Annotated in this window: 119 protein-coding genes and 1 riboswitch (2 of these 120 only partly in view); of the genes, 85 read left to right on the forward strand and 34 right to left on the reverse strand. The window is 65.9% G+C overall.

Annotation, left to right across the window (positions count from 1 at the left end):
- Positions 1 to 139, reverse strand: the 5' portion of a protein-coding gene (locus RMR04_RS21985; RefSeq protein WP_305693457.1) for a cold-shock protein. Its footprint begins 71 nt before the window's first position; the window shows 139 of its 210 coding nt (coding positions 1-139); its start codon is at positions 137 to 139; its stop codon lies off the left edge, out of view.
- A gap of 632 nt (positions 140 to 771) precedes the next feature.
- Here RMR04_RS21985 and RMR04_RS21990 point away from each other — a divergent pair.
- Complete coding sequence (locus tag RMR04_RS21990) at positions 772 to 1,779, forward strand: sensor histidine kinase (protein WP_311910534.1); 1,008 nt, start codon at positions 772 to 774, stop codon at positions 1,777 to 1,779.
- Between the two features lie 9 nt (positions 1,780 to 1,788).
- Here the strand turns inward: RMR04_RS21990 and RMR04_RS21995 are convergent, their stop codons facing one another.
- The 3 genes from RMR04_RS21995 to RMR04_RS22005 form a co-directional block, all read right to left on the reverse strand.
- The gene (locus tag RMR04_RS21995; protein ID WP_311910535.1) at positions 1,789 to 2,160 is read right to left on the reverse strand and encodes a response regulator; all 372 of its coding nucleotides are present in this window, start codon (positions 2,158 to 2,160) and stop codon (positions 1,789 to 1,791) included.
- Between the two features lie 152 nt (positions 2,161 to 2,312).
- Entirely contained in the window at positions 2,313 to 2,789 is a 477-nt protein-coding gene (locus RMR04_RS22000; protein ID WP_311910536.1) for a PaaI family thioesterase, read from the reverse strand.
- 125 nt (positions 2,790 to 2,914) lie between these two features.
- Positions 2,915 to 3,370, reverse strand: coding sequence for a MarR family winged helix-turn-helix transcriptional regulator (locus RMR04_RS22005; protein ID WP_311910537.1), 456 nt, complete (start codon positions 3,368 to 3,370; stop codon positions 2,915 to 2,917).
- Between the two features lie 218 nt (positions 3,371 to 3,588).
- Here RMR04_RS22005 and groES point away from each other — a divergent pair, with 218 nt between their 5' ends.
- The 3 genes from groES to RMR04_RS22020 all read left to right on the forward strand — a co-directional run bounded on the left by groES (position 3,589) and on the right by RMR04_RS22020 (position 7,904).
- The gene (groES, locus tag RMR04_RS22010) at positions 3,589 to 3,876 is read left to right on the forward strand and encodes a co-chaperone GroES (protein ID WP_069690314.1); all 288 of its coding nucleotides are present in this window, start codon (positions 3,589 to 3,591) and stop codon (positions 3,874 to 3,876) included.
- Between the two features lie 46 nt (positions 3,877 to 3,922).
- The gene (groL, locus tag RMR04_RS22015; protein ID WP_311910538.1) at positions 3,923 to 5,560 is read left to right on the forward strand and encodes a chaperonin GroEL; all 1,638 of its coding nucleotides are present in this window, start codon (positions 3,923 to 3,925) and stop codon (positions 5,558 to 5,560) included.
- A gap of 256 nt (positions 5,561 to 5,816) precedes the next feature.
- Positions 5,817 to 7,904: an ABC transporter ATP-binding protein/permease gene (locus tag RMR04_RS22020; protein ID WP_311910539.1), complete on the forward strand. Its 2,088-nt coding sequence runs from the start codon at positions 5,817 to 5,819 to the stop codon at positions 7,902 to 7,904.
- 262 nt (positions 7,905 to 8,166) lie between these two features.
- On the opposite strand, the gene RMR04_RS22025 is transcribed toward RMR04_RS22020, so the two are convergent.
- From RMR04_RS22025 to hisS, 4 genes are all read right to left on the reverse strand, one after another.
- Positions 8,167 to 8,646, reverse strand: a complete 480-nt coding sequence (locus RMR04_RS22025; RefSeq protein WP_311910541.1) for an META domain-containing protein — start codon at positions 8,644 to 8,646, stop codon at positions 8,167 to 8,169.
- Positions 8,647 to 8,994: 348 nt separating this feature from the next.
- Complete coding sequence (gene hisG / locus RMR04_RS22030; protein ID WP_311910543.1) at positions 8,995 to 9,969, reverse strand: ATP phosphoribosyltransferase; 975 nt, start codon at positions 9,967 to 9,969, stop codon at positions 8,995 to 8,997.
- Positions 9,966 to 11,078: an ATP phosphoribosyltransferase regulatory subunit gene (locus RMR04_RS22035; protein WP_311910545.1), complete on the reverse strand. Its 1,113-nt coding sequence runs from the start codon at positions 11,076 to 11,078 to the stop codon at positions 9,966 to 9,968. The genes hisG and RMR04_RS22035 overlap by 4 nt, the downstream gene beginning before the upstream one ends.
- Before the next feature lie 327 nt (positions 11,079 to 11,405).
- The gene (gene hisS / locus RMR04_RS22040; RefSeq protein ID WP_311910546.1) at positions 11,406 to 12,953 is read right to left on the reverse strand and encodes a histidine--tRNA ligase; all 1,548 of its coding nucleotides are present in this window, start codon (positions 12,951 to 12,953) and stop codon (positions 11,406 to 11,408) included.
- A 161-nt stretch (positions 12,954 to 13,114) separates the two neighbouring features.
- Between hisS and RMR04_RS22045 the strand changes: the two genes are divergently transcribed.
- Positions 13,115 to 13,819, forward strand: coding sequence for a DUF3053 family protein (locus tag RMR04_RS22045; RefSeq protein ID WP_311910547.1), 705 nt, complete (start codon positions 13,115 to 13,117; stop codon positions 13,817 to 13,819).
- Between the two features lie 233 nt (positions 13,820 to 14,052).
- Here the strand turns inward: RMR04_RS22045 and glcF are convergent, their stop codons facing one another.
- The 4 genes from glcF to RMR04_RS22065 form a co-directional block, all read right to left on the reverse strand.
- A complete protein-coding gene (gene glcF, locus RMR04_RS22050; protein ID WP_311910548.1) occupies positions 14,053 to 15,429 on the reverse strand; it encodes a glycolate oxidase subunit GlcF in 1,377 nt (458 codons plus the stop codon).
- 124 nt (positions 15,430 to 15,553) lie between these two features.
- On the reverse strand, positions 15,554 to 16,741 hold the full coding sequence (locus RMR04_RS22055) for an FAD-binding protein (protein ID WP_311910549.1): 1,188 nt from the start codon (positions 16,739 to 16,741) through the stop codon (positions 15,554 to 15,556).
- A gap of 69 nt (positions 16,742 to 16,810) precedes the next feature.
- A complete protein-coding gene (locus RMR04_RS22060) occupies positions 16,811 to 17,095 on the reverse strand; it encodes a GIY-YIG nuclease family protein (protein ID WP_311910550.1) in 285 nt (94 codons plus the stop codon).
- A gap of 58 nt (positions 17,096 to 17,153) precedes the next feature.
- Positions 17,154 to 18,590 (reverse strand): FAD-linked oxidase C-terminal domain-containing protein, encoded by a 1,437-nt coding sequence (locus RMR04_RS22065; RefSeq protein ID WP_311910551.1) that lies wholly within the window; start codon positions 18,588 to 18,590, stop codon positions 17,154 to 17,156.
- Between the two features lie 231 nt (positions 18,591 to 18,821).
- On the opposite strand from RMR04_RS22065, the gene RMR04_RS22070 reads away from it, so the two are divergent.
- From RMR04_RS22070 to RMR04_RS22080, 3 genes are all read left to right on the forward strand, one after another.
- Positions 18,822 to 19,727, forward strand: coding sequence for a LysR family transcriptional regulator (locus RMR04_RS22070; RefSeq protein WP_311910552.1), 906 nt, complete (start codon positions 18,822 to 18,824; stop codon positions 19,725 to 19,727).
- Positions 19,728 to 19,801: 74 nt separating this feature from the next.
- Positions 19,802 to 20,728 (forward strand): SMP-30/gluconolactonase/LRE family protein, encoded by a 927-nt coding sequence (locus RMR04_RS22075; protein ID WP_311910553.1) that lies wholly within the window; start codon positions 19,802 to 19,804, stop codon positions 20,726 to 20,728.
- An 86-nt stretch (positions 20,729 to 20,814) separates the two neighbouring features.
- A complete protein-coding gene (locus RMR04_RS22080) occupies positions 20,815 to 22,404 on the forward strand; it encodes an ABC transporter substrate-binding protein (RefSeq protein WP_311910554.1) in 1,590 nt (529 codons plus the stop codon).
- Positions 22,405 to 22,574: 170 nt separating this feature from the next.
- On the opposite strand, the gene RMR04_RS22085 is transcribed toward RMR04_RS22080, so the two are convergent.
- From RMR04_RS22085 to mscL, 3 genes are all read right to left on the reverse strand, one after another.
- On the reverse strand, positions 22,575 to 23,684 hold the full coding sequence (locus RMR04_RS22085) for an AbrB family transcriptional regulator (protein WP_311910555.1): 1,110 nt from the start codon (positions 23,682 to 23,684) through the stop codon (positions 22,575 to 22,577).
- 200 nt (positions 23,685 to 23,884) lie between these two features.
- Positions 23,885 to 25,078 (reverse strand): pyridoxal phosphate-dependent aminotransferase, encoded by a 1,194-nt coding sequence (locus tag RMR04_RS22090; RefSeq protein WP_311910557.1) that lies wholly within the window; start codon positions 25,076 to 25,078, stop codon positions 23,885 to 23,887.
- A 122-nt stretch (positions 25,079 to 25,200) separates the two neighbouring features.
- Positions 25,201 to 25,620 carry a large conductance mechanosensitive channel protein MscL gene (gene mscL, locus RMR04_RS22095; RefSeq protein ID WP_311910558.1) on the reverse strand — a complete coding sequence of 140 codons (420 nt, stop codon included), beginning with the start codon at positions 25,618 to 25,620 and terminating at the stop codon, positions 25,201 to 25,203.
- A gap of 775 nt (positions 25,621 to 26,395) precedes the next feature.
- Between mscL and RMR04_RS22100 the strand changes: the two genes are divergently transcribed.
- Entirely contained in the window at positions 26,396 to 26,737 is a 342-nt protein-coding gene (locus RMR04_RS22100; RefSeq protein WP_311910559.1) for a hypothetical protein, read from the forward strand.
- 164 nt (positions 26,738 to 26,901) lie between these two features.
- Here the strand turns inward: RMR04_RS22100 and RMR04_RS32145 are convergent, their stop codons facing one another.
- Positions 26,902 to 27,222: a hypothetical protein gene (locus tag RMR04_RS32145; RefSeq protein ID WP_410492282.1), complete on the reverse strand. Its 321-nt coding sequence runs from the start codon at positions 27,220 to 27,222 to the stop codon at positions 26,902 to 26,904.
- Positions 27,223 to 28,644: 1,422 nt separating this feature from the next.
- Between RMR04_RS32145 and RMR04_RS22105 the strand changes: the two genes are divergently transcribed.
- Positions 28,645 to 32,229 (forward strand): hybrid sensor histidine kinase/response regulator, encoded by a 3,585-nt coding sequence (locus RMR04_RS22105; RefSeq protein ID WP_311910560.1) that lies wholly within the window; start codon positions 28,645 to 28,647, stop codon positions 32,227 to 32,229.
- A gap of 270 nt (positions 32,230 to 32,499) precedes the next feature.
- On the opposite strand, the gene RMR04_RS22110 is transcribed toward RMR04_RS22105, so the two are convergent.
- A complete protein-coding gene (locus RMR04_RS22110; protein WP_311910561.1) occupies positions 32,500 to 33,060 on the reverse strand; it encodes a thioesterase family protein in 561 nt (186 codons plus the stop codon).
- Between the two features lie 290 nt (positions 33,061 to 33,350).
- Between RMR04_RS22110 and RMR04_RS22115 the strand changes: the two genes are divergently transcribed.
- The 6 genes from RMR04_RS22115 (at position 33,351) to RMR04_RS22140 (ending at position 37,042) form a co-directional block, all read left to right on the forward strand.
- Positions 33,351 to 33,863, forward strand: a complete 513-nt coding sequence (locus RMR04_RS22115) for a tyrosine phosphatase family protein (protein ID WP_311910562.1) — start codon at positions 33,351 to 33,353, stop codon at positions 33,861 to 33,863.
- Positions 33,864 to 34,023: 160 nt separating this feature from the next.
- The gene (locus RMR04_RS22120) at positions 34,024 to 34,488 is read left to right on the forward strand and encodes an Lrp/AsnC family transcriptional regulator (protein ID WP_069690296.1); all 465 of its coding nucleotides are present in this window, start codon (positions 34,024 to 34,026) and stop codon (positions 34,486 to 34,488) included.
- A 446-nt stretch (positions 34,489 to 34,934) separates the two neighbouring features.
- Positions 34,935 to 35,192, forward strand: a complete 258-nt coding sequence (locus RMR04_RS22125; RefSeq protein WP_311910563.1) for an exodeoxyribonuclease VII small subunit — start codon at positions 34,935 to 34,937, stop codon at positions 35,190 to 35,192.
- 19 nt (positions 35,193 to 35,211) lie between these two features.
- A complete protein-coding gene (locus tag RMR04_RS22130; RefSeq protein ID WP_311910564.1) occupies positions 35,212 to 35,640 on the forward strand; it encodes a hypothetical protein in 429 nt (142 codons plus the stop codon).
- Entirely contained in the window at positions 35,532 to 36,437 is a 906-nt protein-coding gene (locus RMR04_RS22135) for a YcxB family protein (RefSeq protein WP_311910565.1), read from the forward strand. Before RMR04_RS22130 ends, RMR04_RS22135 begins: the two co-directional genes overlap by 109 nt.
- Before the next feature lie 20 nt (positions 36,438 to 36,457).
- Positions 36,458 to 37,042, forward strand: coding sequence for a hypothetical protein (locus tag RMR04_RS22140; RefSeq protein ID WP_311910566.1), 585 nt, complete (start codon positions 36,458 to 36,460; stop codon positions 37,040 to 37,042).
- Positions 37,043 to 37,062: 20 nt separating this feature from the next.
- Here RMR04_RS22140 and RMR04_RS22145 read toward each other — a convergent pair whose 3' ends face one another.
- Positions 37,063 to 37,983 carry a LysR family transcriptional regulator gene (locus tag RMR04_RS22145; RefSeq protein ID WP_311910567.1) on the reverse strand — a complete coding sequence of 307 codons (921 nt, stop codon included), beginning with the start codon at positions 37,981 to 37,983 and terminating at the stop codon, positions 37,063 to 37,065.
- Positions 37,984 to 38,068: 85 nt separating this feature from the next.
- Between RMR04_RS22145 and RMR04_RS22150 the strand changes: the two genes are divergently transcribed.
- From RMR04_RS22150 to RMR04_RS22160, 3 genes are all read left to right on the forward strand, one after another.
- A complete protein-coding gene (locus tag RMR04_RS22150; protein ID WP_311910568.1) occupies positions 38,069 to 38,629 on the forward strand; it encodes an NAD(P)H-dependent oxidoreductase in 561 nt (186 codons plus the stop codon).
- Positions 38,630 to 38,712: 83 nt separating this feature from the next.
- On the forward strand, positions 38,713 to 39,633 hold the full coding sequence (locus RMR04_RS22155) for a pirin family protein (protein WP_311910569.1): 921 nt from the start codon (positions 38,713 to 38,715) through the stop codon (positions 39,631 to 39,633).
- 43 nt (positions 39,634 to 39,676) lie between these two features.
- The gene (locus RMR04_RS22160) at positions 39,677 to 40,579 is read left to right on the forward strand and encodes a DMT family transporter (protein WP_311910570.1); all 903 of its coding nucleotides are present in this window, start codon (positions 39,677 to 39,679) and stop codon (positions 40,577 to 40,579) included.
- On the opposite strand, the gene RMR04_RS22165 is transcribed toward RMR04_RS22160, so the two are convergent.
- The 3 genes from RMR04_RS22165 to RMR04_RS22175 form a co-directional block, all read right to left on the reverse strand.
- Positions 40,574 to 41,818 (reverse strand): MFS transporter, encoded by a 1,245-nt coding sequence (locus RMR04_RS22165; protein ID WP_311910571.1) that lies wholly within the window; start codon positions 41,816 to 41,818, stop codon positions 40,574 to 40,576. The genes RMR04_RS22160 and RMR04_RS22165 overlap by 6 nt on opposite strands.
- A gap of 333 nt (positions 41,819 to 42,151) precedes the next feature.
- Positions 42,152 to 43,564, reverse strand: coding sequence for an amidase (locus RMR04_RS22170; protein ID WP_311910573.1), 1,413 nt, complete (start codon positions 43,562 to 43,564; stop codon positions 42,152 to 42,154).
- A gap of 4 nt (positions 43,565 to 43,568) precedes the next feature.
- Positions 43,569 to 45,218 (reverse strand): ABC transporter substrate-binding protein, encoded by a 1,650-nt coding sequence (locus RMR04_RS22175; protein WP_311910574.1) that lies wholly within the window; start codon positions 45,216 to 45,218, stop codon positions 43,569 to 43,571.
- Between the two features lie 181 nt (positions 45,219 to 45,399).
- On the opposite strand from RMR04_RS22175, the gene dxs reads away from it, so the two are divergent.
- Positions 45,400 to 47,313, forward strand: coding sequence for a 1-deoxy-D-xylulose-5-phosphate synthase (gene dxs, locus RMR04_RS22180; protein WP_311910575.1), 1,914 nt, complete (start codon positions 45,400 to 45,402; stop codon positions 47,311 to 47,313).
- Positions 47,314 to 47,332: 19 nt separating this feature from the next.
- Positions 47,333 to 48,058, forward strand: a complete 726-nt coding sequence (locus tag RMR04_RS22185; RefSeq protein WP_311915907.1) for a TlyA family RNA methyltransferase — start codon at positions 47,333 to 47,335, stop codon at positions 48,056 to 48,058.
- 292 nt (positions 48,059 to 48,350) lie between these two features.
- Here RMR04_RS22185 and RMR04_RS22190 read toward each other — a convergent pair whose 3' ends face one another.
- Positions 48,351 to 48,851, reverse strand: coding sequence for a hypothetical protein (locus RMR04_RS22190; RefSeq protein WP_311910576.1), 501 nt, complete (start codon positions 48,849 to 48,851; stop codon positions 48,351 to 48,353).
- A gap of 89 nt (positions 48,852 to 48,940) precedes the next feature.
- Between RMR04_RS22190 and RMR04_RS22195 the strand changes: the two genes are divergently transcribed.
- The 6 genes from RMR04_RS22195 (at position 48,941) to RMR04_RS22220 (ending at position 55,176) form a co-directional block, all read left to right on the forward strand.
- Positions 48,941 to 49,705 carry an SOS response-associated peptidase gene (locus tag RMR04_RS22195; protein WP_311910577.1) on the forward strand — a complete coding sequence of 255 codons (765 nt, stop codon included), beginning with the start codon at positions 48,941 to 48,943 and terminating at the stop codon, positions 49,703 to 49,705.
- Between the two features lie 215 nt (positions 49,706 to 49,920).
- Positions 49,921 to 51,528: a gamma-glutamyltransferase family protein gene (locus tag RMR04_RS22200; RefSeq protein WP_311910578.1), complete on the forward strand. Its 1,608-nt coding sequence runs from the start codon at positions 49,921 to 49,923 to the stop codon at positions 51,526 to 51,528.
- A 62-nt stretch (positions 51,529 to 51,590) separates the two neighbouring features.
- Positions 51,591 to 51,878, forward strand: coding sequence for a type II toxin-antitoxin system RelE/ParE family toxin (locus RMR04_RS22205; protein ID WP_311910579.1), 288 nt, complete (start codon positions 51,591 to 51,593; stop codon positions 51,876 to 51,878).
- Complete coding sequence (locus RMR04_RS22210) at positions 51,878 to 52,180, forward strand: HigA family addiction module antitoxin (protein WP_311910581.1); 303 nt, start codon at positions 51,878 to 51,880, stop codon at positions 52,178 to 52,180. The genes RMR04_RS22205 and RMR04_RS22210 overlap by 1 nt, the downstream gene beginning before the upstream one ends.
- 245 nt (positions 52,181 to 52,425) lie before the next feature.
- Complete coding sequence (locus RMR04_RS22215; RefSeq protein ID WP_311910582.1) at positions 52,426 to 53,226, forward strand: hypothetical protein; 801 nt, start codon at positions 52,426 to 52,428, stop codon at positions 53,224 to 53,226.
- 768 nt (positions 53,227 to 53,994) lie between these two features.
- Positions 53,995 to 55,176, forward strand: coding sequence for a MalY/PatB family protein (locus RMR04_RS22220; protein WP_311910583.1), 1,182 nt, complete (start codon positions 53,995 to 53,997; stop codon positions 55,174 to 55,176).
- 235 nt (positions 55,177 to 55,411) lie between these two features.
- Here RMR04_RS22220 and RMR04_RS22225 read toward each other — a convergent pair whose 3' ends face one another.
- On the reverse strand, positions 55,412 to 56,818 hold the full coding sequence (locus tag RMR04_RS22225) for an FAD-binding oxidoreductase (RefSeq protein WP_311910584.1): 1,407 nt from the start codon (positions 56,816 to 56,818) through the stop codon (positions 55,412 to 55,414).
- A 14-nt stretch (positions 56,819 to 56,832) separates the two neighbouring features.
- Entirely contained in the window at positions 56,833 to 58,071 is a 1,239-nt protein-coding gene (locus RMR04_RS22230) for a class I SAM-dependent RNA methyltransferase (protein WP_311910586.1), read from the reverse strand.
- A 143-nt stretch (positions 58,072 to 58,214) separates the two neighbouring features.
- On the opposite strand from RMR04_RS22230, the gene RMR04_RS22235 reads away from it, so the two are divergent.
- The gene (locus tag RMR04_RS22235) at positions 58,215 to 59,261 is read left to right on the forward strand and encodes a cysteine synthase A (RefSeq protein ID WP_311910587.1); all 1,047 of its coding nucleotides are present in this window, start codon (positions 58,215 to 58,217) and stop codon (positions 59,259 to 59,261) included.
- 352 nt (positions 59,262 to 59,613) lie between these two features.
- On the opposite strand, the gene RMR04_RS22240 is transcribed toward RMR04_RS22235, so the two are convergent.
- From RMR04_RS22240 to RMR04_RS22255, 4 genes are all read right to left on the reverse strand, one after another.
- Positions 59,614 to 60,099, reverse strand: a complete 486-nt coding sequence (locus RMR04_RS22240; RefSeq protein ID WP_311910590.1) for a hypothetical protein — start codon at positions 60,097 to 60,099, stop codon at positions 59,614 to 59,616.
- Between the two features lie 323 nt (positions 60,100 to 60,422).
- Positions 60,423 to 61,412 carry a magnesium transporter CorA family protein gene (locus RMR04_RS22245; RefSeq protein ID WP_311910591.1) on the reverse strand — a complete coding sequence of 330 codons (990 nt, stop codon included), beginning with the start codon at positions 61,410 to 61,412 and terminating at the stop codon, positions 60,423 to 60,425.
- A 111-nt stretch (positions 61,413 to 61,523) separates the two neighbouring features.
- Positions 61,524 to 62,384, reverse strand: coding sequence for an SDR family oxidoreductase (locus RMR04_RS22250; RefSeq protein ID WP_311910592.1), 861 nt, complete (start codon positions 62,382 to 62,384; stop codon positions 61,524 to 61,526).
- Between the two features lie 12 nt (positions 62,385 to 62,396).
- Positions 62,397 to 63,254 (reverse strand): SDR family NAD(P)-dependent oxidoreductase, encoded by an 858-nt coding sequence (locus RMR04_RS22255; protein WP_311910593.1) that lies wholly within the window; start codon positions 63,252 to 63,254, stop codon positions 62,397 to 62,399.
- A gap of 83 nt (positions 63,255 to 63,337) precedes the next feature.
- On the opposite strand from RMR04_RS22255, the gene RMR04_RS22260 reads away from it, so the two are divergent.
- Positions 63,338 to 64,135, forward strand: coding sequence for a class I SAM-dependent methyltransferase (locus RMR04_RS22260; protein ID WP_311910594.1), 798 nt, complete (start codon positions 63,338 to 63,340; stop codon positions 64,133 to 64,135).
- 197 nt (positions 64,136 to 64,332) lie between these two features.
- Here RMR04_RS22260 and RMR04_RS22265 read toward each other — a convergent pair whose 3' ends face one another.
- Entirely contained in the window at positions 64,333 to 66,108 is a 1,776-nt protein-coding gene (locus tag RMR04_RS22265; RefSeq protein WP_311910595.1) for an acyl-CoA dehydrogenase family protein, read from the reverse strand.
- Positions 66,109 to 66,284: 176 nt separating this feature from the next.
- Between RMR04_RS22265 and RMR04_RS22270 the strand changes: the two genes are divergently transcribed.
- From RMR04_RS22270 to RMR04_RS22290, 5 genes are all read left to right on the forward strand, one after another.
- A complete protein-coding gene (locus RMR04_RS22270; RefSeq protein WP_311910596.1) occupies positions 66,285 to 67,262 on the forward strand; it encodes an L-threonylcarbamoyladenylate synthase in 978 nt (325 codons plus the stop codon).
- Positions 67,263 to 67,346: 84 nt separating this feature from the next.
- Positions 67,347 to 68,252, forward strand: a complete 906-nt coding sequence (locus RMR04_RS22275; RefSeq protein WP_311910597.1) for a LysR family transcriptional regulator — start codon at positions 67,347 to 67,349, stop codon at positions 68,250 to 68,252.
- An 80-nt stretch (positions 68,253 to 68,332) separates the two neighbouring features.
- Positions 68,333 to 68,557: a type II toxin-antitoxin system RelE/ParE family toxin gene (locus RMR04_RS22280; RefSeq protein WP_311910598.1), complete on the forward strand. Its 225-nt coding sequence runs from the start codon at positions 68,333 to 68,335 to the stop codon at positions 68,555 to 68,557.
- 39 nt (positions 68,558 to 68,596) lie between these two features.
- Positions 68,597 to 68,881 carry a helix-turn-helix domain-containing protein gene (locus tag RMR04_RS22285; protein ID WP_311910599.1) on the forward strand — a complete coding sequence of 95 codons (285 nt, stop codon included), beginning with the start codon at positions 68,597 to 68,599 and terminating at the stop codon, positions 68,879 to 68,881.
- 58 nt (positions 68,882 to 68,939) lie between these two features.
- A riboswitch (ZMP/ZTP riboswitch) is annotated at positions 68,940 to 69,020 on the forward strand.
- 21 nt (positions 69,021 to 69,041) lie between these two features.
- Positions 69,042 to 69,716 (forward strand): DJ-1/PfpI family protein, encoded by a 675-nt coding sequence (locus tag RMR04_RS22290; protein ID WP_311910601.1) that lies wholly within the window; start codon positions 69,042 to 69,044, stop codon positions 69,714 to 69,716.
- 305 nt (positions 69,717 to 70,021) lie between these two features.
- Here the strand turns inward: RMR04_RS22290 and RMR04_RS22295 are convergent, their stop codons facing one another.
- Both RMR04_RS22295 and RMR04_RS22300 read right to left on the reverse strand, forming a co-directional pair.
- Positions 70,022 to 71,008 (reverse strand): acrylyl-CoA reductase (NADPH), encoded by a 987-nt coding sequence (locus tag RMR04_RS22295; RefSeq protein ID WP_311910603.1) that lies wholly within the window; start codon positions 71,006 to 71,008, stop codon positions 70,022 to 70,024.
- Between the two features lie 298 nt (positions 71,009 to 71,306).
- Positions 71,307 to 72,557 (reverse strand): MFS transporter, encoded by a 1,251-nt coding sequence (locus RMR04_RS22300; RefSeq protein ID WP_311910604.1) that lies wholly within the window; start codon positions 72,555 to 72,557, stop codon positions 71,307 to 71,309.
- A gap of 246 nt (positions 72,558 to 72,803) precedes the next feature.
- Here RMR04_RS22300 and RMR04_RS22305 point away from each other — a divergent pair, with 246 nt between their 5' ends.
- The 3 genes from RMR04_RS22305 to RMR04_RS22315 all read left to right on the forward strand — a co-directional run bounded on the left by RMR04_RS22305 (position 72,804) and on the right by RMR04_RS22315 (position 75,611).
- Positions 72,804 to 74,096 (forward strand): cell wall hydrolase, encoded by a 1,293-nt coding sequence (locus tag RMR04_RS22305; protein ID WP_311910605.1) that lies wholly within the window; start codon positions 72,804 to 72,806, stop codon positions 74,094 to 74,096.
- Positions 74,097 to 74,406: 310 nt separating this feature from the next.
- Positions 74,407 to 74,802: a hypothetical protein gene (locus tag RMR04_RS22310; RefSeq protein WP_311910607.1), complete on the forward strand. Its 396-nt coding sequence runs from the start codon at positions 74,407 to 74,409 to the stop codon at positions 74,800 to 74,802.
- 500 nt (positions 74,803 to 75,302) lie between these two features.
- Positions 75,303 to 75,611 carry a hypothetical protein gene (locus RMR04_RS22315; RefSeq protein WP_311910609.1) on the forward strand — a complete coding sequence of 103 codons (309 nt, stop codon included), beginning with the start codon at positions 75,303 to 75,305 and terminating at the stop codon, positions 75,609 to 75,611.
- Between the two features lie 32 nt (positions 75,612 to 75,643).
- Here RMR04_RS22315 and RMR04_RS22320 read toward each other — a convergent pair whose 3' ends face one another.
- Positions 75,644 to 75,994 carry a hypothetical protein gene (locus RMR04_RS22320; RefSeq protein ID WP_311910611.1) on the reverse strand — a complete coding sequence of 117 codons (351 nt, stop codon included), beginning with the start codon at positions 75,992 to 75,994 and terminating at the stop codon, positions 75,644 to 75,646.
- Entirely contained in the window at positions 75,991 to 76,677 is a 687-nt protein-coding gene (locus RMR04_RS22325) for a S24 family peptidase (RefSeq protein WP_311910613.1), read from the reverse strand. Before RMR04_RS22325 ends, RMR04_RS22320 begins: the two co-directional genes overlap by 4 nt.
- Positions 76,678 to 76,795: 118 nt before the next feature.
- Between RMR04_RS22325 and RMR04_RS22330 the strand changes: the two genes are divergently transcribed.
- From RMR04_RS22330 to RMR04_RS22400, 15 genes are all read left to right on the forward strand, one after another.
- On the forward strand, positions 76,796 to 77,044 hold the full coding sequence (locus RMR04_RS22330; RefSeq protein WP_311910615.1) for a helix-turn-helix domain-containing protein: 249 nt from the start codon (positions 76,796 to 76,798) through the stop codon (positions 77,042 to 77,044).
- Positions 77,044 to 77,925 (forward strand): ParB/RepB/Spo0J family partition protein, encoded by an 882-nt coding sequence (locus RMR04_RS22335; protein ID WP_311910617.1) that lies wholly within the window; start codon positions 77,044 to 77,046, stop codon positions 77,923 to 77,925. The genes RMR04_RS22330 and RMR04_RS22335 overlap by 1 nt, the downstream gene beginning before the upstream one ends.
- Complete coding sequence (locus tag RMR04_RS22340) at positions 77,922 to 80,093, forward strand: Mu transposase C-terminal domain-containing protein (RefSeq protein WP_311910619.1); 2,172 nt, start codon at positions 77,922 to 77,924, stop codon at positions 80,091 to 80,093. The genes RMR04_RS22335 and RMR04_RS22340 overlap by 4 nt, the downstream gene beginning before the upstream one ends.
- Before the next feature lie 61 nt (positions 80,094 to 80,154).
- Entirely contained in the window at positions 80,155 to 80,925 is a 771-nt protein-coding gene (locus RMR04_RS22345; RefSeq protein ID WP_311910621.1) for an ATP-binding protein, read from the forward strand.
- Complete coding sequence (locus RMR04_RS22350) at positions 80,922 to 81,542, forward strand: hypothetical protein (protein WP_311910623.1); 621 nt, start codon at positions 80,922 to 80,924, stop codon at positions 81,540 to 81,542. Before RMR04_RS22345 ends, RMR04_RS22350 begins: the two co-directional genes overlap by 4 nt.
- On the forward strand, positions 81,539 to 81,937 hold the full coding sequence (locus RMR04_RS22355; RefSeq protein ID WP_311910625.1) for a transcriptional regulator: 399 nt from the start codon (positions 81,539 to 81,541) through the stop codon (positions 81,935 to 81,937). The genes RMR04_RS22350 and RMR04_RS22355 overlap by 4 nt, the downstream gene beginning before the upstream one ends.
- Positions 81,937 to 82,179, forward strand: a complete 243-nt coding sequence (locus RMR04_RS22360) for a hypothetical protein (protein WP_311910627.1) — start codon at positions 81,937 to 81,939, stop codon at positions 82,177 to 82,179. Before RMR04_RS22355 ends, RMR04_RS22360 begins: the two co-directional genes overlap by 1 nt.
- A gap of 4 nt (positions 82,180 to 82,183) precedes the next feature.
- Positions 82,184 to 82,600: a hypothetical protein gene (locus RMR04_RS22365; protein ID WP_311910629.1), complete on the forward strand. Its 417-nt coding sequence runs from the start codon at positions 82,184 to 82,186 to the stop codon at positions 82,598 to 82,600.
- Positions 82,597 to 83,082 carry a helix-turn-helix domain-containing protein gene (locus tag RMR04_RS22370; RefSeq protein ID WP_311910631.1) on the forward strand — a complete coding sequence of 162 codons (486 nt, stop codon included), beginning with the start codon at positions 82,597 to 82,599 and terminating at the stop codon, positions 83,080 to 83,082. Before RMR04_RS22365 ends, RMR04_RS22370 begins: the two co-directional genes overlap by 4 nt.
- Before the next feature lie 157 nt (positions 83,083 to 83,239).
- Positions 83,240 to 83,827 (forward strand): DUF3164 family protein, encoded by a 588-nt coding sequence (locus tag RMR04_RS22375; RefSeq protein WP_311915908.1) that lies wholly within the window; start codon positions 83,240 to 83,242, stop codon positions 83,825 to 83,827.
- 7 nt (positions 83,828 to 83,834) lie between these two features.
- Positions 83,835 to 84,146, forward strand: a complete 312-nt coding sequence (locus RMR04_RS22380; RefSeq protein ID WP_311910633.1) for a hypothetical protein — start codon at positions 83,835 to 83,837, stop codon at positions 84,144 to 84,146.
- Positions 84,147 to 84,156: 10 nt separating this feature from the next.
- On the forward strand, positions 84,157 to 84,393 hold the full coding sequence (locus RMR04_RS22385) for a hypothetical protein (protein ID WP_311910635.1): 237 nt from the start codon (positions 84,157 to 84,159) through the stop codon (positions 84,391 to 84,393).
- A complete protein-coding gene (locus RMR04_RS22390; protein WP_311910637.1) occupies positions 84,393 to 84,626 on the forward strand; it encodes a hypothetical protein in 234 nt (77 codons plus the stop codon). Before RMR04_RS22385 ends, RMR04_RS22390 begins: the two co-directional genes overlap by 1 nt.
- Positions 84,623 to 85,315 carry a DUF7168 domain-containing protein gene (locus RMR04_RS22395; protein ID WP_311910639.1) on the forward strand — a complete coding sequence of 231 codons (693 nt, stop codon included), beginning with the start codon at positions 84,623 to 84,625 and terminating at the stop codon, positions 85,313 to 85,315. The genes RMR04_RS22390 and RMR04_RS22395 overlap by 4 nt, the downstream gene beginning before the upstream one ends.
- Entirely contained in the window at positions 85,312 to 85,632 is a 321-nt protein-coding gene (locus RMR04_RS22400; RefSeq protein ID WP_311910641.1) for a hypothetical protein, read from the forward strand. The genes RMR04_RS22395 and RMR04_RS22400 overlap by 4 nt, the downstream gene beginning before the upstream one ends.
- A gap of 2 nt (positions 85,633 to 85,634) precedes the next feature.
- Here RMR04_RS22400 and RMR04_RS22405 read toward each other — a convergent pair whose 3' ends face one another.
- Positions 85,635 to 86,234 (reverse strand): hypothetical protein, encoded by a 600-nt coding sequence (locus RMR04_RS22405; RefSeq protein ID WP_311910643.1) that lies wholly within the window; start codon positions 86,232 to 86,234, stop codon positions 85,635 to 85,637.
- Positions 86,235 to 86,302: 68 nt separating this feature from the next.
- Between RMR04_RS22405 and RMR04_RS22410 the strand changes: the two genes are divergently transcribed.
- The 33 genes from RMR04_RS22410 to RMR04_RS22570 form a co-directional block, all read left to right on the forward strand.
- Positions 86,303 to 86,527 (forward strand): hypothetical protein, encoded by a 225-nt coding sequence (locus RMR04_RS22410; protein ID WP_311910645.1) that lies wholly within the window; start codon positions 86,303 to 86,305, stop codon positions 86,525 to 86,527.
- Complete coding sequence (locus RMR04_RS22415; protein ID WP_311910647.1) at positions 86,524 to 86,913, forward strand: regulatory protein GemA; 390 nt, start codon at positions 86,524 to 86,526, stop codon at positions 86,911 to 86,913. Before RMR04_RS22410 ends, RMR04_RS22415 begins: the two co-directional genes overlap by 4 nt.
- Positions 86,910 to 87,146 (forward strand): hypothetical protein, encoded by a 237-nt coding sequence (locus RMR04_RS22420; RefSeq protein ID WP_311910648.1) that lies wholly within the window; start codon positions 86,910 to 86,912, stop codon positions 87,144 to 87,146. Before RMR04_RS22415 ends, RMR04_RS22420 begins: the two co-directional genes overlap by 4 nt.
- Positions 87,143 to 87,514 (forward strand): hypothetical protein, encoded by a 372-nt coding sequence (locus RMR04_RS22425; protein WP_311910650.1) that lies wholly within the window; start codon positions 87,143 to 87,145, stop codon positions 87,512 to 87,514. Before RMR04_RS22420 ends, RMR04_RS22425 begins: the two co-directional genes overlap by 4 nt.
- Before the next feature lie 102 nt (positions 87,515 to 87,616).
- The gene (locus tag RMR04_RS22430) at positions 87,617 to 88,165 is read left to right on the forward strand and encodes a TIGR02594 family protein (RefSeq protein WP_311910652.1); all 549 of its coding nucleotides are present in this window, start codon (positions 87,617 to 87,619) and stop codon (positions 88,163 to 88,165) included.
- 5 nt (positions 88,166 to 88,170) lie between these two features.
- Positions 88,171 to 88,551 carry a hypothetical protein gene (locus RMR04_RS22435; RefSeq protein ID WP_311910654.1) on the forward strand — a complete coding sequence of 127 codons (381 nt, stop codon included), beginning with the start codon at positions 88,171 to 88,173 and terminating at the stop codon, positions 88,549 to 88,551.
- The gene (locus tag RMR04_RS22440; protein WP_311910656.1) at positions 88,548 to 88,808 is read left to right on the forward strand and encodes a hypothetical protein; all 261 of its coding nucleotides are present in this window, start codon (positions 88,548 to 88,550) and stop codon (positions 88,806 to 88,808) included. Before RMR04_RS22435 ends, RMR04_RS22440 begins: the two co-directional genes overlap by 4 nt.
- On the forward strand, positions 88,808 to 89,194 hold the full coding sequence (locus RMR04_RS22445; RefSeq protein ID WP_311910658.1) for a hypothetical protein: 387 nt from the start codon (positions 88,808 to 88,810) through the stop codon (positions 89,192 to 89,194). Before RMR04_RS22440 ends, RMR04_RS22445 begins: the two co-directional genes overlap by 1 nt.
- A gap of 7 nt (positions 89,195 to 89,201) precedes the next feature.
- Positions 89,202 to 89,396 carry a hypothetical protein gene (locus RMR04_RS22450; RefSeq protein ID WP_311910660.1) on the forward strand — a complete coding sequence of 65 codons (195 nt, stop codon included), beginning with the start codon at positions 89,202 to 89,204 and terminating at the stop codon, positions 89,394 to 89,396.
- 5 nt (positions 89,397 to 89,401) lie between these two features.
- Entirely contained in the window at positions 89,402 to 89,752 is a 351-nt protein-coding gene (locus RMR04_RS22455) for a DUF2730 family protein (RefSeq protein WP_311915909.1), read from the forward strand.
- Positions 89,749 to 90,045 carry a VpaChn25_0724 family phage protein gene (locus RMR04_RS22460; protein ID WP_311910662.1) on the forward strand — a complete coding sequence of 99 codons (297 nt, stop codon included), beginning with the start codon at positions 89,749 to 89,751 and terminating at the stop codon, positions 90,043 to 90,045. The genes RMR04_RS22455 and RMR04_RS22460 overlap by 4 nt, the downstream gene beginning before the upstream one ends.
- A 2-nt stretch (positions 90,046 to 90,047) precedes the next feature.
- Entirely contained in the window at positions 90,048 to 90,611 is a 564-nt protein-coding gene (locus tag RMR04_RS22465; protein WP_311910664.1) for a phage protein Gp27 family protein, read from the forward strand.
- Positions 90,608 to 92,293 (forward strand): terminase large subunit domain-containing protein, encoded by a 1,686-nt coding sequence (locus RMR04_RS22470; RefSeq protein WP_311910666.1) that lies wholly within the window; start codon positions 90,608 to 90,610, stop codon positions 92,291 to 92,293. Before RMR04_RS22465 ends, RMR04_RS22470 begins: the two co-directional genes overlap by 4 nt.
- A complete protein-coding gene (locus tag RMR04_RS22475; RefSeq protein WP_311910667.1) occupies positions 92,293 to 93,909 on the forward strand; it encodes a DUF935 domain-containing protein in 1,617 nt (538 codons plus the stop codon). The genes RMR04_RS22470 and RMR04_RS22475 overlap by 1 nt, the downstream gene beginning before the upstream one ends.
- A 144-nt stretch (positions 93,910 to 94,053) precedes the next feature.
- Positions 94,054 to 94,782 (forward strand): phage head morphogenesis protein, encoded by a 729-nt coding sequence (locus tag RMR04_RS22480; protein ID WP_311910668.1) that lies wholly within the window; start codon positions 94,054 to 94,056, stop codon positions 94,780 to 94,782.
- A 7-nt stretch (positions 94,783 to 94,789) separates the two neighbouring features.
- Complete coding sequence (locus tag RMR04_RS22485; RefSeq protein ID WP_311910670.1) at positions 94,790 to 95,329, forward strand: phage virion morphogenesis protein; 540 nt, start codon at positions 94,790 to 94,792, stop codon at positions 95,327 to 95,329.
- A 92-nt stretch (positions 95,330 to 95,421) separates the two neighbouring features.
- Positions 95,422 to 96,543 carry a phage protease gene (locus tag RMR04_RS22490; RefSeq protein WP_311910672.1) on the forward strand — a complete coding sequence of 374 codons (1,122 nt, stop codon included), beginning with the start codon at positions 95,422 to 95,424 and terminating at the stop codon, positions 96,541 to 96,543.
- The gene (locus RMR04_RS22495; protein ID WP_311910674.1) at positions 96,543 to 96,920 is read left to right on the forward strand and encodes a hypothetical protein; all 378 of its coding nucleotides are present in this window, start codon (positions 96,543 to 96,545) and stop codon (positions 96,918 to 96,920) included. The genes RMR04_RS22490 and RMR04_RS22495 overlap by 1 nt, the downstream gene beginning before the upstream one ends.
- Before the next feature lie 35 nt (positions 96,921 to 96,955).
- A complete protein-coding gene (locus tag RMR04_RS22500) occupies positions 96,956 to 97,918 on the forward strand; it encodes a capsid protein (protein WP_311910676.1) in 963 nt (320 codons plus the stop codon).
- 93 nt (positions 97,919 to 98,011) lie between these two features.
- On the forward strand, positions 98,012 to 98,188 hold the full coding sequence (locus RMR04_RS22505; RefSeq protein ID WP_311910678.1) for a hypothetical protein: 177 nt from the start codon (positions 98,012 to 98,014) through the stop codon (positions 98,186 to 98,188).
- A gap of 110 nt (positions 98,189 to 98,298) precedes the next feature.
- On the forward strand, positions 98,299 to 98,724 hold the full coding sequence (locus RMR04_RS22510) for a gp436 family protein (protein WP_311910679.1): 426 nt from the start codon (positions 98,299 to 98,301) through the stop codon (positions 98,722 to 98,724).
- Positions 98,724 to 99,305, forward strand: coding sequence for a hypothetical protein (locus RMR04_RS22515; protein ID WP_311910680.1), 582 nt, complete (start codon positions 98,724 to 98,726; stop codon positions 99,303 to 99,305). The genes RMR04_RS22510 and RMR04_RS22515 overlap by 1 nt, the downstream gene beginning before the upstream one ends.
- A complete protein-coding gene (locus RMR04_RS22520; protein WP_311910681.1) occupies positions 99,302 to 99,601 on the forward strand; it encodes a DUF2635 domain-containing protein in 300 nt (99 codons plus the stop codon). Before RMR04_RS22515 ends, RMR04_RS22520 begins: the two co-directional genes overlap by 4 nt.
- 12 nt (positions 99,602 to 99,613) lie before the next feature.
- Positions 99,614 to 101,074 carry a phage tail sheath subtilisin-like domain-containing protein gene (locus RMR04_RS22525; protein ID WP_311910683.1) on the forward strand — a complete coding sequence of 487 codons (1,461 nt, stop codon included), beginning with the start codon at positions 99,614 to 99,616 and terminating at the stop codon, positions 101,072 to 101,074.
- A gap of 67 nt (positions 101,075 to 101,141) precedes the next feature.
- Positions 101,142 to 101,504 (forward strand): phage tail tube protein, encoded by a 363-nt coding sequence (locus RMR04_RS22530; RefSeq protein WP_311910684.1) that lies wholly within the window; start codon positions 101,142 to 101,144, stop codon positions 101,502 to 101,504.
- Positions 101,501 to 101,947: a hypothetical protein gene (locus RMR04_RS22535; RefSeq protein ID WP_311910686.1), complete on the forward strand. Its 447-nt coding sequence runs from the start codon at positions 101,501 to 101,503 to the stop codon at positions 101,945 to 101,947. The genes RMR04_RS22530 and RMR04_RS22535 overlap by 4 nt, the downstream gene beginning before the upstream one ends.
- 166 nt (positions 101,948 to 102,113) lie before the next feature.
- A complete protein-coding gene (locus RMR04_RS22540) occupies positions 102,114 to 104,312 on the forward strand; it encodes a phage tail tape measure protein (protein ID WP_311910688.1) in 2,199 nt (732 codons plus the stop codon).
- Entirely contained in the window at positions 104,312 to 105,652 is a 1,341-nt protein-coding gene (locus tag RMR04_RS22545; protein ID WP_311910690.1) for a DNA circularization N-terminal domain-containing protein, read from the forward strand. Before RMR04_RS22540 ends, RMR04_RS22545 begins: the two co-directional genes overlap by 1 nt.
- Positions 105,652 to 106,908: a phage baseplate assembly protein gene (locus RMR04_RS22550; RefSeq protein WP_311910691.1), complete on the forward strand. Its 1,257-nt coding sequence runs from the start codon at positions 105,652 to 105,654 to the stop codon at positions 106,906 to 106,908. Before RMR04_RS22545 ends, RMR04_RS22550 begins: the two co-directional genes overlap by 1 nt.
- A complete protein-coding gene (locus tag RMR04_RS22555) occupies positions 106,908 to 107,474 on the forward strand; it encodes a phage baseplate assembly protein (protein ID WP_311910692.1) in 567 nt (188 codons plus the stop codon). The genes RMR04_RS22550 and RMR04_RS22555 overlap by 1 nt, the downstream gene beginning before the upstream one ends.
- A 12-nt stretch (positions 107,475 to 107,486) precedes the next feature.
- Positions 107,487 to 108,335 carry a hypothetical protein gene (locus tag RMR04_RS22560; protein WP_311910693.1) on the forward strand — a complete coding sequence of 283 codons (849 nt, stop codon included), beginning with the start codon at positions 107,487 to 107,489 and terminating at the stop codon, positions 108,333 to 108,335.
- Between the two features lie 59 nt (positions 108,336 to 108,394).
- Complete coding sequence (locus RMR04_RS22565) at positions 108,395 to 108,859, forward strand: phage GP46 family protein (protein WP_311910694.1); 465 nt, start codon at positions 108,395 to 108,397, stop codon at positions 108,857 to 108,859.
- A protein-coding gene (locus tag RMR04_RS22570; RefSeq protein WP_311910695.1) for a baseplate J/gp47 family protein crosses the window boundary here: on the forward strand, positions 108,859 to 109,615 show its 5' portion. It continues 365 nt past the right edge of the window; only the first 757 of its 1,122 coding nucleotides appear in the window; its start codon is at positions 108,859 to 108,861; its stop codon lies off the right edge, out of view. Before RMR04_RS22565 ends, RMR04_RS22570 begins: the two co-directional genes overlap by 1 nt.

Genomic DNA, 109,615 nt, shown 5'->3' on the forward strand with positions numbered 1-109,615 from the left:
TCTGGCCCTCCTGCAAGTCGCGCATTCCAGCGCGCTCGACGGCGGAGATATGGACAAACACATCCTGACTGCCGTCGTCAGGCTGAATGAAGCCGAAACCCTTGGTGGAATTGAACCATTTCACTGTGCCGGTGGTCATGAGAAACCCTCCTTTTGGCAAGACCTGTCGTTCGCCGAACGAGTGCTCGGCGAGTTCAGAACGATTTCGAAAGGGGGATTTCATCAGAGCCGCGCCAAAGCGCGAAAATAACAAGGACCGTCCAAGCAAATATCGACAAAATTCAAATTAACCGCCGTCGCAAATAATGTCAATGACCGATTGTCACACCCCGCAATAATACGTTCGAATGAGCTGTAATCACTGGAAACGATACATTTATTCTGGTCTTCGACGCTTTTTCGACCGTCAATGTGCTTGAGTGAGCACGAAATGAACCGGCTCACGTCATTCCAGCAGGAGGCCCAGCAGAGGGCATGCTGGCAGCCGGATCGAGGCATTGGCCGAGCGACCGGCGAGCATAGGTCTGGGCGGACTTATCCTGCTCTCACTTTTAGATCAGAGGCGGATTCAGATTTCAGCTGGGATCACCAAGCGATTCCAGCTGAAATCATCCGGCTCTCGCAGGATGCGAAAAAAGTGGGAACCGGCTTTTCGCATTGATCCTACTCAAATTTTTTGATGAGAGACGGATTCAGATGTCAGATGGGATCACTTTGTGATCCCATCTGACATCATCCGGCTCCAAAGATCAGCGTAGCCGTCATCTTTCAATGAGTTCGCCCGTGCCAAAAGACACCTCTCTCGAATGGGACGCCGGCAGCCTGCGCCGGGCGGTTCGCGCCGCCGGTGTTGCTCTGTGGTCGTGGAACGTCGACGATGACGGGTTCGCGATGGACGAGCAGGCCTTTACGATGTGGGGCGTGCCGCAGAGCGACGAGGTCAAATTCGAGGATCTGTCGGCTCACATCCATCCTGCCGACAGGGATAGGGTCCGGGCGGCCTTTACCGCGACCCGAGGCATTGTCGGGCCTTATGAGATCGATTTTCGCATATTGGTCGGCGACGAAATCCGCTGGATATCGGCCCGCGGTCTCGGCGATGATTCCGGGCTTCACAACGGAGTGATGTACGGCGTCTTCCTTGATGTTACGGGCCGCAAGCAAGCTGAAGAGGGTCATGAACTGCTCGCAGGCGAGATGAGCCACCGGGTCAAGAACCTCTTGGCGATCGCCATGGGACTGACTCATATCACGTCGAGATCGACGACGACGGCGGCGGAGATGGCGTCCGACCTGACAGGACGTCTGGCGGCGCTCGGCCGGGCTCATGACCTGGTTCGCCCCCTGCCTGGGCATCAGGGAGCGGCAGCGCTTCTGGGCGACCTGCTCTCGATCCTGCTTTCGCCTTACGAGGACATGGGGGCCTTCAGCGGGCGCATTCGTGTCGCCGTTCCTCGCATGGGGGTCAGCGAGGGAGCCGCCACGACCTTGTCCCTGATCATCCATGAGCTGGCGACAAACTCGCTTAAATACGGCGCGCTTTCAGCCGATACGGGTACGCTCGACGTTTCAGGCACTTCCGACGACGACGAAACCACGATCATCTGGACGGAACGGGGCGGGCCTTCCGTCGAGCCTCCCAATGGAGCCGGCGGGTACGGCAGCAAGCTCGTCATTCGAAGCATATCGAGCCAGCTCGGCGGTTCCATAAGCTATGACTGGTCGACTGAGGGGGTCATCGTGACGCTCAAGATGGGAACGACCAAACTCGCAAAATAAGCCGTGTTTCTACTTGATGCCCGCCAGAACCTCCAATATCTGCGCCGCCCGATAGGGTTTTTGCAGGAACACGGTGTCTTGAGGCATATCGGCAGGCGCAGGCTGCGGGCGTCCTGATGCGACGATCAGGACGATAGGTGGCCAGCGTTGCCGAATTGCGTGGACCAGCTTCAGGCCGTCCATGGATCCGGGCATCTCGATATCGGTGAAGACAACCCGGATGTCCGAGCGGGTTTCCAATAGGATGACGGCCTCATCGGCGCCAATCGCCTCGATGACCTCGTAGCCCCCGTCTTCGATCATCGCGACAGCATCCATGCGGATCAGGGTGTCATCTTCGACGACAAGGACGACGGGGGTGGAGACGACGGGGGTGGACATGGCAGCTCCAGGTTGCCTTCCCCCAACCGCCCTGGAGCCGGATAGTTGCGTCGGTTCGCGATGAAACTGATCGCCGATGCTCACCCCGCCGCTTCGACGCAGAAGGCATGCCTTTTCCGGCCCAGCCACGATGCGGCAGCTAGGCGAGCTTGCTAGAGCGTTTTCGCCGGAAAGATCAGGCAGGTCTCGGTGCCGTGCGCGAGCAGCTTGCCGCGCTCGTCGACGAGGCGGCCTTCGGTCGTCGCGACTGTGCCGCCGCGATGGATCAGCTTGCCCTCGCAGCGCACCGTGCCGCTATCGGGCATGACCGGTCGGACATAGTTGAGCTTCATCTCCAGCGTCGTATAGCCCTCGCCCGCCTTCAGCGTGGTGTGCGCGGCGCAGGCCATGGCGGAATCGAGGATCGTCGCCGTCCAGCCGCCATGGATCGTGCCGAGCGGATTGAAGAAGCGCATTGAGGGCTTGCCGACGAAGACGACGCGCCCCTCCTCGACCTCGACGAGATCGAGATCCATCGCATCCGCGAAGGGCGGGCCGGGATGGCGACCCTCGACCATGCCGCGCAGGAAGCTGAGGCCATCCTCGGCCAGCAGGACCTCACGGGAAACGACACCGACCTCGCGCGCCATCACTGTCTCTCACTTAGAGGTTGAGAGCATTGCTTCTGCAAAAAACCGGTACCCATTTTTCGCGCAAGGCTCTTATCGTGCAGGTACACGTTAAGTGCCGAGAAGGCTGCCGGTCAAGCCTCGCCTCAGTCCGCCAGGCGTGCCACGCGGCGCAACGCCTTCAGCCCCTCGCGGGTTTCGCTCCAGCGCTCCTTGCCGAGACCGCCCTCGATCCGCTCCTGAGCCTGATGCCAATAGGGAATGGCGGCCTCGATCGCCGCCCTGCCCTTTTCGGTGACGGCATAGACCGAGGCGCGGCCCTTGCACGCGACGGGAACGATCAGCGCCTCGGCCGCCAGCAATTGCAGATTGCGGGTCAGCGAGGTGCGCTCCAGGGCGAAGCGCTCGGCCAATTCGGTGACGGAGCGCCAGGCCCCGGTGCTGAGCGCCGAGAGCAGCACGAACTGCGTGATCTTCAACCCGCTCGGGCGCATCGCCTCGTCATAGGCTCGCGTCACCGCCCGCGCCGTCATGCGCACATGCAGCGCCACGCAGGAGCGGGCGATATCGTCGAGCCGGGGATCGGGCACAGCTGTCGTCATTTCGCCATGCTAGCGTGTTCATTCGGCTTTGGCAGCAAGCCCCCGGCGCCATCTCCGGATTCACTTTATCGCCGGATGATTTCTTGACTCTCCGGGGGGACGCGCCTATCTCCCCGCCATCGGTTAGCACTCGACGATTGAGACTGCTAACAGATGCCCATCGCGGGTTCGCCATCGAGCGCCCGCATCGAAATTAGATCCAAGAGGAAGACAGAACCATGAAGTTCCGTCCGCTGCATGACCGCGTTGTGGTCCGTCGCCTTGATGGCGAAGAGAAGACCAAGGGTGGCATCATCATCCCCGATACCGCCAAGGAAAAGCCCCAAGAGGGCGAAGTCATCGCCGTCGGCCCCGGTGGCCGCGACGAAGCCGGCAAGCTGACCCCGCTGGACGTCAAGAAGGGCGATCGCGTCCTGTTCGGCAAGTGGTCGGGCACCGAGGTCAAGATCGATGGCCAGGATCTCCTGATCATGAAGGAATCCGACGTCATGGGCGTGATCGGCTGATCGCCTCGAGACCGCCTTTCCCGACATTTCAAAAGGAGTAGCTCTCATGGCTGCTAAAGACGTCAAGTTCTCTACCGATGCCCGCGACCGGATGCTGCGCGGCGTCGAAATCCTCAACAACGCCGTCAAGGTCACGCTCGGTCCCAAGGGCCGTAACGTCGTGATCGACAAGTCGTTCGGCGCCCCGCGCATCACCAAGGACGGTGTCACCGTCGCCAAGGAGATCGAGCTCGCCGACAAGTTCGAGAACATGGGCGCCCAGATGGTGCGCGAAGTGGCCTCGAAGCAGAACGACGCCGCCGGCGACGGCACCACGACCGCCACCGTTCTGGCCGCCGCCATCATGCGCGAAGGCCTGAAGTCGGTTGCCGCCGGCATGAACCCGATGGATCTGAAGCGCGGCATCGACCTGGCCGTCGAGGCCATCGTCGCCGACCTCAAGAAGAACTCCAAGAAGGTCACGACCAACGCGGAAGTCGCGCAGGTCGGCACCATCTCGGCGAACGGCGACGAGTCGGTCGGCAAGATGATCGCCACCGCCATGCAGAAGGTCGGCAACGAGGGTGTCATCACCGTCGAGGAAGCCAAGACCGCCGAGACCGAGCTCGACGTCGTCGAGGGCATGCAGTTCGACCGTGGCTATCTCTCGCCCTACTTCATCACCAATGCCGAGAAGATGGTCGCTGAGCTCGAGGATCCCTACATCCTCATCTTCGAGAAGAAGCTGTCCTCGCTCCAGGCGATGCTGCCGATCCTCGAGGCCGTCGTTCAGACCGGCAAGCCGCTGCTGATCATCGCCGAGGACGTCGAGGGCGAGGCTCTGGCCACGCTCGTCGTCAACAAGCTCCGTGGCGGCCTGAAGGTCGCGGCCGTCAAGGCTCCGGGCTTCGGCGATCGCCGCAAGGCGATGCTTGAGGACCTCTCGATCCTGACCGCCGGTCAGATGATCTCGGAAGACCTCGGCATCAAGCTCGAGACCGTGACGCTCGCCATGCTCGGACGCGCCAAGAAGGTGCGCATCGAGAAGGAGAACACCACGATCATCGACGGCGCCGGCAAGAAGAAGGACATCGAGGGCCGCGTCGCGCAGATCAAGGCGCAGATCGAGGAGACCACCTCGGACTACGACCGTGAGAAGCTCCAGGAGCGTCTGGCCAAGCTCGCTGGCGGCGTCGCGGTGATCCGCGTCGGCGGCGCGACCGAAGTCGAAGTCAAGGAGAAGAAGGACCGCGTCGACGACGCCCTGAACGCGACCCGCGCGGCCGTGGAAGAAGGCGTTCTTCCGGGTGGTGGCGTCGCTCTCCTGCGCGCTCTGTCGACCGTCAAGGCGATCAAGACCCAGAACGACGACCAGAAGACCGGCGTCGAGATCGTCCGCAAGGCGATCATGGCCCCGGCCAAGCAGATCGTCGACAACGCTGGCGATGACGGCGCGGTCGTGGTCGGCAAGCTGCTCGAGTCCAAGGAATACGCCTTCGGCTACAACGCCCAGACCGGCGTCTACGGCGATCTGGTCAAGGCCGGCATCATCGACCCGACCAAGGTCGTGCGCACGGCGATCCAGGACGCGGCTTCGATCGCAGGCCTGCTGATCACCACCGAGGCGATGATCGCCGAGCTGCCGAAGAAGGACTCCCCGATGCCCCCGATGGGCGGCGGCGGCATGGGCGGCATGGATTTCTGAGGAAATCCAAACGCCCATCTTCCAAGGGTTCTGGAACCGGGCATGCCCGGTTCCAGTGGCGGCATGGATTTCTGATCCAAGCCTCCATCCAACTGTTAATGGGAAAGGCCCGGCGCAAGCCGGGCCTTTTTCATGTCCGGTCGATGACAATTTGCTCATCTCGACGCGCCGCCATTGAACGGCCGCATCCTCTGCGACATGGTCAGAATCGCGATGGCATCTCGTCATCCCCGCCATTTCCGCAGGATCCTTGCCCATGCGCCCTTTGAGCATCGCCGTCGCCGTGCTTGCCGTGATCGCCCTCGTCGTGGGCCAGCAGAGCGGCAGCGCCGGAGCCATCGGGATGGGCGTCATCGGCCTGCTGCTTGCCGCGGCGACATGGCGGGCCGTCGCGATCGCGACCTTCCTCAGGATCTTCTCGATCATCTTCGGCGTCGAGTATGTGCTCACCGGCGCCGCCTTCCTGGTCGCCCAATCCGGCGCCTGGCCCGAGGCCTGGCAGGCGCTCGTGCCGCCCGCCAGCCTGACGATCACGATCGCGGTCTTCGGCCTGGTGGTCTATGCGATCTCCTTCGTCCCCGGCATCGCGCGCATCGCCAGGCTGGCCTCGCCCTATTTCGAGGCTCCGGAGCGAACCACGGGACATCTATGGCCCTTGAAGCCCTTTCAGATCGGCAGCGGGCGCCTCGGCACGTTCCTGCTGGTTTTCCTGGTCGTCCTCAATCAGTTGCAGGTCGCGATCTCGCTCAGGCTGTCCTTCTTCAACCGCGATTTCTACAACGCGATCCAGGAGAAGGACGCGGCGAGCTTCTGGTACCAGCTCATCTTCGTCTTCAGTGTCTGGGCGGCGATATCGGTCGTCTCCAACCTGATCGAAATGGTCGCCAACTATACGCTGCTGATCCGCTGGCGGCGCTGGATGGCGGAAAAATTCAGCAGCGCCTGGCTCGGCAATTCCAATCACTACAGGGTCTCGCTCGCCGGGAGCGCCGACAACCCCGACCAGCGCATCGCCGAAGACACGCGCGCCTTCGTCAACAACACCTATAATTTCGCGCTGCCCCTGCTCACGCAGGTCTCCACGCTCGTCTCCTTCTCGATCATCCTGTGGTCGATCCCGGTCGCGAGCGTCCTGCCCGGCACGGACATCACCATCCCCGGCTTCATCTTCTGGATGGCGCTGATCTATTCCATCGCCGCGACCTGGATCGCCCATCGGATCGGAAAGCCGCTGATCGGGCTCGAATTCGAACAGGAGAAGCGCGAGGCGACCTTCCGCTTCTCGCTGGCGCGGCTGCGCGAATATTCCGAGCAGATCGCGCTCATGCGCGGTGAGGATGCCGAGCAGAAGCATCTGAGCGAACGCTTCGGCGATATCGTCACCAATTTCTACAGGCTCGTCTGGGCGCGCGTTCGGCTGACCACCTTCACGCTCTCCTTCGGCCAGGCCAACGTCGTCGTGCCCTATATCCTGCTCGCACCGCATTATTTCTCGGGCAAGATCACGCTCGGCATCATGACGCAGGTCGCCTCAGCCTTCGACCGGGTCCAGACCGCGATGTCCTTCTTCATCGACCGGTATCAGTCGATCGCCTCCTATGTCGCCTCGATCAACCGCCTCACCACCTTCGAGGCCGCGATCGCGCAGGCGGCCAGCGCCAGCGATAAGGGCATCCATAACGTATCCGCCAAGGGCGAGGCGGTGCATCTCGACGAGGCCACGCTCAGCCTGCCCAACGGCCAGCCGATCGTGCGCGTGCACGACCTCGACCTCGGCGCAGGCCGGCGGACACTGGTCATCGGCCCGTCGGGCTCGGGCAAATCGACGCTGTTTCGCGCCATTGCCGGGATCTGGCCCTTCGGCCAGGGCAAGGTCGGCATCCCGACCGGGGCCGAGATCATGCTGCTGCCGCAGCGGCCCTATCTGCCCCAGGGCAGCCTGCGCGCGGCGCTGGCCTATCCCGCGCCGGTGAATACCTATGGCGAGGCCGAGATCAAGGCGGCAATGCATCTGACCAAGCTCGACCATCTCTCCGAGCGGCTCGACGAGGTCGATCTCTGGGGCCAACGTCTTTCCGGCGGCGAGCAGCAGCGCCTCGCCGTGGCGCGCGCCCTGCTGGCGAAGCCCGACTGGCTCTTCCTGGATGAGGCGACGGCCTCGCTCGACGAGAAGCTGGAGGGCGAGATCTATGCCGCGCTCGAGCAGGCGCTGCCGCAGACCAGGATCGTCTCGATCGGCCACCGCTCGACGCTGCGGGCGATGCACGATGCGATCGTGATCATGCAGCCGAACGAGGACGGCACCTTCAGCCCCAAGGCGGAAAACCGGGAGCTGGTCGGTTAGGGCAGGCTGTTTGTGCCCGGAAACACGCCGTCATTCCGGGACATGGCGCAGCCATGGACCCGGCCCCATGACCACGAGGCGTCTCCAGTTCGTCATGCTCGCCCTTGTGGCGAGCATCCACGTCTTGAACATAGGCCTCGACCAGCGAAGACGTGGATGGCCGGGACAAGCCCGACCATGACGGATAGCGGGGCGTCCATGAGTTCCGGGCTCAGGCCTGCGCCTGCCCCGGAACAACGCTGCAGATCGTAGCAGCCCGCGCTCAGAGACCGCGGTCGAAGCGCACTTCGCCGGCCGCACCCTGGACGACCAGCTTGCCGTCGACGAGGTCCCACTTGCGGGCCGCGCGCAGCGCGGTGAGATAGGCGCGCTCGAAATCGAGCAGGCCCTTGTCGCAGGTCCGCTTGGTCAAGGCGATCGGCCCGACCGCGAGGCCCTGCTGGCGCAGCGGATAAGCGGTGGCCGAGAAGGTGTTGCAGCCGCCAAAGCCCGTGCCGCGCAGATTGGCGTCGATCAGGAAGGTGGCGCGGCGGTCGGAGATCGGCTTGCCGTTCAGCGAGCTCGCGGCCCAGGAGGCGCCGACCGGATAGGTCTTCTCCTGCTCGGCCGGCGGAATCTGCTGCTGTTGCTCCTGGGGCGCGCCCCGGCTGCGACGCTGGGCCTCGGCAGGCCCCGCCATAAGCGAAGCCATCGGCACGAGCGCGGCGAGAAGGGCGGCATAGCCAAGGCGTCGGTTCGTCATTCTATCACCCGCAGTCATGCCCGCGACGATAGCGCGCGAGCTCTCCCTGTTGAAAGCGCGTAACGGCGTATTGTTCCGGGATCAATCAGGAAGGTGAGCCATGGACCCGAATTGCGGGATTTATGGGGCCTGAGAGACTGTTTGATAATTCGAGGCCTCATCCTGAGGAGCCGCGAAGCGGCGTCTCGAAGGATGCTCCAGATGGTTCGGGAGCCTCCTGGAACATCCTTCGAGACGCCATTCCTGCCGGAATGCCTCCTCAGGATGAGGGCTCAGGGTGTTTCCGAACAGTCTCTGAGCCCACCGACATCAGCAATCTCCGCCGCCGCCCGGTTTCTGGCGCGGCGCTCAGATACGCGCCAGCAGCCGCTCGATCAGCGGATTGGCCTTGCGGAAAACGTAATCGGGCGCACTCACCGTGATTTCGTCCGCGCCCGACCGCGCGAGATGCTCGACCAGCGCGAAGACCGATTTCTCCGGGCAATGCAGCACCTGCACGCCGCCCTGTGCGGCCAGGCCGAAAGGCAGCCTCGCGCCGAACTGGGTGGTGATCGCCTCGATTGCCTCCGGCGTAGCCCCGATATCGCGGGCGCGGATCTCGCGCACGGTCCGCGCCTCTTCCTCGGCGGCGATTCGCGACAGGATGGCGGTCGCGGCAGCGCGCGCCCTTGCGCCCCAGGGCGCCCGCACGGAGGCGACGAGATTGGCTTCCGACGCCAGCATCACGCCATCATCGAGCACCTTCAGGGCGTTGGCCGCCAAAGTGCCGCCGGTCGTGGTGATGTCGACCACGATCTCGGCCGTGCCGGCGGCCGGCGCTCCCTCGGTCGCACCCAGGCTCTCGACGATGCGGTAATCGGCAAGGCCGTGCTGGGCGAAAAAGCGGCGGGTCAGGTTCACATATTTCGTGGCGACGCGCAGCTTGCGGCCCTGGCGGACGCGCATGGTCGAGGCGACGTCGTCGAGATCGGCCATGGTGCGCACATCGATCCAGGCCTGGGGCACCGCGACGACGACATTGGCGTGGCCGAAGCCGAGCGGGGTCAGCATCTCGACGGCGGCATCCGCATCGGGAACCTGCTCGCGCACCAGATCCTCGCCGGTGACGCCGAGATGGGCCGCGCCCGAGGCTAGCTGGGCGACGATCTCGGAGGCCGAGAGGAAAGCGACCTCGGCGCCCTCCAGCCCGGCGATGGTGCCGCGATAATCGCGCGCGCCGCGCGACTGCACGAATTTCAACCCGGCGCGGCCGAAAAAGGCGGTGGCGTTCTCCTGCAGCCGGCCCTTGGAGGGAACCGCGAGGACGAGGGCCGGATCGCTCATGACTTGTCTCCCGCCAGCCGGTCGAGCCAGAGCGAGGCGCCCACGGCCGGAATGGAACCGGGCGCTCCGAGCCGTCCCAGCACATGGTCGTAGCGCCCGCCGCCGGCGACCGGCTTGCCGTCCGCGCGGGCGGCGTCGTGCAGCTCAAAAATGAAGCCGGTATAGTAGTCGAGATTGCGGGCGAAACCGGCGGCGAAGGCGATCTGCGTCACATCGACCCCGCGCACGGCAAGGAAGCCCGTGCGCTCGTCGAAGGCGTCGAGCTCACGGCCGAGATCGAGCGAGGCGCGCTCGGCCAGCGCGCGCAGGGAAGCGGAGGCCGTGTCGGGATCGCCGGAGATGGCGAGCACCTGGCCGAGCAGCGCCTTGACGTCGGCATTGACCGGGTTCTCACGCTCGGCCGCCCGCGCCAGGAAGCGTTCGGCGATGTCACCGGCCGTGCGGCCGCCCACCGTCGAGATGCCGGCGATCGACAAGACGTCCTCGACGAAGGCTTTTGCCGCCTTGGGATCCTGGCCCTCCAGCGCCTTGAGCAGGCCGGCATGAGCGGCATCGCCCTCAGGCTGCGGGGCGTCGAGCGCAGCGGTGGCATCTGCGCCCTTGCCCTGCACGGCCGCGCGCATGAAGCGGCGGCGGGCGCCCTGGGGCACAGCGAGCCCGTCGAGCAAAGCGTTGAGCAAGGCGACATCGCCCATCACGATCTTCGGCTGGGCGAGCCCGAGCGCGGCGGCGGCCTCGATCGTCAGCGCCATGATCTCGGCATCGGCAGCGGCGAAATCGGTGCGGCCGAAGGATTCAAGCCCGGCCTGCGAGAACTCGCCGGGTTCGCCCGAGCGCATGCGGAAGACCGGGCCCGCATAGGCATAGGCCGCAGGCTCGGTCGAGCGCGCGGCGATGTGATCGAGCGCGACGGGAATGGTGTATTCGGGCCGCAGGCACCAGTCGCGCCCCTCGGCGTCCTGCGTCATGAAGATGCGGCGGCGGATATCCTCGCCGGAGAGGTCGAGGAAGACATCGGCAGGCTGCAGGATCGCCGGCTCGGCGCGGCCATAGCCCTCACGCGCGAAAAGCGCGATCACGGTCTCGATGCTGGCACGGATGGCGGGCACGGCGGTTGATCCTGTTGCGGCCGCTGTCCTAGCAGCGACGTGCGGTATTTTCGACGGTTTTTAGGGAATTGGGTGAACGGGAGTTGTGAGGACGCGGGAAGCGCTGACGCCGCTTCCCTTCTCCCGGATGGGAGAAGGTGGCCCGGAGGGCCGGATGAGGGTGTGCCGTTGCAATGTAAAGCGCAACGGCTACGTCGTGCCTTGACGATCGGCGGCGGGCCCTCATCCCTGCCCTTCTCACTGATCTCGGGCTTGCCCGAGATCAGCACCCAGAGTGTCGAAGTCGGGCAGACCCGACTTCGATGCGGGAGAAGGGTTCCCCGTGTTTCACTTGTAACGCGCCAGAACCTCCTTGACGCCTTCAACGAGTTGCTCGGCCGGGCGTGTGATCTGCGCCTGCGCCTGCCGCTCCTTGTGCTCGGCGGAATCCTTGACCTCGCGCCCGGCGGCGGCGAGTTCGGCTCCCAGGATCAGGTCCTTGATGATCACCGTGCCGGCATCCCGCTCGGACGAGCCCTGAATGACGGCGCAGACCGCGCCGCGCTTGTCGGCATATTTCATCTGGGCGTTGAAGCCCGACGAGCCGAGATAGAGATCGGCCCGCAGCAAAGGCTTGCCGGCCTCGTCTTTGGCCTGGCGCAGCTGCGAGACGAAAGCCTGGTAGCCCGGCATATGCTCGGGCGACTTGTTGTCCATCGCGGTGACGACGACGAGCGGGAGCTCCGCCTTGGCGTCGACGATCGGCGACTTCACCGTCTTCAGCGCCGAATAGAGCCTGGACACGCCGATCGAGAAACCCGTCGCCGGCACCGGCTCGGGCCGGAAGCGCCCGACAAGCCCGTCATAGCGCCCGCCGCCGGCGACCGAACCGAAGCGCACGACCTGGCCATCGTCATTGGTGACCGGAAAGGTCAGTTCGACCTCGTAGACCGGGCCGGTGTAATATTCGAGGCCGCGGACGACGGAGGGGTCGATGCGGATGCGGTCGTCGCCATAGCCGGCAGCGCGACACAATCCCCGAATTGCATCCAATTCGGCTAGACCTTCATTCACAAGAGGATTCCTCGAAGGCTGCACACCTTCGACATCTTCAGGCGGGAGCCCCACGGCCCACCCCAACTCGTTCTCCGAGATCGGGCTCTTCACAATGCCAAGAACGTAAGCAATGTGCTCCTCCCCGAGCCCCGCGCCCTTGGTGAAATCCCCGCTCTCGTCCTTGCGCCCGTCACCAAGCAGGAGCTTCACGCCCTCCGGGCCGAACTTGTCGAGCTTGTCGATCGCGCGCAGCACGGTCAGCCGACGGCCGGCATGCTCCTCGCCGCCGAGCCCGATCGCCTCCATCACGCCATCGAGCACCTTGCGGTTGTTGACCTTGACGACATAGTCGCCGCGCTTGATCCCCAGCGCTTCCATCGTATCGGCGGCGAGCATGCAGATCTCGGCATCGGCCGCGACGCTCCCCGCGCCGACGATATCGGCGTCGAACTGCATGAATTGGCGGAAGCGGCCCGGGCCCGGCTTCTCATTGCGGAAGACATAGCCGGCGCGATAGCTGCGATAGGGTTTCGGCAGCGCGTCGTAATTCTCCGCGACATAGCGGGCGAGCGGCGCGGTCAGGTCGTAGCGCAGCGAGAGCCACTGCTCGTCATCGTCCTGGAAGGAGAAGACGCCCTCATTGGGCCGGTCCTGGTCGGGCAGGAATTTGCCGAGCGCGTCGGAGAACTCGACGAAGGGCGTCTCGACGGGATCGAAGCCGTAACGCGAAAAGCTTTCGCGAATGACCCCGAGCATGCGCTCGGTCGCCGCGACGTCAGTGGGGCCGCGATCGACGAAACCGCGCGGCTGGCGGGCTTTGAGCTTGTCGGGCTTCGACATGGGATCTACTTCTCGGTCATGCGCGGCAGCGGCCGGCGCCGCTGGGTTCTTCCGCGTCGGGTTAGCCCGCTGGTGCGCCAGGGGCAAGCGCAGCGGCCGTCATCGCGCTGGTTTGGCAATGACAGCGTCGCAGCATCGCGCGACGCAGCATGGGGGAAGACATGATCACCCGCCGGCTCCTGGGCGTCTTCGCCTGCCTCTTCGCCGCCGTCCTGCTGAGCGCCTGCAGCCCCAGCGAGGCCGACCAGCGCAAGGCCTTCATCGCCTTCCTGAGGGATGACGTGCTCTCCAAGACCGGCCTACGCTTGCCGCAACCCGACGCCGAGAAGCAGAAATCCTTCGGTGCCTATGCCGAGCACTATGCCGTCATCACGCGTTTCCATGAGCGCATGAACGCCTCCGTCGCCAAACCCATGCAGGAGACGCTGGCCAAGAGCATGCCACGCTCGATCGAGGATGTCGTCGCGCGCAAGGCCGACCTCATCACCGTGCGCAGCGGCTTCGTCGGCATGCGCGAGGCGCTCGATCAGGCGCTCGCGGCGGCGGCAAGCGAGAAGGCGGCGCTGAAGCAGCCCGAGGATCTCGCTGGTGTCTATGCCGCTGTCTACGACAAGGCCGTCACCGCGCCAGCCACAGCGTTCCGCCGGGTCTTCCCGACAGCCGACGACGCCTTCGCAGCAATCATCGCGCTGGCCGATCTGATCGGGAGCAATCGGGCCGCGATCAAGCTCAACGGCTCGCAGATGGAAATTTCCAACCCAGCTTTGCGGACGAAAGTGCAGGCCGCGCTCGAAGCGATGAACGCCAAACAGCGTGGCATGACCGAAGCGCAGCAGACGCTGCGCCAGGCGGTTTTCGGGAATTAGGGCGCGCCCTCCCTTCCCCCTTGGCGGGGGAAGGTGGCTCGGCGAAGCCGAGACGGATGAGGGGCGCTGTGAACTTTCCGGTTAACCGAACACGACGCCAACCGGACAGGGCACGGCGCCCCCTCATCCGGCGCTCCGCGCCACCTTCTCCCGCCAGGGGAGAAGGGAAGAGTGTGTCGCGGCTCCCGCGTCGGCTGGTTTCAGCCAGCCGCCCCTACGAAGGAACGCCCCCGCTACTCCGCCGCGATCAGCCTCACCTGCTCCCTGACCGGCACATCGGCGATCCCCGCCGCCGCCAGCTTGTCGGGCAAGGGGCCGCCCGTCGCCCAGTCGAGCAGTTCGGCGGTGTGGACGACCGGCGTCGTCGCGCCCTTGTCGGCAAAGCCCTTGGCGAGCTGGGTCATGCAGCCGATATTGCCGGTCGCGACCAGCATTGGCCTGGTCTTCTCGATATTGCCGATCTTGCGCTCGCGCAGCTGTCCCGCGATCTGCGGCTGGAGGATGTTGTAGACGCCGGCCGAGCCGCAGCAGATATGCCCTTCCGGCACCTCCTTGACCTTGAAGCCGGCGGCTGAGAGCAGGCGCTTGGGGCCGTCCTTGAGCTGCTGGCCATGCTGCATCGAGCAGGCGGAGTGGTAGGCGATCGGAATCGCGAGATCGCGCGCATGGCGCAGCTCGATCGTCTCGAGGAACTCGGTCACGTCCTTAGCAAGGCCTGAGACCGTGGCGGCCGTCTTGGCGTAGGCCGGGTCGTTGCGGAACATGAAGCCGTAATCCTTGATCGTGGTGCCGCAGCCCGAGGCCGTGATCAGGATCGCATCCAGCCCCTCGCCGGTGACTTCCGCCATCCAGGCGTCGATGTTGCGGCGAGCGAAGGCAAGCGCATCATGCTCGCGGCCCATATGGTGGACGAGCGCGCCGCAGCAGCCCTCGCCCTTGGGCAGCACGACCTCGACGCCATGGCGCGTCAGCAGGCGGATCGTCGCTTCGTTGATCGCGGGATCGAGCACCGGCTGGGCGCAGCCCGACAGGAGCGCGACGCGCTTGCGGCGCACGCCGGTGACGGGGAAGCTTTGCGGCCCCTCCATCGCCGAGCGCGACGGCAGGCGGGCGGGCGCCAGCGCCAGCATCGCCTTCAGGCGCGCGCCGACGCCCGGCAGGCTGCCGAGCACACCCGCGAAGGGCTTTGCCAGCATCGCGCCCAGCATGGCGACCCGGAAGCGGCCGGGATGCGGCAGGATCACTGAGAGCAGGCGGCGCAGCGCCTTGTCGGCGAAGCCGCGCTCATAGGTCTCCTCGATATGGGCGCGGGCATGGTCGACGAGGTGCATGTAGTTCACCCCCGAGGGGCAGGTCGTCATGCAGGAGAGGCAGGAGAGGCAGCGGTCGACATGCTTGACCACCTCTTCGGTGGCGGGCTTGCCGTTCTCCAGCATGTCCTTGATCAGGTAGATGCGCCCGCGCGGGCTATCGAGCTCGTCGCCGAGCAAGAGATAGGTCGGGCAGGTCGCGGTGCAGAAGCCGCAATGCACGCAGGTGCGCAAGATCTTCTCCGACGCCGGCAGGCGCGGATCGGAAGCGAGATGGGCGGGGGAGAAGTTGGTCTGCATGACACGGCATCCAATGCCCTCCCGTCATGCTCGGCCCTGTGCCGAGCATCCACGTCTTGCGACGCGGATGGGAGGAAGACGTGGATGGTCGGGACAAGCCCGACCATGACGGCAAGAGCGGAGGCTAAATCCCCGCATACATCCGGCCCGGCTCGAAAATCCCGGCCGGGTCGAAACTCGTTTTGATCCCGGCCGTGACCCGCAGCAGCGGTTCGGGCATTGGCTCGAACACCAGCACGCTGGCGCGGATCGCGTCCGGCGCGCGCACCAGCGTGGCGTGACCGCCGAGCGGCCTGATCGCGGCCCGGATCGCGGCTGCGCCTGCATCATCCGCATCGGGCACAGCGAGCCAGACCAGTCCCCCGCCCCAATCATAGAACCAGCGCGCCTGTGGCAGCGCATTCGCGATGGCGGCCGTCGCCCTGGGTCCGTTCGTCGGCGCCAGTGACAAGCGCCAGACCGCCTCCTGGGTATCAGCGAAGAAGCCTGCGTCGCGCACATCCCGCCACAGCGCCTCCGAGACCGCCCCCTCCAGCAGCTCCGGCGCGCCATGGGCGGCCAGCAGCGCGGCGAGCTCGGCGGCGCGATAGTCGATCGAGGCGGAAAAATTCTCCAGCCGCAGCAGCGTCCGAGCCTCGCCCGTGCCGATGCCAGCCGGCAGATGCGCCGCAGCGAAAGGCTCGAAGGGCGAGCCGAGCGCAGTCGAGAGCAGCCCAACCGCCGCCTCGTCCGCCAAACCGCGCCAGACCAGCGTGACCACGCGCTCCGGCTTCGGCAGCACGCGGAAGATCACCTCGGTGAGGAAGCCCAGCGTGCCAAAACTGCCGGCGACGAGCTTCACGAGATCAAGCCCGGTAACGTTCTTCATCACCCGCCCGCCGGATTTGATCGCCTCGCCCCGGCCATTGATCAGCCTGATGCCGATGAGCGAATCGCGCGCCGCGCCGGCATTGATGCGGCGCGGGCCGGAAATATTGCCCGCCGCGACCGCGCCGATCGTCGGCTCGCCCTGCGTGCCCAGCAGCGCGCGATGGTCCATCGGCTCGAAGGGCAGCATCTGGCCGCGTTCGGCCAGCGTCTCCTGCACAAGCGAAAGCGGCGTGCCGGCGCGCGCGCCGATCACCATTTCGGCAGGCTCATAGAGCGTGATGCCGGTGAGGCCGGCGCTGGAGAGCGTGCTCGCCGCCTGCGACGGCCGCCCGAGACCGCTGCGTGTGCCGCCACCGCGAATGGCGAGCGGTATGCCGCTGGCGACCACGGATTTGACGACGGCGCAGGCCTGCGCCTCGGTGGTGGGGGTGTGGATGATCAAGCGCCACCCCCTGTCTTTCCGGGGCTTCGCGCAGCGAAGAACCCGGAACCCACGACGGGGTGACACATGTCAAACGAGCCCTTCATAGAGGTCTTTCCATTCGGGATTCATGTCCTCGATCAGTGTGATCTTCCAAGCCCTGCGCCACTTCTTCAGGATCTTTTCCCGGTCAATGGCATCCCGGATGTCCTCGAACTGCTCGTACCAAACCAGCCGATCAACACCATAGCGACTCGTGAACCCTGCATTCTGCTTCGACTTGTGTTCATAGGCACGCCTCGCAACATCGTTGGTGACGCCCAGATAAAGTGTACCGCTCCGCTTGCTGGCCATGAGATAGACGAAATAGGTCATCGCGCTCACCCAGTCGTGGGTTCCGGGTTCTCGCTTCGCGAGCCCCGGAATGACAGTTTTACGCTGCCACCCTGCCCTCGAGCGGAAACACCTTCGCGGGATTAAGCAGCCACTGCCCATCGAACACCGCCCTCACCCGCATCTGCTGCTGCAGATCCTCGGGATTGAACTGCACCGTCATCAGGTCGCGCTTCTCGATGCCGACGCCGTGCTCGCCGGTCAGGCAGCCGCCGACCTCGACGCAGAGCTTGAGGATGTCCATGCCGGCATCCTCGGCCTTCTGCGCCTCGATCGGGTCGTTGCAGTTGTAGAGGATCAGCGGGTGGAGATTGCCGTCGCCGGCATGGAAGACATTGGCGACGCGCAGGCCATAGCCCTTCACGATCTCGTCCATGCGCCGCAACACATGCGGCAATTGTCCGGTCGGGATCGTGCCGTCCATGCAGATATAATCGGCGATGCGACCGGTCGCCCCAAAAGCGGATTTGCGCCCCTTCCAGATCGCCGCCGTCTCCATCGCCGACTTGCTCTCCTTGACCGTCTTGACGCCATGCTCGCGGGCAATAGTGACGATGCGCGCGAGCTGGGCGTCCATCTCGGCATCCGAGCCCTCGACCTCGATGATCAGGAGCGCCTCGACATCCATCGGGTAGCCGGCATGGGCGAAGGCCTCGCAGATCTCGATCGCTGGCTTGTCCATGAACTCCATCGCGACGGGAATGATGCCGGCACCGATGATGGCAGCGACCGCCTCGCCCGCCTGCTCGCTGGTGGGGAAGCCAAACAGCACCGGCCGCGCACCCTCGGCCGAGCGCAGGATGCGCACGGTCGCTTCCGTGACGATGCCGAGCTGGCCTTCCGAGCCGACGATCAGGCCGAGGATGTCGAGGCCGCCGGAATCGAGATGGGCGCCGCCGATGTCAACGACGCTGCCGTCGAGCATCACCAGCGTGACGCCGAGCACATTATTGGTGGTGACGCCGTATTTCAGGCAATGCGCGCCGCCCGAGTTCATGCCGATATTGCCGCCTATCGAGCAGGCGAGCTGCGAGGACGGGTCGGGCGCGTAGAAAAAGCCTTCCGCCATGACCTCGCCGGTTACCGCGAGATTGGTGACGCCGGCCTGCACCTTGGCGACACGGTTGGCGTAGTCGATCTCGAGGATGCGGTTCATCTTGGAGACGCCGATGACGACCGCGTCCTCCTGCGGGATCGCACCGCCCGCGAGCGAGGTCCCCGCCCCGCGCGGCACGACCGGCACGCCCTGGGCGCCGCAGAATTTCAGCACCGCCGCGACCTCCTGCGTGGTCGAGGGCAATACGACAGCCAGCGGCAGGCGGCGATAGGCGGTCAGCGCATCGGTCTCGTAGGGGCGGCGTTCATCGGCCGAGGTGATCAGCGCTTCGGGCGCGACCAGACGGCTGAGGCCGGCGATGATCTCGTCGCGGCGAGCGAGGATGCTCTCGTCGGGCACGGGAAAGGCGATGGCGGACATCGTGAACTCCTGCGTCGCCCGCCACACCAGCCCTCATCCTGAGGAGCGAGCAAAGCTCGCGTCTCGAAGGATGGTCCAGAACGCGCTGGAGCATCCTTCGAGACGCCGCTTCGCGGCTCCTCAGGATGAGGGCTCACGGGACGGAGCGATAAGACCCTAGACCAATTCCAACTGGCTTGCAGTGCAACCAACGTCCATGATTATTTCCAATTCGGAAAAGATGAGGGCGCTATGGACCGGTTCGGCGATCTCGACGTCTTCGCCCATGTCGTCACGGCCAAGAGCATGTCGGCGGCGGGCCGCCAGCTCAACCTCTCGCCGGCCGTCATCTCCAAGCGCATCCGGCGCCTGGAGGAGCGGCTCGGCGTGCGGCTGCTGCAGCGCACGACGCGGCAGCTCTCGCTGACCGAGGCCGGCCAGGGCTTCTATGAGCGCGTGGTCTCGGTGCTGTCCTCGATCGAGGATGCCGAGGCCTGGGTCGCCAGCGGCGCGGGCCAGGCGCGCGGCACATTGCGCGTCTCGGCGCCGACCTCGTTTGGGCGGCTGCATATCGCGCCGCATCTCAAGCCCTTCCTCGACGCGCATCCGCAGGTGACGGTCGATCTGATCCTGGGCGACGCCTTCGTCGACATCGTCGGTGAAGGCTTCGATCTGGCGGTGCGCATCGCCGACCTGCAGGATTCGAGCCTTGTCGCCAAGCGGCTCGCGCCGAATCACCGCGTGCTTTGCGCCACGCCGGGCTATCTCGCCACGGCCGGCACGCCCGGCTCCATCGAGGATCTGGCGCGCCATACGCTGATCGCACACAACGCCGACCATTGGCGCTTGGACGGGCCGGGCGGGCCGGTCAGCGTGCGCGTCAACGGGCCCTTGCGGACCAATTCGAGCGAGGTGGTGCGCGAGGCGCTGCTGGCCGGCCTCGGCATCGCGCTGCGCTCGACCTGGGATGTCGGGCCGGAGCTGAAATCGGGCGCCTTGCAGCGCGTCCTGCCGGAGTATTCCGTCGGCAAGCGCGTCGCGGTCTACGCGGTTTATCCCAGCCGCCGGCATATGGAGCAGAAGGTGCGCGCCTTCGTCGACTATCTCGGCGAGCTCTATGGCGCGACGCCATACTGGGACGAGGGGCTGGGGTTGTGAGTTGCGCGGTTGGCGACGCCGCCGATCTGTGCTCCCGATAGCCCGGCAACAAAACAGCCTAGGGATAGGACATCATGTTCGGCGTTCTCGAAGGCACCGGCGTCACGGTGCTCGACCCGCGTTTTCACCGCATCGTCCCCGGCTCCGCCCGCGTCGAGCGGCTCTGGACCGGCGCGCGCTGGTCGGAAGGGCCGGCCTGGTTCCCCGCCCACCACATGCTGGTCTGGTCCGACATCCCCAATGACCGGATGCTGCGCTACGACGCGCTGACCGGCCAGGTCGGCGTCTTCCGCCAGCCGGCCCGGAACTCCAACGGCAACACGGTCGATCGCGAGGGCCGGCTCGTGACCTGCGAGCATGGCGGGCGGCAGGTGACGCGCACCGAGCATGACGGCTCCGTCACCGTGCTGGCGAGCCATTTCGACGGCAAGCGGCTGAACTCGCCCAATGACGTCGTGGTCAAGTCGGACGGCTCGATCTGGTTCACCGACCCCGATTACGGCATCCTCACCGATTACGAGGGCAACGCATCCGACAGCGAGATCGGGCGTTGCAATGTCTACCGCATCGACCCGCACTCAGGCGCCGTGACCATCGTCACCGATGATTTCGTCAAGCCCAACGGCCTCGCCTTCTCCCTCGACGAAAGCATCCTCTACATCGCCGATACCGGCGCGAGCCATGATCCCGCCAACGGCCCGCGCCATATCCGCGCCTGCCGGCTCGGCGCGGATGGCGCGACGCTCGGGCGCTCCGAGATCTTCGCAACCTGCACGGCCGGCCTGTTCGACGGTTTCCGGCTCGATGCGACCGGCCGGATCTGGACCAGCGCGGCCGATGGCGTGCACATCTACCACCCTGACGGCACGCTGATCGGCAAGGTCGCGATCCCCGAGACCGTCGCCAACGTCGCCTGGGGCGGCCCCAAGCTCAACCGCCTGTTCATCTGCGGCACGACCTCGCTCTATGCGGTGATGACGCACACCAACGGCGCGCGCTGAGCGAGCGACCGAGCCACGGGTCGCCTCGCGGCTCGTGGCATAGGCTTTGCTGAAGTGCATGCAGCTTCCCGCATAGAGGTGCATGCATGTTCAAACGCTTGGCAATCACAGCCGCCCTCGCCCTTTCCATGGCCAGCGCGGCGCAGGCGGAATCGGTCGTCCGCTACGGCATCTCGCTCGCCGACATCCCGCTGACCTCGGGCCAGCCCGATCGCGGCGCCGGAGCTTATAAATTTACCGGCTACACGCTCTACGACCCGCTCGTCGCCTGGGAGATGGACATCGCCGACAGGCCGGGCAAGCTCGTGCCCGGGCTCGCGACCGAGTGGAAGGTCGACGCCAACGACCAGAAGAAATGGCTCTTCACCCTGCGCGAGGGCGTGAAATTCCATGATGGCAGCGCCTTCGATGCCAACGCCGTGGTCTGGAACCTCGACAAGGTCCTGGACGAGAAAGCCCCGCATTACGACCGCCGCCAGGCCGCCCAGGTCAAGCCGCGCCTGCCGTCGATCGCGAGCTACCGGGCGGTCGATGCGAAGACCGTCGAGATCACCACCAAGGCGGTCGACTCGTTCTTCCCCTATCAGATGCTCTGGTTCCTGGTTTCGAGCCCGGCGCAATATGAGAAGCTCGGCAAGGACTGGGACAAGTTCGCGCTGACGCCCTCGGGCACCGGCCCGTTCAAGCTCGATAAATTCGTGCCGCGCGAGCGCGCCGAGCTCGTCCGGAACCCGGATTACTGGAACAAGAACCGCCTCGCCAAGGTCGACCGCCTGATCCTTCTGCCGATCCCGGAGGTGCTGGCGCGCACCAATGCGCTGATCACCGGCCAGGTCGACCTGATCGAGACGCCGGCGCCCGACACCGTGCCGCGCCTCAAGCAGGCCGGCATGAGGATCGTCGAGAACGTCACGCCCCATGTCTGGAACTACCATCTCAGCGTGGCGCCAGGCTCGCCCTGGACGGATCTGCGCCTGCGCAAGGCGATGAACCTCGCCATCGACCGCAACGGCATCGTCGAATTGCTCAACGGCCTCGCCAAGCCGGCGGTCGGCCAGGTCGATCCGGCGAGCCCCTGGTTCGGCAAGCCGAATTTCCAGATCAAATACGATCCCGATGCCGCCAGGAAGCTGCTGGCCGAGGCCGGCTATTCCAAGGATAAGCCGCTGAAGGCGACCTTCGTCATCGCCCAGGGCGGCACCGGGCAGATGCAGTCGCTGCCGATGAACGAGTTCATCCAGCAGAACCTCAGGGATGTCGGCATCGAGCTCGACTTCAAGGTCGTCGAGCTCGAGGTGCTCTATACGCGCTGGCGCAAGGGCGCGAAGGACGAGATGAACGCCGATGTGACCTCGAACAACATCGCCTATGTCACCTCCGACCCGCTCTACGCGATCATCCGCTTCTTCCACTCCAACCAGGTTGCGCCGGTCGGCGTGAACTGGGGAACGTGGTCGAGCCCGGCGGTCGACGCCTTGCTGGACGAGGCCAGCAAGACCTTCGACGTCGCCAAGCAGGATGAATTGCTGGCCAAGGCCCATGCCCAGATCGTCGACGACGCCGTGCTGGTCTGGGTGGTGCACGACACCAACCCGCATGTGCTGTCCCCGAAGATCAAGAAGTTCGTGCTGGCCCAGCACTGGTTCCAGGACCTGACCACGATCGGGGTGGATTGATCCCTTTTGTCATTCCGGGGCTTCGCGAAAGCGAAGAACCCGGAACCCACGACCGGGTGAGAGCTTGTGATCGGTTTGATCCCGCTCCGCCCGGTCGTGGGTTCCGGGTTCGGCCTTTGGCCGCCCCGGAATGACAGGAGCGCCCGAACTGATGGGACAGATCTGCCGCCTCACCCCTTCGGCGGCTCCTCCTTCATCTTCGCCACGATGAACGGCATCGCCAAGCCGATCAGCAGGAAGCGCGTGAGATGGTGGGAGCCGACATAGAGCGTGTCGAGCCCCATGGCGAAGGCGAGCATCGCCATCGCCTCGAGCCCGCCCGGCGCGAAAGCGGTCATCGCGCTGGCATAGGGCACGCCAGCCAGCTGGGCCGCCGGCCAGGCGAAGGCGAAGGCAACGGCGATCGAGACGAAGAAGCCGCCGACAGCAAGCGGGAACAATCCCAGAAGCTCCGGCCGGGGGATATGCGCGATACGCCCTCCCATCGTGGAGCCCAGCAACACCAGCACGGCCGTCTGGATCTCGGGTGGCAATGTGCCGTGGACGAGCCCCGTACCGTGCAGGACGGCGCTGGCGAAGGTCGCGCCGAACATCATCGGCGCCGCCATGCGCAGCCGCTCGAAGACGAGCCCGACCGCCAGGCCGCAGAGCAGCACGAACAGCATCGTGTCGGCCCCGACGATATCGGCGGGCGGTGCCGGCGCCGCCGAATGGGCCCCGCTCAGCTGCATCGCGCCCGGGAGCAGCGCCACCAGGACAAGCAGGCGAAAGAGCTGAACGACCGAGATCCGGCCAATATTAGCGCCCTTCGCCTGCGCCACGGCCAGCACCGTCGCGAGCGCGCCCGGCGCCGAGGCGAGCAGGGCATCGATCCAGGACCAGCGCGCGACAAAGCGCAGATACGCCCCGGTCAGGATCATGATCGCCGCCATGCCGAGCAGAAGCACGACGAGCGAGGCCGGGTAGCGGGCAGCGGCGGCGAGCGCCTCGGGCGTCGCCGCCGAGCCGATGATCGTGCCGGACAGGAGCACCGTCGAATCGAACCACGACCGGCGCAGAACAGGGAGCGGGCGCAGGAAGGCAACCGTCGCGCTCAGCAGCATCGAACCTGACAGCCAGGCCGCAGGCGCGCCCAGCAGGGCGAAGGCGGCACCGCCAAGCCAGGCGATACCGATGGTCACGGCCTCACGACCCAGAACAGCCGGTCGCGTCGAGGGATAACCGAAAAGCGCCATCGCATCCACGACCGCGCCAAAAGCGGGCGGCTCCGGCGCACTCATGAACGCGGGGCGCGGCGAGGTCAATTTCGCCGCTGCGCCGGCAACGCAACGATACCCTGCAGCGAAAGCGCGCCGGCGCAAGAGCAGGATGCGAAAAAGTGGGAACCGGTTTTTCACATCCTGCTCTCACTCCTGGGATGAGAGACGGATTCAGATTTCCGACGGGATCACGACATGACCCCGTCTGACATCATCCGGCACTAGCGCGCGGCGAGCGCCGTCTGGAGCCGCGCCACGACCTCGACGAGGTCGGACGCCTTGCGCGCGAAGCAGAGCCGCAAGCCGGTCTCGCCGCCCGGGCCGAAAGCGGTTCCCGGCGCGAGGCCGACATTGGCCTTGTCGACCAATTCGATCGCCAGCGCCCGCGAGTCGCTGCGGCCATCGACGCTGAAGAACTGATAGAAGGCGCCATCGGGCGCCGCGAGCGAGACCCGGTTGGTCGCCAGCAAGCCCTCGGAGATGATCTTGCGGCCTTCGGCGGCACGCGCGATCTGCTGCGCGACGAAGGGTTCGCCCTCCTCGAGCGCGGCGATTGCCGCGCGCTGGACGAAAACCGGCGAGCCCGAGGTCGAATACTGGATCAGGTTCTCGATGACCTGGCCGAGCGCAGCGGGCGCCTCGATCCAGCCGACGCGCCAGCCGGTCATGGCCCAGTTCTTCGAGAAGGTCTGGACGAAGAGGACGCGGTCGTCGGGCTCCATCACGTCATGGAACGAGGCGGCGCGCGGGGAGCCGTCATAGACGAAGCGGGCATAGATCTCGTCGGCGATGATCCAGATGCCGTGCTTGCGGGCGAGCGCAAGCAGCGCGCCCATCTCCGCCTTCGTCGCGGTCCAGCCGGTGGGGTTGGCCGGCGAGTTGATCACCAGAGCGCGGGTCCTGGGCGTGATCGCGGCGGCGAGCTTGTCGAGATCGAGATTGAAGCGGCCATGCTCCAGATCCATCGGCACGCAGACGGCCTTGGCGCCGGCGATGCCGATCGCGGCGGCGAAGTTCGGCCAGGCCGGGGTCGGGATCACCAGTTCGTCGCCGGGGCCGGCGATCATGCGGACCGCGATCTGGACCGACTGCATGCCCGAGCCGGTGACGAAGAAGCGGTCGGAGGAGAAGGGCTGGCCGTAAAGCGCGGTGTGGTAGCGGGCGAGCGCCTCGCGCAATTCGGGGATGCCACGCTGCCAGGTGTAGAATGTCTCGCCATCGGCCAGCGACTTGTTGGCGGCGCGCGCGATGAAATCGGGCGTCGGAAGGTCGCCCTCGCCGACCCAGAGCGGGATCAAGCCCTGCTTGAGGCGGCCGTGATTGACCACCTCGACGATGCCGCTCTCGGGCGCGTTGCGGGCTTCGGGCCTCAGATCGGCGATCAGGCTGGCGCCCGGCAACGTCGTGGTGGTCATAAGCTGAACCTCGCGAAAGTGACCCGCTTTCCTTTAGCCGATAGCGGCGCGGGCAAGCATGAAATCGCGAGATCAGGTCGATCGGTCGCGGTGATGAATCGCCGCGACCGATCGAAGCATTGTCAGGCCGACTTCTTCTTCAAGAGGTCGCGGATTTCGGCGAGCAGGACGATATCCTCGGCCGGGGGAGCGGGCGGCGCCGGCTCGGTGGCCTTCGTGCGCTGCAGCCTGTTGATGCCCCGCACGACCAGGAACAGCACGAAGGCGATGATCAGGAAATTGATCGCCACGGTCACGAACGAACCATAGGCGAAGACCGCGCCCTGCTTCTTGGCCTCGACGAGGATGGGAGAGGTCACGGCCTTGTTGAGGCCGATGAAGTAGTTCGAGAAATCGACGCCGCCAAGCGCCCCGATGAAAGGCATGATCACGTCGCTGACCAGCGAATCGACGATCTTGCCGAAAGCCGCGCCGATGATCACGCCGATGGCGAGATCGACGACATTGCCCTTCAGTGCGAATTTCTTGAATTCCTCAAGCATGGTCTGCCCCCTTCTTGTGGCTGTCTTGCTCGCGGCGCGCGTTAGCTCCGTGCCGAAGCTGAAACGCTAACGGAGTCGCGCGGGCGTTAGAAGACCCCGCTCGCCGTAAAGTTGCAGCCTGCACAGATACCTAGAGGCCGCTCCATGATCACGAGGCCGTTCCGACTCGTCATGGCCGCCCTTGTGGCGAGGCCTCCACCGCAACCGACACAAAGCCGGAAAGCTGCCGTTCTGGGGGGCAGCTGTGGGTCGAAAGCGGACCAAGCTACCCTGCATTCATCTAAAAGGCAGATGGCCGCAGCAGAGCATGTCGGCTATGGGTCGAAAGCGGACCTCAGCGCTCGAAGCCAATGTATGCGATAAGATCGCATAATGACCCAGATGTTGGCCCCGCATCCTCGCGAGCATCCCGAACACTGGCAGCACAGGCCGAAACCCACAGGAGCACAAGGCGCTCCCCCTCAGGATGGGGGCTTCGTGAGCGAATGGAGACAGGGTCAGTGGTTAGGAGTGATAATCGGTCCCCGTTTGCGGTCAGAGCCGTTCCCTCTCCGTCTCGGACCCACCAATCTTCAAGGTGTCGGCAGGCGTCATCGGGTGTGCGGAAGACCAACACATCACCCGGGATTTCCTCTGAGTGACTCTCATTAACGAGGGTTACGTCACGAAGATTGAAGTGAGGCACATTCTGCATTCGTCCAAATTGACGTCCACCACTGGCTTCTGCAACGGGTCGAAAGCGCTCATTAAGCGCCTTAGCCTACGATCCGAACTCATGAAGGAGTTTTACCAGCCCGCGTCAGACTTTCTCGTCATGGCCGCCAATGGCGAGATCCCGCTCACGGGAAGCGAGTTTGCCGACGCAAACCTGTGCAGACTGCTGGATCACACAAGCGACAGCGATCTGTCCAACCGCGATTGGGCAACCTTCCTACTCGCGCACGCTGATGTCGATGTAGCGGAGGTCACTATTGCTCTCCATCGGTGCTTGGAAGACGAAAACGAGAGCGTTCAAGAAGAGGCAATGGTGGGGCTGGCCCGACGTCACGACCTGACAGCGCTTCCACGACTGCATGACTGGTTGCGGCAGGGGGGCATTATCGCGAATGATCCTTGAGGCTGCTGCGGAATTCGCTGAACCGTCGCTGTGCCAATCTCTCAAATACGTCAAGCAATCGGCCGATGAACTTAAGCTTCATCTCCTTTGGGAAGAGGCTTACGACAAGTGCAGCTGCGCAAAGACGTCGGCTTAGGGTCGGGACCGGACCAGACAATCTGTCGTCATCGGCTCTGTGAACGCACTGCGAGTAGCAAGGCGCCGATAGCAATGATGCCTAACAGCATTGCAAGATATACCAGCCTAGGGTCAGGGAAACGCCGCTCGGGCCAATCTTTGTCCTCGGCCCAGCGTCCAGCGGTAATTGCTGCATGCAACTGCGCTAGTGTTATTGGTCGACATCGGGCGAGAATTCGCCGCTTCATCGGCAAAAGGGTTAGAAGCTCACCCTCACTGGGGGCGTAATCTGTCCAACGCAGATCGGAAAAATCGGTCCCATAACGGCGATTGATCTCTAGCAGAAGCTCCGGGAAATCATCTCCCATTATCCCCAGATCGTGAACCACCCGGGTCTCACCATGCAGGGTGCAAACGTCGCACGGAGATGCGTGCTCCGCGACAAGTGATCTCAGCTCCTCAAAGGTTGGCGTCTGCACGTCTCGCCTCGCGTAAATCTCAGACGATACCCGGATCGCTTTTTGTCGCTTCGATAGCCAATTGGTGATGTCCGCAACGGGTCGAGAGCGGCCGGCTCAATCGGCCGAGCGCTATAGATGTATTTTGATGCATCCCGGCGTATCGCATTTCATGCTTCCCACGAGCGGCGCACGATACTCATAGGTGACGGTACCGCTGCAAAGCGGGCAAGGAGCTTGCGAGACGAAGCGCTGATGGGCACGCTCGCGCTCGAATTGCTTACGCAGTTCGTTGACCGGGGCCATCAACGCATCAAAGCGCTTTAGAATCTCGGGGTTTGTTAGACTGGCCCCAGCGTTGATCTCAGATAAGCAGTCCAAAAGCGCCTTTAGGTTCTCTGACATCTCGCCACCGATCTACCGCCGAACCAGCGGTAGCGAGTACTACTCCTAGAAGACTGCTCGGACGTCCGCAACGGGTCGGAAACAGACATTGCGCTTCCAGCATGCTATCTCCCGCGCCCCAAAAGACTTTCTCATGTGGGGTACGCATGGATGACGACAGCGAACACCGAGTGTCGGGTTTTTCGCCAATCGTGGAATTGAATGCTCTAGTCCCATGGGGCGATACGCCATCGGACATTGGCGACATCATAAACATATCATACGGAGGCGCGACGGGATGGAGGCTGATAATCGAATATTCGGTTCGTCGTGATTCAAGTCTATGGGTCATTTTCGAAAATATCACGAGTTTTAGATCTCAAGACGAGGGCGAGATATATTATTATTGGCGTATACGACACGACGAGGGCGTTCAGCCGGCTTTTGCCTACGAGATTGATCGCAGTCCATACCTAAATGAAATAAATCTAGGTATAATGGGTCAGGTATCTCAAGCGCATCGACTTCGCCATTTCTTGATTGGCGGCCTTAACACCATTGTTGAAGTTATCGCTTTTGACCGCCCGAGCATCGCCCTCGCGAAGCCATGCCTTTCTTGAGCTAGTCCGCTATGGGTCGAAAGCAGGCAACGCCGCCCGCCTGAAGAACGGACCTGAATTATCGCCGGGATCGCGTGTCGGTCTTGGTGAACTCCCGCCCTTGTGGCGAGCATCCACCTCTTGAACACCGCCTTCGCCCGACGAAGACGTGGCTGGTCGGGACAAGCCCGACCATGACGAACACCACCGTGTTCATGCGGTTCGCGCGGGGGGCCAACATCATCAGCCCCTGGCCAGTCCGGCCCGACAGCCGCGCCGAAAGCGCTATGGCGAGGGGCACGCTGCGAGGTTAGGTTGCGCAACGCCGAATTGCGGCGCTGGAGGCGCAATGATCCCCGCTTGGTCCGTGATCCTGGTGGCGCTGGCCTATCTGTGCGGCCTGTTTGCGGTCGCCCATATCGCCGACACCTCCGGGCACAGGCTGATCACCGGCCGGGCGCGCGCGACGATCTATGCGCTGGCGCTCGGCGTCTATTGCACCTCCTGGACCTTCTACGGCTCCGTCGGCTTCGCCAACCGGGCCGGCTTCGACTTCCTGGGCATCTATGTCGGGCCGATCCTGGTGATCGGCTTCGGCCACCGCTTCGTCGCGCGCATCGTCGAGATCGCCAAATCGCAGAACATCACCTCGATCGCCGATTTCGTCGGCGCGCGCTACGGCAAGAGCGAGCGTGTGGCGGCCCTGGTCTGCATCGTCGCGGTCATCGGCGCGCTGCCCTATATCGCGCTCCAGCTCAAGGCGGTGGCGAATTCCCTGTCGGTCTTCCTGATCGCGACCGGCGGCCATGCCCTGACGCCTGACGTTCCGGTCCTGAACGACCTCGCCTTCCTGGTGGCGATGGTGCTGGCGGGCTTCGCCTGCGCCTTCGGCACGCGCCATATCGATGCCACCGAGCACCAGGACGGCCTCGTCATCGCGATCGCGGTGGAGTCGCTGATCAAGCTCGTCGCCTTCCTCGTGCTCGGCGTCTTCATCGTCTACGGTCTGTTCGACGGTGCCGGCGATCTCCTCGCCAAGGCGGCGCGGCTGCCCAACGGCGCGCCGCCGCTCTGGGAGCGGACCTCGAGCTGGCCGACCTTTCTGACCCTGACCCTGCTCTCCTCCTGCGCCGCGCTGCTGCTGGCGCGGCAGTTCCACATGACGATCGTCGAGAACCGCGACGCCCGCGACGTCCGCCGCGCGGCCTGGATGTTTCCGCTCTACCTCATCCTGATCAATCTCTTCGTGCTGCCCTTGGCGATGGCCGGCGAAGTGCTGATGCCGGGCGCCGATATCGACCGCGACATGACCGTGCTGCTGCTGCCGCTGCAGAGCGAGGCCAGCCTGCTCGCGCTGATCGTCTTCGTCGGCGGGCTCTCGGCCGCGACCGCGATGGTGATCGTCGCCTCGGTCGCGCTCGCCATCATGATCTCGAACCACCTCGTCATGCCGCTGCTGCTGCGCGGGCGCGGCGGCCTGAGCGACCCTGCCAGGTCGATGGCGATGCTGACCGCGCAGCGCGGCGGCAGCAGCAACAGCAACGGCACGACGGGCGGCGATCTCGGCTCGCAGGTGGTGATCATTCGCCGCGCCGCGATCCTGCTCGTGATCCTGCTCGGCTATGCCTATTACCGCGTCGCCGGCGAGGCCGCCCTGGTCTCGATCGGACTGCTCTCCTTCGCGGCGACGGCGCAGATTGCGCCGGCCTTCTTCGGCGGGCTGGTCTGGCGGCGCGGCACGGCGCTCGGCGCCGCGGCGGGCCTGACCATCGGCATCCTGGCCTGGACCTATACGCTCCTGCTGCCGAGCCTCGCTCATCCCGGCAGCCTCTGGGAGGCGCTGGTCACTGAAGGGCCATACGGCATCGCGGCGCTGCGGCCGGAAGCGCTGCTGGGGCTCGATCTGCCGGCTTTGCCGCATGGCGTGGTCTGGAGCCTGGGCCTCAACATCCTCGCCTATGTCGGCTTCTCGCTGCTGCGACCCGCCAATGCGATGGAGCGGCTGCAGGCCAACGCCTTCGTCGAGTCCGACAAGGCGACGATGGCGCAATCCTTCTCACTCTGGCGCTCCAGCGTCACGGAGGCCGAGTTGCAATCGACCATCGGCCGCTATCTCGGCCAGGAGCGGACGCAGCGCGCCTTCGAGGGGTTTGCGAGCGGACGCGGCGAGGCCCCCAACGCCAATCGCGAAGCCGATATCCATATGCTGCGCTTCGGCGAGCATCTGCTCTCCTCGGCGATCGGCGCTGCCTCCTCGCGCCTCGTGCTGTCGCTCCTGCTGCGGCGGCGCAACCTCTCGACGGAAGCCGCCTTCAAGCTGCTCGACGACGCTTCGGCCGCGCTGCAATACAACCGCGACATCCTCCAGCACGGGCTCGACCATGCCGGCCAGGGCATCACCGTGCTCGACCGGAACCTGCGCCTGCTCGCCTGGAACCAGGCCTTCATCCAGCTCTACGACCTGCCGCCCTCGCTGGTGCGCTTCGGCACCGGGCTCGACGAGGTCGTGCGCTACAATGCGGCGCGCGGCGCCTATGGCGACGGCCAGCAGGACGAGTTGATGGCGGCGCGGCTGGAGAGCTTCGTCAGGGATCGCGAGCCGGTGCGGCTCAAGCTCTACCCGTCCAAGAAGGTCATCGAAATCCGCTCCAACCCGCTGCCCGATGGCGGCCTGGTCACGACCTATACCGACATCACCCAGGAAGTGCAGGCGCATGAGGAGCTCGAGCGCACCAACGAGACCCTGGAGCGCCGCGTCGCCGAGCGCACCGAGGAGATCCTGCGGGTCAATACCGAATTGCAGCGCGCCAAGGCCGAGGCCGACGAAGCCAACGCCTCGAAGACCCGCTTTCTCGCCGCCGCGAGCCACGACATCCTGCAGCCGCTGAATGCGGCGAGACTCTACGCCACCTCGCTGGTCGAGCGCGACCGCGCCGCCGGCAGTCCCGACCTCGCCGAGAACATCGATGCTTCGCTCGACGCGGTCGAGGAAATCCTGACCGCGCTGCTCGAGATCTCGCGGCTCGACGGCGGTGCCTTGAAACCCGAGCTCACGGCCTTCCGCGTCGACGAATTGATGCGCCAGCTCCAGCGCGAATTCGAGCCGAGCGCGCAGGAGAAGGGCTTGAAGCTCGTCTTCATGCCGACGGCGCTGGCGCTACGCTCGGACCGGCGCTTGCTGCGCCGCCTGCTGCAGAACCTAGTCTCGAACGCGATCAAATACACACCCAACGGCAAGATCGTGGTCGGCTGCCGGCGGCGCGGCGCGCAGGTTTCGGTCGAGGTGCTCGATACCGGCCTCGGCATCCCGCAAAGCAAGCAGAAGACGGTGTTCCGCGAGTTCCAGCGGCTCGACCAGGGGGCGAAGGTAGCGCGCGGCCTGGGGCTTGGCCTCTCCATCGTCCAGCGCATCGCGCGCACGCTCGACCACAGGCTGACGCTGGTCTCGACGCCGGGACGCGGCACGCGCTTCTCGGTTCTGGTGCCGCGCGCCTCGCCGCTGCCGGCGATGTCGACCAGCGCCGCGCCGCGCCATGCGCCGGCAGGCCAGCTCGCCGGGCTGAAGCTGCTGGTGCTCGACAATGAACCGGCGATCCTCGACGGCATGAAGCAGTTGCTCGGCGGCTGGGGCTGCACGGTCACGATCGCGGCCAGCGTCGAGGAGGCCCAGCTGTCGCTACGCGCGCATGGCGACCCCGACGTGCTGATCGCCGACTACCATCTCGATCATGGCAACGGGCTGACCGCGATCAGCACGCTGCGCCAGCGCAGCAGCGCCGCCATGCCCGCGATCCTGCTGACGGCCGACCGCACACCGCAGGTGCGCGAGGCGGCCGCCGCGCTCGATGTCCACCTGCTGAACAAGCCGCTGAAGCCCGCCGCCCTGCGCGCGCTCCTGGCGCAGTGGCGAGCGACGCGGCTGGCGGCGGAGTAGCTGGAAACCCGGCCCTCATCCTGAGAGGCCGTGCTGGCATGGACCAAGCGCTATCGAAGATTTCTGAGTGCTTGCCGTACCCACGCCGTCATCCTGGACAAGCGGCGCAGCCGCGCAGATCCGGGATCCATCGGAGGGCTCCGGAACTCTACGATGGATCCCGGGCCGAAGCTTCGCTTCGCCCAGGATGACGGCGCGTAGATGGACACAGCAGTGCCAGAGACATCGTCGGGTTCATTTCAGGCAGGGCTCTGGGAAGCGATCATACGCTCAGCGCCCCGAGGAGCCCGCCTGCCGCATCGCCTCTTCCGAGGCCAGGAAGGCTGCGACCTCTGGACTCGGCTCCGGGCTCGTCGCCCCGACGCCGATCTCCGCCATCAGCGTCGCGACGGGCACATAGCTCTTGCTGGTGCGGTCGTAGAGCGCGGCGCGGACGAGCGCGACGGCTGCAACGATCTCGCTGCCGTCACGCGCCCGGCTCAGCACGCGATGCTGCATCACCAGCCAGCTATCGCTCCAGCACAGGATCGCCGTCTCAAGCCGGAAGGGCTTGAACAATCGCAATTCCCGGCGGAACCGGATGGTGCCCGCATTCACCACCGGCACCCAGCGATGGCGCAGCACCGCGCGCCACAAGCCGGTGCGCAGCATCAGGTCGGTGCGGCCGAGATCCATCAGGGTCCAGTACCGGCCATTATTCATGTGCAGGCTGGTGTCGAGATCAAGCGGCCAGACCCGGAAGGCCAGCAGCGAGGGCGCCTCCAACGGCTTGAGCTTCGGGCGGAACGCCGTGGTCGCGAGAAGCCAGAGCAGGCGGAACCAGAGATTCATGACGGCGTCCCGATTGACGATAGTTCACTTGTAAACATTTGCGCATATGTGACCAGATCCCGCTTGGCTACACCCTCGACATCGGCTCATGCTCCGTGTCGATAGGATGCTTGCGAATTCGCGGGCGCTCGCCCCCGCCCCTAGAGCAGGATGCGAAAAAGTGGGAACGGGTTTTTCGCAATTGATCCTGCTCTAACTCTTGGATGAGAGACGGATTCAGATCTCAGATCGGATCACTTAGTGATCTCATCTGAAATCATCCGGCTCTTGCGACCGACAGGACCCTCGGCATGCCGACCTTGCACGTCTCCTCACTGTCGCGGCTCCATGAGACCGTGGCGACCGTGCGCGCCAGCCATGTGGTGACGCTGATCAACATCAACACAGTGGTCGAGCGGCCCGCCGGCATCGCGCCGGAGCGCCATCTCTTCCTCGGCATGTCCGACATCGTCGCCCCCATGGACGGGCACATCGTGCCGGCCGAGGCACATGCCGAGCGCTTCCTGGGCTTCGTCAGCGAATGGGACCGCGCGGCGCCGCTGGTGATCCATTGCTGGGCCGGAATCAGCCGCTCGACGGCCGCCGCCTTCATCGCCGCCTGCGCGCTCGGGCCGGGGCGCAATGAGGAGGAGATCGCCACCGCCTTGCGCGCCGCCTCGCCCTCGGCGACGCCCAATGCACGGCTCGTCGCCATCGCCGACGGGATGCTTAGGCGCGACGGCCGGATGAGCGCCGCAATCGAGCGGATCGGCCGGGGCGAGGATGCCTTTGAAGGCACGCCGTTTCAGCTCGCCCTGGCCTGAAAGGCAGGCGAAATCCGGCCCTCGGGACCGGCAGCATCGTGCGGACCGCAGCTAAGCTGTCGTCGAACACGGCGCGATTTTTACGTTCCGACGCAGAATATTGCTTGCGCCCGCCGGATTTTGCGACAATGCATCCGGCAAGAGGGGTTTTGCCAGCGCCATGACGATCGAACTCGATTCCCGCGACCGCTCCATCCTGCGCATCCTGCAGATGGACGGGCGGATCACCAATTCCGACCTTGCGGAAAAGGTGCATCTGTCGCCCTCGGCCTGCCTGCGCCGGGTTCGCCAGCTCGAGGAGAGCGGGCTGATCCGCGGCTATGCGATGCTGCTCGACGACAAGATCGCCGGCTTTCCCGGAACCGCCTTCGTCTTCGTCACGCTCGACCAGCAGGGCCGTGCCTCGCTCGAAGGTTTCGAGCAGGCGGTGCAGAACCTGCCCGAGATCCTGGAATGCCATCTGCTCGCCGGCGCGCATGATTATCTGATGCGCGTGATCTACCGCGACAGCGCCGATTTCGAGCGCATCCACACCGACATCATCACGCAATTGCCGGGCGTCACCCGCGTGCAATCGACGCTGACGCTGCGCACCATCAAGAAGAGTTCGGCGCTGCCGGTGTGACGCTGCTCCAAGAACATCCCGGAGCTCTCATCCTGAGAGACTGGCCGATAGCGACGTCTTTATTTTCAAAGGCATAGCCCTCAACGACAACCGCGCCGTCATCCCGGGCGGAGCGAAGCGCAGACCCGGGATCCACGCCGGAACGCCTATCGCGAGAGGTTCAGGCATGGATCCCGGGTCTCCCTGCGGTCGCCCGGGATGACGGCGCATTTCGGTACGAAACTCCAACCCGCTGAAACAATTGACCACATTATCGGCCAGCCTCTGAGGAGCCATTCCCCAGGAAATGGCGTCTCGAAGGATGCTCCAGGAGGCTCACGAACCATCTGAAGCATCCTTCGAGACGCCGCTGCGCGGCTCCTCAGGATGAGGGCTGCGGGTATTCAAGCGGGTTGCGGCAGGCGGCTGTCCGGCTGATAAGCTTGCCGCAAAGAGGAATCAGGCCAGTGACCGAAGCCAAGCAGAACCCAGACATCGCTGCCCTGCCCTTCGAGGCGGCGCTCAAGGAACTCGAAGCGATCGTCGCCAAGCTCGAGCGCGGCGACGTGCCGCTTGAGGAATCGATCGACATCTACACGCGCGGCGAGGCCCTGAAGGCGCGCTGCGACGCGCTGCTGAAGCAAGCCGAGGCGCGCATCGAGAAGATCACGCTGGGCGCCGACGGCAAGCCGACCGGGACCGCGCCGCTCGACGTCGGAAACTGAGCGCGGGCAGCTTCGGGGGATGACCGGGGTTCCAAAGATCGCGGTAAGGCCCGCGCCGGTGCTGACGCTGCCTCTCGCCTTCGAGACGCAGCTGACATTCGCGGACGTCACCGAAGCCTCCCTGCTCGCCAACGCCCCGCTGATCCGGCCCAACCGCCGGCGCCTGCTGACCATCGGCCTGCCGAGCCTGTGGTTCTTCGCCATCCTCGGCGCCTTCGCCGGCTGGCGCCCCGCTCGCAGTCCGTTGAGCTTCGCGCAGCTCGGCGATTTCATGGCGATCTTCATCGGTGACATTCCCTTCTACCTGCTGCTCGTCATCTCGGCGGGGGTCGTGCTGTGGTGGCTGATCCATCCCTGGCGGATGCGGCGGCTCATGCAAAGGCCCTGCGGGCCGCCGGCTTCGAGACGCCGATCCTGCTGCACTACGTCATCGAAGCCGACGGGCTGACGACGCGGGAACCGCAGCGCGAGAGCGTCACGCCGTGGAGCCAGATCTCCAGGCTGGATGAGGGGCGCGATCACCTCTTCTTCGTGCTGCCGTCGCAGGAGGAAACGGTCGCGCTGCCGAAGCGGGCCATTTCCGCCGGCCAGATCGACACCCTGCGCAGGTGGCTGGAACAGCGGATCGGCGTAACCCAGCTGCTGCCGGAGCCGCCGGCTCCGCCCGAGAATGCCCTCAGCTTCGAGGTCGTCATGGAGCCGAAGGACTGGGCCGCCCATGTCGCCTGGTACCAGGATCTGCCCGCGCTGCGCCGCTCGCGCCAATGGGGCATCATCCGCAACTGGCTGCTGGCGAGCCTGGCAGTGCCGATTCTCACCATCGCGGCGTGGGCACTGGATACGGAGCGGCTGCCGGTCTCGCTGTCCCTGCCGATCTTCTGGGCCCTGTTCCCCAGCTTCTTCTGGAAACCCGCGCTGGCCTTCGGTGTGCTGGCGGCGCTGCGGCTGGCGTTCGACAGGCCGCTGATGCGCTGGTTCGCCGGTCACTCGGGCGCCATGCTGTATAAGAGCACGCGCAAAACGCCGAACCGCTTCATGGTGGACGACAGCGGCATCCTCACGTTCAAAGGCGCCGCCACGACCTTTGTCAAATGGCCGGGCGTGATCGGCCTCGCGCGCCGTCCGGAGCATTGGCTGGTGCGGATCAGCCGGGGCTCGACGCTGATCGTGCCGCGGCGCGCCCTGGATCCGGCGCAGGCCGAACGCTTCGAGGCGTTGTGCTCCCGCCATGTTCAGCGGGCGTAATGCGACAGGAGGGACACGTCATGAAGGTTCTCGCCGCATCCGTCATTGCCGCAGGCCTCACCCTCTCCGCGCTGCCGGCCGGCGCGCAGGAGCGCGTGCTGCGCATGGATGACGGGCTCCAGCTCACCCTCCCCGAGGACTGGCGCCTGGACGAGGCCGGCGACGCCCCCTTCGACGCGACCGGCCGCAGGCGCGTGCATCTCGTCTGCGAAACGCGCGCCTGCAAGCATACGCAGGAAACCTGCACCTTCGTGCTGCGCGCCAAAGCGGTGGCGGGCGCAAACGACGCGGCCCGCCTCGCCGACCTCTACGAATCCCCGCTCACCCGCTATGCCCGCCTGAAGAGCGTGCTCAAGAGCACCAGCAAGGACGCCGAGATCCGCCAGGACCTCGCCATCCGGCGCATCGGCGAACGCGACTGGTACGTCGTCGAGACCGATGCGCGACACAATTACAAATCCGGCTATTTCGCCGAGACCGTCATCGACGGGACTTATCTCGGAGCCACCTGCAAGACCTGCGAAACCGGCGAGATCCGCCACCAGGGCGGCCAGGAGTTGCTGATGAGCCTGAGGTCTGATGCGGCGAAGTCCGCCGCCCTGTAGTAGGGCAGGACAGCCTCGATCTAACCAGCACCGGCCCCTGTCGGCAGGCCGACGACCAGTTCCTCCACCAATCGCGCGACATGCTGGACCGCAGGATCGCGGGCGCGGCGCCTGTGCCAGGCGATGTGCAGCGGGAAGCCCTCGACCGCGATCGGCGGCGGCAATGCGATGAGGCTCTCCCGGCCGGAGAGCGGCAGGCAGCGGCTCGGCAGCAGCGCGATCATGTCCGAGCCCGCGAGCAGCGACGGCACCATCAGGAAGCTCGGCACGACCATGCCGACATGGCGCGTGCGCCCGAGCCGCGCCAGGGCTTCGTCCAGCGCGCCATGGGTCTCGCCGCGCCCCGAGACCAGCACATGCGGATAAGCCAGCCAGCGATCGGGAGCGAAATCGGCAGCCGCCGGGTGCCCCTTGCGCATCGCAACGAGATAGGTCTCGCGCAGCAGCTCCTGGCGCGTGAAATCGGCCTCGACCGTGGGAAAGACCGAGACCGCGAGATCGATCGTGCCCCGCGCCAGTCCTTCGAGCGCAGCGCTCGCGCTATGCCAGGGCATGATGGCGAGCGTGATGCCAGGCGCCGTCTTAACCAGATGCGCCTGTAGCGGGGGAGCGATCGCGACGGCGGGAAGATCGGCCATGACGATGCGCACCGTCTGCCGGATCGTCGACAGGTCGGGCTCCTGCTGCTGTAACAGCGCCGCCATGCCGGCCAGCACATGCTTGACCGGCTGCGCCAGCGCCTGGGCCTTCGGCGTCAGCACCATGCCGCCAGTGCCGCGCTCCAGCAGCCTGTCGCCGAAGAGCTGGCGGCAGCGCTCGAGCGCGCTCGATGCCGCCGGTTGCGACAGGCCGAGACGCTCCGCAGCCCGCGAGACATGAGCCTCATCGAGCAGCGCATCGAGGATGACGAGCAGGTTGAGATCGACGGCACGTAAATTCATGTGATGGATGATATGATATATAAATCATCCATTGGAATGATTTTCTGGCGCGCAGCATTCTCCCGTCACCGCAAAGGAGGTTGCCATGCCCAAGACCCTGATCCTGCTGTTCCACCCGCATTTCGCGCGCTCGCGCGCCAACAAGGCGCTGTGCGAGGCGGCCGGCGCCCTGTCCGATGTCGAGATCGTCGACATGCAGGCGCTCTATCCCGATGGCCGCATCGACACCGACGCGGAAGTCCGCCGGCTCATCGCCGCCGATCGCATCGTCTTCCAGTTCCCAGTGCAATGGTACGCGACGCCACCGCTACTCAAGGCCTGGCAGGACGCGGTGCTGACGCGGATGTTCTACATCGCCTATGAGGCGGAGGGCGCAAAGCTCGCCGGCAAGCCGCTGCTCGTCGCGGCCACCGCCGGCAACGTGCCCGACGCGTATGCGCCTGATGGCGCGAACCTCTTCCCGCTGCGCGATCTGCTGAAGCCGCTGCGGGCGACGGCGCATCGCTGTGGCCTCGCATGGGCCGAGCCTTTCCTGATCTACGATGCCCACAAGGCCGATGACGAGGCGCTGCAGGCAGCGGGCGAACACTATGTCGCGCGGCTCGGGCGGCTTGCCGCTGCCGCGCAACGGGGCGAGGCCGCCTGAGCATGCCGGGCTGCCCAGCTTCCAGCGCTCTTGCCGGAGCCGATCAATCCCGTCAGATTCAGGCGAAGCAAGGAGCCATGCTCATGTCCCAGCTACCCGACGAAGATCCCGTCCTGGGCGATGCCCGCTCCTGCCAGGCGATCGAGCAGGTCATCGTGCCGCGCGCCCGCGATCTCGGCGGCTTCTCGGTCAGGCGGGCTCTGCCCTCGATCGGGCGCAAGATGGTCGGCCCTTTCATCTTCTTCGACCAGATGGGTCCGGCCGAATTCCATCTCGGCGAGGGGCTCGACGTGCGCCCGCACCCGCATATCGGGCTCTCCACGGTGACCTATCTCTTCGACGGCGAGATCATGCATCGCGACTCGCTCGGCACCGCGCTCGCCATCAAGCCCGGCGCCGTCAATCTGATGACGGCCGGGCGCGGCATTGTCCATTCCGAGCGCACCGGCCTCGAGGCGCGCGCCAGCGGCCCGCGCCTCTACGGTATCCAGGCCTGGCTTGCGCTGCCCAAGACACATGAGGAGACCGCCCCGGAGTTCATCCATCACGCCGCGCCCGAATTGCCGCGCATTGTCGAGGGCGGAAAACGCATCAGCCTGATCATGGGCTCGGCCTATGGCCAGACCTCGCCGGTGAAATTCCCCTGGGAGGCGCTCTATGCCGAGGCCGTGCTCTCGCCCGGCGCGATCCTGCCGCTCGACCCCGATTATGACGAGCGCGCGATCTATATCGTGACCGGCAAGGTCGACATCGCCGGCGACGAGTTCGGCGCCGGCCAATTGCTGATCTTCAAGCCCGGCGACCGCATCTCGATCCTCGCCGTCGACCAGACCCGCCTGATGATCGTCGGCGGCGAGCCCATGGACGGGCCGCGCCATATCTGGTGGAACTTCGTCTCCTCCTCGAAGGAGCGCATCGACCAGGCCAAGGCGGAGTGGAAGGCCGGCCGCTTCGACACCGTGCCCGGAGACGAGACCGAGTTCATTCCGCTGCCCGAGGGTTGAGAGAAGCTCAGGCTGCAGCCACCCCACCCCCTCGAAAGCCGCCATGTCATCGCAACCCGAATTGCTCACGCCCGACCCGGGCTCATCGAGGCTGCGCGGCTTTCTCTGGGCCGGGCTCAGCGTCTCGATCTTTTCCGGCTGGTTCGTCGTCACGCGCTTCAGCGTCACCCGCACCCTCAGTGTCTGGGACCTGACCGCGCTGCGCTACGGCATCGGCGGGATCCTGCTCGCCCCGGTGCTGCTGCGCGGCTTGCCGCCCCGGGCCTGGCGCAACGGTTTCGTGTTCGCGCTGCTCTGGGGCGCGCCCTTCGCGATTCTGGTCGCGCTCGGTGTGCAGATGACCTCGGCCGCCCGCGCCGCCTCGGTGACGCCGGCGCTGATGCCGGTCTTCGCCGGGTTGCTGGGCTGGGTGCTGCTGCGCGAGCGCCCCGGCACGATCCGGCTCGCCGGCTATGCCGCCATCGCCGCTGGGCTTGGCGGCCTCGTCCTGACCGCGAATGGCGGGCAGGCCGCGCCGAGCCTGCTCGGGCTCGGCCTGCTCGCACTCGCGGCAGCGATGTGGGCGAGCTACACGCTGCTCCTGCGCCGCAGCGGCCTGAGCGCGATCCAATCGGCCGCGCTGATCTGCTTCTGGTCGGCGGTGATCTTCGTGCCGGCCTATCTCATCCTCGGCATCAGCCGCCTCGGACAGGCCCCGACCGCCGAGATCGTAGTCCAGGGCTTCTACCAGGGCGTGCTGATGAGCAGCGTCGCGCTAATCAGCTTCAATCGCGGCGTGGCCTTGCTGGGCTCCGCGGCAGCGGCCGCGATGATCGCGCTGGTGCCGGTCGCCGCGTCGCTCCTCGCCATCCTATTCCTGGGCGAGATACCAGCGGTGGCGGAAGGCGTTTCGATCGCGATCATCGTCGCGGGCGTGCTGCTGGCAGCGCGCCCCGCCCGCTCATGAGCGGGCCGCAAGCCAGGCCTTGTTTGCGATGGGGGCGATTTCGTCCTCCGGCATAGCCTTCAGCCCAGGCATCCGCGACGCCAGGATCGCCAGCGTCGAAAGCGCGAAAAGCCCGACCGGCAGCAGCATCGCCGTCTGCAGGCCGAGTGCCTCGCCGGCCAAACCTCCCGCCAGCGCCCCGACGGGCCGCATGCCGTACATCGCCGTGGTCAGCGTCGCGCTGACGCGGCCGAGCAGGGCCTGCGGCGTCACCGCCTGGCGCAAGCTGGTCTGGGTGATGAACCAGAGGATCGGCCCGAAGCCGAACAGGAAGAAAGCGAGCGCCAGCGCCGGCCAGCCGAGCGAAGCCGGAGCAAGCGCGAGCACCCCCGCTCCGAGCAATGACGAAGCCGGACCGAAGACGAGCAGGAGGCCGGTCGGCAGCCTTGCGATCAGAACGGGGCCGCTGAGCGCGCCCACGATCAGACCGGCGCCATAGACCGAGGAGGCAAGGCCGATGGTCTCGGGCGCCAGCAGCAGGACGCGGGCTGCATAAGGCGTGACGATCGCGAGGAAGGCGAAGAAGGCCATGTTCCAGCCGATGGCGCAGAGCGCGATCGGCCTGAGGTAGGGATGGCGCGCCACAAAAGCGCCGCCCTCGGCAATGGCGCGATGCAATGGCAGGCGCGGCTGGGCGGGCGGGCGGTCTCCCGGCAAGCGTGTGGCGGCGGTGAGCACGACGAGGCCTGCCAGCGCGCATATGACAAGGCCGAGCGCACCCACGCCATGCGCCACCGCCCAGCCGGCGATCAGCGGGGCAGCCAAACTGAAGCAGGCGCGGCCGAGTTCGAGCCGGCCATTGGCGCGCGGCAATGTCGACACCGCGACCATGCGCGGCAGCAGCACGAAGATCGACAGCGCGATCACCACCGGCCCCGAAGCCGCGATGAAGGTCGAGAGGCCCAAGGGCCATCCGACTACACCCAGCGCCAGCAGCCCTGCCCCCAACAGCGAGCCCGCCAGCATCAGCCCGCCGCCGAGCATGACAAGGCTGCGCGGCGCGATCCGATCGGCGAAGACGCCGGCCGGCAGCGAGACCAGCAACCAGGCCGCCGATTGCGCCGCCACCAGCAGGCCGACCAGGCGCGGGCTCGCCCCGCCTTGCGTCGCGGCCAGCGAAATCGTGTCGAGCGCCAGCTTGTCGGCGAATTGCGAGGAGACGCCGGCGAGGAGAAGCGCGATCGGGACGGGCGACGACATGGGGGTAATTCCTGCTTGCGGGAGATCGCAAGCTCGCCCATCGCCGGGGCCGAACCCACCCGTTTCCTGTCTTCAGGAAGGGTCGCCTTTTCCTGGAACCGCGCCGTCATTCCGGGGCGCCCCGCAGGGGCGAGCCCGGAACCCAGAACCACAAGGCTGCTCCAGTTCGTCATCCTCGCCCTTGTGGCGAGCATCCACGTCTTGAACACAGGCCACGATCGATGAAGGCGTGGATGGTCGGGACAAGCCCGACCATGACGAATGAGGTGGTGTTCATGGGTTCCGGGCTCAGGCCTGCGGCCTGCCCCGGAATGACGGAGAGGTCGACGCCTCCTACGCCACCATCGCCGGCACGCGCTTGTGATAGTCCGTCGCCCGCTGCAGCGCGTAGCCGATGCGCAGCGCCATCGCTTCCTCATAGCCCGGGCAGCAGATCTGCAAGGAGAGCGGCAGGCCGCTGGCGGTGAAGCCGTTGGGCAGCGAGAGCGCGCACATCTCCATGAAATTGCCGAAGCGGGTGAAGCGCGAGGGCATCAGGTCCTGGTCGACCTCGTCGAGCCTGATCGCCGCCATCGCCGTGCTCGGCGTCAGCAGCGCGTCGACGCCCGCCATCGCCGCCGCCATCAGCGCCTTGCATTCGACCTGCCGGCGCTTGGTCGCGAGATAGTCCTGGGCCGATACCCGCCCGCCGACCAGCACGCGCGCCCTGACGGCGTCGTCCATCGTCACAGCCGCGTCCTCGGCCATTGCACCATCGTTGAAATAGGCCTCCGCCTCCAGGATCGCCTGCGCCCTGGTGAAATCGCTGAAGGTGAAGGGCAGGACGACGTCGACGACCTCGGCGCCGAGCCCGGCCAGCGTCTCGAGCGAGCGGTCATAGGCCGCCAGCACCTCGGCCGAACAACCCTCGCGCTCGGCATCGGGCATGCGCCCGAGCCGCAGGCCCCGCACGCCACGCTTCAGGGTCGGCATCGGATCGACGGCCGCGATGCCGCGCGTATTGGGATCGAGTGGGTCCGGCCCCTGCAGCACATTATAGAGCAGGGCCGCATCCTCGACGTCGCGCGTCATCGGGCCCGGCGTGTCGAGCGAGGTCGAGAGCGGCAGGATGCCATGGGTCGAGGCCCGGCCGATGGTGAGCTTGAGACCGGTCAGGCCGCAGAAGGAGGCCGGCAGCCTGACCGAGCCGCCGGTATCGGTGCCGATCGCCCAGGGCGCGAGGCGCGCTGCCACCGCCACGCCCGAGCCGTTGCTGGAGCCGCCGGGCGTGCGCGCATGCTCGGGGTCCCAGGGGTTCCAGGGCGTGCCCATATGCTGGTTGGTGCCCCAGCCGCCGAAGGCGAACTCGACGGTATGGGTCTTGCCGAGCACGATCATACCCTGCGCGATCATGCGCCTGGCGATCGTCGCGGTCACGGTCGAGCGGCGCGTACGCCAGTTCGCCGAGCCGCCGGTGGTGATGCGGCCTTCCAGCTCGATCAGATCCTTCAGCGCCACCGGCACGCCATGGAGCGGGCCCACAGCATGGCCGGAGCGGATCGCCTTGTCGGCGGCCTCGGCCGCCAGCCTGGCGTCCATGCCGTAGACGGCGACGAAGGATTTGAGTTTCGGCTCGAATCTGTCGATGCGCTTCAGGAACGCATCGACGACATCGACTGGCGACAGTCTTTTGGCGGCGATCTCGCGGGCCAGCACATGGGCCGGCAGGAAGGCGAGATCGGTGAGGTGGCGCGAGACGTCGTTCATGGGATCACTGCATGCTCACGAGGGTCAGGTCGACGAACCAGGATTGCGGGGAGACGAAGCCCTTGACCTTGCCCGACATCGCACGCGGGTTGAGATCGTGGACGATATAGAGCCAGGGCGGATTATCGACGAGCCGCTCATGGGCGATGGCGGTCTGCTCGGCCACCACCTTCGGATCTGTCGTGGCGGCCAGTTTCGCGAAGGCCGCCTCAAAAGCGTCGTCCTTCCACTGCGCGAAGTTGAAGCCGTTGGGCGGCGCGCCGGCGGCCGCGAAATAGCGCGCCATCACGCTGACATCCGAGGAGGGCGAGCTGATGTTCAGGCTCAGCGAACCGTTCAGGGCCGGCGCGTCCGGCAAGGCGCGCATATTGTTCAGCAGCACCTGCCATTCCGAGACGACGAACTCGACATTGACGCCGCAGGCCTCCTTGAGATTGGCCTGCAGGAACTCGTTCATCGGCAGCGGCGACATCTGGCCGGAGCCCGAGGTCGAGATCATCACCTTGAAGGAGAGCGGCTTCTGCGCGGAGTAGCCGGCCTCCGCCAGCAGGGCCTTGCCCTTGGCGGGGTCGAAGCCGTAGCGGTTCACCGGCTTGCCGAAACCCGGATCATTCGCCTTGAGCCAGCCAACCGCGGGCTCGGCCGTGCCGTTGAGCAGTTCGACGATGCCGGCGCGGTCGATGCAGTAGTTCAGCGCCTGGCGGACCTTGACGTCCTTGAACGGGCTGTTGGTCGCGCCGATGCTGTAGAACCACGGCCAGACATGCGGGTAGGAGCCGGTGACGATCGCAAAGCCGGCCTGCTTCAGCGAGGGGATGCCGTCGGCGGGCGGAACCTCGATCCAGTCGACCTGGCCGGTGCGCAAGGCGGCGAGCCGCGCATTCGCCTCCGGGATCGGCTGCAGCACGACCTTCTCGATCTTGGCTTTCTTGGCTGCATCCCAATAGCCATCATTGCGGATCAGCTCGACCCGCTCACGCGGCGCGACGCTGCCGATCCGGAAAGGCCCGGTTCCGGCCGACCCGACCAGCCCGACCTTGGCCCAGTCGCGCCCCGCCTTTTCGAAGGAGGCCGGTGAGGACAGCAGGATCAGCGCCGCCATATAAGGATAATAGGAGGCCGGGCTTGCGGTAGTGATCGCCACCGTCATGGCGTCGAGCTTGCGATAGCCGGTCGTGATCGGCGCGCGCGCCCGCACGATGCCGGCCGCCGGCGGCTCGAATTGCGGGGCGTCCTTGTTGAAATAGCGCTCCAGGTTCCAGATCACCGCATCGGCATCGAAGGCGGTGCCGTCATGGAAGGTCACGCCGCGGCGCAGATGGAAGATCCAGGTCTTGGGGTCGTCGGGCGCCTGCTCCCAACGCTCGGCCAGGCCCGGACGCAGCGGCGCCAGCCGGTCGGTCGTGGTCAGGTCCCAGAGCACCAGGCTCTCGAAGACCGGGTAGCCGAGGAAACGCATGCCCTCGAAGCCGTTATTGGGCATGCCGGTGGTGGTCGGGATGTCCGAGGCGGTCATCGCGATGCGCAAAGTCTGGGCCGTGGCCGCTTGCGGAACGAGCAGAGCGCAGCCGATGCCGGCGAGCGCGCCGCGCAAGGCCGGTTTCAAACGGGCAAGGGCTGCGATCGATGACCAACCAAAACGGCTTTCCGGCATATCGTCTCCTTGAGTGGCGGCTATCGCAGGGGAAGCTCGAACCCGAAGCTCGAACCCGCTGATCGCAATTTGCAGGCCAGCGGCATTCCGGCAAGACAAGGACACTGGCCTCCGCAAGTGCATATCTGCCGCGCCCCGACGCCCTTGTGCCGCCCCGCACCGATGCGATAGACCGGAACCCGTGACCAAGCGCCCCTTCACCCCGCTGCTCGACCGCGTTCAGACGCCTCAGGATCTGCGCAAGCTCCCCGAGAGCGAATTGCGCCAGCTCGCCGATGAATTGCGGCTGGAGACGATCGACGCGGTCTCCGTCACCGGTGGCCATCTCGGCGCGGGGCTCGGCGTGGTCGAGCTCACGGTCGCGCTGCATCACGTCTTCAATACGCCCGATGACCGGCTGATCTGGGATGTCGGCCACCAGGCCTATCCGCACAAGATCCTGACCGGCCGGCGCGAGCGCATCCGGACGCTGCGCCAGCCCGGCGGCCTGTCGGGCTTCACCAAGCGCTCCGAGAGCGAATACGATCCTTTCGGCGCGGCGCATTCCTCGACCTCGATCTCGGCCGGGCTCGGCATGGCGGTGGCGCGCGATCTCGCGGGCAAGCCCAACAATGTCATCGCCGTGATCGGCGACGGCGCGATGTCGGCCGGCATGGCCTATGAGGCGATGAACAATGCCGGCGCGCTCGGCTCGCGCCTCGTCGTCATCCTGAACGACAACGACATGTCGATTGCCCCGCCAGTGGGCGCGATGTCGGCCTATCTCGCCAGGCTCGTCTCGGGCCGGACCTATCGCTCGCTGCGCGAGGTCGCCAAGCATCTGGCCGAGAAGCTGCCGCGCTTCTTCCACGACAAGGCCAAGCGCACGGAAGAATATGCGCGCGGGTTCTGGACCGGCGGCACGCTGTTCGAGGAACTCGGCTTCTACTATGTCGGGCCGATCGACGGGCATAATCTCGACCATCTCCTGCCCGTGCTGCGCAATGTGCGCGACGCCGGCAACGGCCCGATCCTCGTCCATGTCGTGACGCAGAAGGGCAAGGGTTATGCCCCCGCCGAAGCCAGCGCCGACAAATATCACGGCGTGGTCAAGTTCGATCCGGTCACGGGCCAGCAGGCCAAGGCCCCGGCCAATGCGCCGAGCTACACCGCCGTCTTCGGCAACGCGCTGATCAAGGCCGCGCGCGAGGACGACAAGATCGTCGCCGTGACCGCCGCCATGCCTTCGGGCACCGGGCTCGACGCCTTCGCCAAGGAATTCCCGGGCCGGACCTTCGATGTCGGCATCGCCGAGCAGCATGCGGTGACCTTCGCAGCCGGGCTCGCCACGGAAGGCTACAAGCCGTTCTGCGCGATCTACTCGACCTTCCTGCAGCGCGCCTATGACCAGGTCGTGCATGACGTCGCGATCCAGAAGCTGCCGGTTCGCTTCGCGCTCGACCGTGCTGGCCTCGTCGGCGCGGATGGCGCGACCCATGCGGGCGCTTTCGACATCGCCTATCTCGCCTGCCTGCCCGACATGGTGGTGATGGCTGCCGCGGATGAGGCCGAACTGACTCATATGGTCGCGACAGCGGCCGCCTTCGACGAAGGCCCGATCGCCCTGCGCTATCCGCGCGGCGAGGGCGTCGGCGTCGAGATCCCGCAGATCGGCGTACCCTTGGAGATCGGCCGCGGCCGCGTGGTGCGCGAGGGTACACGCGTCGCGCTGCTCTCGCTCGGCACAAGGCTGGCGGAATGCCTGATGGCGGCCGAGCAGCTCGGCCAGCGCGGGCTTTCGACCAGCGTCGTCGATGCGCGCTTCGCAAAGCCGCTCGACGAGGCGCTGATCCTGCGGCTCGCCCGCGAGCACGAGATCCTGGTCACGGTCGAGGAAGGCTCGATCGGCGGCTTCGGCAGCCATGTGCTGCATCTCTTGGCGCGCAACGGCATGCTCGATGGCGGGCTCAAGGTCCGGACCCTGACCCTGCCCGACATTTTCCAGGACCAGGACAAGCCCGAGGCGATGTACGCCCAGGCCGGGCTCGACGCGGCGGGCATCGTGCGCACCGTAGAAGGCGCGCTCGGCGTCCCGAGCGCGATCAAGCGTGCCTGAGCGCGTTTCGCGCGCCGTCATGAAGACCCGGGCCGACCAGCTGCTCGTCGAGCGCGGCATCTTCGAGAGCCGGGCGCGGGCCCAGGCCGCCATCGCGGCTGGGCTCGTCACGGCGGATGGCGCGGTCGTCCGCAAGGCATCAGTGATGCTGGCTTCGAATGCGCAGGTCACGGCGGAAGCGCCCCACCCTTACGTCTCGCGCGGCGGCCTCAAGCTCGCAGCGGCGCTCGACGCCTTCGGCTTCGATCCCAAAGGCCGCATCTGCCTCGATGTCGGCGCCTCGACCGGCGGCTTCACCGACGTCCTGCTGAAGCGCGGCGCCGCCCATGTCACCGCCGTCGATGTCGGCCGCGAGCAGTTCCACGCCTCGCTGCGCGGCCATCCCCGCGTGCGCAGCCTGGAGGGGCAGGATGTGCGCAAGCTCGCGCCCTCGGACCTACTGGGGCCGCCTGCGCTGGCGGTCATCGATGTCAGCTTCATCTCACTCAAGCTCGTCCTGCCCGCGGTCGCGGCGCTGCTGGCTCCCGAGGCCGGGATCGCAGCACTGATCAAGCCGCAATTCGAGGCCGGCCGGGCGGCGCTGAAGAAGGGCGTCGTGCGCGACGAGGCCGTGCATGAGCGCGTCTGCGCCGAGATCACCGCCGCGCTGGAAGCGCTCGGCTTCGCGATCGTGGGGCTCACGCCCTCCCCTATCGAAGGCGGCGACGGCAACCGCGAATTCCTGATCGGCGGCAAGCGCGGCTAGAGCGTTTTCGAGCGAAGTGGATACCGGTCCGCATGAGGAATGCGCGTGATAGGGTATGCTGCTTATGCTCGGAAACACGCCGTCATCCTGGACAAGCCGCGCAGCGGCGCAGCTCCGGGATCCATCGTAGAGCGCAGTTCCCTACGATGGATCCCGGGCCGAAGCTTCGCTTCGCCCAGGATGACGGCGTGCTTCCGAGCAAAGACAGCAGGCTCCGGCACACCGTCGATATGGCTTGAACCGCCATTGCGAGCGTGCCGAAGCAATCCAGAGGTCTAGCAGCAGGGACGGGTCAGCGCGAAAACAGCGCGTCGATCTCGCTCTGGAGGCTGCGCGTATCGATGCCGCCGAGATCGACCTGCCCGTTGGCGTTGATGAACCGGGTCGCGCGGCCGATCAGGCTGCGCAGCGCTTCGCTGGCGACCTCGACGACGACCGGCGCTTCCCGTTCGTCCCGCAGATCTCCCAGCAGCGCGGTCACCGTCGCGATCAGCCGGTTCATGGTGCGGCAGAGCTCTTCGAAGGCGTGGCGGCGCGCGGGATCGAGCGCCTCATATGCCGAGAGCGCCGAAGCAGCGCAGCGCAATTGCGACGCCTCGAAATGCCCGCGATAACCGACGACGCGCCAATCCTTGAGATCGTCGAGGATACCGAGATCCATCGGCGCCATCTCGATCAGCATCAGCGCTTCGCCGTAGCGGTTGAGATAGTCGGTCGACAGATGGGGCTGGGCCGCTATGTCCGGCCCGTCATCCTCGGCAGCAGCCGGCGCTCGCATCGCAGAGACGGTCATCCAGAGCCCCGAGAATGCGGGGACTATGCGTGTTCAAAGACAAATAAAGTGTTGATCGCGCCTGCCGCACTCGCCACATCTGTCAGCCCATGTGCGGCCGCTACGCCATCACCCTGCCCCCCGAGGCGATGCAGAAGCTGTTCGCCTATGGCGAGCGGCCGAACTTCCCGCCGCGCTACAACATCGCGCCGACGCAGCCCGTGCCCGTGGTGCGGCTGGACGGGGGCGTGCGCCAGTTCATCCTGATGCGCTGGGGCTTCATCCCCGGCTGGGTCAAGGATCTGAAGAGCTTCCCGCTGGTGATCAATGTCCGGGGCGAAAGCGCGCGCGAAAAACCCTCCTTCCGCGCGGCCTTCATCCGCCGGCGCTGCCTGATGCCGGCCGATGGCTTCTATGAATGGCACCGCACCGGCCAGGGCCGCCAATCGGAGAACCACGCCTTTCTGTTCCGCCGGCCCGATCGCGCCCTGTTCGCGTTTGCGGCGCTTTGGGAGACCTGGCATTCGCCCGACGGCTCGGAGATCGACACCGTCGCCCTGGTCAACGGCCCGGCCAATGGCCTGATGTCGGCGATCCATGACCGCTGCCCGGTGATCCTCGACCCCCGCGACTACGACGCCTGGCTCGACCCCGCCGCCACGCCTGACGAAGCCGCGACGCTGCTCAAGCCTCCGCCGGAGGACCTGCTGGAGATGGTGCGCATCGGCACCGCCGTGAACAAGGTCGTCAATGACGGCCCGCAGGTCCAGGAGCCGTTCGACGCCTCGACCGTCGCGCCCGCCCCAGCGCCTGCGCGCCATGCGCGCAAGGCGACCCGCAACCCCGAAAACGAGGGGCAAGGCAGCCTGTTCTAGGACGCGAATTGTGATCTGATCGCCGAGAGCTGTTTGGAAATCTTCTGAGCCCTCATCCTGAGGAGCCATTCCGTTGGGAATGGCGTCTCGAAGGATGCTCCAGAAGGCTCCGGAACCATCTGGAGCATCCTTCGAGACGCCGCTGACGCGGCTCCTCAGGATGAGGGCTGGAGTTTCCGAGCACTTAGAGCCGATAGCCGGCAGTGACGAAGAGGATGACGCGTATGCATGGCCGCCGCCCGACGATGAGCTCCCGCCACGGCATGGTCGCCGCCGCCCATCCCCTGGCAGCGCAGGCCGGCGCGCGCCTGCTCGCCCAGGGCGGCAACGCCTTTGATGCCATCGCCGCGACGGCAGCGGCGCTCAACGTGGTCGAGCCCTTCATGTCGAGCCTGTTCGGCATGGGCTCGGCGACGATGTGGGTCGCGGCCGAGAGCCGCATCCGGGTGCTCGATTTCGTGCCGCCGATCCAGGCGAGCTTCCCGGCCGAGCGCTTCAGCAAGCGCTCCGACCTGGAACGCGGCGCGCTCTCGGTCGCCATGCCGGGCAACCTCGCCGGCTGGTGCGAGATCGCCGCGCAATACGGCCGCAAGCCGCTGAGCGACATCCTGGCTCCGGCCATCGCGCTCGCGCAAGGCGGCTTCCCGCTCGCCGAGTTCGGCGTTGACGAGTTCAACGAGCAGGCACCGTTGCTCCAGGCCTGGCCCGAGCTCTATCCGGCCTTCGCCCAGGCCTATCTGCCCGATGGCGGCCCGGTGAAGCTCGGCACGCTGCTGCGCCAGCCCGACCTCGCGCGCACCCTCTCCGAGATCGCGGCGAACGGCCCCGAGCATCTCTATCGCGGCGCGCTCGGCGAGCGCATCGTCGCGCATCTCGCCGCGCTCGGCGGCACGATGACGATGGCCGATCTCGCCGCGGTCGCCCCACGCTGGCGCGAGCCGCTGAGCGCCTCCTATCGCGGCCTGGACATCCATGTGCCGCCGCCGACCTGCGAGGCCTTCCAGTTCCTGCTATCCCTGCGAATTCTCGAGGGCTTCGATCTCGGCAGCCTGCCCAAGGATGGGCCGGAGCATCTCGATCTGGTCTACCGCGCCATCCGGCTCGCGGCCGGCATCCGCATCGCCCACAACAACCCCTCGCCCGAAAAACTCACCGAGATCCTCTCGGATACCTTCGTCGAACGCTTGCGGGCGCGGGTGCGCAACGGCCAACCGGTGACCGGCCCGACCGAGCAATGGACGCCGCAGGACGGTGAGGACCCGGCCCACACCACCTCGTTTTCGGTCGGCGACAGCGAGGGCAACCTGATCTGCATCACCAACAGCCTGGGCGCGCCCTTCGGCAGCGGCATCGTGGTGCCGGGCACGGGGCTTTGCCTCAACAACTTCCTCTACTGGGCCGACGTCCAGACCGGCAGCCCCAACCGCTCCCGAGCCGGCTCGGAACTGCCGATGTGCATGTCGCCGAGCATCTCGACGAGGGACGGCAAGCCAGTGCTCGCGCTCGGCACGCCTGGCAGCTACGGCATCATGCAGACGCAAGCGCAGGCGATGGTGCAATATCTCGACTTCGCCCTGCCCTTGCAGGAGGCGATCGAGGCGCCGCGCGCCAGGCTCTGGGACGGCCGCTTCATCCAGGCCGAAAACCGCATCGCGCCGGAGACGATCGCCGAACTGCAGCGCCGTGGCCACGCGATCGAGGCCTTCGATGTCGGCTGGACGATGCGCTGCGGCGGCATGCAGGCGGTCGCGCGCGATCCCGCGACGGGGGTGATGACCGGGGCGGCTGATCCGCGGCGGGATGGGTATGTCGTGGCGGTGTGAGGGAGCGGAACCAGCGTCAAGTGACACTTGACACATGACGCGCCGCGGACTACCTGATCCGTGTGGATATCGAGAGCATCAGACATAAGGCGCTCCGGAATTTCGCGGAGACAGGCAACGCCAAGGGGCTACCCGGCAACCTCGTCGGGCGGCTCCGGAACATGCTGGCCTATCTGACCGCGATCGAGACCGTAGAAGAGCTGAAAGTCCCGCCGAACTACGGAGCCCATATTCTGACGGGCGATCGGGACGGCGTCTGGTCGCTCACCGTGACGAAGAACTGGCGAATGACCCTTCGGATCAACGAAGCTGTCGCGATCGAGGACATGGACCTGGAGGATTATCACTGATGGCCATCAAGCTTCACCCGAGCTTCGCCGTCCATCCCGGCGAATGGCTCAGGACCGAGATCGTCGCGCCGCATGGCCTCAGCGTCACCGTCGCGGCCGAGAAGCTGGGCGTGACCCGTCAGGCCATGAGCAACCTGCTGAACGGTAATGCCGGCCTGTCGGCAGAAATGGCGATCCGCTTCGAGAAGGCCTTCGGCCTGCGCGCCGACACGATGCTGCGGATGCAGGCCGCGCACGACCTCGCCAAGGCGCGGGCGCATGAGAAGGATATCAAGGTAGAGCGGGTCGCGGCGGCGGCGTGAGAGAGAGATGCACTGGACCGGATAGGGCATGAATCGAGAAGGCCGCGCCATCTCCAGGGCAAATATGCTTTGGCGGAAACTCTGCTCTTCGCAGTTTGGACCAACGGTGTCTGCTCAAGCCATTGCACTGCATCCATTGCGCCCAGAACAAGCGGAGACGAATTTTTAGTTGGTGCAGCGATCAAAGTGGTCTTCAAGAACCCTGACTGTGCGACAGAGCAGACGATTCGAGCTAAAGTCGATCAATGACATGGGTAATCGGCGCATCATCTATCCTGGGCCACGGCCTAATGATTTCGGACGTTCGCATCTCGTTCGGAGATGGAACTGAAGCTGATCTGCTCCGCAAATCTTACCGCGTCGCCCCTTATATTCTGGCTGGATTCGCGGGTTCTGTGGATATCGGGCTGCGTCTTATCGGCAGCCTTCAGGATTTTCTGAATGTTCCCGACCTTCCCAACAATGCAGCTTGGCAACCTGATTGGGTGGCCGAAAATTGGTCGCCGATAGCTGCCCGATTGTTCGATGATTCCCCAAGTATGGAGCAAAGCAGCGGCTCGCAAATTATAATGGTAGGCGTTTCGCCTAATGAAAATATGGGAGCCTCGGGATTTCAAAGAGTATACGTTACCAAGTTTAATTGGCCGGACTTCATCCCCGTGCACATGGGCAAGGGCCTAAGTGTTTGTCACATAGGAAGCGGCTCAAACATTGAGCGTTACGAAAGCGGAGTCGCTGAATTTTTTAAGTTCGACTCATCTGCAATGTTAGCCGGAATGCAATCAGGGCCAACCGGTTGGTCTCAAATGGTCGGCTCCAGCATAGGCAGAATTGTGTCCGAGAGCCCCGCGCCTGGCATCAGCCCGCATGTTTTCATCGACGCATGTCAGCTCGGGACATTCTGGAGCGGGACCAATGACCAAAACACCTATCACCCAGACGGCAGCAAGGTTGAGTTCCGCATGCCAGAGGTAGCGTCCAACTACCGAGACTTCATAGTGCTGTGCCAGAAACTCGGAAAGGCGTCTGCACGCGCAGTCGCGTAGAAAAACCTTCCCCTCACCCAAAGGTTAATTTTTCTTTATTTAAAATACCTTGCGATATGGCACCTATTGCTGTCCAGCGTCACTCTAGACGCCCCTGATGGGCAGCAAGCCGTCTGTCCGTCCCTCCCACTTAAATTACCGCCCCGGATTCAACATCCCCTGCAGGTCGAATGTCACCTTGAGCGACTTCATCAGCGCCAACTCCGCCTGCTATTTCCCTCCCCGTCATGGTCGCCCTTGTCGCGCCCATCCACGTCTTGCGGTGTGAATGGAGAGGCCCGTTCAGGGCTTGCGCCTGCTGAACCCGGATGAAGACGTGGATGGTCGAGACAAGCCCGACCATGGCGGAAAGGACGCGGGGAACCCTTCTCCCGGATGGGAGAAGGGCAGGGATGAGGGTGTGGCGCTGATTATGGGCGCGCAACGGAGCCGCTGCGCCTTCTACTTGAGAGGGCACACCCTCATCCGGCGCTCCGCGCCACCTTCTCCGGCCCATCTCGGGCTTGCCCGAGATGGGCAGCCCAAAGTGTCAAAGTCGGCAACAGCCGACTTTGATGCGGGAGAAGGGAAGAAAGCGTTGCGGTTCCCGCCGCCCCTCCCCGCGCGACGCCCTGCGTCTCCGACATGCCCCCGCCCCGCCCGCTTCAGCCGCCGGGCAGGTGACTCCGCACACGTCATCTAGATAAACTGTCTACACACCATCGCTTGAATAGAATTTTATAATCGCCAATACGGCCAATCCGCATAAATTCTTCTCCGGAATCCATCATGACCACACTGAATTTCGACTTGCCGATAGACCGCCGCGGCACGCATTCGGCGAAATGGGACATGATGGAGGCGAATTTCGGCGTGGCGGCCTCCGACGGCATCGCCATGTGGGTGGCCGATATGGATTTCCAGCCGCCGGCCTGCGTGCAGGCGGCGGTCGAGGCGATGGCCGGCCACGGCGTCTACGGCTATTTCGGCGATGACCGGAGCTATCGCGACGCCATCCGCTGGTGGATGAAAAACCGCCATGGCTGGGAGGTCGAGCCGCAGGCGATCTTCACCACGCATGGTTTGGTCAACGGCACCGCGCTCTGCGTCGAGGCCTATAGCAAGCCCGGCGACGGCGTCGTGCTGATGACGCCGGTCTACCACGCCTTCGCCCGCATCATCACTGCTGCCGGCCGGCGCGTGGTCGAATGCCCGCTTGCGCTCGCGGATGGTCGCTATGTCCTCGACATTCCCGGCTGGGATGCGCGCATGACCGGAGCCGAGCGCATGCTGATCCTGTGCTCGCCGCATAATCCGGGCGGGCGCGTCTGGACATCGGAGGAATTGCGCGCCATCGCCGATTTCTGCAAGCGCCACGACCTCATCCTCGTCTCGGACGAGATCCACCACGATCTGGTCATGCCGGGGCAGCGCCACACAGTCATGCCGCTCGCCGCGCCCGATATCTCGGACCGGCTGGTGATGATGACGGCGACGACCAAGACCTTCAACATCGCCGGCAGCCATATCGGCAACGTCATCATTCCCGATGAGGCGCTACGCGGCCCCTTCCAGGCGCGGATGAATGCGCTCGGCATCTCCCCGAACTCCTTCGGCATGGCCATGGCAACGGCCGCCTACAGCCCCGAAGGCGCGGCCTGGGTCGATGCGCTGGTTGCCTATCTCGACGGCAACCGGCGCCTCTTCGACGAGGGCGTCAGCGGCATTCCCGGCCTGAGCTCGATGGCGCTGGAAGCGACCTATCTCGGCTGGGTCGATTTTACCGGGACCGGCATGGCCCCGGCCGAATTCATCGCCCGCGTCGAGAAGCAGGCAAAAATCGCCGCCAATCACGGCGCGAGCTTCGGCCTCGGTGGCGACAATTACCTGCGCTTCAACCTCGCAACCCCGCGCGCCGTCGTCGCTGAAGCCGTCGAGCGCCTGCAGGACGCGTTTGCCGATTTGCAATAAGGGCGGTGGCTGGCACATCCCTCCGGACATGACGAGAAGTGCGCGGGGAACCCTTCTCCCGGATGGGAGAAGGGCAAGGATGAGGGCCTGCCGCTGATTATGGGGGTTCGACGGAGCCGTTGCGCTTTCTAGTTGGGCGGCACACCCTCATCCGGCGCTCCGCGCCACCTTCTCCCATCCGGGAGAAGGGAAGAGGCGTCGCGGCAGCGGCGAAGAGCGCGGAAAACCCTTCCCCCTAAACCACAGCCCCCGGGTTCAGGATCCCCTGCGGGTCCAGCGTTGCCTTCAGCGTCTTCATCAAGGCGAGTTCGACCGGGTCCTTGACGCCCGGCAGCAGGTCGCGCTTGAGGCGGCCGATGCCGTGTTCGGCCGAGATCGAGCCGTGCATCTCGCTGACGATGGCGTGGACGGCCTGGTTGACCTCGCTCCAGCGGTCGATGAAGGCCTGCTTGTCGGCGCCCACCGGCTGGCTGACGTTGAAGTGGATGTTGCCGTCGCCCAGATGGCCGAAGGGCACCGGGCGGCAGCCGGGCACCATCGCCGTGACAGCCTCCGAGGCGCGGGCGATGAAGGCCGGCACCGCGTGCAGCGGCACCGAGACGTCGTGCTTGATCGAGCCGCCCTCATAGGTCTGCACCTCGGAGAGCATCTCGCGCAGCTTCCAGAAATCATTGCGCTGGTTGAGCGAGCCGGCGAGCGCGGCGTCCGTGACGAGACCCTTTTCCAGCGCATCGCCGAGGAAGGCCTCGACCGCCTCGTCGAGCCCCGTGGCGGACTGGGCGCAGACCTCCATCAGCACATACCAGGGCGAAGGCTCCGAGAGCGGGTCGCGCGCGCCGGAAGCATGGCGCAGCACGAAATCGAGCCCAGTGCGGGAGAGGATCTCGAAGGTCGTCAGCGTGCCGCCGGCCCCGGCCTTGGCGGCGTTGAGCAGCGCCAGCGCCTCGTCGGGCGAGGGCACAGCGAGGAAGGCCGTGGCGCGTGCGGCGGGCAGCGGAAAGAGCTTCAAGACGGCGGCCGTGATGATGCCGAGCGTGCCTTCCGCCCCGATGAAGAGGTTCTTCAGGTCGTAGCCGGTGTTGTCCTTGCGGAGCTGGCGCAGGCCGTTCCAGACCCGGCCATCGGCGAGCACGACCTCGAGCCCCATGCAGAGCTCGCGGGCATTGCCATAGGCCAGCACCGCCGTGCCGCCGGCATTGGTCGAGAGATTGCCGCCGATGGTGCAACTGCCTTCCGACGCCAGCGAGAGCGGGAAGAGCCGGCCCGCCGCCTCGGCCGCTTCCTGCGCCTTCTGCAGCGTCAGCCCAGCCTCGACGGTCATGGTGTCGCTGTCGGGGTCGACGGCGCGAATCCTGTCCATGCGCTGCAGCGAGAGGATGATCTCGCGGCCCTCGGCCACCGGGATCTGGCCGCCGACGAGACCGGTATTGCCGCCCTGGGGCACGAGCGTCGTGCCCGTAGCAGCCGCAAGCTTGACCAGCGCCACGACCTCTTCGGTCGAGCCGGGCCGGACGATGGCCTGCGCCTTGCCGCGGAACAGATCACGCCATTCCTTGAGATAAGGCACCATCGCGTCGGCGTCGGTGATGACGTTCTTCGCGCCGACGATCGCCGACATCTGGTCCAGGATTTCGCTGCTCATGAGGTCTCCAGGCTTCAACGCTTGCCGGCGCGCCTGAACAGGCCGACGAGTTCGATATGGGCTGAATAGCGGAACTGATCGATGGGCGTGACGCCCTCCAGCGCATATCCCCCCGCGATCAGGATCGCGGCGTCGCGGGCAAAGCTGCCGACATCGCAGGAGACATAGACGACGCTCGCAACCTTCGAGGCGGCAAGCCTGCGTGCCTGCGCCTCGGCGCCGGCGCGCGGCGGATCGAGCACCACCGCGTCGAAGGCGTTGAGTTCATGCTCCAGCAAGGGCCGCCGGAACAGGTCGCGGATTTCCGAGGTGATCCGCTTGAGCCCTTGCGTCGCGCCGGCCGCGCGCGTCAGGGCCAGGATCGCCGCCTTCTCGCTCTCGACGGCATGGACCTGCGCCTTCCCTGCGAGGCGGAAGCTGAAAGGGCCGCAACCGGCGAAGAGATCGGCGACGCGCTTGGCCTTGGGCAGGCTTGAGACGACCAGCTCCGCGATCGTCTCCTCGCCCAAGGCGGTCGCCTGCAGGAAGCCGCCGGGAGCGGGCGCCACCATCGCCTTGCCCATTGTCTGGAGCGGGGAACGACGTTCGACGATGATCTCGCCATGCATCGACAGCCTGGCCAGATCGAGGCGCTCGGCGGCCTCGGTCAACGAAAGCCGGAGCTTGTCGCCGGCCGGGCCATGGCCGCGAATATCGACATCGAGCCCGGTATCCGAGGCGGTGATCTGCAAATCGAGCGGCTTGTTGGAGCCGCCGAGCCGGTTCGCCAGCAATTGCGCGACAGCCGGAGCCCGCGCCAGGCCGAGCGCCAGGACCGGGCAGGCTTCGACCGCGACGAGATCATGGCTGCGCGCCGCCATGAAACCGACCATCATACCGAGCCCTTCGCGCCTGGCGTGGAAGGTGACGCGGCGGCGGCCCGCGCCATGGGCATCGACCAGATCGGCGACCGGCGCCGTGACACCGGCGCGCTCAAGCGTGGTGACGACCTGCTGGCGCTTCCAGGCCTTGTAGAGGCCCTCATCCATATGCTGCGCCGCGCAGCCGCCGCAGTGGGTGAAGAGCGGGCAGATCGCGGCGATGCGGGATGCGGCGGGAGCGATGATCTCGACGAGCTGGCCGCGATCACCGTCGCGGACGACGCGCACGGTCTCGTCCGGCAGTGCATAGGGCACGAAAACCGGCCCGGCAGCGGTCCTCGCCACGCCGTCGCCCTTCTGGCCGAGATGGTCGATGAGAAGCGTTTCGTTCATCGCCAGCCCTCCTGCGGCGCTTTCCTTCTCCTGCGGCTTCCTTCCGGCGAGCATTCTTTCAACCTTGTCCGAGCGAGCCGGCCCGTGGTGACCTGAGCATCGCTTTCGCCTATCAGGTCGGAGGCAAACAGGGAAATCGCGACATGAGCATCCGCGACGGCGTCATCGAGGCCATCGGCAATACGCCGCTGATCAAACTGAAGCGCGCCTCGGCCGAAACCGGCTGCACCATCCTCGGCAAGGCCGAGTTCATGAACCCCGGCCAGTCGGTCAAGGACCGCGCCGCGCTCGCCATCATCCGCGACGCGGAACGGCGCGGCACATTGCGGCCGGGCGGCGTCATCGTCGAGGGCACGGCGGGCAATACCGGCATCGGCATCGCGCTTGTCGGCAATGCGCTCGGCTACCGCTCGGTGATCGTGATCCCGGAGACGCAGAGCCAGGAAAAGAAGGACATGCTGCGGCTGGCCGGCGCGACGCTGGTCGAGGTTCCCGCCGTCGGCTACGTCAATCCCAACAATTATGTGAAGGTCTCGGGCCGCCTCGCCGAGGAGTTGGCGAAGACCGAGCCCAATGGCGCGATCTGGGCGAACCAGTTCGACAATACCGCCAACCGCCAGGGCCATATCGAGACGACCGGCCCGGAGATCTGGGCGCAGACGGAGGGCAAGGTCGACGGCTTCATCTGCGCCGTCGGCTCAGGCGGCACGCTGGCCGGCGTCGGCATCGCGCTGAAGGGCTTCAACCCGAAGATCACGATCGGCCTCGCCGATCCGCTCGGGGCTGCGCTGCATTCCTTCTACACCACCGGCGAGCTCAAATCTGAGGGATCCTCGATCACCGAGGGCATCGGCCAGGGCCGGATCACCAAAAACCTGGAGGGCGCACCCATCGACGTCTCCTTCCAGATCCCCGACAGCGAAGCGGTACCCGTCGTCTTCGACCTGCTCGAGCATGAGGGCCTTTGCCTGGGCGGCTCCTCGGGCATCAATGTCGCCGGCGCGATCCGGCTGGGCAAGCAGATGGGGCCTGGCCACACCATCGTGACCATCCTCTGCGATTACGGCACGCGCTATCAGTCGAAGCTGTTCAACCCCGATTTCCTGCGCTCGAAGGGCCTGCCGACACCGGGTTGGCTGGAGCGGGGCGATGCAGGCCTGAAGGATGTGATGGCGCGCGTGCTCGGATAGCGGCGGGCGTTTTCGCTCCAAACCCCGCTGTCACTCCAAGCGAAGCGCCGGGAGCCCAGACGCGTCATGGTCGGGCTTGACCCGACCATCTCGTGATAAGGCAACTGCCTTTACCGATGCCTCTTCAGGATCGAGATTCTCGGGTCTGCGCTTCGCTCCGCCCGAGAATGACGCCCTCCGATGGATCCCTGTGTGTTTGATTGGTGTCATGATTGGTGCGGGCGGGAAGCCGTTGGATCCCCGGTGGCAAACACCGCGTTCCGGCTCGGTTCCCGGGACGGCCTACGGCCGCCCAGGATGACGGCTGAACTCGACACGCTCTCCAACCAGCAACCTGCCCGCCAGCACCTGATTACTGGATCGCCTTGACGCTGCTCATGATCGTGTCGATCGCCGCGCCATGCTTGGTGCGTTCCGCGTCCGAGCCCCAGAGCGTCAGCATGATCACGCGGTTCTTGCCGGCCGGCAGCAGGATGAGCTCGACGGTGGTCGGGCCGTTGTCGTCGCTCGTCTCGAACTGGAAGATCGTCGCCGGAATGCCGTTGAAGGGCGTTTCCACCTTCTGGGGCGGCACATCCTTGATGTTGTTTTCCTTCATCCAGGCCGCGTTGTTGTCGATCATCTTGCCGACATCCCGGGCGCTGGCGAACTCGACGGAGAAGAAGATGTCCTTGTCCGGAGACTGGGCGGAATAGCCATAGGTGATCGCCTCGGTCTCCCAGCTATCGGGCACCGTGATCGTCACAGCCGGATCCTTGTCCGGGACCGCGAAATTGCGGGCATAGGCGTTCGTCGCGAGCAGGCTCAACAGAGCGGCCGCGGCCAGAAGCATTCTCATGGAGTCGTCCGAATCGTTCTTGGCTTCCGCCACAGCGCGCGAAGCTGCGGCAACGCTTGCCATGCAAGCGCGTGGGCACAAGCTCACGCCTGGCCGGCGTCAACACGAATCTTTGAGAGGACGCTGCTTGCGTGGCTGTCCTGGCTCGGAACCACCGCGTCATCCTGGACAAGCGGCGAAGCCGCGCAGATCCGGGATCCATCGTAGAGCGCAGTTCCCTACGATGGATCCCGGGCCTCCGCTTCGCTATGCCCAGGATGACGCGGTGGTTACGAGCATAAACGGCCCCTGAAAAGACCGCGTTCGCGTATCAGCGGTGCCGGCTACAGCCACTTCTTCCAGCGGAAGAACAGATAGGGCAGGATGGCGAAGACGACCATCATCGCCAGCGCCATCGGGTAGCCATGGGCCCATTCGAGCTCCGGCATCGCCTTGAAGTTCATGCCGTAGATCGAGGCGATCAGGGTCGGCGGCATCAGCACCACCGCGACGACCGAGAACAGCTTGATGATCTTGTTCTGCTCCAGCCCGACGAGGCCGAGCGTCGCATCGAGCATGAATTGCAGCTTGCTGGAGATGAAGGTCGCGTGTTCCTCGATCGCCTGGACGTCGCGGATCGCTGAGCGCCATTCCGGCGTGATCGCGCTGGCCGATTTCTTAGAACGCTTGAAATTGGCCGAGAGGAAGAGCAGCACGCGCTCCACCGAGACCATGCTCTCGCGCACATTGGAGATGAGGTGCTCGTATTGCCCGATCTTGCGGATCACGGCCTGATAGGCGCCGCCCTGCTCGACGTCTGAGCTCTTGCCGTCAAAAATCTGCCGCGAGCGGGCGTCGATCCTGTCGCCGACGCCGCGCAGGACCTCGGCGGCGCGGTCGACGATCGCCTCGATCAGCCCTTCCAGCACGGCAGCGGGCTCCATGCCGCAGCCATCGGGCTTGGTCGCGCGGTTGAGGAAGATGCCGAAGGCGCCCGGCTCGTCATAGCGCACCGTGACCAGCGCCGCCTCGGTCAGGATGAAGGTGACGTCGGCGAGCTTGGGGACATCGGTCTCCGACTGGCAGATGACCCGCGCCGTCATGTAATGCGCGCCGTTCTCGGTATAGATGATCTCGGAGGGCTCGAGGTCGTGCATCTCCTCCCGGGTCGGGATCGAGATGCCGAGATGGGCCTCGATCTTCTTGTCCTCGAGCGATGTCGGCTTGAGCAGATCGATCCAGACCGCGCCCTTCGGGATCGGCTCGTCCGCCGTCAATGTACGGTGGACCAGGCGGTCGCCATGGTCGGCGCAGATATTGTGAATCAGGAGCATGGCAGGCGACTTTCAGCTGCGGCGAGCAAGCCCTTTGCTGCGCCGCAAGAACCCCAAGCGCTCCATGATGTCAAACCGATGACAGCTGCGCGCGTCCCCTCAGATCCCGCCTCACATCCCGCCCTTGACGCCCTCGGGCGGCCGGCTCGCGGCCGGCACGAAGAAGTCCGGCATCAAGGGCACGGAAGGGTCGACGCGATAGGGCATGAAGTCGGTGACGCCCTCAGCTGCCAGGAAGCTGTCATCGATCAGGAACTGGCCCGAGAATTCGCGCGCCGGCTTGCCGAAGATCAGATGGGCGGCGTCGGCGAGGATTTCCGGCGTGCGGCTCGCCTGCACCATCTTGTCGCCGCCGAGCAGGTTCTGCACCGCCGCGGTCGCGATCGTCGTGCGCGGCCAGAGCGCGTTGACGGCGATGCCCTTCGGCGCGAGCTCGCCGGCGAGGCCGAGCACGCACAGGCTCATGCCGTATTTGGCGATCGAATAGGCCAGATGCGGCGCAAACCAGCGCATCGCCAGGTCGAGCGGCGGCGAGAGCATCAGGATATGCGGGTTCTCCGCCTTCTCCAGATGGGGAATCGCGTATTTCGAGACCATAAAGGTGCCGCGCGTGTTGATCTGCTGCATCAGATCGAAGCGCTTCATGTCGGTCATCTGAGTGTTCGTCAGCGAGATCGCGCTGGCATTGTTCACGACGATATCGATGCCGCCGAAGCGCTCCGCCGTCCTGGCGATGGCATCGGCCACGCTCGCCTCATCGCGGACATCAACCATCAGCGGCAGGCATTGCCCGCCGGCCGCCTCGATCTCGGCGGCGGCGGTATAGATCGTGCCCGCGAGCTTGGGATGCGGCTCGGCCGTCTTGGCGGCGATGGTGACATTGGCACCGTCGCGCGCGGCCTTGAGCGCGATGGCGAGCCCGATGCCGCGCGAGCCGCCGGTGATGAACAGCGTCTTGTTCTTGAGCGACATGACTGACCTCCCTCAGGCTGGAATGGTGAAGCGGTCCGGCTGCGTGCCGTCCCGATCGGTGAAGCCATAGGCGCGGGCGAGATCGGCGACATGCAGCACCTGGCCGGCATGGCGGGCGACATCGGGATCGACTGCCAGCGCCGCGACCGCGCGGCCGGCATAGAGCGGGCTCTCGGTCGTCTCCTCCGCCATGCCGGCATCGGTGACGCGCTCGGTCAGGACATGGCCGGGAGACAGGCCCAGCGCCGTGACGCCAAAAGGCTTGAGCTCGTGGCCCATCGCCAAAGTCAGGCGGTTCATCGCCGTCTTGGCGAGATCGTAGAAAACATCGCCGAGATAGCCGCCGGCCGTGTCGAAGCTGACCGTGACGATCATGCCTTTGCGCATCTGCACCATGGCGGGCGCGACCGCCCGCGCCAGCAGCAATTGCGCATAGACGCCGCTCTCGAAATTCTGGCCGAGCCTTGCCACCGGCCGGCGCCAGAACGGCGCGCCGAATTGCGAGCCATCGGGATAGCGCTCGCCATCATAGCCCTCATTGCCGCCCCAGACGGCATCGACCACGCAGTCGAGCCGACCGAAGCGGCGCAAGGCCCAGGAGACCAGCGTATCGACCTCGCGCTCCTGCGTGTGGTCGCAGCGATAGGGATGGCCCCTGCCGCCGGCGGCCTCGACCTCACGCGCCGCATCCTCGAAGGTCTCCTGGCGCTGGTCGGTGCGCGGGCCGGCCTCGCTCGAACGCCCGGTGACGATGACGGTCGCGCCGGCTTCGCCCAGCGCCCTGGCGATACCGCGCCCAAGCCCGCGCGAGGCGCCTGCGACGAGGCAGATGCGGCCTGCGAGCGGTTGAGTCGCGCTATCCTGATTCATTGCGAGACAACCCGCTTTTGCGCTGGCGGGGTCCAGCTTGATGCACTAGAGCAGCCCTCCCCCGAAAACGAGCGAGGCGAGCCATGGATGCAAGCGAGGTTGCCGCCTGCTGGGAGGCCAATGCCGAAACCTGGACGCGCCATGCGCGCGCCGGCTACGATTTGTACCGCGACGCCCTGAACACGCCGGCCTTTATGGCCAACCTGCCCTCCGTCATCGGACTTGCGGGCCTCGATATCGGCTGCGGCGAAGGCTTCAATACCCGCAAGCTCGCTGAAGCCGGCGCCGCGATGACCGGCATCGATATCGCGCCCAGCTTCATCCGCCATGCGCAGGAGGCCGAGGCTGCAAGGCCGCTCGGCATCACCTACCGCCTCGCCGACGGCATGGAACTGCCCTTCGCAGATGCCAGCTTCGATTTCACGACGGCCTTCATGTCGCTGATGGACATGCCGCGTCAGGACCGTGTCCTGGCCGAGGCCGCCCGCGTGCTCAAGCCCGGCGGCTTCCTGCAATTCTCGATCCTGCATCCGTGCTTCGCCATGCCCTCCCGCAAGGTTCTGCGCGACGAGCACAAGACCGTGCTGGGGATCGAGGTTCGCGAGTATTTTCGCGCCACCGACGGCGAGATCGAGACCTGGCGCTTCGGGGCCGCGCCCGAGCATGAGAAGGCCAAGGTCGAGCCGTTCAAGGTGCCGCGCTTCCACCGCACGTTGAGCGAATGGGTCAATCTCATCATCGCGGCAGGCTTCGCCGTCGAGCATATGCACGAGCCGACCGTGGACGAGGCGACCGCCAAAGCGGAACCCTATCTCGCGGATACGCGCGTCGCGCCGCTGTTCCTGCATATGCGGGTGCGCAAGCCAGTGAGTTCCGGCTGAGCGGACGCCATCGTCAGTCCGGGGCGCTCCACAGAAGAGCGCCCCAAAATCCGTCCTGCTCGGGAGAGGGTTCCCCGCGCCTCTCTTGCGCGGCCTGCGCTTCTGGGTTCCGGGCTCGCCGCGGAGTTTATCCTTGGGCCGATCGAAGATCGGACCCGAGGGCGGCGCCCCGGAATGACAGCGGGACAGGTTCAAACTCACGCCGCGAAGACTGCGTCGGCGTCCTCTACCGCGCCGGCGCCTTCCGTCACCGCCAATTCCAGCGCCGGGGCTTCGGTGACGACATGCTCGGCGAAGAAGCGGGCCGTGGCGACAGCCGCCGCGCCGTTCTCCTCGGAGCGCATGGCGAGCGCCTTCCTGGCGAGGCCGGTGCCGCCCTGCGCCAAGGCGAAGAGCTTGAGATAGGGCGTCGCACCGGCGAGCACCTCGCCCGGCTTGGCGCCCATCGTCGCCAGCATCCAGTCGGTGGCGCGCTCCAGGGAATCGACAGCGGCCTTCAGCCGGGCTGCGCTGTGGCCAAAGCCCGGCGTGTTGGCGCCCTCGACCTCGCCGACCACACCGCGCATCTCGCCGATCAGCGCCTTGACCGCCTTGCCGCCGGAGAGCGGCAGCTTGCGCAGCACGAGGTCGATCGCCTGGATGCCGTTGGTGCCCTCATAGATCGTGCAGATGCGGGCATCGCGCAGATGCTGGGCGGCGCCGGTCTCCTCGATGAAGCCCATGCCGCCATGGATCTGCACGCCGGTCGAGGCGACATCGATGCCGATATCGGTGGCATAGGCCTTGGCGACGGGGGTGAGGATCGCGGCGCGCTCGCTGGCAGCCTTGCGCCTGGCCTCGTCGGTCTCGCGATGGCTGCGGTCGAGCGCTGCGGCGACCATATAGGAGATGGCGCGGGCGGCTTGCGTCTTGGAGCGCATGTCCATGAGCATGCGGCGGACATCGGGATGCACGATGATCGGACTCATGCCGGAGCCCTTGGGTGCGTCGAGCGCCGCACCCTGGCGGCGCTCCCCGGCGAAGGCGAGCGCCTGCTGATAGGCGCGCTCGGCAATGGCGACGCCCTGCAGCGCGACATTGAGGCGGGCATTGTTCATCATCGTGAACATGCAGGCGAGGCCGCGATTCTCCTCGCCGATCAGCCAGCCGACCGCGCCATCCTTGTCGCCATAGGCCATGGAGCAGGTCGGCGAGGCGTGGATGCCGAGCTTGTGCTCGATGCCGGAGCAGCGCAGGTCGTTATGGGCGCCGAGCGTTCCATCGGCATTGACGAGATATTTCGGCACCAGGAAGAGCGAGATGCCACGCGTGCCGGGAGGGGCATCGGGCAGGCGCGCGAGGACGAGATGGATGATGTTCTCCGTCATCCCATGCTCGCCATAGGTGATGAAGATCTTCTGGCCGGTGATGCGGTAGGTGCCGTCGCCGGCGCGCTCGGCCTTGGAGCGCAGCGCATTCAGATCGGAGCCCGCCTGCGGCTCGGTCAGGTTCATCGTGCCCATCCACTCGCCCGAGACGAGTTTTGCCAGATAGGTCTGCTTGAGATGGTCGGAGCCATGGGCGTGAACGGCCTCGATCGCGCCGATCGTCAGCAGCGGCCCGAGCGCGAAGGCGAGCGAGGCCGAGTTCCACATCTCGGTGCAGGCCGATTGCAGCAGCGTCGGCAGGGCCTGGCCGCCATAGGTCTCCGGACCCGGAAGTGCGTTCCAGCCGGCTTCCGCCCAGGCCTTGTAGGCTTCCTTCCAGCCCGGCGGCGTGGTGACGACGCCGTCCTTCAGGGTCGAGCCATGGCTGTCGCCGATGCGGTTGAGCGGGGCGATCACGTCTCCGGCGAATTTCGCCGCCTCTTCCAGCACGGCATCGGTGAGGCCGCCGTCGAGCTCCGGCGCGAGCCCCTCCGCGATCAGCCCGTCGAGGCCGGCGACATGGCGCAAGGTGGCGATGATGTCCTCGACCGGGGCGCGGTAGCTCATGAAATTCTCCCTGGAAGCCCGCATATCCTGCCTGATCGGCGGATGCGGATCTGCTTTTGACGTTGCCGCGATGTTAGCGAGGAACTATCCCCGACGCCACGCGCGACCTTCGTCATGCGTTCGCGTCTGCAGCCTGCTGCGAATATAGTTTATATCTAAACCATCTGAGGTCAATCGTGCCCGATCAACGCGTCACGCAGCGGCTGGACGACAGCGAGGCCGGCATCGCCTCTGCCGCCGCATTGCTGTGCGCCGGCAAGCTCGTGGCGCTGCCGACGGAGACGGTCTACGGGCTGGCGGCGGACGCGACCTCGGGCGCAGCGGTCGCCGGCATCTACGCCGCCAAGGAACGGCCGAGCTTCAACCCGCTGATCGCGCATCTGCCCGATCTCGCTGCCGCCCAGCGGCAGGGCCTGTTCGACGCCAATGCCTTGGCGCTGGCGCGCGCCTTCTGGCCGGGCCCGCTGACGCTGGTGGTGCCGGTCTCGAGCGGCTGCAGCGTCAGCGAGCTGGCGCGGGCGGGGCTTGCGACGCTGGCGCTGCGCGTGCCGTCGCACCCGGTCGCGCGGGCGATCCTGCAAGCGGCGGGGCGGCCGATCGCTGCCCCCTCTGCCAACCGCTCCGGCCGGGTCAGCGCCACCAGCGCCGCGCATGTGCTGGCCGATCTCGATGGGCGCATCGATGCGGTGCTCGACGGCGGCCCGACCAAGGTCGGCGTCGAATCGACCATCGTCGCCTGCCTCGATGGTGCGCCGCGCCTGCTGCGCCCCGGCGGCGTGCCGAGCGCCGCGATCGAGGGCGTGATCGGGCGCTCGCTCGTGCTTGCCGGCGAATCCGGAGCCGCACCGATCTCGCCGGGTCTGCTGGCCTCGCATTATGCTCCCGCCGCCGGCGTCAGGCTCGACGCGGAAGGGCCGCGCGATGGCGAGGCCTGGCTCGGCTTCGGGCCCGAGCCAGCCACGCTGTCGCCGGCGACGCTCCAGCTCAATCTCAGCCCGGCGGGCGATCTCATGGAGGCCGCAGCGAACCTCTTCGGCTATCTGCGCCAGCTCGACATGGCCGCGCCAGCGACCATCGCCATCGCGGCGATCCCGTTGCATGGGCTGGGCGAGGCGATCAACGACCGACTGCGGAGAGCCGCCGCGCCGCGCTGACGCGACGGCGTTTTCGAGCAAGCATCATCTTGCAATGCTGCAAGATATCGGCTTGGGTTCCTGTTCCGATGGGGCAGGAACACAATGAATTCCAATCTCGCCTGGGACGATTTCCGCCTGATCAAGGCGATCACCGACCATGACGGGCTGACGGGCGCGGCCAACGCGCTCGGCGTCAATCATTCCACGGTCTTCCGCCGCCTCGGCCAGATCGAAGAGCAGCTCGGCCTGCCTTTGTTCGAACGCCGCAAGACCGGCTATGTCGCGACCGTCGCCGGCACCGAAATGTCGGCGCTTGCCAACCGCATGGACGAGGACGTCACCGCCTTCGGCCTGCGCCTGGCGGGGCGCGATGTCGCGCCGTCGGGCGAAGTGCGCGTGACCACGACCGACACGCTCTATCTCAATGTCCTGCTGCCGATCTTCGCCGCCTTCCGCCTGGCGCATCCCTTGATCCGCCTCGACATCGTCATCGGCAACCAGACGCTGAACCTGTCGAAGCGCGACGCCGATGTCGCGATCCGCGCCAATGACTCGCCGGGCGAGACCCTGGTCGGGCGCCGGCTCGCGACCCTGAACTGGGCGATCTATGGCCGCGCCGGAGACGGGCTGACGCCGGCCGAGCAGGCCGATCCGAAAGCGCTCTTCCAGCGCGATTGGGTCGCGCTTGGCGACCAGCTCGGCTATGTGAAGGCCGCCCGCTATGTCCGCGAGCGCGTCGCGCCCGAGCGGATCGCCTTGAAGAGCTCGGCCGTGCTGGGCATGACCGAAGCGGTCGAGCAGGGCTTCGGCATCGGCCCCCTGCCCTGCTTCATCGCCGATCAGCGGCCGGGCCTGATCCGCTTGATGCCGCCCGACCCGGAATTTTCGACCGGCCTGTGGATCCTGACCCATCCCGATATCCGGCACGCGCCAAGGGTGCGCGCCTTCATGGATTTCTGCGGCAACGAACTGGCGAAGAAGCGCGGGCTGATCGAGGGGATGGGGTAATGCCGTCCGACGGAAGACCGCTTCAAGCCAGCCTTGAAAGATGGCACTTTATCACGTACATACCAATGATGTGGTGATGGATGGTCGGCGCTGCGGAATTGCCTCCTGTTCCGGTTGTCTTCTACCGCACGCAAATGGGAAACGAGCCCGTTCGCGATTGGCTTCGGGACCTCGACACGGATGACCGCCGGGCGATCGGTCTCGATTTGATGCGTGTGCAAACCGGCTGGCCCATCGGCATGCCGTTGTGCCGTTCGCTTGGAGCGGGGCTCTGGGAGTTCCGTTCGAGCCTGCCGATCGGCTGATCTTGAATTGGCAAGGACGAGAGCAAGGGAGATTGGCCCATGACGAAGCCATGGTTCGAAGGATCGTCCCTGGACGAATTTCTCAAGGAAGAGGGCGTCTATGACGCGTTCAAGGCGATCGCGGAGAAGGAGGCCATCTCCTGGCAGCTTACCGAAGCGATGAGGGCTCAGAACCTATCGAAGACGCGGATGGCCGAATTGATGCACACGAGCCGGACGCAGGTCGACAAGCTGCTCAACCCCAAGGACGGCAACGTCACGATCGAGACCTTGCGCAAGGCCGCCGCCGTTCTCGGCAAGCGGGTCGAGTTCAAGCTGGTTTGATCGCCGAAGCCACGGCGATAATCGTACTGGCCGTCGGGCCGAATCCAGGGCACCATCTCCAAGCTCGCGCAACTGGCGCTGCAAGGTGGATCACCACCGGGGAGCGCGAGCCTCGCTGCCGCGCGCCTGGGCTCTCTCACCCCGTTCCGGAGACGCCCCCATGCATGTCGTGATGCTGCTTTATCCCCGCCTGACCCAGCTCGACCTGACCGGCCCCTTCGAAGTCTTCGCCCGCTTCCGCGAGCTCGAACTGCATCTGGTCTGGAAGACGGCGGAGCCGGTCAGGGACGGCGGCGGCCTGACGATGCTGCCGAGCACGACCTTCGCGGCCTGCCCGCAAGCCGACATCCTGTTCGTGCCCGGCGGCCCCGGCCAGGCCGCGCTGATGGAGGATGAGGAGACGCTCGCCTTCCTGCGCCGGCAGGCTTCGTCGGCGCGCTATGTCACTTCCGTCTGCACCGGCTCGCTGGTCCTGGGGGCGGCTGGCCTGCTCAAGGGCTACCGCGCCACATGCCATTGGCTCTCGCTGCCGCAGCTCGGTTTGTTCGGCGTCGAGCCGGTGGCGGAGCGCGTCGTTCGCGACCGCAACCGCGTCACCGGCGCGGGCGTGACCTCAGGCATCGATTTCGCGCTCAGCCTGATGGCCGATGTCTTCGGGGAGGAGCGCGCCCGCAAGGTCCAGCTCCAGATGGAATACGACCCGCAGCCACCCTTCCCCGGCGGCTCGCCGGCAAGCGCTCCGCCCGAGTTGGTCGCTGCTGTGACGCAGGACGCGGCGAAGTGGCTGAGCGACCGGGAACAGATCGCGCGGCGAGTGGCTGCCACCCTGGCCTGAACCAGAGCCTTGCCAGGAAAAATCGGGTGCCGGTTTCTCGCTTGGGCAATGCTATCGACACCCAGAAGCGATCAGACTGACCGCCTTCAGCGCTGAGCGACGGCGTTACTCTCTGCCGTCATTCCGGGGCACGCCGAAGGCGTGAGCCCGGAACCCAGAACCGATGCGCATCCTCGTGAAGCGAACAGGCTTCCAGTGCCTTCTCAAGCAGCGGCATCGGCTCTGGGTTCCGGGCTCGGCCCTGCGGACCGCCCCGGAATGACGGCGGAGCCTCAGCCATAAATCAGCGTCAAAGGCCGTCGGTATCACCCCACCTCGACGACGACCCGCCCGCGCACCTTGCCCTCGATGATCGCCTTGCCGGTCTCGATCACGCTCTCCAGCGGGATTGTGGTGGTGATCTTCGCCAGCGCGTCGCGATCGAGATCGGTCGCGAGCCTTGCCCAAGCCTCGAGCCGGCGCGGTTTCGGGCACATCACCGAATCGACGCCGAACAAAGCGACGCCGCGCAGGATGAAGGGCATGACGGATGTCGGCAGGTCCATGCCCTGCGCCAGTCCGCAGGCGGCGATGGCGCCGCCATATCTGGTCATCGACAGCAGATTAGCGAGCGTGTGCGAGCCGACCGCGTCGACACCGGCGATCCAGCGCTCCTTGCCGAGCGGGCGGCCTGCGACCGATAATTCGTTGCGGTCGATGATCTCGGCCGCGCCCAGGCTCTTCAGATAGTCCGCCTCCTCGGGCCTGCCAGTCGAGGCGATGACATGCCAGCCGGCCTTGGCAAGCAGCGCGATCGCGACCGAGCCGACGCCACCGGCGGCACCCGTCACCACGACCGGACCGTCAGCCGGCTTGAGGCCATGCTTCTCCAGCGCCAGCACACAGAGCATCGCGGTGTAGCCGGCGGTGCCGATCGCCATCGCCTCACCCGGGTTCATGCCGGCCGGGAGCGGCACCAGCCAATCGCCCTTGACGCGGCTCTTCTGGGCGTAGGCGCCCAGATGCGTCTCACCCGTGCCCCAGCCATTCAGGATGACGAGGTCGCCCGGCTTGAAATCGGGGTGGTCGGAGGTCTCGACCCGGCCGGAAAAGTCGATGCCGGGGATCATCGGCCAGCGCCGCACCACCGGGGCCTTGCCAGTGATGGCGAGGCCGTCCTTGTAGTTCACCGTCGAATGCGTGACGCGGACGGTGACATCGCCCTCCATCAGATCGCTCTCGGCGAAATCGCTGAAGGCGAGGTTGGGGCCAGTCTCGCCCTTGGTCGCGACAAGGGCCTTGAACGTGGTCATGCGGCGTCTCCTCCTGAAGGTTTTGTGCAGGAGATACGCGCCGCGCCGCATGGGGCAAGCCCGCACGACGTGCGCCTTTCGTCAGACTGCGTTGGAAGGCCGTGTCATTACGATCGCCGCCGCGTCTTTCCGGGGCGGCCCGCAGGGCCGAACCCGGAACCCAGAACCGATGCAACAGGGAATCGAGCACCGTCATCGGCCGCGCTTATGTCGTAACCACCTGCGGTTCTGGGTTCCGGGCTCGCCGCTGCGCGGCGCCCCGGAATGACGGCTGAGGTTCCGAGCGAACTCTGCGGCGTCACGCCGGCTGCGCCAGCGGCCGCTCGACGGCCTTTTCGATGATCGGCAGGTTGATCAGGGCCGAGGCGATGCCGAGTGCGATCGAGAGCCACCAGACGATCTGGTAGGAGCCGGTCGCCTCGTAGAGCACCCCGCCGAGCAGCACGCCGAGGAAGCCGCCGACCTGATGCGAGAAGAAGGCGAAGCCATAGAGCATCGCCATGTATTTCGTGCCGAACATCAGCATCACCAGCGAGGAGGTCGGCGGGATGGTGGAGAGCCAGAACAGGCCGATGACGGCGCCAAAAGCCAGCGCTGTCGCGGGACTCGGCGGCAGCAGGATGAAGGCGGCGATCGCGACCGAACGGCCGAGATAGATCCAGGCCAGCAGATGGCGCTTGGGCATACGCGTCGAAAGCCAGCCCGAGCAGAGCGAGCCGACCGCATTGGCGAGCCCGATCACGGCCAGCGTCCAGCCGCCGACCCAGGCCGCCATGCCGACATCCTTGAGATAGGCCGGCATATGGGCGGTGATGAAGGCGAGCTGGAAACCGCAGGTGAAGAAGCCGAGCACGAGCAGGACATAGGAGCGGTGCTTGAAGGCCTCCGTCAGCGCCTGCTTGATCGACTGTCCCGGCAGGTTCGCGGTCGCGCTGGGCTGGATCACGCCGTCCTTGCGCGTCGCCAGCATGAAGGCGAAGGGCATCACCAGCAAAACCGAGCCGGCGAAGACGACGAGCGCCTGATGCCAGCCGATCTGCTCGATCAGGATGTTGCCGATCGGCGGGAACAGGAACTGGCCGAAGGAGCCCGCCGCCGTGCCGGCGCCAAAGGCCATCGGCCGCCAGGATTCGGGCAGGAGCTTGCCGAAGGCGGCGAGCACGAGGTTGAAGGAACAGGCCGAGAGGCCAAAACCGATCAGCACGCCGGCGCCCAGATGCAGGGTCAGCGGCGTGGCGGCATAGGCCATCACGACAAGGCCCGCCGCATAGAGCACGGCGCCGAAGCAGAGCACGCGCACCGTGCCGAAACGGTCTGCGACCGCGCCCGCGAAGGGCGCGCCCAGGCCCCAGAGCAGGTTCTGGATCGCGATTGCGATACTGAAGGTGTCGCGGCCCCAGCCGAATTCCAGCGTCATCGGGATCTGGAACAGCCCTGCGCTGGCGCGCGGGCCGAAGGTGATCATGGCGATCAGGCAGCCGGCGGCGACGATGACCTCCGGAGCGTAGCTGCGCGTGGACTTTTCGCTCGTGGCAGGCTCAGCGCTCATAGTCGGTCTCCGGGCGGGGATCGATGATGTGTGGCTGCACGCTAGCCCCGATCCGCGCGGCGCAACAACGCCTTTTCGTGGCGTTGCGCATCACAGGCCTACATAAGCGAGCCGGCAAGATCATGGGCGAACCAGCAAAAGCCGAACCATTGCGGGTCTCATTAACCGCTGCTCAACCCTACCGGGGTGATAACGGCGTGGCGCGAATGCGCGCTGTTGTCCGGGTCATGTGGAGTAGCAGGTCAGGTGCGTTTGCGCAGGCGTACGAGGCGGATCGGTTCGCTCGGGGTGAAATGGGCCTTGGCCACGGTGGCGCCATGGGCGCTTTCGGCTGGCGTTCTGGTCTCCTTCACCGCCTCGGCCGGCCAGAATTACGGCCCCGACTCGCTGCCCTATTCAGCGATCCAGCGCGCCGCGCCCGCTTTCGATTCGGCGCTTGAGGAAGGCCCCTCGATGCTGGTCGCGGGCAGCGCCTTCCGGCTGCCCGGCGTTGCCCTGTCCTCGGCGATCCGGCAGGCGCATCTCTCCTTCGACGACCCCGAACGGCTCGTCGCGATCGATCCGCGCCAGCCCCGCGACGACATGAAACATTCGGTCTCGGGCTTCCCGGAGGTCGACCGCACCGCCAAGGGCGATCCGCTGCCCGGCCTGCGGCCAGGCCTCTCAGTGCTGCCGGCGGGCGAGCTTGAACGCGTCGTCTTCGGCGACACCCAGCCCCGCCTGATCTCGGGCGGCTTCTCGCTCGACGCCCAGCGCGCGGCGGAAGCCGTCGACGGGCCGCAGATCGGTTTCGAGCCGTCGGCGAATGAGGAAGGGCTGACCGACCCGGCGATGGCGGACGCCTCACCGAGCTCGCAGCACCGCCTGATCACCTCGCCGCGCCAGGCCGAATTGCATCTGGAAAGCATCGACGGCTCGACGCCATCCGTGTCCGGGCGCGCCGCCAGCAGTTCCTCGACGCCATCCGTGCATTACAATGTCGCGACGCTCGCCACGCCGGTCTCACCCGCGCCGCCTGCGGCGCTGACGCGACCCAATCTCGTCGCCAAGGCACCGAACGCGACCAGCACCATCGGCAAGGGCGATCCCGGCCCGCAGATAAGCTATGCCGGCCTGATCGCTCCGGGCGAGACGGCGCGCCAGCAGCGCTGCCTGGCGGAGGCGGTCTATTTCGAGGCGCGCTCGGAATCGAATGAGGGCCGCGCCGCCGTGGCGCAGGTCGTGCTCAACCGGGTCAAGAGCGGGCTCTACCCCGACAATGTCTGCGGCGTGGTCTACCAGAACGCCAGCCGCTACCTCGCCTGCCAATTCACCTTCGCCTGCGAGGGCAAATCGCTGCGCATCACCGAGCCCGCGCCCTGGCACGACGCGGTCCGCATCGCCCGCGAGGTCTATGAAGGCACGACCTATCTGCCAGAGGTCGGCGGCTCCACGCATTATCACGCCAACTATGTGCGGCCCTATTGGGCGAAGAAGCTGAAGAAGATGGACACGATCGGCCAGCACGTTTTTTATCAGCTGCGGCCTGGGCAGACTTGAGGGCTGCTGTGAAACGAAGCATCACATGGCAATGGCAGGGCTTAGGCGGGATTAACCGGGATTAAGCGGGATCAGCCGGAAAGTGGCGTGATCTCAAGGGCGTAGCAGGAGGCCAAAAGGCACGGCGCGCCAATCCATTGCCATTTGATCTTTCGCTCGATCTGCAGGCCAAAAGGCCGAATGCATGAGATGCATAATAATGCATACGCGCTAAGTGCTTGAAATCCCGTCACAGCGCTCGCCGGAACTGTCACGATTTTCCTGAGTGACGCGCGTTTGCATGACAGTTAGGAAAAGCGACGCAATTTCAATGCGTTCGGCCAAAATACCCATCGATCGGCCGCGCGGCCAACTGTCACGACAAATGACCCTTCAATTCCACTTCAACGGCTCGATCATCGCCTCGGATATCCTAGGATTCTCGGCCTTCGAGGCTGCTCGCTCCGGTGATATAATCCGCATAACGCATCAGACGCGAGCCGGTCCAATGTCGACAGAATCCTTGGAGGGCACGGTCTTGAGGCTGGCCCATCACTACAGCGATCCTGAAGACCTCCTGAAGGCAGTCCGCAAGGCTCATCCTGATGCGTCGAAGAAGGACATTATCCATGCGGTCTTTGCCACGATGATCGACGCAGCAGGGAGCAATGACGGCATCGCTCGTCGGCTACATGGGCTCGCGATGAACCATCGCGGCGACGAATGATCGGCCGATCGCAAAACAAGACCTGCTGACATCTGATTGTTCGCGCTACATTGGATCATCGCCTAGGATAAGCGCCAGATGGTGTCTTCAGTGGCACCGCGACGCTGACATTCTCGGACGACGGTCGCGTGCCGCAGCGCTCGCATCTCAGCCGCAGGTGCAGCTCGGCGATGCGATCGCTTCCCAGCAGACCAGGCAGCAGACGCCAAGGGATCTGCTTCATCACCCGGCAAGGCTCGCAACGTACCTGCAGGCTCGATAGGCCGGCGACGATCGCCTCATCGACAGTTCGGAATGTGGTCATGACGCGCACCTGACGCGCACAGCCCGAACCGGCCCATAGGCCCTCGGCTCGACGCCACGTGTCAGCAGCTGACGCATATCCCCAGTATCCTCATGCCATGGCATAAGGCTCACAATGTTCTTGTTCTGTTCTAGTTTTCAAGCTTTCCTATAGTCAGCCCTGGCGCCAGAGACCGGGGCAACAGGAGAGTGTCGGCATGAGTAAGCGCGCCAGAAAGCAGCCTGAAGCCGGTCAGGTGACCTACTTCGTGGTCCAAACCTATGTTGCGAATGCAAAAGGCCTGATTGCCGAGGAGCCCAAGCCGGCGACGGGGCATGACCACGCGTTGCGGCTGTTCGAGCGCTACAGGGACATCAGGGCTGGCGTCGTCGCCTTCTCACGCACGGGCGATCCGACCACGGGCGATTGGGCCGACGCCGTCATCCTAGCCCGCCACGGCAAGGTGCCAGCCGAGATCGACCTCATGGAGCCCTATGAGGCCGACGAGTGGGAGAAAGTGGCGTAGACAGCAGGCGGCGGCCCCAGGCCGCCGCCTTTTCAAGCCGCTTGCGGAATTGCGGCCGGCCGCTTGCCGAACAGAGCCAGGATACCGCCGATGAACGCGAGCGCCATGAAGATGGCGACAAACGTTCCTCCAAGCACCGCCCCGGCCAAGGCGCATATGATCAGCAGGACGCCAGGGATCCGCGAAGACGCGCCCATGCACACCGCTCCGAGCACTATGGTCAGGAACGAAAAGCCGACCCCGCCCCAGCCGAGCATGATGACCGTCTTCGCGTCCTTTGCTTCGACGGCTGAACCGAGGCCGCCGATCAAGAGCGTCGCAAATGCCGCGATTACAGCAAAGATGCCGGCGACCAGTGCAATAATTCCACCTGCCTTTTTCATATCTCACCCCCTGCCCAAACGAGTTTTCCTGCAACCCTCAGCGCCTCCGCATCGGGCGGGGCGAGTTGCTCATCCGGATAGACCGGATTGTCCGAAATCAGCTGAATCGCCCCATTCCAGCCCAGACGCACGCGCTTGGCGCGGACATCGTTACCGACGATCAGAATATAGACGCCTTCATCACTGGCGCGGGTATAGCTCACGTCAATCAGTCCGATAGATCCATCCCGGAAAGTTGGGAGCATGCTATCGCCGCGCAGCTCCAGAAAGCGGGCGTACTGCTCCCTGAGCCGGTACCGCTGAAGCAAGGGACGCGGAAACGGCAGCCTCCTGATTTCGTACGGGCGGCCATTCTCAATTCCACTTCCAGCGCTGGCGACCACATCCAGCAGCGGAATCATGACGACATCATCATCCAGATCTGGGTGGGCAATAGACTGCTCCATCACAAGTGGCCGATTTGCAGCCCCAAGAATGAGGTAATCGGTAGTCACACCGCATGCCTGGGCAATCAATCCAATTCGAGTGGCCGGCGGTTCTGACTGCTGACGGCAATAGCGATCGAGCGACGTGACCGGGATGCCGGTACGCTTTGCGATTGTTGGTCGCCCGCCTGCCCGCTCGATGGTGTCGTCGAGTCGTCGCGCCAGATCTGCTGCTTCCTCGCTCAGAATTAACTCCAAAACTCGCGATACATCAGATCTGAGTTGACATGATCAACCACATCTGATGTTCTGCCCACAAGCGTCACCCACAAGTGTGGTTAACACGGCAAATTCGGCGTGGCGAGACGGGACACCTATGGCGAGCAATTGGACCAAACAGCAGATCCTTTTCGCGCTCCGCGAGCGTGGAACCACTGCGGCCGAACTGGCCTCCAAGGCGCAGATGAGCCGGTTCACCGTTTATGGCGGCCTGGAGCGCCCTTACCCCAAGGTTCACGACCTCATTTCTGAGGCGCTGAGCATGCCACGTCAGGCCATCTGGCCGGAATTCTACGACGCCAACGGCGAGCGCAGCGGCCTGATCAGCAATCCGAGGGCTGCCTGATGGATCTTCTCGCCGCTGTGACGGCCGGCTCGCCGATGTTCTTGGCTGACCTGGCCGTAATCGACACTAGTGATCGGCTGCGTCCGGTCACATCTGAGAATGCGCAGCTGACCGCCGCGTCCATGAGCGAGACCGGCCAGATCGCTCCCATCGTGGTGCGGGTGCACCCCACCGGCAATGGCCTCAAGCTGATAGCAGGTGGTCGCCGCTGCGCCGGCGCAGCCATTCTCGGTTGGGAGCAGATTGCGGCCGTTCTGGTGGAATGCACCGACGACGAGGCGCGCCTGATCGAGATTGATGAGAACCTTGCCCGCGAGGAGCTGAACCCACTCGATCGGGCTTACTTCCTGGCAGAACGCAAACGCGTCTACGAGGCGCTCAACCCCGAGGCCGGGCACGGCAAGGCGAAGAAGCCGAAGACCGAAAAAGGAAAAGTGGCAAACTTGGCCACTTTTCTATCCTTCGCCAAAGACGCAGCCAAACAGACTGGCCTCGCTCCCCGCACGATCCGCCTCGCGTGTCAGCTTGCTAATTCCCTTTCTCCCGACGCGGTCGCGCTGATCCGGGGCAAGGATATCGCCCGCAACCAGTCGCAGCTGCAGGCACTCGCCGCGCTCGAACCGTCCGACCAGGTCAAGGTCGCACGCGAGATTGCGGAGGGCCGAGCAGCCAATTTCGCCAAGGCTCGCGTCAGCGCCGGCATGGTTCCAGCCGGCGGCGTTGTTCGTGCAGTCGAGACGCCGCTGATGAAGATGGAGCCGATCGTGTTCCGCATGTCGCTCTCCGAGCTGCAGGCGCTCTACGGCATGGTCGGGGGGCGCATCGCGGCGCTCACGCCAGCTCCCAAGCCCGCCAAGGTCAAGAAGGGCTCCAACGCGTGAAGCTCTGGCTGACCTCCTCCGAAATCGCCGAACTCGCATTGCCCGGCATGCCGGCGACACGCCAGAACGTCGTCGCCATGGCCGAGCGCGAGGATTGGGCGCGCTTCTCGGCCTGGTGCCGGCCGCGCGCCGGTCGCGGCGGCGGGCTGGAGTATCACATCAACTTGCTGCCGGTAGCGGCGCGCATGGCCTATCTCGGCGCTGATGCACCTCAGCCACCGGCCGGAGAGGCGCTCCAGGCGGCACCGGAGCCGCCGCCTGGCACCGCGCGCGCCGCCACGCTGCAGCTCGATGCGCGCCTTGCCGTTCTCGGCGCGCTCAAGGCCTTCCTGCGCTCAGCCGACATGAAGCAGACGCTGGCCATCGGCCATTTCGTCGACCTCTACAACCTCGACCGCATCGACGTACCGACCTGGGCGCGGGCGCTGTTGCCCCGGCTAGCGCCCCGTACTGTGCTGCGCTGGTTCGCCGCCGCCAAGGACGGCGAGACCGAGCGCCTGGCGATCGACAAGGGGGCAGCCCGGCGCGGCCAGGGCGTGCTCGACGCCGCTTTCGACGGCGAGATCAAGCATTTCGCCATCGCGGTGCACTCCTTCAATGATCTTTATACAGCGCGACAGCTCCACGAGACGCTTCAGCAGGAGTTCGGCGCGCGCCTTGCCGCGATCGGGCTATCTTTGCCCGGCCTGCGCGCCTTTGAGATGAAATTTCAGGCCTGGAAGCAGGAATTCAGCGCCGGCCTGCTGCAGATGATGGACCCGGACGGGTTCCGCTCGAAGATGCGGGTCTCGGGCTCCTATGCCCATATGGCGCCGCATCTCAATGCGCTCTGGCAGATCGACGCCTCGCCAGTCGATGCGCTCTGTGTCGATGGTCGGCATTCGATCTATGTCTGCATAGACATCTGGTCGCGCCGCATCTCGCTCTTCGTCTCGAAGACGCCCCGTTCGGAAGCGGTTCAGCTCCTGATGCGCAAGGCGATCCTTGCCTGGGGCGTGCCTGACGCGGTGAAAACCGACAACGGCTCGGACTTCGTCGCCCGCGCCACGGTGCGCCTGTTCGCGAAGCTCCAGATCGAGGCAATCCGGTCGGATGCCTTCGCGCCATGGCAGAAGGGCGTCGTCGAGCGCAACATCCGCACCTTCCAGACCGATTGCTCGCGCATGCTGCCCGGCTTCGTCGGGCACAGCGTCGCGCATCGCAAGAAGATCGAGGGACGCAAGGCCTTCGCCCAGCGTCTCGGCCAGGACGAGGCCGCTGCCTTCTCCGTCTCGATGACGGGCGAGGAGCTGCAGGCGATCTGCGATCACTGGGCCGCCGACATTTACGCCCATCACGAACATGGCGGCATCGGCAGGATGACGCCCTTCGCTCGCGCGGCGTCCTCGACACGCACGATCCGCACCGTCGATGCAGACGCGCTCGCCACGCTGCTGATGCAGGCGCCCGATGCCCACGGCCTGCGCCGCTACGGCAAGGAGGGCGTGCGCGTCGCCGGCTTCCACTACCTGGCGCCAGGCATCCTGCCTGGAGAGACCGTCTTCGTGCGGATGGACCCGGCCGACGCCGGAACCGTCTGGCTCTTCGACGAAACAGGCGAAACCTTCCGGGCCAGGGGCCGCAATGCCCGACTGGCCAATATCGATCCTGCCGAGCTGATCGCAGAGACGAAGGCCGCGCAGAAGCGGCTCATCGACGAGAGCATGGTCGATGTGAAGGCCATGGCGAAGAAGCGGGTGACGAAGAGCACCGTGCTGGAACACCGGCTGGCGCTGGCCGCCGAGAAGTCCAGCAACCTCGTCGCTTTCCCACAGCGCTCCGAGATCCACACCACGCCCGCGCTGGATGCCGGACTGGAGATCGCGGCCATGCGCCGGGGTGATGCACCGATTGCAGCGCCGCTCTCTGACGCCGCCGCCAAGGTCCACCGCGAGTTGCTGGAAGCGCCGGCCATCGCCGCCCGTTCGGACGGCAAGGTCACGGCACTGCGCCAGTCGGAGACACCGCGCCAGCGCTTCCGCAAGGCCATGGCGATTGAGGCCGCCATCGCTGCCGGAGAGCCTGTCGCGACCGAACAGGCGCTCTGGCTCGGCTCCTACCAGACGAGCGGTGAATACCGCTCGGAACGGGACTTCCACACCGAATTTGGAGAGGCGGCGTCGCGTTAGCGCCTGCCCAAAAGAAGCTCCGGCGAACCGGGGCTCAGTTGATCTGATCGAGGGATCGAATATGTCGAACGTCACGGACTACAAGCCCAAGGGGACGCTGGCGCCGCTCAAGAACGTGGCGTCGATGCTGACCCTGGCGACGCGCCTGATCGAGCGTTCGCCGCATCTGCCGGGGCTCGGCTGCTTCAGCGGACCATCGGGCTACGGCAAGAGCTGGGCCGCGATCTACCTGCAGAACAAGAAGGACGCCCTGCGCGTCGAGGTCGGCGAGAGCTGGACCAAACTCACCCTGATCAAGGCCATCCTGCGCGAGCTGGGTGTCAACGAGCCCAAAGGCACGGTCGCCACCCTCACGGAGGCCGCGATCGAGCGCCTGTCGCGCCCTGGCCACCCGCCGCTGCTGATCGACGAGGCGGACCGCCTGGTCGACAAGGGCTTCATCGAGATCGTCCGCGAGATCCATGAGGCCTCGCAGGTTCCGATCATCCTGATCGGCGAGGAAGAGCTTCCCGGCAAGCTCGCCCGCTCGGAGCGCACCCATAACCGCGTCTTGGCTTGGCAGCTTGCCCAGCCCTGCGATCTCGAAGACGCGATGCTGCTGGCGCAGCTCTATGTGCCGGGCTGGCTGACGATCGCCGATGATCTGCTGGACCATCTCCGGAACAAATCCCAGGGCCGCGCCCGCCGTATCTGCAGCAACATCGACAACGTCATCGAATGGGCGCGGGTCCGGGGCCTGAAGAGCGCGGAGCTGAAGAGCTACGACGGCCCGATCGACACGGGCGAGCCGCCGAAGCGCTCAGTCCTCGGCGTCTCACGGAGGGCGTCATGAAGCGCGCCGTTCCCAACCCGCTGCCGCAAGGGCCGCAGCACTATTGGAAGCAGATGGTGGCCTTCACCCGCCAGGGCGGCTTCACCATCACCGAGATCCACAAGGCTTCCTCGGTCCGCGCTCGCAGCACGATCAAGTCCTACGTGCTCTTCTGCGCCGAGCAGGGCCATATCGAACTGGTCGGCGAACGCCCGACCGAGAAGAACCGCACCGCCGGCATCTACAAGGTCTGTAACCTGCGGGCCGAAGCGCCGGTCCAGCGCCGTCCGGATTTCACCGGCGAACGTGGCCGGCGCTGCCAGCAGCTTTGGACCGCGATGCGGGCGCTGCGGACCTTCACGGTGCGCGATCTCGCCATCGCCGCCGCGACGGACACTGTCGACATATCCGAGCCGACCGCGCGCACCTATGTCTTCGCGCTCTCCAAGGCCGGCTATCTCGTCGAGATAGGCCGCCGGAAGCAGCGCGGCGTCCAGGCTCACTGGAAACTCATGCCGGGGTTCAATACCGGCCCGCTGTGCCCCGCCACGACGAAGCACGGCACCGTCGTCTTCGACCGCAATTTGGGGCGGGTCGTTAACCCTAACGCCTCGGAAACCACCGGGAGGGCGGCATGAACCGCGGCCCTATCTCCGGCAGGGGCTCGAAGGTCGATCCTGTCGCCAAGGCGCAGGCCGCCTGGGGCGAGGCGATGCCAAAGGAGGTGCTGGCGCTGGCCGAGGCCTGCCGTGCGGCAACGGCCTCCGCCATCGCCGCACGGCTCAATTACTCCGACGCCGTCATCAGCCAGACGCTGGCCGGCACTTATCGCGGCGACCTCAACAAGGTCTTCGCCACGATCCGGGGCGCCCTGATGGGCGAGGTCGTCATGTGCCCGGTCCTCGACGAGATCGGCAAGGACCGCTGCCTCTCCGAACAGGGCAAGCCCTTTTCAGCCACCAGCTCGACCCGCGCCCGGCTCTTCCACGCCTGCAAAACCTGCCCGTCCCGCCAACAGAAGGACTCCGCCTGATGTTCTCGTCAGCTTGCAAGCTGCTGGCCCTCACCATGGCCGTGTTCGGCCCCTTCTTCGCGGGCGTCATGTACCACCTGGTGCGTCAGCCCGAGGTCTACGCCTTCTTCCTGGCGTTCGGTATCATGCTCGGCCTCGCCGGCATCCTGGGCTTCGCCTCCTTCGAGCGGCAGGAGCGCCGCCAGCACCAGGCGCACATGGCCATTGGCCGTGGCTTCTGGCGCACCGGCAGCGAGGGCTGAGCCGATGGAGCCCAAGCCCCTCTCCGCCGATCTCCGCGAGCTGCGCGATCTCTTTCGGCGCTATGTCGGCTCGCATCAGCGGCCGACGATCGACGCCTGCCGCGAGCTGACTGCCTCGCTCTCCCTCCTGGCCGAGAAGGCCGACCGCCTTGAGGCGCGCGCCCAGAACGCCGCCGAGATGGAGGCGATTGCGCGCGACCTCGACATCGTCGCCAGCGCCGCGCTTTCACCCTCGCTTCAAGAGGCCTTGAAAGCCCAGCAATTCGAGATCCAGCGCGGGCTGGATCGCGGCGAGCCGGAGCATGTCTCGCGTCCCCGCCTCGCTGCGCTCTCCTCGCAGATTGGCGATAGCAACGTCGTCACCTTCCCAATGGCGTCGCGCCAGCGCGCCGCCTTCAGCGATGGTGGGGACGCGGCATGAGCGAGCGCCACGTCACTCTCGACATCATCGTCGCCGCCGTCAGCGCCGTGACCGGCATCGACCGGCGCGACATCATGGCCGAGACCCGTGTGAAGGACGCCGCGCGGGCTCGCTTCGCGGTCTACTGGCTCGCGGAAAAGATGATCGACATCAGCAGAGCCGCGCTTGGCCGGGCGTTGGGTGATCGCGACCACAGCACGATCATCTTGGGGATCGCCCGCGCCGAAGAGCTCCGGGCGCAAGACATCGAGTTCCGGCAAACCACCGATCTGATGCTCGGCACCCTGCTCGCGATCGAGAAGCACGGCCTGCTGCGCCTTGCCCAAACCGTCGATCCCGTGGCCACCGCCCAGCGCGTGTTGAGCCATCCCACGCGCGAGGCCGTCCGCGTCTCGGCACACGAGATCATCGCGCTCTGCGAGGCCGTTCTCGCGGACGCCCCCACCACATCCCCCGAACAGGAGACCGACCATGCAGCTTGAGACTGCGCTTCTCGTCGATTCGACCGATCCGATGTTGCAAGAGGCGATCGAGAAGGTCCGCGCCGCCGGCCTCCAGGTTCTGCCGATCGGCGCCGAGATCGAGTTCACCAAGCCCATTGTTACCGCTGGCACGATCGAGGTCGGCGGCGGGAGCTACATGCGCGACGCCAAGGGCTCGCTCATCCCGATCGAGAACATCCGCGCGGCCGATCAACTCGAAGACGAGACGGTCCGCAAGATCATGGCATTCGCCGAGGATCTGTCTGCCCAGATCAGGCGCTTCAGGGAGCACACCTTCGCCGATCTGAACGGTGTCCATGCGCTCTACCAGCAAGACTACGGCGCCAAAGCCGGCGGCGAGAAGGGCAACGTCACCTTCCAGACCTTCGACGGGCTGAAGAAGGTCCAGGTGCAGATCGCGAACCTGATCGAGTTCGGGCCGCAGCTGCAGCAGGCGAAGGCGCTGATCGACGAGTGTTTGAAGGAGTGGGGCGCGGAAAGCCGGCCCGAGATCCGCGCGCTGGTGAACCGCGTCTTCAACGTCGATCAGGCCGGCCAGATCAACAAGGCCGAGCTGTTCTCGCTGTTGCGCATGGAGATCCTCGACGAGCGTTGGGTCAGTGCCATGAAGGCAATCCGCGACGCCATCCGGATCACCGGCACGAAGGAATATGTCCGCTTCTACATGCGCTCGCGGCCGAACGACGAGTGGCGTGCCGTCGCCATCAACATCGCAGCGGCGTGAGGGCGACATGGACAAAGCGCAGAACGAGCAGATCGCGGCCGAGCTGAACGCCCTGTCGCTGGCGACAGCGGTGCGGGCGGTGGAGGCGATCGAAGGACTGCAGCAGCGCTATTCGTCTGTCGTCGCTCTCGACATTGCGGTGCAGGCGCTGCTCACGGCGGCCGTCTCTCTGCTCAGGACCGGAGAAGCCCAGGGCTTTCAGGTCGACGTCGAACGAGCCGCTCGGGCCGGCATCGAGAACATCCTCAAGCTCAATGCCCGTCATCATCAGCGGCGCCCGGACGGATCGTTCGATCCGGCTGGCGCGGCGTTCAACTGAGGGCGCTTCAATGAACCTTCACAACATCCTCAACACCGATTTCGACCGGCTCGTCCTGGCGCCAGAAGATTTCCCGAAGAACGCGCTGATCCGGGTCGCCACCTTCGACCACGAGCAGGGCGAGGTGTCCTTCAAGGCTCGCGTCGTCGGCCCGTCCTCGGCCTCGCACCTGCGCATCCGCACCGACGACGGGCTCGTCTTCGCGGTGCCGGCCGGCGACTGCGACCTGATCGAGGGGGACGCGTGATGGCCCAGCTGCGCGCCTTCACGCGCCCCGAGGAGCGCGCCCTAGTCAAGCTCCATGCGCTGCTGGGCCAGACCCAGCTCGACATCACGCGCGACCGGCCCTCGATCTATACGCGCCTGGCCGACAACGGCCTGGCCGCCATCACCACAGTGCGCCGTCAGAAGCGCGCCAGGCTCACCGCGACGGGGCGGTACTTCGCCGAGTTGATCGCGGCGCGGGAGACGCGGTCATGACCCCGCGCGAGCGCCTCCGGGCCAAGATCGCCGCCCTGCAGGCGAAGACGGCTGCGGCTGGTTGCACCGAGGCCGAGGCCATGGCTGCAGCCGCTGTGGCGGCTCGCCTCATGGCGGAGCATGCCTTCGACCAGGCCGACATCGAGATGACCGAGGCGACAGCGCCGGATAGCTCGACCAGGACGACCAACCGCACCACCTGGCGCGACAAGGTCTCTGGGGCGATCGCCCTCGTCACCAACTGCGCCTGGCTGATCCGCACCAATGACGGCGACGTGCTCTTCGTCGGGCGCGAGCCGGGTCCGGACATCGCAGCTTATCTGCGCGACGTGTGCTTCCGCGCGGTCGAGCGTGCCCTGCGCGAGTTCAAGGAGACGCCGTTCTACCAGCGCCGCCGCAAGCTCTCGACACGGCGCCAGGCTGCCGCCGATTTTGTCGAGGGCATGGTGCTACGGCTGACAGTCCGGCTCCTAGAGCTGTTCCGGTCGGTGCGCGATGACGATGCCCGCGCAGCCGCCAAGCAGGCACTGGCAAAACGAGCCGGCACCACCGTCTCGATCACGATGAAGGAGCGGAAGGAGCGCTATTCCGCTGCTGGCGGTGCGGGCTGGCGCGCCGGCGCCGATGTCGGCCTGCACCATGGCGTCGCCGGCACGGCCGCGCCGAAGCAGATCGGGAGCGGCTCATGACCGCGCCCAAGGTCTCCCTCTCCCAGCAGGCCGAGGCGGTGCGCTTCGCCGAGACGCGTCAGCGCTCCCTGGCTTGCGGCGGCACAGTGCGCGGCGAGCGCTCGAAGTCTGTCGAAGAATTCGACATCGTGCGCCTCGGTGCCGCCGCCCGCACGCTGGCGCTGTTCTCGCAGAACGAAGACGAGCTACGCGCCTTCCTGCAACTGCCGGCCGAGGCCCGCCAGGCCGTCCTGCAGCACGGGCCAGCGCTGGCCGAGATCTGCATGGAGCTCGCGATATGCGAGGCCACAGCCAAGGCTGGAGGGCCGGTGCGATGAGTTCAGGGCGTACCAGAAACGTTCAAGGCACGGATGGCGTGAAGTGCTTCGGACTGGAACGCATATGCGGTAATGGCCATTACACCGAGAACGCCATCGCAGCCCCTTCCGCGATAGAGCGCCTGAATCAGAACATTCAGCGCACCGAGCATTACATCCAAAGTCTGGTCATCAACCTTTCCAGTCTTTGGCGGTTTGCGCCGAAGCTCCCCGACCCAAGAAAAATTGGCCCTAGACAGAGCCCCAAAGCTGACACCTGCCGGATAGCCGTGGGCGATTGCATTGCGGTATTCGGCCACTTTTTTAGCGATCTCCGCAAAAGCCTCAATGGACGGCAGCCAATTCGGGTCGAGAAGAGGCTGTGCCAGTTTGGTGAATTCATCGATCCGTTGGGTCGGCGTAAGGCGATCCGTCGCTGGTATGGCCCCCGAAACAACTGGTGCACCCATCTCCCACAACGTGAGCTCCAGCTCATGCTCGAAGACGGCCCATGCCATCGTCAAAACACCCACTTTCGTCAGCTGTTCGCGCGAGTACTCGTGGCGAGAGAGGAAAATATTGAGCAGTTCTTCTGGTTCGAGGGGCGCCGGAATCGAGCTCATGACTTCCTGTCAGCCTCAACGGATCTGTTTCGTCTTCCTTGTTGTCGCATTGGCGGGCTCGCGTGACCATGGCCGCCTTCGCCACACGTCGTCCTGGGCCGTCCGACGCTGCCGCCATCTCGGCGCTGCTGGCGCGAGGCGAGCTGGCCGAGATCGACGCGGAGCGCGCCCGCCTGGAGGGCGTCATCGCCAGCATCCTGCCGCGCCGCTCAACCATCATTGAAGACCGCTTGAAGCAGCTGACGCGCAAGCGAGTCGAACTGGTCGCGGCGATCGCGAGGGCCACGCGATGAGCCATCCCGCCATGCTCGCCAAGATCCATATCGCCAAGAAGGAACTCGCGCTCCAGGACGCCGAGTATCGGGCGCTGCTTAAGCGCGTCGCTCGGGTCGAGAGCGCCAAGGATTTGAGCGACAAAGCTGCCGCCGCCGTCATCGCCGAATTCAAGCGGCTTGGCTGGCAGCCGAAAGAGTCGACGCGTCCACCGGCCGAGCGCGCCGAAATCCGCATGATCTACGCCTTATGGGGCGCGCTGCATTCCGGCCCGCTCGATCCCAAGGCCCTGCGGACCTGGACAAAGACCCGCTTCACCGTCTCGGCGCCGGAGTTCCTGAAGCCCGCCCAGGCGCGCGAGGCGATCGAGCAGCTCAAGGCCTGGCAGAAGCGGGTGCGGGGATGATCAAGGTTTCAGACCACGCCCTGGTGCGGTTCCTGGAGCGCTCCGGCGCCATGCAGTTCAACACCCTGCGGGCCTCGATCGCCGCGTCGCTGGAGCGCGCTGCGGCTGCGGCCGAGCTGCTCGGATCGACGAACTGCGTCATCGTTGCGGACGGCCTGAAATACGTCATTGAGGACGGCATCCTGGTCACAGTGCTCGACCAGGACATGCGCGTGCGCCGGAGGCGGCGATGACGCATCTGCCGCCGCCGACTGACGATATCGCCGGGCTCGTCGAGGCGATCGGCGCCGAGGCCGCGCTCCGGCTGTTCGAGCAGCGCGGCGGCACAAGGCTCTATGTCGCGAGCCCAGAGAAGGGCGACGCAATCGTCGAGATGCTGGGGCTTGACGCAGCCACCCGTCTGCATGCGAAATATGGGCGCGGCGACATGCGCGTCCCGCTTGCCCGCTCCTGGCGGGTGCTGTGCTACATCGCCATAGGGCTCTCCGGCCCGAAGGCGGCCCTGAAGGCCGGGTGCACAGAGAAGAACGTGGCGGCGATCCTGAAGCGCCACGGCCGGCCCGCCATCCAACAGCTCGACCTCTTCGCCAGATCGGCCTAACGCCCCCTCTGAGGGGCGTGCCGCGTCGCGATCCCAGCGCGCATCTTCGGCGGGAATTCCGGGATCGGACGATCCGGAAGCTTATCCCAGCCGGAGGCCCGCATGCTCCCCGCCCGCTTCGCTTTTCTCGCCTCGCTTACGCCGCCTGTCTGGCTCGCGCGGGCAATCGCGGAACTTGGCGTCTCCGAGGTCTCCGGGCCGAAGTCCAACGCGCGCATCCTCGACTATCGCAAGCTCGGCAAGACCCCGCTCGGTGGTGATGATGGCGCGGTGCCGTGGTGCGCCATCTTCGTCAACGCCATGCTGGAGAAGGCCGGGGTGCCCGGCTCGGCCAGCGCCATGGCGCGCTCCTATGTAAAGCATCCCGGCTTCACCAAGCTCGTCGCGCCGATGCTCGGCTGCATCGCGGTCAAATCCTCCAATCGTGGCGCAGCCTCCGGCCATGTCGGGTTTTATGTCGGCGAGGATGCCACCTCGATCCAGCTGCTCGGCGGCAATCAGAACGACCAGGTCAATTTCAGCGCGTTCCGTAAGGGCGAGTTCGTCGGCTTCTACTGGCCAAAGGGCCAGCCTTCACCGGCCGCACCCTATGACCGACCGGTCATCCTCGGCGGCGCTCCTACCAAGGTCGCGGCGGTCCGGGAGGCCTGATCGTCATGGGCGAGGCGAAGCGCCGGCAGGCGGCCGGGCACATCCCCGGTCATATCGATCGGCCCCGGCACGGAGCAGGGGCCTGGGTCTATTGGGCCTGGCTTGCGATCTTCGTCGCTGTCGCGGCGCTTTCGGCCTGGCTGTCTCCGGCTCGCGCGGCATCGGGCGTAGCGCCGACCTGGGTGATTGCGGTCACGCTTGATTGGTGGGTTCTCCCGCTCATCGTGACCGGTATCGCGTTCCTCTGGCATGTCTGGATGCACGTTGGTGAAGGCAGCGCGTCTGGATATTCCGGGATTGGCCATGCCTTCGGACAGTTGCTCACGCTGTCCGCCGCAACGGTTGTGTCGCTATTTGCCTGGCTGGGATGGGCCGTCTTGCGATGACCGATCTGATCAAGCCGAAGCGAAGCTTTAGCCGCATCACAGTGATCGGCACCCTGGTGCCGGCCTGGCTCGCGATCGGCTGGTCGATCTGGCACAGCGTCGCGATGGCGCAGGTCGTGGTGCCGCTCATGGTCGTACTGATCGCCTCGGTGATCGGCGTCTATCAGGGCGTGGGCCATTTCGATCTTCGCAGCCAGCTCAGCGCGGGCGCCAGGCCGCCCCGCGCGCCGCGTGCGGCCAAGGCGGAGGCAGGTTGATGCTGACGACGCTGCTGGCAAAGACCGGGCTGGGCAAGACGGCGATCGCCGCCCTGGCGGGGGCCGCGCTGCTCGCACTCGCGACCCTTGGCGCCTGGGGCGTGATGCACGCGATCGGCGCCATGGTCAGCGAAGCGGCGGCGACCGCCAGGGCCGAGCGTGACGCCCATTGGCGCGCCGAGATCGCCGCCTCGAACGTCGCGGTCCAGGCCGCGCGAGCCGAGCAGGCTCTGCGCGTTGCCCAAGCCGAGGCTGTCGCCGGCGAGCAGACGGCAAAGCTTCAAACCGAGTTGACCGAACTGGAGAAGGCGAATGCGGCCCTGGCTGGTGGCGATCGTTGCGGGGTTGGGCGCGATCGCGTCCGCCTGCTCAACGGCGCCCGTTGAACCGACCGTGAAGACGGAATTCGTCAGGCCCGCCGTGCCCGCCTCGGCGCGGAAGGTCTGCGCCGACCCTGTCGCGATTCCCGATCGCGACATCTCGGCGGAGGAGACCACCAATCTGTGGGGACGTGACCGCACGTCGCTGCGCAGCTGCGAGATCCGGCGGGCCGCCGCCGTCTCGGCGATCGACGGAGCGATGCCTTGAACGACGTGATGAACTTTCTGCAGCAATACGGCACCGTGCTCGTGCTGATCAGCCAGGCCGCGATCGTCGCGATCGGCTCGAAGTTCGTCACGCGCACCGACCATGAGCGGGCGATCTCGTCTCTCGACGGCAAGTTCGTCCGTGCCGTCGAGAAGATCGACAAGGTCGAGGACCGGGTAGCCGCGCTCGAAAGCGAGTTCCGGCACCTGCCGGACCGGGGGTCGGTCCACACCATCCAGCTCGCCTTGGAGAGCGTGAAAGGCGAACTGAAGGCGATGGGCGAGCAGCTCAAGCCGGTCGCGGCGATCTCCGACCGGCTGCAGGAATTCCTCCTCGAACAGGCGAAATCCCGATGAGCATGGACCGTCTCATCCGCGAGGAAGGCCGGCTGATCATCCTGCGCGGCCTGGAGGAGCAATCGGATGGGCGGCTCAACTCCGAGCTGCTGCGCCAGGTGCTCGAATCCTACGGCATCACCAAGTCGCGCGACTGGGTTCATGACGAGCTGAACTTCCTGAAGGAGATGGGCGCGATCGGCGTCATCGTCGCCGGCACTGTCCGCGTCGCGACGCTGACCGCCAAGGGCAGCGACCATGTTCACCGCCGCATCGTCATAGAGGGCGTGAAGCGTCCGAGCCGGGAGGCCTGACCATGGCGCGCCCGAGCGGCCGGCTCTCCTCGATCGACCTCGTACCCGATCTCGCCCAGGACGATATCGTCTGGGCGATCGGCGAGCTGAACCAGCGCCAGCGCACCCAGGCCGACATCCTGTTCGAGCTGAACGATCGCCTGGGCACCAAGGGCGTCGAGCCGATCTCGTCGTCGGCCTTCAATCGCAAGGCGCTGAAGCTGCGCGCCGCGCAGATCCGGCTCGCCGAGGCGCGCCACATCTTCACCGGCATCGCCGACCAGTTCACGCCGGAGAAGGTTGACGAGAATTCGATCGTGCTCGGCGAGTTTATCAAGATGCTCGTCTTCGAGCTGGCCCAGGCCGATGCGCAGTCGACGAAGGGGGCCATGGAGCTAGCCCGCGCCTTCCATGACACGATCAAGGGACAGGCGATGTCGAGCGCCCGCCGCTCCAAACTGGACGAGGACTACAAGCAGAAGACCGCCGGCGCGCTCGCCGCCGTCGCCAAGAAGGCCGGCCTGTCGAAGGAGCGCGTCGCCGAGCTGCGTGACGAGTTCCTCAACCTGGCGGAGAAGCGCTCGTGAGCGCCCTGCCGCAGGAGGATTTCAAGGTCGGCCGCGCCATCACGGCGGAGGAGTGGAAGGCGCTCCGCGAGGAATCGCTCTACGGCCTGCCCGAGGCCCTGCGCGAGCTGCCGCGCTCCGAGATCCTGCTCGGCTACCAGAAGCGCTCGATCCGCGCCCGCCTGTCGCACGAGGTCACCTTCATCGAGAAAAGCCGCCGCACCGGCCTGACCTGGGCCTTCGCCTCGGATGCTGTCCTGGTCTCGGCCGCCGATCATTCCGCCGGCGGGATGGACACCTTCTACATCGGCTACAACCTCGAAATGGCGCGCGAGTTCATCGACGTCTGCGCCATGTGGGCCAAGCTCTTCGCCAAGGCCGCGGTCGAAAGCGGCGAGTACCTGTTCGAGGATCTCGACCCGGCAACAGGCGAGACCCGCCAGGTCAAGGCCTTCCGCATCCGCTTCTCCTCCGGCTTCGAGATCGTCGCGCTGCCGTCGCGCCCGCGATCGCTGCGCGGCAAGCAGGGCTATGTCATCATCGACGAGGCCGCCTTCCATGACGATCTCGCCGAGCTGCTGAAAGCAGCCATGGCGCTCCTCATCTGGGGCGGGATGGTCGTGGTGATCTCGACCCATGACGGCGAGGCCAACACCTTCAACCAGTACGTCAAGGACATCCGCGCCGGCGTCTTCGACTACGGCATCGTCCGGATCGATTTCGACGAGGCGCTGCGCGAAGGGCTCTATCAGCGCATCTGCCAACGCAAGGGCGAGGACTGGACGGCCGAGGGCGAGGCGGAGTGGCGTTCCAAGATCATCGCCCATTACGGCCAGGGCGCCGACGAGGAGCTGTTCTGCATCCCCTCCGAGGGCTCGGGCGTCTGGCTGCTGCCAGCCGTCATTGAAGCCAATATGAAGGCCGAGACAAAGGTCTTGCGCTGGGAGATGCCGAGCGCCTTCGCCGCCTGGCCCGCCCGGCTGCGCCGCGAGGCCGCGCAGGCCTGGCTCGATCAGCATGTCGTCCCGCAGCTGCACCGCATCCTGCCGGACAAGCCCAGCTTCCTCGGCGAGGATTTCGGGCGCATCTCGGACCTCAGCGTGATCTGGCCAGTGCAGCTCGCCCAGGGCATGCATCGGCACACGCCGTTCGTCATAGAGCTGCGCAACATCCCCTTCGACGAGCAGGAGTTCATCCTGTGGTGGGTGATCGACCATTTGCCGCGCTTCGGCGCCGGCGCGCTCGATGCCGGCGGCAACGGCGCCGCGCTCGCCGAGCGCACTGCCCAGCGCTACGGCATGGAGCGGATCGCGCAGATCAAGTTCACCGTCGATTGGTATCGCGCGAATATGCCGCTGCTGAAGCAGACGCTGGAGGCGCTCGGCATGGACGTCCCGAAGGACGTCGATGTCGGCAACGATCTGCGCATCGTCAGGATGATCGACGGCATCGCCCGGCTGCCACGCGTTCGCAATGCGGAGAAGGGTGAAGGCGCCGCCGATGGCAAAAAGAAGACCCGCCACGGCGACGCGGCCATCGCGGCGGTGCTGGCGCATTTCGCCTCGCTGATGCCGGTGGTGAGCTTCGCCTATCAGGCGGTCACCGGTGGGGCGCCGGGCCTCGGCGTGACCGGCGCCGGCGGCAGTCCGTTCGCCGATCACTCGATCGGTTCAATGACCCCCTCTCTGAGAGGACGCCTCTGATGCCGCGCCTGTCGAAAACCCTCGGCCCCGATGGCGAGCGCGTCGATATGGATCTCCTCTTTGGCGAGCCGGAGGCGGCGCCGCAGCTCTACGGATATCGGCAGGCGACCTCGACCCAGCATGTCGACGGGCTCACTCCCTGGCGGCTTGCGGCGATCCACCGCGCCGCCGCCGGCGGCGAGCCGCAGGCCTGGCTTGAGCTTGCCGAGGATATCGAGGAGCGCGATCCGCATTACCTTTCCGTCCTCGGCACCCGGCGGCGTTCCGTCACGCAATTGCCCGCTACTGTCGAGGCGGCAAGCGACGCGGCCGATCATGTCGCGCATGCCGAGTTCATACGCGCCTGGCTGAAAGAGGGCGTTCTCGACGACTGCCTGTTCGACGTGCTCGACGCGATCGGCAAGGGCTTCTCGGTGATGGAAATCGAATGGTCGAGCACTCCCAGCATGATCGTGCCGGCCGCGATCCTCTATCGGCCGCAGCGCTGGTTTACTTTCGATCGGATCGACGGCGAGACGCCGCTCCTGCGCGAGGGCGCGACCGGTCAACCGCTCTCGCCGCACAAGTTCCTGGTTCACCGCCACAAGGCCAAGAGCGGCTTGACCATCCGATCGGGGCTGGCGCGTGTCGCGTCCTGGTCATGGATGATGAAGGCCTTCACGGCGAAGGACTGGGCGATCTACGCCCAGAACTACGGCATGCCCGTGCGTGTCGGGCGGTACGACCAGATGGCGACCGATGCCGACAAGGCGATCCTATGGCACGCCGTCGCCAATATCGCCGGCGATTGCGCCGCGATCCTGCCGAAGGGCATGGAGATCGAGTTCGTCGGACTGAAGGACACGGCTAAGGGCTCCGGCGGGGAACTCTACCAGAATCGCTGCGACTGGCTCGATCGCCAGGTCTCCAAGCTCGTGCTGGGGCAGACCACGACGACCGATGCCGTCAGCGGCGGCCATGCCGTCGCCAAGGAGCATCGTCTCGTCCAGGAGGATATCGAGCGCTCCGACGCGCGCATGCTCTCGACGACGATCAAACGTCAGCTGATCCGCCAGATCATCGCCTTTAATTTCGGGCCGCAGGCGGCCTATCCGAACTTCCACATTGGGCGGCCTGATGAGGTTCCGCTCAATGATGTCGTCAACGCGATTGAGAAACTCGGGCCGCTCGGGCTCACGGTCGAGGTCAGCGAGGTCCGCGACCGGCTCGGCTTTTCCGATCCCGCGAAGGCCAAGGGCGGAAATGCCGGCGATGCCGAGGTTATCGGCGGGCGGGTGCCAACGCCGACGCCGCCCGCCAAGCCGGCGCCGCTCGACCTGACGCGCCATCTGGTCTCGCGCCATGCCAGCTCTCCCGAACCCGAGTTGGTCGACGCCCTGACGGAACAGGTTGCGCTCGATGCCGCCGGGGCCATGGCAGGGATGACCGACGAGATCCGCGCGGCCTTCGATGCCGCCAGCGACCTGAATGATCTTGCCCATCGGCTCTCGCAGATGAGCCTGGATCCGAAGGCCCTGGCCGAGGTCATGGGGCGCGGCCTGGCGCTCGCCCATCTCACCGGCCGGGCGGCCCTCCTCGAGGAAATCGGCGGACCCCGTGGCGGCCAGCGCAGCTAGCAACCTGGGCTTCACGCTTAACGCGCTCGTTCAAATGGTTTTGAAACGCCTGGGCGGCCGTCTCGGAATTTTCCGGGGCACAGCCGCACTCGGCGCTCGCGGGCCTGTACGGCCTTCCGTGAGGCTCGGGATCGGAGCGGCGCCGTGACCGACTACAGCTCCACGACCCAGGCCTTTGATCTGCCGTTCGACGAGGCGATCGACTACCTGCGCCAGAAGGTCAACGCAACATCTGAGACCTGGACCGATCTCTGGCAGAGGGCGAACGCCAAGGGCTTCACCGTCGCCGGTGCGACCACGGACGCGCTCGTCGACGATTTCCGCCGCGAGGTCGAGCGTGCGCTCCAGGAGGGCACGACGCTCGACGAGTTCCGCAAGGGCTTCGATCGCATCGTCGAGAAGCATGGCTGGCAGCATACCGGCCGGCCGGGTTGGCGCTCCCGTGTCATCTACGAGACCAATCTGTCGATGGCCTATTCGGCCGGCCGCTACGCCCAGCAGACCGAGCCCGAGACGCTCGCCGCTTTCCCGTACTGGCAATACGTCCATTCCGGCGCCAAGCATCCGCGCAAGCAGCATCTCGCCTGGAACGGCATGGTGCTCCTGGCAACCGATCCGTTCTGGGAATGGGCCTATCCGCCCAATGGCTGGGGCTGCGGCTGCAGGGTGCGGCCGATCTCGGACCGCACCCTGCGCATCCAGGGCCGGGGCAGTCTCGATGTCGCGCCGCCGCGCATTCCGACCACGATCGTCAACAAGCGCACCGGCGAGGTGCTGCATGGCAGCCAGGGGGTCGATCCCGGCTTCGACTACAATCCAGGCATGGTCTGGCGCGACGCGAAGCCCTCCGCCGTGCCCGGCCTGACGGATTGAAGTTCCAATGACCGGCGTCGTCCTGAACACCCGCATGGACATCTCCGAGGCCCAGGCCGGCTTTGCCCGGCTCGGCGCGGTGATGGCGGACACCAGGCCGGTGATGCGCGCGATCGGGACGGGCCTCGTCACCTCGACGCAGGATCGCTTCGACGCCGGTCATGATCCCGACGGCGCCGCCTGGAAGCCGCTGAACCCGGTCTACGCGGCCGGCAAACGCGGCCCCGGCATCCTGCGCGAGCGCGGCATGCGCGGCGGCCTGCAGGGCTCGATCACCTATCGCGCCGGCAGTTCGGAGGTGCAGGTCGGCACCAACAAGATCTATGGCGCGATCCAGCACTTCGGCGGCACCATTCTGCCGAAGGGCGGCGGGCGCCTGGTCTTCAAAATGGGCAACCGCGTGGTCCACGCCCGCTCGGTCACTTTGCCGCCGCGCCCTTATCTCGGGATCAGCAGCTCGGACCAGGTTATGATCCTGGATGTTGTCGAAGGCGCTCTTGCCCGCGCGGTCACTTCCGGGTCATCATCGGTGACGCGTCGGCGCTAGCCCGCGTTCTTTCCAGCCAGATCCGTCGCATTGGCTCACGCCCCCTGGCAGGGGCGTGCCCGACGCCTCGCTGACCCGCCAGATTGGCGGGGATGACGACACGTTCCTCCCTTCACTTTCAGCTCCCGGCCGGCGGTGTTCCCGAGTGGATTCACCTGATGCCGGCCGGGACTTTTTCCGGGGTGGACGGTCGTGGCCCTTTCACGCTGGAGGCCGCCGATGAAGTGATCGCCACCTCCATGGCCGCCGGCAAGCTGACGGTCGACGAGAACCATTCAACCGACAAGGCCGCACCGGAAGGTCGGCCGGCGCCGGCGCGGGGCTGGATCGTTGAGATGCAGCCCCGCGCCGACGGAATCTGGGGGCGTGTCGAATGGACTGCCTCGGGTCGCGCCCTGATCGAGGACAAGGCCTATCGCGGCATCTCGCCCGTCCTGGTCGCCGAGAAGGAGGGCGGCCGCGTCGTCAAGCTGCTCCGCGCTGCTCTGACCAACGATCCCAACCTGACCCTGACCACCCTTCATTCAAGGACGCCCGACATGGATTTCCTCAGCAAGCTGCGCACCGCGCTCGGCCTGACGGCCGATGCCGCCGAAGACGCCGTGCTGACCGCCGTCACCTCGCATGCCGCGATTGCTGCCGCCCAGGGCAAGCTTGCCGAGGCTGTCGGTCTCGCGGCTGATGCTGCTTCTGCCGACCTGCTCACCCAGGTCACGGCCCATGCGGCCGATGCCGGCAAGCTCACGGCCATCTCGGCGCATTTCAAGGCAGCGGGTCTCGACCTCGCCAAGCTCACCCCGACAGAGCTGCAAACCCATCTCCAGGCGCGCGGCGATGCCGACGCGACCCAGCTGCGCCAGACAGTAATCTCGCTGCAGTCGCAGCTGACCACGCTGCAGACCGAGGGCGCGAAGGAGAAGGCCGTCGCCTTCATCGACGCCGCCATCACCGCAGGCAAGCCGCTCCTTCCGATGCGCGACCACTACATCGGCCGCCACCAGAAGGATCCGGCTGGCGTCGAAAAGGAGGTCGACGCCCTGCCGTCCATCCATGGCGGCGGCGTCAAGCGTCCGCCGGCCGAGGGGGCGCTGTCGGCAAATGCCACGACGGCCGAAGTCGTCGCTGCAGCAGACCTTCACCAGGCCGAGCAGGCCAGGAATGGCAACCGGATCTCGTCGACCGACGCGATCCTGCACGTCACCGGGAGACGCTGATGAATTCGCCCACCCTCATCAAAACCTACGTCGCCGGCGCGGCGATCCGGGGGCGCCGCTTCGCGGTGTTCGGTTCGTCCGACACGGCAATGATCGAAGCGGCTGCGGCCACGGACGCCATCGTCGGCGTCTTCGAGAAGGTCGACGGCGCCTCGGGTGATCGTGTCGATGTCGTCCTCAGCGGCATGACCGAACTCCTGCTCGGCGGCACGGTCGTTCGCGGCGGTCCGCTGACCTCCGATGCGAATGGCGCGGCCATCGCGGCGGCTCCGGCCGCTGGCGCTAATGCCCGCATCGGCGCCTTTGCCATGGCATCGGGGGTTGCCGGCGACATCATCCCCGCCCTCGTCCAGCCGGGCCTGATGCAGGGCGCCTGATCGCCCTGCAGCCTTAACCGCAACCGGAGCCGTCCATGGCCACTTCCCGTCCGTTCATCGTCGATGCCGCCCTGTCGGCCATCGCAATCAAGTTCTCCAATCCCGATGTCAGCCTCATCGCCGACAGGGTGCTGCCGCGCCGGCCGGTCGGCGGTGAGAAGTTCAAATGGCTGAAGTTCCCGGTCGAGGACAGCTTCACCGTTCCCAACACGCTGGTCGGCCGCAAGGGCCGCCCCAACCAGATCGAGGTCGGCGCCACCGAGGAGGATTCCTCGGTCCTCGACTACGGTCTCGATGACCTGGTCCCGAACTCGGATGTCGATGCCGCCCGCCAGCAGCGGGAGGCAGGCTTCTCCGTCTACGATCCGGAGGCGCGCGCCACCGAGGTGCTGACCGATCTGGTGCTGCTCGATCGCGAGATCCGTGTGGCCGCCAAGGTCTTCGACCTCAACACCTACGCGGCATCGCAGCGCGTCACGCTGTCGGGCACGTCGCAGTTCTCGGACATCGTCAACTCTGACCCGATCAACGTCATCAACGGTGCGCTCGATTCCACCTTCGTCATGCGCCCGAACAAGATGGTCATCGGCCAGCTCGCCTGGACCAAGGTCCGCTCGCATCCGCACATCGTCAACGCGGTGAAGGGCGGCAACCTCAACAAGGGGAACGCCACCCGCGAGCAGGTCGCCGAGCTGTTCGAGCTGCAGGAGATCATCGTCGGCTCGTCCTTCGTCAATACGGCGAGGAAGGGCCAGACGGCGGCGATGAGCCGGGTCTGGGGCAAGCACATCTCGCTGATCTACCAGAACAGCGTCGCCGGGCCTGATGCCGGCATGACGTTCGGCTACACCGCGCAGTACGGCAACCGCCTAGCGGGCCGGATCCCGGACTCGAACATCGGCCTGCAGGGTGGCGCCGCCATCCGTGTCGGCGAGCGTGTCCGCGAGATCGTGTCGGCTCCCAGCGTTGCGTACTTCATCCAGAACGCCGTCGCCTGACGGCTCCCGCGAGGGTGTTCTTGCGAAAGCTCCCGCGCCTGGCGCGGGGGCTTTGAAGAGGACCTTCAAACCTCCTTTCAAAGGACCAGGACCATGGCGAAGAAGAGCTACCCGGTGCTCTCCAACATTCTTCACGACGGCGACCATTACGGGCCGGCCGAGAAGAACAAGGCGATCGAGCTTGAGGAAGACGATGCGGAGGCGCTGATCGCCGCCGGCGTCCTCGGCGAGGGCAAGGCGGTCAAGGAGACGCCGGCCAAGACCGCCTGACGAATTCCCAGAGGGCGGTCTGGCACGGCTCGCGAGGCCTCCAGCACCCGATGGGGACGGTTCGACCGTAGGAACCCAGTTCGCCGCCCGCACACCATTTCGAGAACCCAATGCCCTACGCCACCGTCCAGGACATGATCGGCCGCTTCGGCGAGACGGAGATGCTCCGGCTCTCCTCCGTCGACGGCCTGCTGCCTGAGACGGTGAGCGAAGCGCCGGTCCAGCAGGCGATCTCGGACGCCGATGCGATCATCGACAGCTATCTCCGCAAGCGCCACAGCGTGCCGCTGGGCCAGGTGCCGCAGGTGATCACCCGCGCCGCCTGCGTGCTGGCCCGCTACGAGCTGATGACCGGCGGCGATCGCGAGCCGGCCACCCAGGTCAAGGAAGACCGCAAAGACACGATCGCCTGGCTGGTCAAGATCGCCGAGGGCACCGTCACGCTTGAGGACGTCATCCCGATCGTGGCCAGCTCGACGGCGCGGACCCAGGATCGCGAGCGCATGTTCGGCGTGTTCGGGGAGCGCGGTCTCTGATGCCCGAACTCGATCCCTTCACCCGGATCTCGACGGCGATCGAGGACCGCCTGCGCCTGGCCTTCAAGGCCAACCGCTGGGATTTCCACATCGTGCCGGACCCGCTTTCCGACGCAGAGTTCCGCTCTCTGGTCACGCGCACGCCGCTGCTGGCGTTGAGCTTCAGGCAGATGAACCCGCCCGACAAGGGCGTCGGCCGCCGCTTCAGCGGCAATCTCGGCATGCGCCTGACCATCGTGGTCAAGAACCCGAACGGCCGGCAGTACCGCTATCTCGGCGACGCCAAAGGCCCTGGCCTGTTTCCCTCGATGAGCGGCGCGGCCCTGCTCCTGAACGGATTCACCGTTGCGGATCTCGGCACCATCTTCGTCGGCGCCATCGCCCAGGCCTATGCCGAGGGCTTCCCCGATCTCAACGCCGCGATCGCCACGATCGACCTGACGATGCTCGCGACCTTCGGCGACATCCTCGGCGACTTCGAGAACGCCGACGACTTCCTGTCCACCCTGAGCAGCTTCGAGCCCTGGCCCGATCCCGAGCTACAGCCTCGGGACGAGCCCTACGACGTGAGGACGCCATGAGCGCCGAGACGCGGAAATTCTACAAGGCCGGCGAAGGCCGCACCGTCCGCCGTGAGACCGATGGCGAGCTGTGGCCCGAGGCGGGCGACTACGCCGAGAACACCCGCTTCACCCGCCGCCGCGTCGACGATGGCGACCTGGTCGAGGCTGAGCCGCCGGCGCAGCCAGCGGTAGTCGAGGCGCCTGCCGAGCCTGAAGCAGTCGCGCCACCCGTTCCGCCCGCCGAGCCCGAGGCCGGTGCTGAGCCCGCCCGGAAGTCCAGGGCTGGCAAGACCGCCGGCGACGGCGAAAACTGAGGAGCGCGCCCGATGATCAATTTCAGCGAGATCCCCTATGACTGGCGCGTCCCCGGCACCTATGTCGAGAACCGCCCGAGCTACGCCAAGCGCGGCCTGATCCCGTTCCCGGCGAGCAAGATCCTGCTCGTCCAGAAGCTGGCCACCGGCTCCGCCGCCGCTGGCGTGAAATACGAGATCACCCGACCGGAAGAGGGCACGGCACTGTTCGGGGCCGGCTCGGTTGGCCAGCAGATGGTCCGTGCGTTCAAGAAGGCGAACAAAACCAACCGCGTCTTCGCCATCGCGCTTGCCGATGATGTCGCCGGCGTCAAAGCGACCAAGACCCTGACGTTCACCGGCTCGGGCGCCGGCACGATCCCGCTCTACATCCAGGGCCGGCGCGTGCGCTATGCCGCAACCGCCTCGATGTCGGTGACCCAGCACGCCACGGCTGCCGTCGCGGCGGTCAATGCCGATGCCGACATGCCCGTGATCGCCACCTCGGCTGTCGGCGTCGTCACCCTAACTGCCAAGCATGCCGGCGAGACCGGTAATCATATCGACGTGCGAACCCGCAAGACCAACGAGGACGTCCTGCCCGGCACGCTCGCCATCGCGGTCGCCGACGGGGTCGCCGGCACCGGCAATCCCAACGTCCAGACGCTGCTCGACGCCATCGCCAATGACTGGTTCACCGACATCGGCATGGCCTGGGACGATGCGACGAACATGACCGCGCTCGCGACCGACCTGGTCCAACGCTATGTGGCGATGGGCAAGAAGGACGCCCACGCTTACATCGGCCTGCGCGGCACCTATGGCCAGCTCGGCACCAAGGGCGCGGTGACGAATTCGCCCTTCATGACGCTGATCGGCGCCAAGCGCGCCTATGAGGCGCCCTGTGAGTGGGCCGCAAGCCTTGGCGGCGTCGCGACCTTCCAGCTCACCAACGACCCAGCGCGCCAGCTGCGCTCGCTCGTCCTGCCCGGCCTGACCGCGCCCGACGATGTCGACTGCTTCATCGAAAGCGAGCGCGACCTGCTCCTGCGCCAGGGCATCTCGACCTTCACCCGCCTGGTCGACGGTTCCGTCGTGCTCGAGCGCGTGATCACGACCTACAAGGTCACCAATCTCGGCGTCGCCGACGATGCCTGGCTCGACATCATGATCCCCAAGACCATGACGCGGATCCGCTACGACTGGTCGGCCTACGTCACCCAGCTCTATCCGCGCCACAAGCTCGCCGATGACGACAGCATCGCCGCCAACAACAACGACGCGGTGGTGACGCCGCGCCGGATGCGTGGCTCCTGGGCGACCCGCTGCAAGATCTACGAGCGCCAGGCCTGGATTGAGCGTGCCAGCGAGACGGTCGATCAGAGCGTCTTCGAGCGCGACGAGAGCAACCGCAACCGCATGAACAGCCAGCAGCCCATCATCATCATCGGCAATCTGATGAACCTGATGTCGGCGCTGGAATTCCAGGTCTGAGGCGCATTCCGCGCCTGGGCCGTAACAATCGAACCGGCGCTTCAAGCGCCCTTGAAAGGAAGCCGCGATGACGCAGGTTCTCGGCATCGTCGACATCGTCTGGAAGGGCCGGAACGTCCCGGTCGAGAAGGGCGCCAAGTTCAAGCTCGGCGGCATCGGCAACAAGGCGGTGGTCTATGGCCGCAAGGTCGGCCGCGCCGGCGAATACATGCAGTCGGAGATCGAGGCCACGACGCCTCTGGAGCGCAACCAGCGTGTCAGCGACCTGTACACCAACGAGGAGGGCGAACTTCAGGTCGTCTGCGATACCGGGCAGACCTACGTCTTCCCCGACGCCTTCCTCACTGATCTGCGCGAGCTCACTGGCGGCGAGGGCGGCAAGATCGGTCTGAAATGGGCCGCCGGCGACTATGAGGAGATCTCGGCGTGAAGACCCTGACCGTAGACCTGACCGACGATGATGTGATCGTCGACGAGACCAGCAGCTCCGCCGACGGCGCCGCCTCGACCAATGCGACGATCGGAGACGTTGTCGACGAGACCGAAGACGAAACCTCCAAGAAGGCGAAGCTGCCGGCTCGGGCGCACCGCAACGAGGACGGCTCGATCACGTTGCCCCTGCTCGGCACGGTGACGCTGACGATCAAGAACGCGGCGGGAACCCGGCAGGAGACCATCAAGGAGCTGACCTTCCACGAGATGACCGGCCTCGACATGCGCCTGATCGCCCAGGCTTCGCCGGATATGCAGACGGTGGTGGCGCTGGCGCGTGCGACGCGCATCCCCTCGCCACGCATGAACGTCCTCTTCGACAAGATGAAAGGACGTGACGTCACGGCTGCGGCGGCCGTGATCTCGTTTCTGCAGGAATGAGTGGCCGCCCGACTGGCCGCTGATAGTCGGGGTCGTTGCCCGATACTACGGCGGTGGCTTCGACAAAGCCGAGGCTCTGACGCTCTCCGAGCTGCGCTGGCAGCACAATGTTGGTGCGGCGATCGAAGAGCGGGCCAAACAGGATAGCTGACGTCTGGAGGGCGGCATGGCCAATCGCGATATGAAGGTCAGCGTTCTCGTCCAGCTGATCGACCGGCTGACCGCCCCCTTGCGCGGCATCACGCGCGGCATCGCTGGCATGGCGAACTCGATCGGGGATCTCGGCCGGCGCATCGGCGTAATCGGCGGCGCGCTCGCCGCGCTCTCCTTCATGCAGCCGATCCAGCAGGCGGCGGCCTGGGACGCCCAGCTGCGCGATATTGCGATCACCGCCGGCAAGACCGGCGGTGCGGTCGAGGAGATGATCGCCGAGAGCGGCAAGCGTTACGAGAAGCTTGCGCTGGAGGTCGGCCAGCGTTCCGGGGATCTGGCCAAGGGTGCCCAGCTGCTCGTCGCCTCGGGCATGGATTCCGGGCTGATCGACAAGCTGATGCCGACAATCGGCCGCGTCGCTACCGCAGCCAACGCCACGATCGAGGACACGGCCAAGACCGCCTTCGCCCTGTCGGACACGCTGAAGGTCGCGCCCGAGCAGATGGAGGAGGCGATGGGCAAGCTGATCACCGCCGGCAAGCTCGGCCGCTTCGAGTTCAAGAACATGGCTTCGGAGTTCCCCGGCCTGACCAACCAGATGGCGAAGTTCGGAATCACCGGCATGGAGGCCGTCGAGTCGCTCGGCGCCAGCCTGCAGATCGCGATGCTCGGCACCGCCAACCCGTCCGAGGCGGCCAACAACCTCAAGAACTTCCTGACCAAGATCAACGCGCCCGAGGCGATCAAGAAGTTCGAGAAGGAGCTGAAGGTCGATGTCACCGGTGTGATGACCGATGCCGCAGCCAAGGGAATCAATCCGGTCGAGGCGGTGATCCAGAAGATGTCCGACAAGCTGAAGGTGCCGACGGCCGAGATCGACAAGATCATGAAGAAGGCCGGCGCCTCCAACATGAGCGACAAGGACAAGGAGGCGACGATCCGCAAGCAGGTCGCGCAGCTGATCTCCGGCACCAAGGTCGGCAAGCTCTATTCCGACATGCAGGTGCTCGACTTCCTGATCCCGACCCTGCTGAACCTGGACAAACTCAAGGACTTCAAGCGCCAGGTGAAGGAGGCCGGCGTCGACGTAATCGGTCAGGACTTCGAGAGCCGGATGCGCGGTCTCAGCCAGAACATCCTGATGTTCAGCGAGCTGGGTACGCAGGCGATGCGGCGGATCGGCCTGGCCTTTGCCTCGAATTTGCCGATGGCGAACCGGGCGTTGACCGCGTTGCTGCAAGCCGTGATGGCGATCGATGCGAAGTGGCCCGGCCTGATCGACGCGACCCTGTCCTGGGTCGGCGCGCTGCTCCTGCTGGGATCCGCGCTTGCTGTCCTGACTCCGGTGATGTCAGCCTTGGCAGGATTGATCGGCGCGCTGGTGTCGCCCTTCGTGCTGGCTGCGGCCGCGATCGCCGGGACGGCCGCCGTCATCTATCGAAATTGGGAAACGCTCGGGCCGTTCTTCTCGATCCTGTTCGACAGCATCAAGCAGATCGGCAAGGGCTTCGTCGAATTTTGGGAAGGACTGTTTTCGAGCGACTTTGCCCGCGCGGCAGATGGCGCTCGTGCTGTGTGGGACGGCGTGAAGCAGTATTTCGCCACGGCCTGGCAGATCATCGTCTCCACTTTCCGCCTCGGCGTGGTCGAGATCGACAAGATCCTGGGAACGGAGCTGCTCGCCGTCTTCCAGCGGGTCCAAGATGGCTTCTCCGCTGCTTGGGACGCTGTGAAGTCCAAGATGGACGAGGTCGTCGCTTCGTTCAGGGAGTTCCCCGCCTATCTCGTCGCGACGTTCGGCGAGCTGCCCGGTCTGCTGCAGCAGGCCGGCGCCAACGCCATCCAGGGCCTCTGGGACGGCATGAAGGCGAAGTTCGACGAGCTGATCTCTTGGTTCAAGGGCAAGCTCGACCAGCTCAAGAGCATGTTGTCGATCGGCGGCGCCATGCCCGGCGCGCCCGGCGGAACCAATGTCGACCCGATGGGCAACCCTACCGGCGGTTTCAACCCGACCTCTGCGCCAGGTGGCGGCATCGGCGGTTCGAATGGCTTCACCCGCACCGCCGGCGGGCCGGCCGCCAACAGCAACGTCCAGGTCGGCGGCGTCATCACGGTCCAGGCAGCCGAGGGCACGCGCGTTACCAATATCCAGTCCGAGAATCCGGCCGTGCCGATCACGCCCAATCGCGGCACCATGCTCGGGCGCGCTTGATGGCGCTGTTCGACGACATCGACGGCCTGCTTCCGGGGCTGATGCCGGCCGCCTGGCGCGGCCGGCAGTTCTGGATGATCAACGCCAGCGACTCGGTCGGCCGGCGCATCCACCAGGTGCTCTACCCCGGCCTCGACCTGAAGACGCATGACGATACCGGTCCGCTCGACGGGCCAATCCGCGTCTCCGGGCTGGTCATAGGCGACGACTATATCGCCCAGGCCGAGGCACTGCGGGCCGCCTTCCGCGCGCCGGGCCCGGCCACGCTGCTGCATCCCTGGCGCGGGCCGATCCGCTGCGTGCTGTTCCGGCCGGCGACGATCGAGTTTGACGTCCAGGAGCTGCGCGTCGCGCGCATCGATGCCGAGTTCGACCCGGTCGGACCCAATGGCCTCGCCGCGATCGGCACCAGCCTGTCGGGCCTGCTCTCGGCGCTGGTCAGCCTCGGTTCGGCCGCGACCGGCCTGGCAACGGCCGCGCTCTCGGCGACGCCGCTGGCCTATGCGCTGTTCAGCCAGGGCGTCGCGGCGAGCGCCACCATCATCGACCTCGCAGAGGAATATGCCGGGCGCACGCGCCGCTCGGCGGCGCTGCTGCCGGCGATCGTCGGCGCGCGCGGTGCTTTCACAGTGGCGACTGCGACGGCCGATAGGGCGACGTCCGCAGCCCAAATCGCGGCGATCGCTCCCGTGCTTTCAAACGCCTTTGCAGCACCTTTCAAACCCCAGCCCGCCTCCGGCATCGGTCCCGGCGACGCCGCCCAGGCGATCGCGACGCCACAGCCGCGCGACGGCGCCGCTCTGATGCTTACGATAGCCGCGGACCTTGGTCGGAGGCTGCGGCCGAGCGAGGTAGAGGCCGTGCCCGGCCTGGCGCCCCTCGACATGACCGCCCAGGCCAGCGGCCGGCCGCCGCGCTCCGTGATCGCTGCAGCCGAGGTCGCCATGCTGATCGAGGCCGTGCTCCTGGTCAGCACCATCCCCTTCGTCAGTCGGCAGGAAGCGCAAGGCTGGGGCGGCCAGCTCGACGAGGGCTTGCGCCGCGCGGCGACGAGCGTCGCAGGGCTTGCGGGCGAGGCCGTCTCCCCGGCCGCCGCCCTGTGGCGAGCGCTGGGCGCGACGCGGGCCAGGCTCGCCATCGACCTGTCGGAGACGATCGGCCGGCTGCCTTCGGTCGAGCGCGTGACGCCGCCTGGTCAGGCCTCGGCGCTGCTGCTCGCACAGCATCTCGCCGGCGACGATCCGGCCGCCGTGATTGCCTTCGCCAATGACATCGTCACCCGCAACCGGCTGCGGCACCCAGCGACGCTCGGGGTCGGCCCGATCGAGGTGCTACGCTGATGCTGTTGCTGCCGGCAGTGGATCCGACGCGCCGCGTCGTGCTCGATATCGACGGCCGCAAGCTCGACCAGTGGGTGCGCGTGGATCTCACCCATGATCTCTCCGAGTTGTCCGCGTCCTTCGAGCTGAGCTTTCGAGACGAGACGCGCTCGATCGAGACCTGGGAGTATGCCACTCCGGTCGCCGGGGAAGGCCCGCTCGACTGGGGCGCGAAATGCGAGATCTCGATCGACGGCGAGACCTGGCTGATCGGCTGGGTCGACGACGTGCTGCCCGAGGCCGGCAACATGCCCGGCACCGTCACCATCATCGGCCGCGATATCACCGGCGACCTGGTCGACTGCCCACCCGACCCGCGCGGCAAGCACGAATACCGCGACATCAGCCTGACCGAGTTCGCCGAGAAGCTCTGCAAGCCCTTCGGCATCAAGGTTCGTGCCGATGTCGATGTCGGACCAAAATTCGACAAATGCGTCGTCGAGGCCGGCGAGACGGTGCTCTCGGCCATCGCCAAATATGCCAAGCAGCGCGGCGTCCTGGTCACCACCGACCGCGTCGGTACGCTCGTCATCACCAGATCCGGCCAGGAGCGCGCCGCCGACGATATCGCCTTCCCCGGCAACGTCACGCGCTCACGCGGCTCCTTTTCGGCCCGCGAGCGCTTCAGCGACTATTTCGTCAAAGGCCAGTCCGAGAAGAACGGCGGCAAACGCGCCAAGACGGCGGCGCTCGACGCCACAGCCGACCCTCTCGATGCAGCCCCCACTCAGCCGGCGCCGGCGACCGACGCGCCCGAGGACGTCGCCGAAGGCGCCGGGGCGCTCGTCATGGGTCACGCCCAAGACAAGGAGGTGACGCGCTGGAGGCCGCACATCTCGATGGCCCGGACCAAGGCCAACGCCTTCGACGCCCAGCGCCAGGCGGAATGGGAGATGCGCACCCGCCGAGGCAAGGGCGACAAGGAGGATTACGTCTATCGCGGTTTCCGCGCGGGGACCGCCAACCAGCTCTGGAAGCCGAACACGCTTGCGATGGTCAACGACCGCTTTGCCCGGCTCGATCGCGACATGCTGCTGGCCGGCGTGCGGGTCTCCTACAGCCAGCGCGGCGAGGAAACCCGACTGCGCATCACCGGGCCTGAAGCCTATGATTTGCTCCCAGAGGCCGATCGCCGCGCCAAGAAAAGCAGCGGCAAGACGAAGGCCTCGGCCAGCACGAGCGCGGGCAAGCTCGACGGCACCGCGAGGCCTCTCTGATGAGTGATCCCGAAACCGCCCACGCCTATCGCGGCATCGTGGCCCGCAGCGTCGTCAGGTCGACCAATGATGCCGGCGGCAGCCAGACCGCCTCGGTCACCACGCATCGCCATGTCGATCGTACGGATGTCGAGATCATCCAGACCTTCGGATTCGCCTCGCGGTCACCGGACGGTGGTTCGATGATCGTGCTGGCGGTGGGCGGCGACCAGGGCGACCTGGCCGGGCTGCCGATCGCCGCGCCTGGCGCGCGCCTCGGCAATCTCAAAAAGGGCGAGAGCGCCCAGCACAACGCCAAGGGCGACCGCGTCCACATCAAGGACGACGGCTCGATCGAGGCGACCTCGACGAAGCGAGTGAAGTCCAAGGTCAAGACCGTCACCTGCGAGGTGACCGAGGATCGCATCGTCGGCGCGATCGGGACGGGGATAGCTGCGCCGCGTGTCGTGGTGCGGCCGGACTTCGTGAAGCTCCGCCTTGGCAACCACTGGCTGGTAGTCAAGGCTGACGGAATCTATTGTTCAGTCGCTCCCGTTGTGGGTGCAGATCCGGAGCCGGCCGTCTAAGCCGCGATTATGATGCGCGAACCGAAAGAACTGTCGGCTTTGGCCGAGCTTCTCGAACGGACGAAGCAATCTCACGCTGCTCTGGAACACCACTTCAAACTCAATTTCCCTGACTACACGATCCATCATCGCAAGTTGCTTGACCAGGTGGCGCCGCCATCGCTCAGCGCTTGGAATTTGCCGTCGGCGAAGGAATGGGAAGGCCTTACGGCCAACATTTTTCGCAACCTGCAGTCTGTCCTCGAACACCCGACACCGGCACAGCGCGTTATCGCGGCGGGGTTCCTGCCTCACAGTACAACGCCTGACCTCCCCGAGGGTGACGAATCGACGGTTCGCGACTTCCTTGAGCAGCACTACCGGGACAATTGGCCGGCGGTGCTTGCCGTTTTCGAAGCTTCAGTCGACGGCTTTCTTCTCGATGAGGAGACCCGTGCAGTGTTCCGCGAGGCACTGGCGACACATGGAGCGGGTCTTTATCGGGCGACCGTGCGTACTTTGCTTCCCGAAATCGAGCGCGTGGCACGTCGTCAGTTTGGCATGCCTACCGGGGGGCAGCCTATCCCATCACTCAGAGCGCTATTCCGAGCCATGCCTCTTTCTGCGTTCGGCGGCATGCGCAACGGGCGCGCTCGCATTATGACGACCTTTCTGAGGCACGTCTGGAAGGAGATATGGACGATCGAGGACCTCGAGGTAGTTCAGCCTGATGCCGTGCCTAACCGGTCGGCGAGCCTCCACGGGCTCACGTCTTACTCCAGCTTCCAAAACAGCCTGAACACGCTTTTCGTCGTCGAGTGTGTCTTTGCCATGCTGTCGATTCACCGCAGCCAAACGTTAACGGCCCCTGTCGTCGGCTAGATTAACGCCCCTCCCGGGGGGCGTGCCCCGGGCCGCGCGCGCGCGACATTGTCGCGCCCATGCCCGCCTTCCTCGACGCCGCCCTAATCTTCGATCCGGAAACGCGCCGCGCCGATCTCCAGCTCGGCGAGGATGGCGATATCGTGCTCGACGAGACGCCAGCAACGCCGATGCTGATATCGCTCGGCACCGATCGCCGAGCCGAGCCCGATGATGAATTGCCCGATGGCGTCGACGCGCTCAACGCCTCGACCAGCTTCGTCGCCCGCCGTGGCTGGATCGGCGACGCGCTCGATGCGCTCGGCCGCAAGATCGGCTCGCGTATCTGGCTGCTCAATAGAGCCAAGCAAACCGAAACCACCCGCCGCTTCGTCGAGATCTGGGCGGCCGAGGCACTCGCCTGGGTCCAGGACGAAACCGGTAAGGCAGCCGAGATCTCGGCAGAGTGGATCGCCCGCAACACGCTGAAGCTGCGTTGCTTGGTCGACGGCACCGTCGTCGAACTGAAGCGGAGGGTCGGCTGATGCCCTTTCCGCTGCCGACGCCCGACGAGATCGCCCGCGCCCAGGAAGCCGAGATGGAGGCGGCACTGCGGGCGGTGCGGCCGGAGGCGAGCACCCTCGCCATCGCTCGCGCGGTGCGCTCCGAGAAGGGCCTCGTCGCCGCCCATGTCCGCACCGACGCACTCGGCCTCTACGAGACCCATCTGCATCTGCGCTGGTGGGGTGATCAATACATGCCCGACACCGCCGAGCTGGAGGCATTGATCCGCCACTCCTCGATCTGGGGGGTGTTCCAGCGGCCAGCGACCAAGGCGGTTGGCTATGCCCAGGTAACCGGCCTTGCCGGCACCGTCGTCCCGATCGGCTTGCAGCTGCGTACGCCCGGCGGCGTGTTGGTGGAAACGCTGACCGCAGTCGTCTTGGACGGTACCGGCGTGGGCACGCTCTCGCTCCAGGCCACCGAGGGAGGTGCCGCAGCTAACACAGCCGCTGGCGCCGTGCTGCCCGTGGTGACGGTACTGGTCGGGCTCGATCCGCAGAGCGCCACGCTCGACGATGGCGGCCTCGCCGGTGGAGCCGCCGAAGAGACGCCCGGCTCGCTGCTCGCCCGCCTGCTCCAGGTCATCCGCGAGCCCGGCCATGGCGGCGCCGATTTCGACTACCCGAAATGGGTCCAGGACAGCTTCGCGGCGATGAAGGTCAAGACCGTGCCGAACTGGGTCGGAGCCGGCAGCGTCGGCGTCGTCGTCGCGATGGTCGAGCCCAATGACGATGAGA

It is taken from the genome of Bosea sp. 685 (genome assembly GCF_031884435.1).
Lineage (GTDB): Bacteria > Pseudomonadota > Alphaproteobacteria > Rhizobiales > Beijerinckiaceae > Allobosea.

Coding starts and splice junctions, on each gene's coding strand:
- RMR04_RS22175 (WP_311910574.1), bottom strand. CDS start 45,218: ATGCCGGAAAGCCGTTTTGGTTGGTCATCGATCGCAGCCCTTGCCCGT.
- glcF (WP_311910548.1), bottom strand. CDS start 15,429: ATGCAGACCAACTTCTCCCCCGCCCATCTCGCTTCCGATCCGCGCCTG.
- RMR04_RS22510 (WP_311910679.1), top strand. CDS start 98,299: ATGCCCTACGCCACCGTCCAGGACATGATCGGCCGCTTCGGCGAGACG.
- RMR04_RS22525 (WP_311910683.1), top strand. CDS start 99,614: ATGATCAATTTCAGCGAGATCCCCTATGACTGGCGCGTCCCCGGCACC.
- RMR04_RS22555 (WP_311910692.1), top strand. CDS start 106,908: ATGAGTGATCCCGAAACCGCCCACGCCTATCGCGGCATCGTGGCCCGC.
- RMR04_RS22025 (WP_311910541.1), bottom strand. CDS start 8,646: ATGACGAACCGACGCCTTGGCTATGCCGCCCTTCTCGCCGCGCTCGTG.
- RMR04_RS22400 (WP_311910641.1), top strand. CDS start 85,312: ATGACCGCGCCCAAGGTCTCCCTCTCCCAGCAGGCCGAGGCGGTGCGC.
- RMR04_RS22440 (WP_311910656.1), top strand. CDS start 88,548: ATGACCGATCTGATCAAGCCGAAGCGAAGCTTTAGCCGCATCACAGTG.
- RMR04_RS22475 (WP_311910667.1), top strand. CDS start 92,293: ATGCCGCGCCTGTCGAAAACCCTCGGCCCCGATGGCGAGCGCGTCGAT.
- RMR04_RS22415 (WP_311910647.1), top strand. CDS start 86,524: ATGAGCCATCCCGCCATGCTCGCCAAGATCCATATCGCCAAGAAGGAA.
- RMR04_RS22120 (WP_069690296.1), top strand. CDS start 34,024: ATGACGATCGAACTCGATTCCCGCGACCGCTCCATCCTGCGCATCCTG.
- RMR04_RS22240 (WP_311910590.1), bottom strand. CDS start 60,099: ATGAGAATGCTTCTGGCCGCGGCCGCTCTGTTGAGCCTGCTCGCGACG.
- RMR04_RS22410 (WP_311910645.1), top strand. CDS start 86,303: ATGGCCGCCTTCGCCACACGTCGTCCTGGGCCGTCCGACGCTGCCGCC.
- RMR04_RS22075 (WP_311910553.1), top strand. CDS start 19,802: ATGTTCGGCGTTCTCGAAGGCACCGGCGTCACGGTGCTCGACCCGCGT.
- RMR04_RS22100 (WP_311910559.1), top strand. CDS start 26,396: ATGAAGGAGTTTTACCAGCCCGCGTCAGACTTTCTCGTCATGGCCGCC.
- RMR04_RS22215 (WP_311910582.1), top strand. CDS start 52,426: ATGACATGGGTAATCGGCGCATCATCTATCCTGGGCCACGGCCTAATG.
- RMR04_RS22150 (WP_311910568.1), top strand. CDS start 38,069: ATGCCCAAGACCCTGATCCTGCTGTTCCACCCGCATTTCGCGCGCTCG.
- RMR04_RS22330 (WP_311910615.1), top strand. CDS start 76,796: ATGGCGAGCAATTGGACCAAACAGCAGATCCTTTTCGCGCTCCGCGAG.
- RMR04_RS22465 (WP_311910664.1), top strand. CDS start 90,048: ATGGCGCGCCCGAGCGGCCGGCTCTCCTCGATCGACCTCGTACCCGAT.
- RMR04_RS22185 (WP_311915907.1), top strand. CDS start 47,333: ATGAAGACCCGGGCCGACCAGCTGCTCGTCGAGCGCGGCATCTTCGAG.
- RMR04_RS22425 (WP_311910650.1), top strand. CDS start 87,143: ATGACGCATCTGCCGCCGCCGACTGACGATATCGCCGGGCTCGTCGAG.
- RMR04_RS22220 (WP_311910583.1), top strand. CDS start 53,995: ATGACCACACTGAATTTCGACTTGCCGATAGACCGCCGCGGCACGCAT.
- RMR04_RS22140 (WP_311910566.1), top strand. CDS start 36,458: ATGAAGGTTCTCGCCGCATCCGTCATTGCCGCAGGCCTCACCCTCTCC.
- RMR04_RS21995 (WP_311910535.1), bottom strand. CDS start 2,160: ATGTCCACCCCCGTCGTCTCCACCCCCGTCGTCCTTGTCGTCGAAGAT.
- RMR04_RS22515 (WP_311910680.1), top strand. CDS start 98,724: ATGCCCGAACTCGATCCCTTCACCCGGATCTCGACGGCGATCGAGGAC.
- hisS (WP_311910546.1), bottom strand. CDS start 12,953: ATGTCGAAGCCCGACAAGCTCAAAGCCCGCCAGCCGCGCGGTTTCGTC.
- RMR04_RS22405 (WP_311910643.1), bottom strand. CDS start 86,234: ATGAGCTCGATTCCGGCGCCCCTCGAACCAGAAGAACTGCTCAATATT.
- RMR04_RS22310 (WP_311910607.1), top strand. CDS start 74,407: ATGCGTTCGGCCAAAATACCCATCGATCGGCCGCGCGGCCAACTGTCA.
- groES (WP_069690314.1), top strand. CDS start 3,589: ATGAAGTTCCGTCCGCTGCATGACCGCGTTGTGGTCCGTCGCCTTGAT.
- RMR04_RS22160 (WP_311910570.1), top strand. CDS start 39,677: ATGTCATCGCAACCCGAATTGCTCACGCCCGACCCGGGCTCATCGAGG.
- RMR04_RS22430 (WP_311910652.1), top strand. CDS start 87,617: ATGCTCCCCGCCCGCTTCGCTTTTCTCGCCTCGCTTACGCCGCCTGTC.
- RMR04_RS22520 (WP_311910681.1), top strand. CDS start 99,302: ATGAGCGCCGAGACGCGGAAATTCTACAAGGCCGGCGAAGGCCGCACC.
- RMR04_RS22300 (WP_311910604.1), bottom strand. CDS start 72,557: ATGAGCGCTGAGCCTGCCACGAGCGAAAAGTCCACGCGCAGCTACGCT.
- RMR04_RS22345 (WP_311910621.1), top strand. CDS start 80,155: ATGTCGAACGTCACGGACTACAAGCCCAAGGGGACGCTGGCGCCGCTC.
- RMR04_RS22385 (WP_311910635.1), top strand. CDS start 84,157: ATGAACCTTCACAACATCCTCAACACCGATTTCGACCGGCTCGTCCTG.
- RMR04_RS22370 (WP_311910631.1), top strand. CDS start 82,597: ATGAGCGAGCGCCACGTCACTCTCGACATCATCGTCGCCGCCGTCAGC.
- RMR04_RS22155 (WP_311910569.1), top strand. CDS start 38,713: ATGTCCCAGCTACCCGACGAAGATCCCGTCCTGGGCGATGCCCGCTCC.
- RMR04_RS22495 (WP_311910674.1), top strand. CDS start 96,543: ATGAATTCGCCCACCCTCATCAAAACCTACGTCGCCGGCGCGGCGATC.
- RMR04_RS22315 (WP_311910609.1), top strand. CDS start 75,303: ATGAGTAAGCGCGCCAGAAAGCAGCCTGAAGCCGGTCAGGTGACCTAC.
- RMR04_RS22545 (WP_311910690.1), top strand. CDS start 104,312: ATGGCGCTGTTCGACGACATCGACGGCCTGCTTCCGGGGCTGATGCCG.
- RMR04_RS22115 (WP_311910562.1), top strand. CDS start 33,351: ATGCCGACCTTGCACGTCTCCTCACTGTCGCGGCTCCATGAGACCGTG.
- RMR04_RS22245 (WP_311910591.1), bottom strand. CDS start 61,412: ATGCTCCTGATTCACAATATCTGCGCCGACCATGGCGACCGCCTGGTC.
- RMR04_RS22395 (WP_311910639.1), top strand. CDS start 84,623: ATGACCCCGCGCGAGCGCCTCCGGGCCAAGATCGCCGCCCTGCAGGCG.
- RMR04_RS22365 (WP_311910629.1), top strand. CDS start 82,184: ATGGAGCCCAAGCCCCTCTCCGCCGATCTCCGCGAGCTGCGCGATCTC.
- RMR04_RS22070 (WP_311910552.1), top strand. CDS start 18,822: ATGGACCGGTTCGGCGATCTCGACGTCTTCGCCCATGTCGTCACGGCC.
- hisG (WP_311910543.1), bottom strand. CDS start 9,969: ATGAGCGATCCGGCCCTCGTCCTCGCGGTTCCCTCCAAGGGCCGGCTG.
- RMR04_RS22435 (WP_311910654.1), top strand. CDS start 88,171: ATGGGCGAGGCGAAGCGCCGGCAGGCGGCCGGGCACATCCCCGGTCAT.
- RMR04_RS22540 (WP_311910688.1), top strand. CDS start 102,114: ATGGCCAATCGCGATATGAAGGTCAGCGTTCTCGTCCAGCTGATCGAC.
- RMR04_RS22505 (WP_311910678.1), top strand. CDS start 98,012: ATGGCGAAGAAGAGCTACCCGGTGCTCTCCAACATTCTTCACGACGGC.
- groL (WP_311910538.1), top strand. CDS start 3,923: ATGGCTGCTAAAGACGTCAAGTTCTCTACCGATGCCCGCGACCGGATG.
- RMR04_RS22200 (WP_311910578.1), top strand. CDS start 49,921: ATGACGCGTATGCATGGCCGCCGCCCGACGATGAGCTCCCGCCACGGC.
- RMR04_RS22255 (WP_311910593.1), bottom strand. CDS start 63,254: ATGAATCAGGATAGCGCGACTCAACCGCTCGCAGGCCGCATCTGCCTC.
- RMR04_RS22190 (WP_311910576.1), bottom strand. CDS start 48,851: ATGACCGTCTCTGCGATGCGAGCGCCGGCTGCTGCCGAGGATGACGGG.
- RMR04_RS22550 (WP_311910691.1), top strand. CDS start 105,652: ATGCTGTTGCTGCCGGCAGTGGATCCGACGCGCCGCGTCGTGCTCGAT.
- RMR04_RS32145 (WP_410492282.1), bottom strand. CDS start 27,222: ATGGGAGATGATTTCCCGGAGCTTCTGCTAGAGATCAATCGCCGTTAT.
- RMR04_RS22260 (WP_311910594.1), top strand. CDS start 63,338: ATGGATGCAAGCGAGGTTGCCGCCTGCTGGGAGGCCAATGCCGAAACC.
- RMR04_RS22290 (WP_311910601.1), top strand. CDS start 69,042: ATGCATGTCGTGATGCTGCTTTATCCCCGCCTGACCCAGCTCGACCTG.
- RMR04_RS22045 (WP_311910547.1), top strand. CDS start 13,115: ATGATCACCCGCCGGCTCCTGGGCGTCTTCGCCTGCCTCTTCGCCGCC.
- RMR04_RS22560 (WP_311910693.1), top strand. CDS start 107,487: ATGCGCGAACCGAAAGAACTGTCGGCTTTGGCCGAGCTTCTCGAACGG.
- RMR04_RS22420 (WP_311910648.1), top strand. CDS start 86,910: ATGATCAAGGTTTCAGACCACGCCCTGGTGCGGTTCCTGGAGCGCTCC.
- RMR04_RS22230 (WP_311910586.1), bottom strand. CDS start 58,071: ATGAACGAAACGCTTCTCATCGACCATCTCGGCCAGAAGGGCGACGGC.
- RMR04_RS22110 (WP_311910561.1), bottom strand. CDS start 33,060: ATGAATCTCTGGTTCCGCCTGCTCTGGCTTCTCGCGACCACGGCGTTC.
- RMR04_RS22460 (WP_311910662.1), top strand. CDS start 89,749: ATGAGCATGGACCGTCTCATCCGCGAGGAAGGCCGGCTGATCATCCTG.
- RMR04_RS22275 (WP_311910597.1), top strand. CDS start 67,347: ATGAATTCCAATCTCGCCTGGGACGATTTCCGCCTGATCAAGGCGATC.
- RMR04_RS22490 (WP_311910672.1), top strand. CDS start 95,422: ATGACGACACGTTCCTCCCTTCACTTTCAGCTCCCGGCCGGCGGTGTT.
- RMR04_RS22335 (WP_311910617.1), top strand. CDS start 77,044: ATGGATCTTCTCGCCGCTGTGACGGCCGGCTCGCCGATGTTCTTGGCT.
- RMR04_RS22265 (WP_311910595.1), bottom strand. CDS start 66,108: ATGAGCTACCGCGCCCCGGTCGAGGACATCATCGCCACCTTGCGCCAT.
- RMR04_RS22375 (WP_311915908.1), top strand. CDS start 83,240: ATGCGCGACGCCAAGGGCTCGCTCATCCCGATCGAGAACATCCGCGCG.
- RMR04_RS22080 (WP_311910554.1), top strand. CDS start 20,815: ATGTTCAAACGCTTGGCAATCACAGCCGCCCTCGCCCTTTCCATGGCC.
- RMR04_RS22390 (WP_311910637.1), top strand. CDS start 84,393: ATGGCCCAGCTGCGCGCCTTCACGCGCCCCGAGGAGCGCGCCCTAGTC.
- RMR04_RS22530 (WP_311910684.1), top strand. CDS start 101,142: ATGACGCAGGTTCTCGGCATCGTCGACATCGTCTGGAAGGGCCGGAAC.
- RMR04_RS22500 (WP_311910676.1), top strand. CDS start 96,956: ATGGCCACTTCCCGTCCGTTCATCGTCGATGCCGCCCTGTCGGCCATC.
- RMR04_RS22170 (WP_311910573.1), bottom strand. CDS start 43,564: ATGAACGACGTCTCGCGCCACCTCACCGATCTCGCCTTCCTGCCGGCC.
- RMR04_RS22235 (WP_311910587.1), top strand. CDS start 58,215: ATGAGCATCCGCGACGGCGTCATCGAGGCCATCGGCAATACGCCGCTG.
- RMR04_RS22285 (WP_311910599.1), top strand. CDS start 68,597: ATGACGAAGCCATGGTTCGAAGGATCGTCCCTGGACGAATTTCTCAAG.
- RMR04_RS22165 (WP_311910571.1), bottom strand. CDS start 41,818: ATGTCGTCGCCCGTCCCGATCGCGCTTCTCCTCGCCGGCGTCTCCTCG.
- RMR04_RS22000 (WP_311910536.1), bottom strand. CDS start 2,789: ATGGCGCGCGAGGTCGGTGTCGTTTCCCGTGAGGTCCTGCTGGCCGAG.
- RMR04_RS22380 (WP_311910633.1), top strand. CDS start 83,835: ATGGACAAAGCGCAGAACGAGCAGATCGCGGCCGAGCTGAACGCCCTG.
- RMR04_RS22225 (WP_311910584.1), bottom strand. CDS start 56,818: ATGAGCAGCGAAATCCTGGACCAGATGTCGGCGATCGTCGGCGCGAAG.
- RMR04_RS22065 (WP_311910551.1), bottom strand. CDS start 18,590: ATGTCCGCCATCGCCTTTCCCGTGCCCGACGAGAGCATCCTCGCTCGC.
- RMR04_RS22090 (WP_311910557.1), bottom strand. CDS start 25,078: ATGACCACCACGACGTTGCCGGGCGCCAGCCTGATCGCCGATCTGAGG.
- RMR04_RS22445 (WP_311910658.1), top strand. CDS start 88,808: ATGCTGACGACGCTGCTGGCAAAGACCGGGCTGGGCAAGACGGCGATC.
- RMR04_RS22565 (WP_311910694.1), top strand. CDS start 108,395: ATGCCCGCCTTCCTCGACGCCGCCCTAATCTTCGATCCGGAAACGCGC.
- RMR04_RS22350 (WP_311910623.1), top strand. CDS start 80,922: ATGAAGCGCGCCGTTCCCAACCCGCTGCCGCAAGGGCCGCAGCACTAT.
- RMR04_RS22005 (WP_311910537.1), bottom strand. CDS start 3,370: ATGACGACAGCTGTGCCCGATCCCCGGCTCGACGATATCGCCCGCTCC.
- RMR04_RS21990 (WP_311910534.1), top strand. CDS start 772: ATGAGTTCGCCCGTGCCAAAAGACACCTCTCTCGAATGGGACGCCGGC.
- RMR04_RS22280 (WP_311910598.1), top strand. CDS start 68,333: ATGGTCGGCGCTGCGGAATTGCCTCCTGTTCCGGTTGTCTTCTACCGC.
- RMR04_RS22250 (WP_311910592.1), bottom strand. CDS start 62,384: ATGTCGCTCAAGAACAAGACGCTGTTCATCACCGGCGGCTCGCGCGGC.
- RMR04_RS22485 (WP_311910670.1), top strand. CDS start 94,790: ATGACCGGCGTCGTCCTGAACACCCGCATGGACATCTCCGAGGCCCAG.
- RMR04_RS22105 (WP_311910560.1), top strand. CDS start 28,645: ATGATCCCCGCTTGGTCCGTGATCCTGGTGGCGCTGGCCTATCTGTGC.
- RMR04_RS22130 (WP_311910564.1), top strand. CDS start 35,212: ATGACCGGGGTTCCAAAGATCGCGGTAAGGCCCGCGCCGGTGCTGACG.
- mscL (WP_311910558.1), bottom strand. CDS start 25,620: ATGCTTGAGGAATTCAAGAAATTCGCACTGAAGGGCAATGTCGTCGAT.
- RMR04_RS22360 (WP_311910627.1), top strand. CDS start 81,937: ATGTTCTCGTCAGCTTGCAAGCTGCTGGCCCTCACCATGGCCGTGTTC.
- RMR04_RS22295 (WP_311910603.1), bottom strand. CDS start 71,008: ATGACCACGTTCAAGGCCCTTGTCGCGACCAAGGGCGAGACTGGCCCC.
- RMR04_RS22195 (WP_311910577.1), top strand. CDS start 48,941: ATGTGCGGCCGCTACGCCATCACCCTGCCCCCCGAGGCGATGCAGAAG.
- RMR04_RS22320 (WP_311910611.1), bottom strand. CDS start 75,994: ATGAAAAAGGCAGGTGGAATTATTGCACTGGTCGCCGGCATCTTTGCT.
- RMR04_RS22085 (WP_311910555.1), bottom strand. CDS start 23,684: ATGAGTGCGCCGGAGCCGCCCGCTTTTGGCGCGGTCGTGGATGCGATG.
- RMR04_RS22355 (WP_311910625.1), top strand. CDS start 81,539: ATGAACCGCGGCCCTATCTCCGGCAGGGGCTCGAAGGTCGATCCTGTC.
- RMR04_RS22145 (WP_311910567.1), bottom strand. CDS start 37,983: ATGAATTTACGTGCCGTCGATCTCAACCTGCTCGTCATCCTCGATGCG.
- RMR04_RS22020 (WP_311910539.1), top strand. CDS start 5,817: ATGCGCCCTTTGAGCATCGCCGTCGCCGTGCTTGCCGTGATCGCCCTC.
- RMR04_RS22060 (WP_311910550.1), bottom strand. CDS start 17,095: ATGACCTATTTCGTCTATCTCATGGCCAGCAAGCGGAGCGGTACACTT.
- RMR04_RS22210 (WP_311910581.1), top strand. CDS start 51,878: ATGGCCATCAAGCTTCACCCGAGCTTCGCCGTCCATCCCGGCGAATGG.